Genomic DNA, 115,343 nt, shown 5'->3' with positions numbered 1-115,343 from the left:
TACAGCTGAATTGCAAGCAAAACAAACGGAAATTAATTTAAAAGAATTAGCCGGAAGTTTATCTTTTTGAGGTAACTCAGGCTTATTTTTATCATTTCTATAGCAACATATTCAATAAAATTTTACATTTGAGTTACTAATCAATAACTCAAATGATATGGAAATTAACTTTTATGCAATTTTAGTTGCTGCTTTAACTACTTTGGTAGTTGGATTTGTTTGGTATGGCCCTTTATTTGGAAAGGTTTGGATGAAAGAAACCGGTTTAACCGAAGAAGATTTGAAAAAAGACAGCATGATTAAAATTTTCGGACTTACTTACCTTTTTTCAGTGATGATTGGTATCATCATGATGCTTTTAACCGTTCATCAATTTGGGGCTTTAGGAATGATTGGTGGCCCTGATTTTATAGAATCAGCAAAGCCCTCCTATCAGGCTTTTATGGCAGATTATGCTACCGCTTTCAGAACATATAAACATGGAGCTTTGCACGGCTTTATGTCGGGGTTGTTTTTAGCATTCCCTTTGATTGCTATCAATGGATTGTTTGAAAGAAGATCATGGAAATTAATATTCATCCACAGCGGTTATTGGACTGCCGTAATGACGGTTATGGGAGCCATTATTTGTGGTTGGGTTTAAATAGTGTCAATTGCTAGGGCCAATTTAATATCTTTTTCGGTGACTCCGTCGCTATCATGCGTAGTTAATTGCAGCGATACTTTGTTATACACATTGGTAATTTCCGGATGGTGATTTTGCTTTTCGGCTACAGTTCCTATTTGAACGATAAATGCTAAAGCTTCTGAAAAGTTTTTAAATTTAAAGTCTTTCTGGATGGACTTATTTTTAAATTTCCACTCGTTTAATTGTTCGAGTTGGGTTTGAATTTCTGCCTTTGATAAAGTTTTCATAATTTTTTTATTTATATAAAGTTAAATAACATTTATTATCAATCAGCAAACTTTAACTTTATCGCTTAAAATTAAAACTACATTTCACATTTGGAATCTTCCTGTTTGTTCAAAATAGTTACTTTAACGCATGACTTGCCAAGTGATTGGAATGCATTAGCCGCTTCAAATATTTTTTTATCAAAAGAATATTTAGCTGTTTTAGAACAGTCGAAACCCATCAACATGACTTGCTTTTTTATCAGTTTTTATAAAAACAACAAACTGATAGGCATTGCTCTGGCTCAATTCTTAGATTTGAACAAATTGGAATCCTTTGGTGAACGAGATAAATGTGTGAAAACAGCTGTTCGGAATTTTATCTTCAAAAACTTCTGTTCGCACGTTTTATTTATTGGAAACAATATGCTAACAGGTCAAAATGCTTTTTCGTTTTCGGATGAAATGGAAATAAAAAAAGGAATTGAATTGTTGCATGAAGCTGAAATGGAAATTAAGCAAATTCTGAAAAAGAAAGGTGTAAAAGTGCATTTAACAACGTATAAAGATTTTGATAAAACTGAAATTGAACATTTTCCGAAGAAAGAATTCGCGTCTTTTTATCAATTTTCTACACAGCCCAATATGGTTTTTACCGTTTCTGAAAAGTGGCTTTCCTTTGATGAATACATTGCTTCATTGTCCAAAAAATACCGTGATCAATACAAACGTTGTCGCAAAAAAGCAGAAGGAATTGAAAAGCGAAAAATGAATTTGGACGAGATTATTGCTCAAGAAGAAACAATTTATGCCTTGTATCATCACGTAGCCAAAAACGCTACGTTTAATACCTTCTTTTTAGCGAAGAATCATTTTAGCGTGATGAAATCGGAATTACAAGATAAATTTCTGTTTTATGGGTATTTTGAAGACGAAAAACTAATCGGTTTTAATACGTTGATAAAAAATGGAGATCAGATGGATACCTACTTTCTAGGGTATGACGAAACGATTCAGCGGGAAAGGATGTTGTATTTGAATATGTTGTATGATATGATTGCTTATTCGATTAACAAAGGATTTGCAGCAATTATTTTTGCCCGAACAGCGTTGGAAATCAAAAGTTCTGTCGGTGCAAAACCGGAAGAAATGGTGGGTTATATTCAGCATTCGACTGGGTTGATTAACCGAAAAATGGAGCAGTTGTTTTGTTATTTGGAACCGGAGACGGAGTGGAAGGAGAGGAATCCGTTTAAATAGTTTTCTGTTGTCGGTTGTCCGTTGTCGGTTGTCTCAAAAACTGATAACAGACAACGGACAACGGTTTCTAGCCCAGATTGCAGTGGAAAGCTTTTTATGTTTTTTGCTTTAAAATTCACAGGGTTACAAAGCGACCAACGGAAGCTCTTGTAACCCTGATAAATTTTTGGCAAAAAACATAAAAACTTGGAACGGAAAGCTGGATTGGCTACATAGCATCAATTTCGCCTTGAACTACTTCCCAGTCTTCTAATAATTTGTCTAATTCTTGTTTTTTCTTGTTGTAGGCCACGAAGAAATTGGCGTCTTCAATGTGTTTGTCGTAGTTGGAAGCCAACGCCTTGTCGTCGTTCTGAATGTCGATTTCGAGCTGTTTGATTTGACTTTCGATTTTGCTCAATCGATTTTGAAGCGATTTGCTTTTCTTTTGATCTTCGTAGGAAATGGATTTGGAATCTTTGTTGGAATTTATATTGGCAACCACATCTTTTTTCTCAATTTCACGCATGTTCATCGCGTTTCGTTGCTCTAGGAAAAAGTTGATGTCGCCCAAATATTCACGGATTTTTTGGTCTTTAAATTCATACACCGTATTGGCCATTCCTTGCAAAAAATCCCTGTCGTGAGAAACCAACAATAAGGTTCCTTCAAATTTATTTAAAGCCGCTTTTAAAACGTTTTTTGATTTAATATCCAAGTGATTAGTTGGCTCATCCATCAGTAAAACGTTGATAGGTTGCAATAAAAGTTTGCATAAAGCCAGGCGGTTTCGTTCGCCTCCGGAAAGCACCTTTACCTTTTTTTCTACGTCATCACCACGAAATAAAAATGAACCCAACATATCGCGAACTCTCGAACGATTGCTATCGGTTGCGGCGTTTACCATCGTTTCTAATAAGGTAATTTCGCCGTCTAAGTATTCGGCTTGGTTTTGGGCAAAATAACCCAATTGTACGTTATGTCCGAGTTTTATTGAGCCTTGGTATTTGAATTCGTTGACGATAGCTTTGATAAACGTTGATTTTCCTTGACCATTTTGTCCAACGAAAGCGATTTTGCTTCCACGTTCTACTAATAATGAAATGTCTTTCAAAATGGTTTTGTCGCCATACGCTTTGGTTACGTTTTCGGCTTCGATAACTACTCTTCCGGGAGTTTGTGAAACGGGAAATGAGATGTTCATCACGGAATTATCGTCTTCATCGACTTCAATTCGTTCTACTTTATCGAGCTTTTTAATTAACGATTGAGCCATGGAAGCTTTGGAAGCTTTGGCTCGGAATTTTTCGATTAATTTTTCGGTTTCTTCAATTTTTTTGGCTTGGTTTTTTTGAGTTGCCAATTGCTTTTCGCGAATTTCTTCTCTTAAAACCAGATATTGCGAATACGGTTTGTTGAAATCGTAGGCTTTTCCGAGAGAAATTTCGATGGTGCGGTTGGTTACATTATCCAAAAACATTTTATCGTGCGAAACGATTACGACTACGCCGGGAAAATTGCGTAAAAAACTTTCTAACCAAATGATACTTTCGATATCGAGGTGGTTGGTTGGCTCATCGAGCAGCAAAATATCGTTGGATTGCAAAAGTAATTTGGCTAATTCAATCCGCATTCGCCATCCACCGGAAAACGTTTCGGTTTGGTTTTCAAAATCTTCACGTTTGAAACCTAAACCTAAGAGGATTTTTTCGGTATCACCTACATAGTTATAACCTCCTAAAACTTCGTAATGGTGATTTACATCGCTTAATTCATCGATTAATTCAGAGTAGGTTTGACTTTCGTAATCGGTTCTAGTGGCCAATTGATGGTTGATTTCATCAATTCGTCTTTCGGTTTTTTTGATTTCTTCGAAGGCTTGGTAGGCTTCTTCTAAAACGGTTCTTCCTTGTTCAAAATCGATATCTTGACGCAGGAAACCCATTTTTACTTCTTTTTCGGTGGCGATGCTTCCTGAATCGGGTTTGAAGTCGCCAGCCAGAATTTTAAGCATGGTTGATTTACCGGCACCATTTTTACCCACTAGTCCAACTCTGTCACCTGATCCGAGACGGAAAGTGACTTCTTCAAATAAAAATGTTCCTCCAAAGGAGACCGATAAATTGTGTATATTTAGCATAATATTGTTACAAATGTTACAAAGGATAATGTGTATAAATGGTACCTTTGTATAAAATTTTTGCAAATGTTAAAAAAAGGATCCAAACTGAATAGCATTTTAACAGGAAGTTGTCCAAAATGTCAGGAAGAAAGTATGTATTTGGAAAAAAATCCATTTAAAATGGGTAAAATTTTTGAAATGCATGAAAATTGTAGTCATTGTGGTACTCGTTATAAAATGGAACCTTCCTTTTTTTATGGAGCGATGTATGTGAGTTATGGTTTAAGTATTGCTTTTGCAGTTGCTGCGTTTATAATTTCTAATGTTTTTTTAGGATTAGGATTAATCCATTCGTTCATTGCTATTATTTTTACTTTAGTTGTCCTTTTTCCAGTAATTCTTCGATTATCGAGAAACATTTGGATTAATATGTTTGTTCATTTTGATAGAAATTGGAAAGAACATAAACATTAATCCCAGCTTATTTTCTTAAACCGTTTGATGTCTATTTCTTTGTCCAAAGGAATTTGGTCTTCAATATTATCAAACAACATTTTTGCCATATCCGGAGCAAGCATCACCCCACGTGTTCCTAAGCCATTTAGAACGTGTAATCTTGGGTGTTTTGGATGTGTTCCTAACATTGGGCGTCTGTCTTTTACAGTTGGTCTAACGCCGGCTAAATGGTCGATAATTTCAAAATCGGTTGTTAATAATGTTTTTAAATCGGTCAACAATTCATTTTTACCTTCTTCGGTTGGGGTGGCGGTTTTATCTTCCCAATTGTAAGTTGCTCCTACTTTGAATAAATCATTTCCTAATGGAATTATAAAGACGGATGATTTTAGAATTACATCTAATTTTAATTCTTTTGATTTGATGATTAATAATTCCCCTTTTGTTCCGTCGAGTGGTAAATTAGAAAAATACGGATTTGAATGAATGCCGAAACCTTCTGCAAAGATGACGTTTTTGTAGCGTTGCTTTTTATATTCTATGAAATCATCGTTGATAATTAAATTTGCATAGTTAAATGAATCGCATTGCAAAAGATTTGATTTAACTAAATAGGCGTGATAATTTTTGAGTAACGCAGCCGTATCAACATAACCAGATTGTAAAACTTCACCAAAACCATAAGGCGAATTGATACCCTTGTATTGATTATAGCTTATGGTTGGCGATATAAACGGTGTTAAATTGGGTTTATCGGAAGCCACGAACCAATTGTTTTGCTCTTCAACAGAATATAATTTTCGATAAATCGGGATTTTATAATCCAATTTTACATTCAATTTTGCTTCTAGCTGAGCATAAAATTTATTTCCTAAATCAACTTGTTCTTGTGATCGCCATACTTCACTAAACCGTTTCAAGATAACAGGATTGTATAAACCTCCAGCAATTGTGGATGAATTTTGAGATTTGTTATCAAAAACGTGAATTGTTTTGTTGTTCTGCAGAGCGATTTCAGCAAATGCTATTCCGGCTAATCCGGCACCAATTAATAAATAATCTGTCATAGTGCAAAAATAAAAAACTCTTACCGTGAAGTAAGAGTTTTTTGTTATTTAATTTATGGAATTAGTAATTCCACATATCTTGTTCAAAGTTTCTGATTTTCTCTTTCACTCTTTCCGATTCTAAAAGTTGATTCAGAGCATTATCCTTCATGTATTCCTGAATTTGTCTATCACCGTAAACATTTTCTTCCTTGTAAATCACACCACTAAATCGACGCGAGTTTAATAAATGGTCAAACGTGATTGGCATAGCCGAGTTTTTGTCGTTAAATGCTTTCCATTCGTGTAGTATATCTCTTGTTGATGGAAAATATACCCAAAACAATTCGATTACATCAGGATTTTCTGCACCAAGCTCACGAGCTTCCGGAGAAACAGGACATATTCCTAACAGACGGTACTTCATTTCACCTTGGCGTTTGTCAAAATACCAATATCCTTTAATTTTATAGCCAGATACATCAATAGATCCTAATTCTCTTTTATCTATATATTGTTGATCTAAAATTTTAGCACCAGACTTGTAATCATCATAATACGTATTAATTTCTTCTCTACCGGCGTTTGTTGTATCAACATACGTGAATGAAGAAGACATATCTGATAATGTTTTTTTAGAATTAAAATAATCATCATAATATACTTCAGATATTCTTCCTGCTTTGATTTCCTTCAACAATACATCGAACAAAGATCTTCTGTCTTTTCCAATATTAGCGGTATCTACCGGGAAATAAAGCGGAAAATTAATTCTTTCATCTAAATCGATGATTTCCCAAACCATTTTACCCATCAATACATCTCTGTCGTGCACGTAGCCGTACTGAAGTGGTTTATCATTATCTGCCTCCATTTGAGCGGCAGTTTTTTTACCAATTTCTTCCGGTGTTTTTGCATTTAACAGATTTGACTGTGCATGACTTATTTGTGATACAAACAAGATTGACAAACATGCTATTACTGTATTTAACTTCATCTTTATTCTTTTGTAGGTTATTTGAAGATAACGTATCGTTACTTAAATTATTGTATTTCGTAAATTACCGGTGAGGTTCTTGGCAACATGATGTTAGAACCCTCTAACTTAACTTTAATATCTGTAATTGTAATTACATCACCTCGTGATGCTCTTGCCATTGCAGCCTCACATTGAGCGTTTACTCTACCACCATTAACAACAACCGCAGCTTGACCTGGAGCCTTGAATGTAAAACCTGTTACGGTTAAGTTAACATCAAAATCAAAATCAGGTAATTTAGCTCCAATTTGAGAAACTGCTAAACGTGATTTTTGACCTTTGATAGGTGAATTCATATCTCCACCAATAGTTCCAACTGGTGCTGGAATTCCTTTAATTCTGAATACTTTTTTAGAACTTGCCGATTTTCCACCTGGTAACTTTGCAGTTACATTAATAACTGCTTCTGTACCTTGACCAGGACTCATGTTGTATTTTCCGACACCACTTCCTTTAGTTAATCCAGGACCACTTGCAGATACGTCAGTATCCGAAACTCCTGCAAACGAAATAGTCATAGGATTAATAACACCTCTATAAACAACATTCATTTTATCGGCAGAAATTGTAGCTTCTTTTGGTTGAGGAACAACTACATATTTTCCTTCAAATTTTAATGGGATTTCTTTTCCATCTTCTACGAAAACGAACTGACCATTAATATTTTGCTCACCCACTGAACCGGCCGTTAAAGAGATAACCGCTTGACCATTTTCAATTTTACCAGGACCAACAAATTTTGTAGGTGTTGTGTTAGCATCATAACGACCTAAAACAACTTTTCCGGTAACAGTCTCTCCTTGGAAATAAGCATTTTTATCTAAAACGACAATAGCTTGGTAGTTACTGTAAGAAGCTGTTGATTCATAAGTATTTCCAATCAACGCATTCAACACGCTTGATTCAATTGCTTTAGCGTCACTCTGCATGGCAGATAATTTAGTTAAAGATGCAATCCCTGGAAATCCTCGGTAATGATAATCTAAGAACGGAATTGTTATCCCATCTTTATTTTTAACATCTTCAGTGTTGAATTTAGATTCTAAATCTGCAACGATTGACTTATATTTTCCTGATCCAATAGCAGCCTTAACATCTTCTCTATATTTATTGATAGTCGCTAATACTTCTTTTCCTTTTTCAGTATAACCATCACCTTTGAACCATGTATAGTCAATAGCATCTGCTTTGTCCATTGCTTCATAAGGTAATTTACCAGTTTCCTCATTTACTTCAACACCTTCGGTTATACCAGATTTTAATTCGCCAATATAATTATAAAAAGCTTTTGTTAATGAAGTTACTTTATCTGCTATTTGTTTTGGTCCTTGGAAGTTTTTAGGATCTTCAGAGGCTTTTTGACTTAGCGTCTGTAAAATTGCTTCATTTGTTTGTACTGCCGCTATATTGGATTTTTCATATTTTTCATTAAATAATCCAAATGCCGATAGTACTTCTTTTGACATGTTAAGTGCCAACATCGCGATGAAAACCAAGTACATTAGGTTAATCATCTTCTGTCTAGGGGTTAATTTTCCTCCTGCCATTTCTAATTAGTTTTTTAAATTGTTTGTTAAATTGATAAAACTAATTATCCTTTATTTCCCATTGCAGACAACATTCCACCATAAACATTGTTTAAGGAAGCGATATTAGCTGTCATAGCTTGCATTTGGTCTTTTAATTTACCTGCGTTTTCAGCAATTTCTTTGTTAGCTTCAGCATTTCTAGAAGCACTTTCTAATTGAACTTTATACAAACTATTTAAAGATTCCATTTGAGCAGCGGCCATTGATAATTCTTCGCTATATTTTTTCTGACCTACCATTGAATCTACCGTTGGAGCAATTCCTTTTGCCGCCGATTCAAAGTTTTTGATGCTGTTTCCTAAGCTAGTCATTAACTCACCGTCAACTTTAGCTTCTTTCAACATTGCATCTAATTTTTGAGATAATAAACCTTGCGCATCTTTAGCTTCTTCTTTTTTTCCTTTTTCTTTGGCTTCGCCACCAGCTAATTCAGGATATACAAGAGACCAGTCTAGTTCATTGTCTACAGGTTCAAAGGCAGATAATGCAAAAATGATAGCTTCAGTCACAAGACCGATAGTTAACATTACGTTTCCGGTTAAAGGTCCGATTTCAAAGTGGATAATTTTGAATAAAGCTCCTACGATTACAACCGCAGCTCCCATTCCATAAGCAAAGTTCATTGTTTTTTTACTTAAAAGTGCCATAATAATAAATTTTAGTTAGTTAAGTTAATTAATATAAAGTTGGTTAAAAATTCTAATTGGTTGGTTTATTTTGATCTTCCAGTCCCTCTGTTTCCGGTAGTTTGTGTTCCCATGTAATCTTGTACTGTTCTGAATCCGATATAACTTCGTGCAGAATCTGCATATTCATAATCTCTTGTGCTTACTTGTAGGAAGTAGGCAACATCTTTCCAAGAACCTCCACGGATAACTTTACGTTTATTTTTCAAGTCACCAACAGTTGGATTCATGGTTGAAACATATTCATAAGCAGCAGCATCGTAAGAAGAGTCAGTCCATTCTGAAACGTTACCGGCCATGTTGTATAAGTTGTACCCATTCGGTTCGTATGATTTTGCTTCTACAGTATACAAAGCTTCATCTGCAGCATAATCTCCACGGTTTGGCTTAAAGTTAGCTAAATAACAACCTCTGTCATTTTTAGCATACAAGCTTCCCCAAGGATAGGTGGCAGATTCTAAACCTCCTCTAGCAGCATATTCCCATTCTGCTTCGGTTGGTAAACGGAAAGTGTTAATAAGATCTTGTTTCTTTTTCTTTGATTTGATGTATGCATTTTTATTTAATGTTCTCCAAGCACAAAATGCTTTTGCTTGTTTCCAAGAAACACCCACTACAGGATAATCACTATAAGCTTGGTGCCAAAAATAATCATTGTGCATAGGCTCGTTGTATGAATAAGCGAAATCTTTAATCCAAGAAGTTGTGTCTGGGTATACAGGAACTTTTTCTTTTCTGATAAAGTCTGATCTTTTTCCTGTTTTAGCTTTAGCTGCCGCTTGAATATCCATCCAAGTATAGCTAAATTCTAATTTATTAACATTAATAGTTCTTAAACCATTATATGATTCAGCTGCAGGTAAATACATAGAATCCATTACTTCCACATAGTATTCATCCGGATACTTTGAAGTCTCTTTAATCAATTTTACTTTCTTATTTAATTTTCTTCCAGCAAATTGATCATCTTCCGTTCCTATACTATAGTAGTTTTCGTACATATACTTGTCGTATGGAGTCATTTTTTCAGGATCAGCATCTGCAAAAGCATAATCACCAATACTAGCTCCACCTTTTTTACCGCCTCCTCCTGTAGAAGTCTGACCCATTTCATCAGCCAAAATAGCTAACTTCATGTAGATGGTTGAATCTTTAACCCACTCAACGAATTGTCGGTACTCACTATTTGTAATTTCTGTTTCATCCATATAGAATGAACGTACAGTTACCGTTTTCGTTGGTGCATCTTGCACATTAGCTAAATCATCGTCTGATTTACCCATAATAAATGCTCCACCAGGAATTAATGTCATACCATAAGGTTTCTCAGGATGCCATTTTTTACCTTGAACTCCTACAAGTTCTCCTTTGTCACTAGAACCGCAGCTTACTAGTGTTACTAAAATTGTTGAAAATGCGATGAACTTCTTCATATAAATTTGGGTTATCATGTACTCGAATTTTAAGGCCGTAAACCTATTTATAATTTTTTTAAAATGCAATTATTTCTGGTAAAATTTATTTTCTGTGTCAAAACTAAATATAATCTTCAAATCAAAAAAGAAAAAAATCGATAAAATACATATTTTGTCGATGAAATACACTTTTTTATATTTTTTGTAAGTTTTTATCCTTTATCATATTAGATTCTTACGTTGTGCTTTCCACCATCTTTCTGGTATTTCTTGGTCGCAAGCTCGTAAATAATCTTCATGCGTACAGGGCAATAACGTATTTTTTTTTAATTTATTATTAACATTTGAAATAAATGGTATTTCTATCCACCATCTTTCTGTTTTCGGACTCTTAAAAAATATAAGCTCAATGTCATCAACAGGAACAATATATTTTAAAAATATGTTTTGATTTAAACTTGGATATTCTAACGATCTAAAATTATATCCTTCTAAAAAATACCATATAATCTGTGCAATCAAAACGCTTTCATTTGCTAAATTAGTATGATTAAAAATACCAAGAGAAGTAACTTTATCACTAAGCCCTGCATATCGTGCTAATGCACAAATTTCTTTACCATTAAATCCATTTGGTGTAAAAGTAACAAAATTTCCTGAATCTGCTGATTTCACGCATGTTAAATCTACGGAAACGATATCGGCATCTCTAAAAACGGGCTCCGCTAATGAAAGATTTGAACTAACTTCCCCCAATCGATAGGCATCAAAGTATAATTTTTCAATTAAATCAATCTCTTCTTGCGAATTATAATACGTTTGAAAACCTAAATTACTATAATTAAAAAGATTATTTGGTTCATTGATAATAATCTTAGAGAGATATGAATCGGAAGTATTTCTTACTTCATCTTTGCCAAAATCAAATTTATTATCAATGGTAACCAAGTTAACCATTTGATCGAGATTATCATAACTACGGTACAAAGCATAAGTTAAATCCTGAGAACCTCCCAAAACAAGTGGAACAATTTGCTTCTTGATTAGTTCCGAAACAATCTTAGCAACTGCATAATACGTATCTTCTTGGGTGTTTCCCTGCGAAATATTACCTAAGTCAGCAATAGTTGAATGCCAATTACCGGGATATAGTGCATAAAATTCTTTTCTTATTTGAGTTAGGTCTACATTTTCATAAAAATTACTTCCTCTATTATCCAGAACACCAACTATCGCAATTTTAATTTTATTTACATCCGGAAAATCTTCTGCAGTGTGAAATACAACTTTTTTTCCAAGCGTTTGCGAGTTTAGATTTTTTACAAAGTCTAAAACCGAAACTTCAACAGGTTCTAAAAAATCAAATGCCATAGATTATTTCTTTTTTACCGGTGCTTTTTTTGTTGGAGTCTTTTTTGTTGCCGCTTTCTTAGTCGGCGTTTTTTTAGCCGGAGCTTTCTTTTCAATTAATTCTTGCACTTGAGCCAAGGTTAGTTTTTCTGCATCGACCTCTTTGCTCAATTCAATTTTAATTTTTCCTTTGGTAATAACTGAACGGCCCCAACGGGCTTTTTCGACCTTAATTCCTTCAGCCTTCCAATCGTGAACAACTTTATCAATTTCTTTTTGTTGTTTATCTTCTATCAATTCATTTAAATCAGATTGCGATAATTTATCAAAATTATATTTCTTACTTACATTAATAAACATACCATTCCATTTGATAAAAGGACCAAAACGACCCACACCTTTTTGAATTGGTAATCCGTCATATTCTCCAATTGGAGCGTCGGCTTGATTTTTTTCATCAATTAATTCTTGTGCTCTTTCTAATGTTACATCCAAAGGATCTTCTCCTTTTGGAAGAGAGACAAATGTTTTTCCAAATCGAACATACGGTCCAAAACGTCCATTATTCACTTCAACTTCTTCTCCTTTATAACTGCCTAAATTTTTTGGTAGTAAAAATAAATTCAGCGCATCTTCTAATGTAATTGTTCCAATATTTTGATCTGTTCCTAAACTGGCAAAAACTTTATTTTCATCATCAATATCGCCTATTTGAGCCATTGGTCCAAATTTCCCTAAACGAACTGAAACCGGTTTGCCTGTTTTTGGATCTTTTCCTAAAATGCGTTCGCCACTTTCTCTGTCTGCATTTTCTTCTACATTTTTAACAATTGGGTGAAAATGATTGTAAAAATCACGCATCATTTTTGTCCAATCTTCATTTCCTTCAGCAATTTCATCAAAATCTTGTTCCACTTTTGCCGTGAAATTATAATCCAAGATGGTAGAAAAATTCTTTACTAAAAAGTCATTTACAATAATTCCGATGTCGGTTGGCACCAATTTTCCTTTATCTGAACCGGCATTTTCGGTTAAAACCACCGATTTAAGGTCGTTTCCTCTTAACGTTAATTGATTGTATTTTCGTTCTTGCCCTTCAAAACTTCCTTTTTCAACATAATTTCTATTAATAATGGTTGAAATGGTTGGTGCATAAGTGGATGGTCTTCCAATGCCTAATTCTTCTAATTTCTTAACCAAAGAAGCTTCGGTGTATCTACTTGCCGCACGCGAAAAACGTTCGGTTGCCGTGATATAATTGTTTGCTAAACGTTCGTTGATCTTCATTGCCGGCAACATCCCTTCTTGTTCTTCATCATCTTCATCATTTCCTTCTAAATATACTTTTAGGAAACCTTCAAATTTGATCACTTCTCCTGTTGCTGCAAAATGTTCGCTATGATTGTTCGCTTCAATCTTCACGTTGGTGCGTTCCAATTCGGCATCACTCATTTGCGAAGCCAACGTTCTTTTCCAAATCAAATCATACAATCTGGCTTGATCCCTATCTATATTTAAGGTGTGTTTAGACATGTCTGTTGGACGAATTGCCTCGTGAGCTTCCTGAGCACCTTTTGATTTACTGGTAAAATTTCTTGGTTTGCTGAATTCCTTTCCATACGAATGTGTAATTTCAGCTTGAGCAGCCGCCATTGCTTCTTGCGAAAGATTGACGCTGTCTGTTCTCATATAAGTAATGTGTCCGGCTTCATATAACCGTTGTGCAATTTGCATGGTAATTCCCACCGGAAGATATAATTTTCGAGCCGCCTCCTGTTGCAACGTAGAAGTTGTAAACGGAGCTGCCGGAGATTTTTTGGTCGGCTTTGTTTCTAAATCCGATACCTTATAAATGGAGCCGATATTTTTTTGAAGAAAATCTTCTGCTTCTTTTTTAGTGGAAAAATTCTTTGGCAATTTGGCTTTGAAAGTTTTTCCCGATTCATTAGCAAATTCTGCCGTTACCGAATAAGAGGCCTGAGCAGTAAACTCTTGAATTTCTCTTTCTCTTTCAACAATCAAACGTACAGAAACCGACTGCACACGTCCCGCAGACAAACCACCTTTTACTTTTTTCCACAAAACCGGCGATAATTCATACCCCACTAAACGGTCTAAAACTCTTCTGGCTTGTTGGGCATTTACTAAATTATAATCGATAGAACGTGGATTTTCAATTGCTTTTTGAATAGCCGATTTTGTAATTTCATGAAAAACAATTCGCTTGGTTTTTTTTGGGTCTAGCTTTAATTCTTCGGCCAAATGCCATGAAATTGCTTCTCCTTCTCGGTCCTCATCACTCGCCAACCAAACCATTTCAGCATTTTTAGATAACGTTTTGAGTTTACTCACTAAAGCTTTTTTATCGGCAGAAACTTCATATTTGGGTTTAAAATTATTCTCCACATCAACCCCAATTTCTTTGGATGGAAGATCGGCAATGTGCCCATAACTGGACTCTACCTGATAATCGCTTCCTAAAAATTTTTCGATGGTTTTTGCTTTTGCCGGTGACTCAACGATAACTAAATTCTTTGCCATGTACATGTTTGTTTGGCAACAAAAGTATGGTTTTTTTTTAATTAATGATTTTTGGAAATCAAAATGCCCCTGTAATTTATTTTTTTGAGGTAATAATTTGTTAAACAACATCTGCCATCTTGTCATATTTTCAATTTTAGTATTATCTTTGTAAACTGATTTAAGATAAAATCGATTATGGAGAAGATAATAGAAGAAAACAAGCAAGGAACCAGCTTGGTTTTAGAACAAAAAGAAGGCAATACTAAAAAGCTTTTTATAGAAAGTTACGGCTGTCAGATGAATTTTTCTGATAGCGAAATCGTAGCTTCCATTTTGCACGAACAAGGATATAACACGACCCAAAATTTGGAAGAAGCCGATTTGGTTTTGGTCAACACTTGTTCGATTCGTGATAAAGCCGAACAAACCGTTCGCAAACGTTTGGAAAAATACAATGCGGTAAAAAAAATCAACCCAACCATGAAAGTGGGTGTTTTGGGCTGTATGGCAGAGCGATTAAAAAGTCAATTTCTGGAAGAAGAAAAAATTGTAGACATGGTCGTTGGTCCTGATGCCTACAAAGACATTCCTAATCTATTGAAAGAAGTAGAAGAAGGTCGTGATGCCATTAATGTAATTTTATCCAAAGATGAAACCTACGGCGACATTTCTCCTGTTCGTTTAAATAGCAATGGTGTAAATGCATTTGTTTCCATCACTCGCGGATGTGATAATATGTGTACGTTTTGCGTAGTGCCATTCACTCGCGGTCGCGAAAGAAGTCGTGAACCACAAAGCATTTTGGAAGAAATCAAAGATTTATCAAATCGTGGTTTTAAAGAAGTTACACTTTTAGGTCAAAATGTAGATAGTTACTTATGGTATGGTGGTGGTTTAAAGAAAGATTTCGACAAAGCTACCGAAATGCAACAAGCAACAGCGGTTGATTTTACTCAATTACTTGAACTATGTGCGGTGCAATTTCCGAAGATGCGTTTTCGTTTTTCTACTTCCAACCCACAAGATATGCATGTGGAAGTGATTGAAATCATGGCTAAATACCATAATATTTGCAACTATATCCATTTACCGGTTCAAAGCGGAAGCACTAGGATATTAAAGGAAATGAATCGTCAACACACCCGTGAAGAATACATGGCGTTGGTGGATAAAATATATGAAATTATTCCGGATATTTCGCTTTCGCAGGATATGATTACCGGCTTCCCAACCGAAACAGAAGAAGATCATCAAGACACATTAAGCTTGATGGAATATGTGAAATATGATTTCGGATTTATGTTTGCGTATTCGGAACGTCCCGGAACAATGGCTGCAAGAAAAATGGAAGACGATATACCGGAAGAAGTGAAGAAAAGGCGTTTGAACGAAATCATCGACTTGCAACAAAAATTAGGTTTAGAAAGAACGCAGCGTTTTATAGGCCAAGAGGTTGAAGTGTTAATTGAAAAAGAATCGAAACGTTCTGACCAACAATGGAGCGGAAGAAATTCTCAAAACACAGTGGTTGTTTTCCCAAAAGAAAATTACAAAGTGGGTGATTTTGTGATAGTAAAAATCAATGATTGTACTGCTGCTACATTAATTGGAGAAGCGGTTGGATATTCTGAAGTGATGAATTAATTAAAATTTTAAACATCAATTAAGTATGGAAAACGAGATTATAATAAAGCCTTCTTTTGATGCGAAAACTGTTTGTTTAGCTAGTTTCCATATTATAGTTGGAATGAAAACAAAAATAATTTTTTCAATATTTTTAATGCTTTTATTATTTACAGTTTTCTTCAATTTTTTCACAGAAGGTATAGATACATTCTCTATTTTAAAACCTTTTATATATTTATTTTTATTTGTAGGATTATTTGCGTTTTCAATTTATATAATTACAAAGAAACAGATTTCTCAAAATCCAAAAATCAAAGAAAACATCAGCCATATTCTAAATAATGAATATTTTCAAGAAAAGGGTGAAAGTTTTGAAATTAAATACTTTTGGAAAGAGGTAATTAAAATAGTTGAAAAAAAAGATTTTTTTTTAATCTTCATAGCAAAAAACAAAGCAATAGTTATAAAAAAAATTGATTTGAAAAATAATCAGTATAATGAATTGAATGAACTTTTTAAATCTTTAAATTTAAAAAAATGATTGAAACTAATTATTCACATAAATACTTTAATCATAAAAGATTAGTCTTATAAAAATTCGTAAAATTCGTGGCAAAATAAAAATGGAATCCGTTCAAAACATAAAACAACGATTTGAAATCATCGGAAATGATCCGAAACTCAATCGTGCGATAGAAAAAGCCATTCAGGTTGCTCCTACCGACATTTCGGTTTTAGTAACCGGAGAGAGTGGTGTGGGAAAAGAAAGTATTCCAAAAATCATTCATTCGCTTTCCCATCGAAAACACGGAAAATACATTGCCGTAAACTGCGGAGCCATTCCGGAGGGAACAATCGACAGTGAATTGTTTGGTCACGAAAAAGGTTCGTTTACCGGAGCAACCGGTGCTCGTGACGGTTATTTTGAAGTAGCCGATGGCGGAACTATTTTTTTGGATGAAGTGGGCGAATTACCTCTAACAACCCAAGTTCGTTTATTACGTGTATTGGAAAATGGTGAATTCATCAAAGTGGGTTCATCGCAAGTACAAAAAACGAATGTTCGCATCGTTGCTGCCACAAACGTCAACATGTTTGATGCGATTGAAAAAGGAAAATTCCGAGAAGATTTGTATTATAGGTTGAGCACAGTGGATATTAACTTACCGCCTTTGCGTGAACGAAAAGACGACATTCATTTATTATTTAGAAAATTTGCCGCTGATTTTAGTCAGAAATACAAAATGCCGCCGATTAAACTTGATGACAATGCGGTTGATTTGTTGTTGAAATATCGCTGGAGCGGAAACATTCGTCAGTTGCGGAATATTGCGGAACAAATTTCGGTTTTAGAAACCAATCGAAACATTTCACATCAAACATTACTTGGTTATTTACCGCAAGAAGGTTCGAATCTTCCGGCGGTTATTAAAGATAAAAAGTCGGAAAGCGATTTTAGCACCGAGCGTGAAATTTTGTACAAAGTACTTTTTGACATGAAAAGTGATTTGAATGATTTGAAAAAACTTACCTTAGAATTAATGCAAAATGGCGGTGCAAAAGTGCAAGAAGCCAATAAAAATTTGATTCAAAAAATTTACGGACAAAAAGAAGATACCGAAATTGATTTTGAAGAACCAAGAATGAGCGTAATTCCGTCCCAAAACAATCAGGAGCAAGAAGAATTTGAAGACGAAGACGACGATCAAAACTATCTTTTTGCCGAAGCGGTGGAAGAAGAAGAAACATTGCGTCTGGATGCCAAAGAAATAGAACTCATCAAAAAAGCATTAGACCGAAACAAAGGAAAACGAAAAGCGGCGGCGGATGAATTAGGTATTTCTGAACGAACTTTATATCGAAAAATAAAACAATTTGATTTGTAAATTAATGAAAAAAATCGTCACTTACTGTCTATTTCTAACTGTAATTATTTCCATGAACAGTTGTAAATACTATAACTTTACCGGTACAGGAAAAATTGATGCCAAAACATTTCAAGTCAATTATTTTCAAAACACTGCCGAATTAATTGAGCCAGGTATTGAACGCGATTTCACTTTAGCTCTACAGGATTTAATTGTTAATCAAACCAATTTAAATTTAACGACTAGTGGTGCCGATTTAATTTATGAAGGAGAAATCACCGGCTTCCGAATTTCACCGATGACCGCAACTGCCGACCAACGAACAGCTCAAAATAGGGTAACAATGACAGTTAATGTTCGGTTTACAAATACCAAAAAAGAAGAAGATGATTTTGAAAAGTCGTTTTCGTTTTTTTATGATTATCCAGCAGATCGACAATTGATTGGACCAACATTAACTGCGGCCAAACTCGAACTTTTTGATCGTATAACACAAGATATTTTTAATGCTTCATTAGCAAAATGGTAGATTGTGAAGTTTAGCCTATTTATCTTGCCAATTCTCCCTAAATTTGAATAAATTTGTCAAACAACCGATAACCGACAACAGAAAACTGAATTGAACCTATCCGAATATACATATCTTCTTAACAATCCGAATGCGGTGAACGAAAAGCAAGCAAAAGCTTTGGAAACCGTAGTGGAAAGCTTTCCCTATTTTCAAAGTGCTCGGGCATTATATCTCAAAGGATTGTATAACCAAGACAGCTACAAATATAATTTTGCATTAAAACAAACGGCCGCTCACACGACCGACCGAAGTGTGTTGTTCGATTTTATTACTTCCGATGAATTTACAATCATCGAAAAAGATGTCTATGAGCAAAAGTTAGCCTTGCTAATGGATATTGAAGTTGTTGAAAGCGAAACTCATTTACTTCCTTCACAAGTTGAAAATGATAAGGAAAGCATTGCAACTGAAGAAGAAATTATTGAGGAAGAACTTCCCGAAGAGGAAGTGAAATTAGCTGAAATTGAAGTAGAGAAATTAACCGTTTTACCAACTGTTGAATTTGAATCATCTGATGTTGATTTTGTTAGGTTGGAAAACAATCCTATTTCGGAAGAAGTTATACAAGAAATCACGTTAACTGAAATCTTTCCCACAGAAATTGATGAAGTTATCGAAATTTCAACAGAAGCTAAAGATAATCCTTCCGAAACAATCTCAGAAACAATAGTTGAAGAAGAAAAAGAAGAAGAACCTATTTCAATAGAAATTTTAGAGGAAAACAATGAAGAAACAATTTCAACCGAAGCAATTTCCATTGGCCAAAACAGTTTTAACTCTTCTTCAGAAGAAATAATTCCGGAAATCGAAGAAAAATTGGAAATTGGAAAACCAATTACTTTTTTGCAAAACGAAAAACACTCCTTTCAAGAATGGTTGCAATTGGCAAGTTTTAAACCAATTGATCGAATCGATGAACAAAACGAAACCATTCCAACTGAAAAAAGCATTTCTAAAGACCTAAAAAAGCAAGAAAACACTACTGATAAACTAAAAAAATTAAAAATAATTGATAAATTTATCGAAACAAATCCAAAAATCACGCCTGGGAGAGAAGCAACAGAGTCGGCTGCAAAACCAATAGAAACAAGCGATACTACTCACTTAATGACAGAAACATTGGCACGTGTTTACTTGGAACAAAAAAAATATAGTAAAGCAATTCAAGCATATGAAATATTAATTTTGAAATATCCGGAAAAAAGTATTTTCTTTGCAGACCGAATTAAAGACATTAAAATTTTACAACAAAATAATCAATAGCATGGGATTTTCAGTTTTTTTAGTATTAATCACAGTAGTTTGTTTTTTACTTATCGTAGTTATTATGGTTCAAAATCCTAAAGGCGGTGGTTTATCATCAACTTTTGGAAACTCACAACAAATTGGTGGAGTTCAAAAAACGACTGACTTTTTAGATAAAAGTACTTGGACATTAGGCATCATTTTAATCGCCTTAATTATGTTTTCAAGTTTGGCTTTTGATGATAGTAATGACAGCATCAAAATCGACAAAAGTGCAGTACCTGCCAGAACAGAAACTCCTGCCGTTACTCCTGCTCCAGCAGAAACTCCTGCTCCAGCTCCAAGTGAGGCTGCTCCAGTTACAGAATAATAAATTTTTTGAATTTATATATAAAAGTCCCGAAATAATTCGGGATTTTTTTTTGAATTCAATCTTGCTGAAAAAATGTCAGTTTGCCTCAATTGGCACAATTTCTGACTACTAAGAATTCATCAAATTTCATTTAATTAAAAATATAGAATAACTATGTCAGTAAACATTAAACCCCTTTCAGACCGCGTTTTAGTAGAGCCGGCTGCAGCCGAAACAACTACAGCATCAGGAATTATTATTCCCGACACTGCCAAAGAAAAACCACAAAAAGGAATTGTTGTGGCAGTTGGAAACGGTAAAAAAGATTATACTATGACCGTAAAAGTTGGTGATACCGTTTTATATGGCAAATATGCTGGAACCGAATTAAAATTAGAAGGCAAAGATTACCTCATCATGCGTGAGGATGATATTCTTGCTATTGTATGATTAAATAATAGGTTAAATAATAGGATTTAAAATTTCAAACAAATTAAATAATACTAAAAATGGCAAAAGATATAAAATTCGACATTGAAGCACGCGACGGTTTAAAACGTGGCGTTGACGCATTGGCAAACGCAGTAAAAGTAACATTAGGACCAAAAGGTCGAAATGTAACAATCAGCAAATCATTTGGTGGACCAACCGTAACCAAAGATGGTGTAACGGTGGCCAAAGAAGTTGAATTAAAAGATCCATTGGAAAATATGGGTGCTCAAATGGTAAAAGAAGTTGCTTCTAAAACCAATGATTTAGCAGGAGACGGAACAACCACTGCAACAGTTTTAGCTCAAGCCATCGTGAAAGAGGGTTTAAAAAACGTAGCAGCGGGGGCAAATCCAATGGACTTAAAAAGAGGAATTGACAAAGCGGTGGAAGCCATTGTTGCTGATTTAGGCAAACAAGCCAAAGAAGTAGGAAGTTCTACTGAAAAAATCAAACAAGTAGCTTCAATTTCTGCTAATAATGATGAAGTAATTGGCGAATTAATCGCAACTGCTTTCGGAAAAGTAGGTAAAGAAGGTGTAATTACTGTTGAAGAAGCAAAAGGAACTGATACCTACGTTGATGTGGTAGAAGGTATGCAATTTGACAGAGGTTATTTATCACCTTACTTCGTAACTAATCCTGAAAAGATGAATGTGGAATTAGAAAATCCATATATTTTATTGTACGATAAAAAAGTTTCTTCATTAAAAGAACTATTACCGGTTTTAGAACCTATAGCTCAATCAGGAAAACCATTATTGATTATTGCCGAAGATGTAGATGGAGAAGCTCTTTCAACTTTAGTGGTAAACAAATTACGTGGAGCATTAAAAATAGCTGCTGTAAAAGCACCAGGTTTTGGTGATAGAAGAAAAGCAATGTTGGAAGATATTGCCATCTTAACAGGAGGCACTGTGATTGCTGAAGAAAGTGGTTATACTTTAGAAAATGCAACATTAGAAATGTTGGGAACTGCAGAAAAAGTTTCGATTGATAAAGATAATACGACTATTGTAAACGGAGCCGGTAATGGCGATTTGATTAAAAATCGTGTCAACCAAATCAAAGCTCAAATGGAAACAACAACTTCTGATTATGACCGTGAGAAATTGCAAGAGCGTTTGGCTAAATTAGCCGGTGGTGTTGCTGTTCTTTATGTAGGTGCTGCTTCTGAAGTAGAAATGAAAGAGAAAAAAGACCGTGTGGATGATGCGTTACACGCAACCAGAGCAGCCGTTGAAGAAGGAATTGTTGCTGGTGGTGGAGTTGCTTTATTAAGAGCTAAAAATGTTTTAGCAACTTTAAAAGCAGATAATGCGGATGAAGCAACCGGAATTCAAATTGTTTCTCGTGCGGTGGAAGCACCATTGCGAACCATTGTTGAAAATGCAGGTTTAGAAGGTTCTGTGGTTGTTGCAAAAGTTGCCGAAGGAAAAGGTGATTTTGGATACAATGCCAAAACCGACGAATATGTAGATATGTTGAAAGCCGGAATTATTGACCCTAAAAAAGTAACCCGTGTGGCTTTGGAAAATGCTGCTTCGGTTGCGGGAATGATTTTAACCACTGAATGTGCTTTAGTTGACATTAAAGAGGAAAATGCCGGCGGTGGAATGCCAATGGGAGGCGGAATGCCGGGGATGATGTAATAATTTGGTATTAACACTAAAAAACATAAAAATCCGTCATGAAGAAATTCTTGACGGATTTTTTGTTTTACTTAGGATTTAGTCCAATCAAAATTGGTGATATAAGATAGCATAACTGTTGGATTACTTTTTATCAATGTCTTGGAAAAATTCCAAATATGCTGATGGATATAGCTCAACTGAATTCGATAATTTTTATCAAAGTTATAACCTTACCCTCCTATGAAACGGTTCTGATTTAAAAAAGTTTTACCAGCATTTGAACCTAGATTTAAAAAGAATTCATCACCAAAAACAGCAAACAATTTTGTAGTACCTTCCTTTTTTATCAAAGGATAATTGAACAAAATCAAATATCGCATTCGATTTCTGTAATCATTATCAGCACTAGTAAATCTACCCTCGTCATTTTGCTTTGCGATGCCGACAAATCGAAACTCATCACGCAAACGATGTCTAATTCTTAAATCATTTAGATTATACACAAAAGTTCCTTGAATCCAAACATGATCTTCGGGAATACTTGTTCTGTTCATAGCGGGATCTCCCTACGAATAGATGTTATAATGACTGTAGCCAATCGTTCCCATGAATTGTTTAGTAAACTGATAATCAACAGAAGGACGAATAAAATTTTGTTGTTTTTCGGAAAATCCATTAGCATAACGCATCGTTGCTTCAAAAGAAAATGATAACTTACTGGAAACCATATTCTTACCGAAATAATGAAACCAAATATTCTCATTTGATGATTCTACTTGTACTTGTGTTTTTTGAATTCCAATAAAAGTTGCTAATAAAAAACAAAGTAAAAAAGGCCTAGTTAACTTCTTCATATTTAATTTTTACATTATTTTTTCTGGAAGCTTTCGGATGATTTGACAATGGTTTATGATTTTCTAAACCATTAATAATTACTGTTCCTCCATCATCATGAGCTTCATAATCACTTTTAAAATGTTCCAAATTTTCCATAACCGAGTGATCAACTAATCTAGTTTTTTTCAAATCAATAATCACGTGACAGCCCAGCGGAATTTCTTCCAACTTTCTTTTAATACCTAAATAATTTGAAAAAATGGCAGACTTATCAATTTCTACATAGTAGGTATCTCCTTCAAAAGACACAATTGTTTGTGCTTTAAAAAAGGAAGATAGTGGTGTTCCGTTAAAAACATGAATTATCATTTTTAATAGCATTCCAAAAGCTATTCCGACTAGTAAATCCTCAAAAAGTGTAACAATAACTGTGCCTGTAAAAATAAGCAACTGTTCTTTTCCTATGTGAAGCATGTGAATAAATTCTCTCGGATGAGCCAGTTTTATTCCCACGGTAATCAACATAGCTGCCAAAGCTGCATTGGGAATCATTTCTAATAACGGAGCCGCTAACAATACAAAAAGCAATATAAAAACGCCGTGAAAAAAGTTTGCCCAACGTGTTTTGGCCCCATTATTAACGTTTGATGAGCTTCTTGCAACTTCAGAAATCATAGGTAATCCTCCCAGAAAAGCAGCAAAGGTATTTCCTATTCCAATCGCAATTAAATCCTTGTTTGCATTTGATTTTCTTCTAAAAGGATCTGCCAAATCTATCGCTTTAACAGTTAATAAAGATTCCAATGAACCAACTAAAGCGAACATAATAACATATTTAATAAAAATTCCTGTTTGATTAATACCTGAAAAATCAACGTTCCAGTTGATGTTATCCGTCAAACTACCAATTTTTACCAAAGCATAAGGCGGTTCTGTGTGAGCAAAATCCATTATTAATTCAGCCGGAATAGCAAAAAGTAAAACTACTAATGGAGCCGGAATCATCTTAATAGTTTTATTTCTAATAAATGGCCAACCCAACATTATTACCAAACTAACTACACCTATAAAAGTGGCTTTTATATCAAGATTGACTATGAATTTTGGAATATTCAACAACAATTCTACCGGATTCATTCCTTTGGCTAACAATGGATTATCATTCAACAAAACCGGTATTTGTTTGGCAATAATAATGATTCCGATAGCTGCCAACATTCCGTGAATGGTTGAGAGTGGAAAAAAATCGGCTAATTTTCCCAATTTAAAAATTCCAAAAAGAATTTGTATTAGTCCCGCAATTACCATTGCTCCTAAGGCTAATTTCCATCCTAAATCTGAATTTCCTTGGCCAAATTCGGCAACAGCTCCGGCAACAATTACAATTAATCCCGCTGCAGGACCTTTGATGGTTAATCTTGAACCCATAAAAAAACTCACGAGTATTCCACCAATAATTGCTGTTATTAATCCCATAATGGGAGGAAAATCAGACGCTTTTGCAATCCCTAAACTCAAGGGTAATGCTAATAAAAAGACGATAAAACCTGAAATAGCATCGGTTTTAAAATTTTCTCTCAAGCCTGCCAAACCATCAGCAGGAATATATTTTTTTGTTTTCATATGATTTTATATTAAGATGATTGATAAGGTAACTCATGATATGTTTTTACATGAGGTCCCAAAAATAAACGAGCATAAATTCGGATTCCGGCAATTCCGGAAACCACGAAACTAGAGGCTACAAAAAAGGCTAAGACAATCTGATTACTTCCTATGTGACTAAAAATCAAATCCTCGCCAATAAAAGTACTTGTTATAGGAAATCCTGTAATTCCCAATGTTGCTAACAAAAAGAAAAAAGCGAATTTTGGGTGTTCATAAACGTGTCCTAAATATTGACTGAGTAAGATTCGTTTTTCCATTTGCTTTAATTTCAGCAATGCCAAATATCCAATTGCACCGGAAACGATAATTCCTGCTAAATAAAAGGCAATTTCGTTTACGGTTACATGTTCATTAAAAACTATCGCTAAAGCAATCCAGAAATGATTCATAACTATTAAAATCCAAGCTAAAAATGGACTCTTGCGTTCTGAAAAGGATTTAAAAACAAATACCAAACCTACTCCGGCAAAAATTTCAGGTAAAACGGATCTTAACTCATTTGGCAATATCTCTTTGAATTGATAGGCAATTACACCCAAAGCAAAAAGTGGAATAAAAAAGAAATAAACTCTTTTGATATTCAAAAAATCCAAAGACTTCCCAATTATTTTTAAAGGTCGCCACAGGACAAAATTCAAAAATGCTTCTAAATTAAATTCTTTCAACGCAAGAACATATAGTGTATTTCTAATTTTTCTTGGAAAGAAAAAGTTTTCCTTTTCAGATTTAAGTTGAAAAGTATAAAACTGTTCTCTTATCAAATAACTTACTACCGAAGGAGAAACCAACAACTGATACGTTCGCAAAAAAGCATTCCCTGAAAAATGAATGAGTGCCAACACTTCTAGACCGAGAGCAATTTCGATAAAGATAATTCCGATTTGCGAAATAGAACTATAAGCGATTTGACTTTTTACAGAAGACTGAACGCGAGCCATTAACGAACTCATAATACCCGTGGTTAATCCCATTAACCCAATTGCAAATCGCATTGATGTTTGATGTTCCCAAAAAGGAAACGTTCGCAACATTAAAAACACCCCTAAATGAACAGAAAGTGAGCCATAAAAAATTGCACTGGATGGTGTTGGTCCTTCCATTGCTCTTGGTAACCAAGATGAAAAAGGAATCTGAGCCGATTTTGCTGCTGCTGCGCAAGCAAGACATAACGCAATAAAAACACCAATTATGGAATGGTTTTGGAGATGTTCATTAACCAATTCATAATTATTTAATTTCATGAATGTAATGTTTTCATGAAACAAATGGTGACTTGCCCACATCGTTAACAATAATCCAACATCGCCTATTCTGTATATCGAAAACACTTTGAAGGCATTTTTAACTGGTAAATAGCGTTCTCTGTAAAACGCGATTAATAGAAATGAAGAAATTCCGATAATTTCCCAACCAATGAACAATGTTTCAAAATTGCCGGATAGAATAGCTAAATTATATCCAAAAAAGAAGAATAAAACGGTGGTAAAAAATCGTTTATATCCTTTTTCACGATGAAGATAATAACGACTGTATGTGGTTATCATCGACGTCAGCAGAGCACCTACAAAAAGGTAAACCGCTGTTATTCTATCAAAATAGAAATTAATAAAAAACTCGTAATGAGCAGTTTTGAAAACTGTAATTTCTCTCAAGTTTAAATCAGGAGAATCATTCCAAATCCAAATTATACTAAATAAAACAATGCCTAGAAACTGAATAAAAACAGTACTAAAAGCAATTATAGAAATTAATTTCTCTTTATTTTCAGGTAAAAATGCACTGATTACGAAACCTAAAAAAGGAAGTAATAAAAAAAACTGAAGTATATTTTCCATAATCTTACGCTGTTTTTAGAATTGAAATGGGCAAATTCTCCTTTGTTTCAACATCAACTTCCAACTCGTTTTGAACGTAATTTGTTTTTTGAATGGCTTGATAATGAATAAAATCTTCCTTTTCAAACACAAAAAGTTGTTTGTTTTCTGGATGAACTACGACAAGTTTTACCCATTCATTTTTAAACCATTCATAGGTTGATGGATTTTTTAAAATTGCTTTTTTTACAATTTCCGGAAAATGCTCTGCCACAACCAATAATCGGATAGGATCATGAACTTCAATCATCTGACTGGGCAATCCGGGACGAAGATCTCCATCAATTCCATTAGCTACACCAATCAAACCCATTACGTTATGTGGTAGTTTTGAACCGGCACCTAACTTTTGGTTGTCAACCCTGGAAAAGTAATATTCCAAATTTATTCCGCCGGCAACCGGGGCTACTTGTCCTAAAATAACCGCTAGAAAATCACCTGAGGGATCAATTTGATAATCATAGGAATTCAAAAACGACCTTCTGTCTAAAAACAATTGTTTAGACATACTTCTTCTTCCAACAACACTCATCGCGTTCGTAGCATGATTCAATTCCGGTCGAGGCTCAAACAATGACAGAGATCTTCTTTTTACATTTTTGTGTACCTTTTCAAGTGAATCGGAAGAATTAATAGTGTCAAACCTTCTAGAACGTTCTTTTGCATTATTTTGGAGAGCTTTTGAAAATATTTCTTGATTTTGAAAATGTAATTTTTGATTGAATTCACTTAAAATACCTTCATCATAAAATTGAATTTCATCTCTGGTTGTATCATGTAAAGCGGGCAAAAATTGAGTTTCCAAAGGAATTTCTATTCCTCGTTCTTTAAGCATTTCCCTAACTTTTGGATGATTGGCGGCAAAACACGCAACTTTTGCATTCACAGAACTTGGTCTTCCGCAACAAGCACCGCAATCATATCCGGCATAATGTGTGTTATTCACGCTTGTAGCACCGTGTCCGACAACATAAATAAGCGACGAAAAATTCTTGATGAGACCAATACTTTTTAATAGTCCTTCAACTCTATTCGTCATTTCCTCTATGGTAAAACCAACTTGTAAATCACTTTCTCTATCATTAATATTTTGATTTTCGATATGAAGTTTAGCCTTTTTATGTAAATGTTTGAATGAAGACGTTGTAGCCGAAGACATAGATGGCCTAAAAATGTTTAGGAACAATTTAAAAGCAGAAGTAAATCCGAGAGTCTGACTAATTATCCAACCAAAAAGCAACGAATGAGAATGCTTGTGATAATGAAAATCTTTCACATGTTTTTTCTTTCTGTGCTCTTCTTTAATCAAATACTTAGGTGTTACCGGTGCAGGACATAATTTGGTATGAAATTTTCCATTTACCGGTTGGTAATAAAATTCAAAATTGAAAAAAGCAGCAGTTCCGAATGTTTCTGCTTTAGAATCTTGATGTTCAATGTGTCTTCTAAAAGAACATTCACGATCATCCATACAAAATAAACCTTGAAAACTTGGAGTAGAATTGACAGGCACTTGTTCTGTTTCTTTTACACTTGCTAACACCTGATCATAAAAGCTCCACTCAAACGCTTTTTGCCAAAGTGACAGAACCTCAAACAATTCGTTATATTTTATAGGTTCAAAGAGTTTATATTCATGTGCTCTCACTTTTAATCCTAGTGGCGACCAATTACTATTGAATTTTTTGTCTAAAACATCAATTTCGAGCAATAATTCAAACTTAACCAACTCTTCAAAAGTAATTGGTCTTGTGTCTAAAAGCGAACTGGGATTTATTTCGATAGTGGCAATCATCCCACTCCATCCGGGATGAGCAAATTGTTGGTCAAATAAATAGTATTCATAAAGTTCTTGCTTGCCAACCACAATTTCGAGTAATTCTGTAATGGATGCATTTTTAAAAAGCAATTCCTTTACTCTTGTTGAAGAAAACAAACTTTGAGAAGTATTTTGTTCCAAAGCTTTAATTGCAGCTAAAAAACCAGTTGCCTTTTCAGGAAAAATCCAAAGTGCAATGCCTTGATCTAAATAACTGCACAACACCCGAAAGAGTAAACTATGAGTGGATTTTTCTAAGTTGATAGAATATTCTTTTTTCCAGTTGGCTCGCAAATTTCCGATTCTGGCTTTAACCGATTCATGGTAGTTTTGATTGAGCAATTTATCCTTCCATACTGAGAAATTCTCCTTCCCTTTTTCTTTTTCAATCACCCAATCGAGTACGGTTTCATTAATTTCAGATTTATTAAATCGCTTTCTGAAATCTTCTAAAGGCAAATAGGTTTTATAACCAAAAATGGTAGTTGCTTTTGCCAAAGCTTCATGAAAATTTTTATGTTGAAATGCGTGTAAAGTATTGTGATGCACAAAATCTTTCAACGGGTTTTGTGCCGGTAAATAATGAGTTAGACGATGAAGAACGGTATGTTCATCAAAGCCATCGATAGTTGTTTTCACTGATTAATGAAGTTGAATTAATACATAAGTTATTGATATTCAATACAAATTGAAATCTTAAAAAACTAATAATGTATTAAGACCGATGTATTTTCCAATTGCAGTATAAATCGTAAAGACGTAATTTATCTACAATTATTTTAGTGAGAAATTGAAAGAAAAACTGTCTTTCTTCAAAAACTAAAGTAAATACATTGGGTTTTGGAAATGTAAAATCTAAATGAACTTCGTCAATTTCAGATTCTGTAGTTTTTGCTTGGTTAACAGCCGTAAATGCTACTGTTCGGGACGAATGAATATCACATTCGGAAAAATTGTTTGGAGAATTTTTTTGAGAGGTTAGTTGATTCTGATCTAATTCAGCCAATAGTAATCCTCTGACAGAACCTGTGTATAGTACAATAAATACCAGAAGCAGAGAAAATAATCCTTTATTTTTTTCTAAAACTAATTTTATTGTTCTCACATTATTTATCTAAAGCGATGTAAAATTAGATTAATTTTCGATTAAAAATGAATTTAATAAAAAAAGTTCCGATAACGATATCGGAACTTTTCAAGTTATTGTTTTCTTTCAAACTTACAACAACTGTGTAAATCATTATAAGCTTCGTCTGTTGCTTTTATTTTTCCTGTATCGTGACCCACTTTTGCCACTGCTTCGTGAACTTGTTGGAGAGTACATTTATTTTCATCTAAAACCAAATGCATATCCTGATGGTCTGCATGCCAAACAGCAGACTTCACTCCTTTGACAGACAAGGCTGCTTTTTCTATTCGTTTTTTACACATCTCACAATTACCATTTACTTCAATGTCGTATTTAGCATTTTTGTTTTTCTTTTCTTGAGCATGAAGGGAAATTCCCACCATGAAAACCATTAGTGTTACAATTATATTTTTCATTTTTATATTCATTTATGTGATTACTTATATCAATTATTTTGAAGTAATTTGCTATTTGGTACTATACTGAGAACTATCATTCGGAACGCTGACCACCATAATAAAATGTGCTTGCGGTGGCTATAATTTAGAATTAATTAATTCTCCACCTCAATCCTGCATAATACATCGCTCCAAATACCGGACCATAAATCATACTACTATCAAAAAAATCCCCAAAAGGGTCCGTCGCAGCAATGATAGCGTTAGGTTGGCGATAGTTATTCATGTTCTCACCTCCGACATAGATTTCAAAATTCGAACTGAATACTTTAGTCACTTGAGCATTTAGTGTAAAAAACGCTGGAGCCATGGTGTTCCACTGAGAGTCAAGAGGATTTCCGGTTGAAACCGGCATTCGCTGTTTCCCTAACCAATTATAAGTGGCGTCAAATTTCCATTGTTTTCCATTATCCTTTGTACGTGTTTCATACGCCAAATTGGTAAAAAATCGGTGTCTAGGTTGCAATACGCGTTGCTCCAATCCAATCGAGTTAGTAGTTCGAACATCATAAAACTTATAAGAATTCCTCCATTCTAAATGTGTCGTTGGTGTGATATTAAAATCCAATTGCAGGCTGTTAGCAAATGATTTTCCGTTTAGATTATAAAAATTCACTTGTTGTGCGGAAGCGTCTAAATCAACCACCACCTGATTTTGAAAATCGGTTCGATATACGTCTAACCCAATCTCTGCATCTTTACCGATAATTTTAAATTTTTGTAAAAAACTCAACCCATAATTCCAAGCAATTTCTGGATCCAAATTATAAAATCCATTATCCCCTTGAGGCAAAGTGGGTAACACAAAAGTACGATTGGAAGCAAATAAATTTTGATTTTCCATAAACACATTAGCTAATCTTTTGCCTCTTCCTATTGACGCTCTTAGTGTTGTTTGTTCTGCCGGCTGAAATCTAATATGTGCTCTAGGGGTAAGAAAAGCTCCTAATCTGTTGTTATAATCTGCTCTACCCCCAAGCGTGTAACTCAAATCATCATTATTACTGTAACTGTATTCAAAAAAAGCACCTGCACCGATATCCGTTCGAGAAAAATCATTAAATTGATATAATTCTTCAAATCGGTCCCATTGAAAAGAAGCACCCGTGGTAAATTTATGTAACGTATTACTAATAATGGAGGCAAAAAGCAGATTACTGTACCAACTTTGGTGACGCACAAAATAATCTCTATTGCCATAATATCCATCTTGACGATAATCCGTGAATTGGTTTTGAAAACCGATACTTTGGTAATCCATATCAGGAAAAACATACCCAACTTTGGCACTGGCTAAAAACTGACGGGTATTAATTTCAGAACCCCAAAATGGATTACTGGGTCTTGGAATGCTGGGGTCAAATTCTACTTGACCAGATTGTTTTTCATCAATAAAAAAGCGCCATTTGAATTCTGCGGAAATACCTTTTTTCCCACAAATACCATATTTCCATTGGTTCATTACATTAATTTGACGCATTAATGGATTGTCTAAGAATCCATCTTTATTCATATCGTTTTTTTCATTTCGGAAATTACCGTGCACCAATACACCTGTCGCCCAATGCTCGTTTAAAATAGTGTGATAGTGTGTGTTTAGTTCATAACGACCACCCATCGCTCCAAAAACATTGATAAAAAGTGTAGGCTCTTCATCTGGTTTTAAAAACTCATAATTAATTTGCCCCGAAATGCTTTCATAGCCATTGATAACGCTTCCGGCACCTTTAGTAATTTGTATACTATGAGCCCAAGGCCCCGGAATGTATGAAAGTCCGGAATATTGCGAACCACCCCTTAATGCAAGAATATTTTCCTCAGTCATGGTAATATAAGGGTTGGTGAGACCTAACATCCTAATTTGTCTGGTCCCGGAGACTGCATCAGAAAAATTTACATCGATACTTGGGTTCGTTTCAAAACTCTCTGAAAGGTTACAACACGCCGCCTTGGTTAATTCCTTGGCAGTCATGGTTTGTACATTGGCTGTAGAGCGAAGATTTCTTTGAAGTGAGCTTCTCAATTTTGTGAGCGTTACTTCATCTAAAGAGGTATCAAACTCCATTTTAAAATTAAAATTTCCGGGTTTTTCGATAGTCTGGGTAATTGTTTTAAAACCAACATAACTAATTACTAAAACCGAATTTTCGGCAGCAAATGGAATCGTAAAGTTTCCTTGATCGTCAGAAACCGCCCCAATTTGGGTGTTTTGCCAATAAATATTTGCTGTTTTAAGAGGTTGATTGTTATCAAAAGTAATTTTACCGGTGACATTTTCTTGCGAAAAAAGCACTGTAGCAAACAATAAAAAAAGTGAAATTATAAATTGCTTTTTCATTAAAAATGATTTTAAATTAAACGTAATTTTTTCACAAAAGTGAAATCTAATTTAATCTAAAATCAGGCATAAAAAACAAATTGGGAATACAATTGATAGAGTGGAGGAGCATTCGCATCACAGTAATAATCAAACAATTGCTCGTTAACTAGCACTATCCTATTGGTGAAAAAAGAAAATTCACCAGTTGGTAAAACCGAAACATAATCGAAGTCAAACTGCAGTTGTTTAATCACTACCTCATCAAAATCTGCTTGAATTGTTTCATCTGAACAACAACCGTCGTGATTTTCTAACGAAGTTGCACAACACGATTTTTCTTCCGGATGAACGTCCACCACACAAGGTTCCTCTGTATTAAAAATTGAGGAAACAGAAGCAATCGTATCACCGCAATAATGCACATTTAAAGCCAATCCACTGGAAGAAATCAGCAGATAAAAAGCCATTATTATACTAGTGCACTTTTTGAAATTCATAATGCAAAGGTACTTTTTTTTGATTACTAGCTTAAAAAAAAATCTGTTAATTGAATTAAATCTCAACAACTTGACCTAAAAGCGGAACAGTTGCATCAAATCCGTATGTGTCAAAAATCTTTGTCCGCAAGGTGTCCGCAGCTTCATTTTCACCGTGAACTAAAAATATTTTTTGAGGTTTTTGCGTTAATTCACTCAACCAATTGAGTAAATCAAGTTGGTCGCCATGAGCGGAAAGACCTTCAACTAAAACAATTTCGGCTTCTACCGGATAATACTTTCCAAAAAATTTAATTTCCTTGGCTCCTTCTAATAATTTTCTTCCACGCGTTCCTTCTGCTTGATAACCCACTAATAACACCGTGTTTTCGGGCTTTATTATATATCGTTCTAAATAAGACAATACTCTTCCCCCGGTAATCATTCCACTTGCGGCAATCACAACTTTTGGTCTTTTGTCGTAAATGGCATTGATGGTGTCTTCATAATCTGAAATCATCGAAAACATGCTACACATTTCTTCACACTGGTTTGGATTTAATTTGTGCCATTTCGGATTATCATTAAAAATATCCAACACTTTAATACCCATTGGCGTATCGATGATATAGGGAATAGTTGGAATTCGATTTTGCAAACGCAATTGCCAAAGCAAATACATGACTGTTTGTGCTCGTTCCACTGCAAAGCTAGGAATCACAACATTTCCGCCTCTTTCTACGGTTTTATTGATAATCATTTCCAAATCTAATAAAACATCATTTTGCGGATGAAGTCGATTGCCATAGGTACTTTCTAAAAAAATATAATCTGCTTTTTGAGGTTTTTCAGGCGGATACATCAACACATCGTCATCTTGACCCACATCACCAGAAAAGACCAAGACTTTTTCGTTTATAGTAAGTTCGATTGAACAAGCTCCTAAGATATGTCCGGATTGAAAAAATGAAAACCAGCAATCTTCTGACAAACGAATTTGAACATCTTTTTCAACCACTTTAAAGAAAGAAGTTACTTGTTCCGCATCTGCTACAGTATATAAAGGTTCGGCCGGATTATGTTTAGAAAAATGCTCTTGATTTGCCTTTGAAGCCTCTTCTTCCTGAATTTTTGCACTATCGGCTAAAATAAGTTTTGCAATTTGTTTGGTTGGTGCAGTACAAAATATTTTTCCTTTAAAACCCTGTTTAACTAACAGAGGCAACCAACCGCAATGATCAAGGTGGCCATGTGTGAGCAACACAAAATCGATTGTGGAAGGATCAATTGATAGCGGCTGCCAGTTTAAATCGCGTAATGCTTTTATACCTTGAAATAAGCCGCAATCAATTAAAAGACGAAATTCGTTATGTTCAACTAGCGTTTTTGAACCCGTTACTGTTCCGGTTCCTCCTAAAAAATGAATTTTCATGATTTTACTGAATTAGATTGCATAATTGATTCGCTTCTTTTAGAATGTTTTTAATCCGATTTGTACTTAATCCAATTTTTGACAACCAATCGGAATGCTGAAGTAAGTCTTTGACAGTTATGATATCTTGTATTAATAATCTATCTTTTTCCACTGCCGTTAGCGTGGTTAAACAAGTAACAGGATAGAGTTGATAGACATCAATTTTATGTTTTAAACTATTTTCTCTCGGATAATCCCAACTCAATAACTGGAGATGAGAACAAGTACCAAAATTAATAGCGTCTTCGGTAAATCGATTGTTAGTTGCAATCCAACAATGACTAATTTTGTGGTTTGCATTAAAAATTGAAAAGGGTATTTCTTTCAAATCATTAAATCGTGATAAAATATAAAGTGGCACTTTCACATCGGTCTTCGCATCTTGACTCCCGTGAAATTTGCATTCTATCATCGAAATTGTATTTTCTTTTTTAAGTAAAACGTCCACTTCATGCGAAATACACTTTCCTTGCAGAATTAAATTTGTTTGGACTTGATAACCTTCTAATTCAAATAATTTTCCTATGAATTTTTCGAAGAAAAAACCAGCCGGACCCAGAGCTTGAATCGCTGTTCTTAGATTATAGCGAGCCGCATGAACATTTGAAAAGTTTTTTAATAATTGAAAGGCGAGTTTATAAATTTTTTTAGTAGGAATGCCTTCGTACAATTCGCGTTCAATTTCATGAAGCACTTGCAACACAACATTGTCATCTGCTCCCGATTTCTGCAACGATCTTTGAAGTTTAGTTTTGTCAAAAGAAACAATTTCTCCGGAAAATTTTGTGACTTTCATCTCTCATAAATTGTCTCATAAAGGTACAAAAAAATAAGTCAACTTTGCCTTTTCTGAAAATAAAACGCAGGCACAAAAAGTACTAAAAACAACGGTTGAATAATAAACCTTCGGACATAGAAAAGTAAAAAATTACTGTTTTCATCCAAAATAAAAACAATACCAAAAAACATCAAAATCAAAGTTAAAAACAAGGCTAGATAAAGTGCCGATGCAAATTTGGTGAGCGATACATCTTTAAATAGAAAATATATAATGGCTATCGACAAGGAAGCATTCAAAATATACCGGAACAGCAGACTAAAAAAAAGCCAGATACCATTGAAATCCGGAAATGGTAAATTGAGGTAATCATTTTTAAAATAGCTTAAAAAAGGATCATAAAACAAGGTTTTTTCAAAAAAACGAATGAGTGCCAAAACAAGCACGCATAATGCTATCATGAAAACATCAAGAGGTTTAGTCTTTTTTTTGAATTGCATATACAGAAAATTTATTTACCCAAACAACCCATAATAAAAAAACAACACCATAAATAAACAATGGAAAAATCACGCCATGTAAAAGGTGCTCATGCTGAGGATACTGATACAAAGCTATAGCTATCAAAGCAATTCTAATCACGTTAAGTAGGTAAATTAAAACAGAGCCCACTGAGATGAATAAAACTGTTTTTTTCCAATTTCCTTTAAATGCAATTACAAAAGCAATGAAAAGAATAATTACACTAATGGCGTTGCACCCTTCTACCACTCTGGCAACAAATTTTTCTTCCACAAAAAGCATCATAGAATTCTGTTTGGGATGAGGCTCTAAATGTGAATTGTATTGAAAAAATTCGATGGTTTGTTGTGTTTGAACACCAACTATTTTGGTAATTGAATCTACTTCCAATAAAGAATCATCAAATGAATTCAAATAAAATTGATACAAAACCGTTAAAAAAACATAGCTCAGGAAGAATTTTAATAAAAAAATTAAAAAAGGCTTGTATTGAATAATGTACTTTTTCAAAACTGAATTTTTAACAAAAATATGTAAATTAATGCAGTTTTGAAGTTTTAACTTTGCAAAAAATTTAACCTATGAAATTGGATGCCCTAAAACCAAAAATAAGTGAAATTTCAACTTTATTTGATCTGTCACGAGAAGAAAAATTACAAAAAATCTGTCAATTGCTTCATGACGAAGTAGATTATTATAATTGGGTCGGTTTTTATTTTGCCAACCACGAAGCCCAAACCTTGCATTTAGGCCCTTACGTAGGGGCAGAGACCGATCATACTGTTATTCCGTTTGGGAAGGGAATTTGCGGTCAAGTTGCCGTTTCTAATAAAAATTTTGTGGTTCCGGATGTTTCTGCACAGGACAATTATATTGCTTGTAGTTTTACCGTAAAATCTGAAATTGTTGTTCCGCTTTTTGTGAACGGTAAAAATATTGGTCAAATCGATATCGACAGCCATGTATTGGATCCTTTCACTAAAAAAGATGAAAAATTTCTGGAATTTGTAAACGAAGAAGTTGCAAAGTTGTTTTAGAAAAGCTTGTCCATCTAAAAAATAAAATTACCTTTGCAACCGAATTAGGAAACACCTATTTCATACATAAAAATCATTTAAAATAATATTGGAATGTATTTAACGAAAGAAACAAAAGCTGAAATCTTCGCAAAACACGGAGGAAAAGCTGAAAACACTGGTTCTACAGAAGGTCAAGTAGCCCTTTTTACTTTTAGAATCGCTCACTTAACTGAGCATTTGAAAAAAAATCGTCATGATTACAACACTGAGCGTTCGCTAGTGCTTTTAGTAGGTAAAAGAAGAAGTCTTCTTGACTACTTAAAGAAAAAAGATGTTGTAAAATATCGTGAGTTAATTAAAGAATTAGGAATTAGAAAATAATCAACTAAGGGGCTTTGTGCCCCTTTTTGTTTTATATATTGTAAAGTTCCAAACAACCATTTAGGTTGAGGAATAAAAAAGTTTGGTTTTTCATTGGGTTACACAACAACTACACACAACAACACAACGAAACCTAATAATTAATACCAAATTAGAATTTTTATGATTCCAAACGTAACGAAAGAAGTTATCGATTTAGGAGATGGAAGAACCATTTCTATCGAAACTGGAAAATTAGCGAAACAAGCAGACGGTTCTGTTGTGGTTCGTTTAGGCGATTGTATGCTTTTAGCTACAGCTGTTTCAGCCAGAACAGCAAACCCGAATGTAGATTTTTTACCTTTAACGGTAGATTATCGTGAAAAATTTGCCGCTGCAGGAAGATTTCCGGGTGGATTTTTCAAAAGAGAAGCCCGTCCAAGCGACAACGAAGTATTAACTATGCGATTAGTAGACCGTGTTTTGCGTCCGCTTTTCCCAGATGATTATCATGCAGAAACGCAAGTAATGATTCAATTAATGAGTCACGACGAAAATGTTATGCCTGATGCGTTGGCTGGTTTGGCTGCTTCTGCTGCGTTAGCTGTTTCCGATATTCCTTTCTACAATTTAATTTCTGAAGTACGCGTTGCTCGTATTGATGGAAAATTCATCATTAACCCGAGCAAAGCTCAATTGGAATTATCAGACATCGACATGATGATTGGTGCTTCGTTGGATTCTGTGGCCATGGTGGAAGGTGAAATGAAAGAAATTTCAGAAAAAGAAATGGTGGAAGCCATTAAATTTGCTCACGAAGCGATTAAAGTTCAAATTCATGCTCAATTGCGTTTGCAAGAAGCGTTTGGCAAAAAAGAAATTAGAACCTACGAAGGCGAACCTGAAGATGAAGCGGTTTATGCCAAAGTAAAAGCAGCAGCGTATGACAAATGTTATGCCATTGCACAAGCAGCTTCCGGAAAAAGCGAAAGAACTGAAAAGTTTGCTTTAGTAAAAGAAGAGTGTAAAGCTTTATTTACTGAAGAAGAATATGCAGAAAACGCTGACTTAGCCGGTTTGGTTGGAAAATATTATTACAAAACAAATAAAGAAGCTGTTCGTAATGTAATTCTTGAAAAAGGAATTCGTTTAGACGGAAGAAAAACAACCGAAATCAGACCGATTTGGTGTGAAATCGATTATTTGCCATCTGTTCATGGTTCATCTTTATTTACACGTGGTGAAACACAAGCTTTAGCTACAGTAACATTAGGAACGTCAAGAGAAGCGAATCAAATTGACTCGCCATCCGAACAAGGTGAAGAAAAATTCTATTTGCATTATAACTTCCCTCCTTTCTCAACCGGTGAAGCAAAACCGTTAAGAGGAACATCAAGAAGAGAAGTGGGTCACGGAAACTTGGCTCAACGTGCGTTGAAAAATATGATTCCTGCTGAATGTCCTTATACTATCAGAATTGTTTCTGAAGTTTTAGAATCTAATGGTTCTTCTTCTATGGCAACAGTTTGTGCCGGAACAATGGCTTTGATGGATGCTGGTGTTCAAATGGTGAAACCAGTTTCTGGTATTGCGATGGGATTAATTACAGACGGTCAAAAATTTGCAGTTTTATCTGATATTTTAGGAGACGAAGATCATTTAGGTGATATGGACTTTAAAGTTACCGGAACGGCAGATGGAATTACCGCTTGTCAAATGGACATCAAAATCGACGGATTGCGTTATGACATCATGGAGCAAGCGTTAGATCAAGCAAGAGAAGGTCGTTTACACATTTTAGGTAAATTGGTCGAAACGATTGCTACGCCTAGAGAAGATGTTAAGAAACACGCTCCAAAGATCATTATGCGAACTATTCCTGGTTCTTTCATTGGTGCCTTAATCGGACCTGGAGGAAAAGTAATTCAAGAATTACAAAAAGCTACAGGATGTACTATCGTTATCAACGAAGTTGACGAACAAGGAGTAGTTGAAATCTTAGGAACTGATCCGGATGGAATTGCAGCTGTTTTAGCTAAAATTGATTCGTTGATGTTCAAACCACAGATAGGTGAAGCATACGAAGTAAAAGTAATTAAAATGTTAGATTTTGGTGCTGTAGTAGAATATACTACTGCTCCAGGAAACGAGGTTTTATTGCACGTTTCTGAATTAGCTTGGGAAAGAACCGAAAACGTAACCGACGTGGTAAATATGGGCGATGTTTTCGAAGTGAAATACTTAGGTATGGATCCAAAAACAAGAAAAGAGAAAGTTTCCAGAAAAGCTCTTTTGCCAAGACCTCCAAGATCAGAAGAAAATAAAATTATGCCTAAAAAGGATTAATTTTAATTAACTTATATCTCAACCCGATTCAAAACTGAATCGGGTTTTTTTTTGTAATTTATCTACTACATTTGTGAATATATTAACAATTATTATATATTTGCAACAACGTGCCACCAAAAACAATATGATTTCCTCAATGCAAAAAACTATTCTCCTACTCCACTTACTATGCTTAACCACTATTTTAGGTCAAGAGTTTTCCATAACGGGAAGAATTATTGACGAAAACAAACAAGGAATAGAAGGAACAGAAATTGTATTGCTAAACGAAGGAACCATATCTAATTCAGCGATTACCAACAAAGATGGAAACTTTCTAATTAAAAATAAACCAGGAGTATATTCACTTCGATTTTACTTTGTTGGAACAGTCATTTATCAAACCGATTTTAACCTCGATAAAGATATTGATTTAGGCACATTGGAATCATTTGACAATTCAACGCAATTGAGAGAGGTTGAAGTCACTTCCAAAAAACGAATTATTGAAAATCAGGTTGACAGAACCGTTTTTAATGTAGAAAACAGTATTCGCTCAACCGGAACAGATGGTTTTGAACTGCTAAAAGCGACTCCGGGTATTTTTGTGTCGGGTAATCAAATTGGAATTGTTGGAAAAAGTTCCGTTAGTGTCATGATTGATGATAAAATAGTCAATTTATCCGGTAATGAATTAATCAATTATTTACGAGGAATTACTTCAGAAAGCATCAAAAATATTGAAGTAATCACAACTCCTCCGGCAAAATATGATGCCCAAGGAAATAGCGGATTAATCAATATTAAATTAAAAAAAACTCCCGAAGATTCTTGGGCAGTAAACGTTCGTAATTATTATGAACAAAATTCCTACCCTATCTATTTAGGCGGAATCAGTTTTGCCTTTAACAAAAATAAATTAAGTCTTTTTACCGATTACATCAGGCAAACCGGACATGATAAATACTGGGAAAATCTTAACAATGATTTTGAAACAGAACGTTGGGAAGGAAGCACCAACAGAAAAGATACGCGTGATATTAACCGTCTTGCGTTTTCGTTGGATTACAAAATTTCTGAAAAGGCAAGTATCGGTACAAAATACATCGGATTATTAGACAATCCGGACACGGCAGACCGAAATGCCACAGCCATAAGAGATAATTCTTCCAACGATATTACCTCAACTTTTTTTACCAATGGTTTTAACAAAAACGAAAGTTCTAATCATACGTTAAACGTTTACTATGTTCAAAAACTTGATACATTAGGGAAACAAATTTCGGTAGATTTTGATTATTTTAATTATACAGAAGATCAAAACAGGACTTTTACAACCCGAGAATTTTCTGCTGAAAACACACAAATCGGGTCAAGTTTTATCGCTAATAACACAAGCTTGCAAGAAATCTTAAACTACAGTGGAAAAATTGATGTTGATTTACCCACCAAATGGGCAACCTACGGTTTTGGCGGAAAAATAAGCTTTGTTGAAAACAAGAGCAATATTGCTTTTTTCAATCTTTCCAGCGGAATACCCGTTTTAGACATCAATCAAACCAACGATTTTGATTACGCTGAAAACACGCAATCTGCCTACATAAATTTCAAAAAATCACTCAGTGAGAAATGGCAAACACAAATCGGTTTTCGTTATGAAAATACCATTGTAGAGGGCACAACAACTTCACTTGATGTTACACAAAATCAGGAAAACAACTTTAGCTACAACAGACTATTCCCAACGATGTATTTGACGTATACGCCCAATGAAAACCACAATTTTTCAGCCAATTACAGCAAACGAATTGGTCGCCCTATTTTTTGGCATTTGAATCCGTTTAAAGTGTATATAAATTCATTTACCTATGCTGAAGGAAATCCATTTCTTCAACCTTCGTTTACAGATAATTATGAAATAAATTACAATTTCAAAGAAAATCTAAGTTTCAAAGTGTATTACTCCAACACAATAGACGGAAGCATGCAACTTCCAATTATTGAGACAAACAACGATGAAACAATTTTACGCTATTTTAGAGATAACTATGTAGATCGATATCAATTTGGCGGAACGATTACCTACTATTTTGACAAAATTCCTTGGTGGGAAAGTTCTAACACAATTAACGGCTACAACAACGTAACCACTTTTATCAAAGACGTTCCCACCGAAGCAAGAAATGGTTTTCAATATCATTTTTTCACCTATAATACTTTTAATTTAAACAAAAGCAAATCGCTTAAAGCCGAGGTAAACTACGAATTTCACAGTGCCCGAAGAGATTACTATTTTTCGGCCACACAATATAATAAACTCGATCTCGGGCTTCGCTATTCCTTAAAAGAAAAAGGATTGAACTTTATTTTAATGGCTTCCGATGTTTTTCGAAGTTATCGAGCCGATTTTACCAGTGTTGTAAATAATGTTGGGCAGCTTAACAATAGCTATTACGATGATAGAAAAATCTTATTAGGTGTAACCTATAAATTTGGAAATAAAAAACTTAACGCTAGCCAACGTGAAACTGGCAATGAAGAAATAAAAGATCGACTAAAATAATTTTTTAATTTTTGTAACTTTTATTTATCTCTTCACGTATAACTACATGAAACTATTATTCAAGTAGAAAATAAATGAGACAGCTTAAAATCACCAAGCAGGTTACTAATCGTGAAACTGCATCCCTAGACAAATACCTGCAAGAAATTGGAAAGGTTGATTTAATTACAGCCGATGAAGAGGTAGAATTAGCTCAACGCATCAAAGCCGGCGATCAACGTGCTTTGGAAAAGTTAACTAAAGCTAATTTACGTTTCGTGGTATCTGTTGCTAAACAATATCAAAATCAAGGACTCACACTTCCCGATTTAATTAATGAGGGAAACCTAGGACTTATAAAAGCAGCTCAACGTTTTGATGAAACACGTGGATTCAAATTCATCTCATACGCAGTATGGTGGATTCGTCAATCTATTCTTCAAGCCCTGGCAGAACAATCTCGTATTGTACGTTTGCCGTTGAACAAAATTGGTTCAATCAATAAAATCAACAAAATGTACGCTTTGTTAGAACAATCTAACGAAAGACCGCCTTCTGCTGAAGAAATTGCAAAAGAACTTGATATGACTGTCAATGACGTAAAAGAGTCAATGAAAAACTCTGGTCGTCATTTATCAATGGATGCTCCGTTAGTTGAAGGTGAAGATTCTAATCTATATGACGTTTTACGTTCTGGAGAGTCTCCAAATCCTGACAGAGAATTAATTCACGAATCACTTCGCACAGAGATTGAACGTTCGTTAGAAACCTTAACACCAAGAGAAGCAGACGTAGTTCGTTTGTATTTTGGTTTAGGCGATCAACATCCAATGACCTTAGAAGAAATTGGAGAAACCTTCGATTTAACCCGCGAACGTGTTCGTCAAATTAAAGAAAAAGCAATCCGTAGATTAAAACACACCTCAAGAAGTAAAATATTAAAAACTTATTTGGGATAAGTTTTTTCTATCGCAATTGCCTTTGATTTATAAAAGTAATTCGTATTTTTCGAGTCTGAAATTGATACGCAAACGATAAAAATAGTAAAATTACAAACAGTTTAAACTGTTCGTTTTTTGATTGATGATTGAAACTCCGGCTGATTACCGGAGTTTTGCTTTTTTAGGAAGCAAAATCCGGTCTGTTCGCTCCGCTCGGGTTCCCGGAGTTTTGCTTTTTAACCTGAACTCGTTTCAGGTTATTACTCATCATTTGGGCGTGACCACAAGGGTCAGGCTTTCCGTTACAAGTCCTCACAAAAAACGCCATTTTCTAAAACCCAAAAAGAGCTTCCGTTGGTCGCTTTTTTGGCTCAAGAAAATTGGCGTTTTTTGTTCCGGGCTTTTCACTTCAATCCTTCACGCAACTCAGTGCTAAAAAGAAAATTCAGGTTTTAAACAAAAGACTTCCCCGTTTGCCTTTAAAATTTTACTTTTGCACAAACAACAACTACAACAACACAATGAAAAAAACGTTAATTGCTCCTTCAGTCTTAGCCGCGGATTTTGCCAACCTGCAACGCGATATTGAAATGATTAATCATAGTGAAGCTGATTGGTTTCACATCGATATTATGGACGGCGTTTTTGTGCCCAACATTTCTTTCGGAATGCCGGTTTTAGAAGCCATTTCAAAACATGCTAAAAAAACAATCGATGTTCATTTAATGATTATCGATCCGGATCGCTATATCAAAACCTTTGCTCAACTTGGTTCTACGAATTTAACCGTTCATTACGAAGCTTGCACACACTTGCACCGCACACTCCAAGCCATCAAAGCGGAAGGAATGAAAGCGGGTGTAGCATTGAATCCGCACACGCCAGTTAGCTTATTAGAAGACATCATCAACGATATCGATTTGGTTTGTTTAATGAGTGTAAATCCCGGTTTTGGCGGGCAATCATTCATCGAAAAAACATATAAAAAAGTAAAGGAATTAAAAGAAATTATTACTCGCAACAATGCCTCAACTTTAATCGAAATTGATGGTGGTGTAACTAACAGAAACGCTAAACAACTAGCAGAAGCCGGAGCCGATGTGTTAGTAGCAGGAAACTTCGTTTTTAAAGCAGAAAATCCGACTCAAACGATATCGGATTTGAAAAAATTGTTAAATAATTAAAACTAATACTGCTCCAATAAATACTTAATAATATCCGTAGTTGTTACAATTCCAACCAACAAATCACCTTCTACAATGGGAAGTGCATGAAACTCTCTCTTAGATAAAATTTCTGCAACTTCTTTGATGGTGGTTTCCGGTGCAACAGTGACTAATTTTTTAGCCATCACTTGTTCAACGGTAAACATATTGTAAACAGTTACATCTACCACTTCGTCTTCATCATCAACAGCATCAACAAAAGATATTCGGAGTAAATCGGTATAACTGAGCATTCCGATAATTTTATTGCTGTTTACAACGGGAATATGTCGAATATGATGCTTTTTAAACAGCATTTCCGCTTTGGTTAAATCATCCGTTAAGTTGAGCTTAATTACATTTTTTGTCATAATGGTCGAAACCGGAACTTGCTTTTTCATCTTAATCTGCTTTAAATCTTTACAAATTTCAGCATTACTTATGCGAGTTCAAATGACGATTGTCATAGTATAATTGATGCTTTTTTTGTACCTTAATCGAATCGAAAATTTATCATTTTTCTTACCTTTTCATACAATTCAGGGAATTCTCTTCTAAAATCATCCGGTGTTTCAAAAAAATGTTCCAACAATACAGCTATAAATTCAAAACTATTTGAAAAAGCATAAATTCGAAAATAATTAGAATCAATTAATTTATTAGCCACATGATGTTGAGCTGTATAGGTCAAAATAGCATTGTAATTTCGAGTAAAAAGAATCGAACTCTTGTCTGTTCGTTTTAGTCCGTGAAAATGAACGGCATGGGCAAATTCGTGTAAGCCTAAATTCAAATTATCATTATGGTATTCGTATCCTTCTAAAAAATCCTTCCATGAAAAAACGATGGCCTTCATTCTCGGATTAAATTCGCCTTTGTGCCAGGCATCATTCGATGTAGAATAATATGACTCTGGATAAATTATAATTTTGTCAAAAACATCAATCAAATACTTTCGCATTCCAAAAGTTAATTTGACCGCAGTGGCAGAAATGAATACTTTTATTTCCTCATTTAAAACCAATTCTTCCTTGGTAATAAATTGGTAATTGGCCATAAAAGTAGCCAATCTGTGTTCAAAATATTTTTTCTTTTTATCAGAAAGACGGTTGTAAAAAGTAATTTTTTCTCTTAGAATTCGCTGCTGTTCATGCGTTAATGTTTTCGGCATAAAATACAAATGCACAAATAGTGGTTTATGAAAAACCTTGGCGTAAAAATATTCAGCAACATAAAAAGCTATTACTGCCAGAATTCCGAAACCTAAAAACAATACTAAAAATGTAAAAAGACTTATACCATCCATTTGCCTGCCATTGTAAGTTGATTAGTTACAATCCATTTAATTCAACTTAATTGATGTTGTTTTTTTCTCTAAGGAAATAACAAGTAATAAAAACACTAATTAACGACTTTTAATTATAAAAACCTCTTCTGATTCATTAATAAAGTATGAAAAGTTATCGATTGAAAAATCATTAGTTTTGTTATTTAAAAGTAAAAGCTAAAAAAATAACTAGCTTAAAAATCATTTGTACGATTATGCATAGTTGTGAGCTCGACAGTATTTTGATAGCAACATCCAATAAAGCTCCGCTTTGAAAATAGTAAAAACAAAAAAACGCTCAAGTAAGCTTGGCGTTTTCTCTTTTTTTACTATTTATTCGTGACCTCGACAGGATTCAAACCTGTAACCCTCAGAGCCGAAATCTGATATTCTATTCAGTTGAACTACGAGGCCGATTAATCTTGAGACTGCGAATCTACAATAAATTATGTTATGCTAAAAGCTTTTTTACAATAGTTGAAATTGTTTTTCCGTCAGCACTTCCGGCCAATTGTTTGGAGACTATTCCCATTAATTGTCCCATGGAAGCCATTCCTGAAAATCCGTTTTCTGTAATGATTTGAGCAACAATTGCTTCCACTTCTACTTCCGATAATTGCTTTGGTAAAAACTTTTCGATAATTGCTGCTTGCTGAACTTCAGGTTCAGCCAAATCTTGTCTTCCTTGTTCTACATAAATTGCAGCACTATCTTTGCGTTGCTTTACCAATCGTTGCAAAAGTTTAATTTCATCCTCTTGCATCAATTCGTCTTTTGCTCCCCCTTCTGTTAAGGCTAGCAAAATAGCTGATTTAACGGCGCGTAAAGATTCTAAAGCTATCGTGTCTTTTGCACGCATTGCGTTTTTAATTTCTTCGTTGATTTGGGTTTGCAAACTCATGTTTATTTAATTTTAAATTAACCATTAAATACATTATTAAAGGTTTACAAAGATAAAAAAATAACCCGAAAACCATTTCTGATTTTCGGGTTAAAAACGATTTGTTTAGGTTAGTTAATCCACATTATCGTGCAGAAAAGAGTTGTTTGATCTCAATTGAGCATCATTATTACTATCTGTTCCCAGCGATGTTCTGGATTGATTATTCATAGAAGAATTTGTTGGTAAATCCACTCCCATTCTTTTATAAGCCGGCACTTTTTCCATCTCATCTAATCGAGAAGAATTGTTGTGAAATTTATAATTGAAATCTTTCAACTTTTTTCTTCTTTCGTCGGCACGCATTTTCAACGTTTCTTCGATAGTTAATTCTGAAGTTGGGTTGATTTCGTCAAATGAAGGGGTAAAAGCAGTAGGAGTTTCTACTTTTTTCATTGTAATATTCATTTCTTCATTTACCGGTTCTTCCACCACATTTACAATTGGTTTAGAATTTAGCAATTCCGATTCAATCTCCATATATTCTTCTAGAGAATAACGTATTACGCCGGTTTCGTTGACCTCTGTCATTGGAATAACCTGCTTAGGTTCGTTCACAATAATTTCGTTTGTTGCAATCGGGTCTAGTTCAAAAAGAACTGTTTTTTCTACCTCGGTTTCCACTGTTTTTTCAACTGACAAATCAAAAGACAAGGTTATTTGCTCTTTTTCTACAATCACAAATTCTGGGTCTTTTACGATAATTTCGCGAACTTCCGGTGTTGTGGCAAACAAATGGTTCTCCGAAAAAGGGGAAACAATTTCATATGTTACATCAATATTTTTGATTAAATCGGTTGTTTGAATTAGTTCTGAAACCATTTTTGGCTCAACTACTTCCAACTCTTCAATCAATTCAAAAACAATTTTGTCTTCCGTTGAAGCTTTGGGAGTTTCTTTTTCAATGGCAACACCTAACATCGGAGCCACAATTTTTTGACTTAAGTCGATCGTATTGGTTTGATTTTCATCTAACGTATGAATTATTTTTTTTGGCTCAGCATTCACGATCTCTTTTTGCTGTTCCACATTAAAACCCGTAGCAATGATGGTTACGGCGATAGAATCTCCTAATGAATCATCTTCACCAACTCCCATGATGATGTTGGCGTTATGACCTGCTTCGTTTTGAATGTGGTCGTTAATTTCGCCAATTTCGTCAATCGTAATTTCGGTTGAACCAGAAACGATAAGCAACAATACGTTTTTGGCTCCTGTAATTTTATTGTCATTTAACAACGGTGAATCCAACGCAGAAACAATGGCATCTTTAGCTCTGTTTTCGCCTTCAGCAATGGCAGAACCCATGATAGCCGTTCCGCTGTTTGACAACACAGTTTTAGCGTCTTTTAAATCGATATTTTGCGTATAGTGATGCGTAATTACTTCTGCAATTCCGCGAGAAGCTGTGGCTAACACTTCATCTGCTTTTGAAAATCCGGCTTTGAATCCAAGATTTCCATACACTTCTCTTAATTTATTATTGTTGATAACGATCAATGAATCAACTTGCTTACGTAAACGTTCAACGCCGGACATCGCTTGTTCCGAACGAACTTTACCTTCAAATTGAAACGGAATTGTAACAATTCCAACCGTTAAAATATCTTTATCTTTGGCCATCTGAGCAATTACAGGAGCTGCACCCGTTCCGGTTCCACCACCCATTCCTGCGGTAATGAAAATCATTTTGGTGTTGCTATCCAATAATTTATCAATGTCTTCCATACTTTCTATGGCAGACTGCTGACCTACTTCAGGGTTTGCACCTGCTCCTAATCCTTCGGTAAGGTTAACACCCAACTGAATTTTATTAGGTACCGGGCTGTTTTGAAGTGCTTGTGAGTCGGTATTACAAACCACAAAATCTACTCCTTTAATTCCTTGTTTAAACATGTGGTTGATGGCGTTACTTCCGCCACCGCCAACACCAATTACTTTAATTACATTTGATTGGTTTTTAGGTAAATCAAATGAAATGTTTCCAAAATCTGAGTTGCTTGTCATACTACTTGGTTTTTCTAATTCATTTTAAATTTTTCAATAGTGCAGAACTAGGTTCTATTCTGCATTATCTAAAAATTCTTTAATCTTTTCTACATACTTATCAAAGAAAGAACGTTTGATTTTATTCTCTGTACTTTCATTTTTTGGTTCTGCTGCTTTTGGGGTTTCGGCAACAGACTCAATTTTTGGTTCTTCAACGGTTACTCCTTTAGGAAGTGATTGTTCCATTTCTGACATCAAAATGGCACTTTTACTATTATTGTTAATGCTATTCATCATTAATCCCACCGCGGTAGCATATAACGGACTTGACATTTCTTCGTCAGAATTTCCGGCCAAATGTTCGTTTGGATAACCAATTCTAGTGTCCATTCCGGTAATATATTCTACCAATTGTTTGATGTGTTTTAATTGAGAACCTCCTCCGGTTAAAACAATTCCGGCAATTAGTTTCTTTTTAGGATCATCACATCCATAGGTTTTAATTTCATCAAAAACTTGTTCAATAATTTCAACCACACGAGCATTAATTATTTTTGAAAGATTTTTTAGTGAAATTTCTTTTGGTTCACGACCTCTTAATCCGGGAATTGAAACAATTTCATTGTCTTTGTTTTCTCCGGGCCAAGCTGATCCGAATTTTACTTTTAGCAATTCGGCTTGTTTTTCGATGATTGAACAACCTTCTTTGATATCATCGGTAATTACATTTCCACCAAAAGGAATTACCGCTGTATGACGAATAATTCCATCTTTAAAAATCGCTAAATCAGTTGTTCCGCCACCAATATCAATCAAGGCTACACCGGCTTCTTTTTCTTCTTGGCTTAAAACGGCATCAGACGAAGCAAGCGGTTCAAGTGTTAAGCCGGACAATTCAATTCCGGCACTTTGAATACAACGGCCTACGTTTCGGATGGAAGCGGCATGCCCAACCACTACATGAAAACTGCTTTCTAACCTTCCGCCATACATTCCGATTGGCTCTTTGATTTCGGCTTGACCGTCGATTTTGAATTCTTGTGGCAACACATGAATAATTTCTTCGCCCGGCAACATGGCTAATTTGTGCACTTGGTTAATTAATTGCTCAATGTCTTTGTCGCAAATTACTTCTTCGGGATTGCTTCGGCTGATGTAGTCGCTGTGCTGAATGCTACGGATATGTTGGCCCGCAATTCCTACCACAACATCTTTAATCATATAGCCTGAATTTTCCTCTGCTTCTGCAATAGCGGCTTGAATAGACTGGATTGTTTGCGTAATATTATTGACCACTCCCCTGTGAACACCCAAACTTTTGGATTTTCCCACACCTAAGATTTCGAGTTTGCCATACTCGTTTTTACGACCAATCATGGCCACAATTTTTGTGGTACCAATGTCTAAACCTACTGCGATGTTTTCATTTTTCATGTGCTTCTATTTTGTGCAAACTACCTGTTGCGTGAACTTCAGATTAATTAGTTGGTAACCATGTATGGAACTATCTTGGACTGCTTTTTGAAAAAAGGCTTTATAATTCCTAAATTTTTTTTCCATATTGATGGTTTTTCCAAAATCAATATCATAATCAAAATTTCTATTCTTCATTTTCAAGCTACCGGACGGCAAAACTTGTATACCAATGATATTTTTTTTCAAAAACTCATCGTCATGAATCATTCGAAACAATGCGTTTAAATCTTCTCTGTTTTTGTCGTTTATTCCCCCCGAAACAAGCGGAACACGTGCCGTATGAATAGTTGACAATGGCATTTTAGTTCCTTTATAATCAATGTAATACGAACCACTACCTTCGAATATTCTAGCAACGGGTGTCTTCTGCTTAACAACTGCTTTTAAATGACCATCAACACTTACAAAAACTTCTGCATTTTCAACCATGTCGTGTTGATTGATGGTATTTTCCAAATCATTCAAATCTAAAGTAACTTTCCGTATACTGGAAGCATCTTTTTTATTTTCTATTAACAATTTATTAACCGTTTCATGTGTTACAAAAAGTTGCTCACCATCTTGAAATTCAACGGTGGCATTTTGCAATTTTCTGTTGTCATTTCTTTTGGATGTAAACGAATACAGAAAGACCAAAAGCATGACCATCAACACTAAACGCAAATTTGTCCAGTTAAAATACTTTTTCATTTAATCGCTTCTTTATCGGTTTAACTAATTCGCCAATATCACCTGCTCCGATGGTTACAATTACGGTTGCATCTGAGGCTAAAATTGCCTCTATTACATTATTTTTTGTTACTAATTTTTTAGTTGAATTATCTATTTTTGACAATAGCCATTGTGAGGTAATTCCTTCCACAGGAAGTTCTCTGGCCGGATAAATATCTAACAAAATAATTTCATCAAATTGCGAAAGACTTTTAGCAAAATCATCTGCAAAATCTTTCGTTCTACTGAACAAATGCGGTTGAAAAACAGCCAACACTTTTTGTTGGGGATACAATTCACTAACGGCTTGGTAAACCGCATTTATCTCAGTAGGATGATGTGCATAATCATCAATAAAAACCAATTTTTCTGTTTTAATTTGATAGGAAAAACGTCTTTTAACTCCGTTGAATGTACTCAAAGCTCTGGCAATACCGTCGGTTGGGGATCCATATGTTGTAGCCATTGCCAAAGCCATGAGAGCATTCATTAAATTGTGTCTTCCCGGCAAATTGAAATGTATATTTTTAATTGTTTCCGATGGTGTTTTTACATCAAAAACATAGGTGCTATTTTCTATTCTGATGTTGAAAGCAGTAAAATCTGCTTCTTCATCGATGGCAATTTTCATACCTTTCAGTGGTAAACTTTTGGGTGTGAAAAGCATTTTTTCATCTTCCACTTTATCAGCAAATTCTACAAAAGTTGCTTCAATAGCATCAGAATTTCCATAAATATCCAAATGATCGGCATCCATCGACGTCACACAGGCCATGTTTGGATGAAGATGTAGAAAGGAACGATCAAATTCATCGGCTTCAACCACAGTGACCGTTTTTCCGTTTCCGATTAAATTGGAATTATAATTTTCTACAATTCCACCTAAAAAAGCGGTTACGTCCACACCACATTCATACAAAACATGTCCTAAAATACTGGAAGTTGTTGTTTTTCCGTGTGTTCCGGCAACAGCAAAACAATAAGTGTCTTTGGTAATAATTCCTAACACTTCTGCCCTTTTTTTGATTGAGTAATTTCTCTCTAAAAAATAATTCCATTCCGAATGAGAAACTGGAACAGCAGGTGTAGTAATGACCAAGGTGTTTTCTACATAAAAATGGGTTGGAATTGCACTAATATCATCTTCATAATGAATTTGCATTCCAATCGCTTCCAATTCTTTGGTCAGTTCTGTCTCGGTTTTGTCGTAGCCTGCAATTTCTTTTCCAAGGAAACTGAAATAGCGGGCAAGAGCACTCATTCCGATTCCTCCGATTCCGATGAAATAAACGTTATGGATTTGATTTAGATTCATATTTTTTTTGCCACAAAGGCTAAAAGACACAAAGTCTTCTTTACTTTTTTATTAGCTTACTAATTTCTTTAACGATGTCTTGCGTTGCATTGGGTTTAGCCAATTTTTTGATTTGATTTCCTAATTCAATTTGGTGTTTTTCATCGGCAACTAGATGAGAAAAAACAGGCTCAAATTTTCCGTCTAACTCACTTTCTTTTAACAAAATTGCTCCGTTTTTATCTACAATTGCTTTGGCATTTTTAGTCTGATGATCCTCAGCTACGTTGGGAGACGGAATAAAAATAACCGGTTTACCCACCAAACAAAGTTCTGAAACAGATGACGCTCCTGCCCGAGAAATAATGATATCGGCTACCGCATAAACCAAATCCATTCTGTCGATAAACGAAACAACTTTTACATTCGGTTTTTCATTAAAATGACTGTATTCGTCAAAATAAAGTTTGCCACATTGCCAAATCACTTGAATATTCTGATTGATAATAAAATCCAATTCTTTTGCAATGAGTTGATTAATTCTTCTCGAACCTAAACTTCCTCCCAAAACCAACAAGGTCTTTTTTGTTGCATCTAAGGCAAAGTAAGTCAACGCATCCAATCGTTTATTATCAATAGAAATCAAATCTTCTCTAACAGGATTTCCGGTTAATTTTATTTTATTTTTTGGAAAAAAGCGTTCTAAATTATCATATGCCACACAAATCACAGACGCTCTTTTGCTTAAAATTTTATTGGTAATTCCCGGATAAGAATTCTGCTCTTGCACCACAATTGGAATATTCATCACAGCTGCCGCACGTAATAAAGGACCTGAGGCAAAACCTCCGGTTCCGATCACTACATCCGGTTTAAATGCTTTTATGATTCGTCTTGATTTTATCAAACTATCAATGACCTTAACAGGAAACATCAGGTTTTGCAAGGTTAATTTTCGTTGTAAACCTGCAATCCACAATCCTTTTATTGGATATCCGGCTTGTGGCACTTTTTGCATTTCCATTTTATCTTTTGCACCAACAAACAAAATTTCGCAATCGGGAAATTGAGCTTTTAATTCATTGGCAATGGCTATCGCCGGGTAGATATGTCCACCGGTTCCGCCACCACTTAGTATGAATTTTAAATTGCTCATTTTATTTGTTTAAAACTGCATTCATGGGATTATCTTCGATAGAATAATCCGGATTATCCTTATTCTCTTCTTCTTTTTGAAGAGTTTCTTCATCTTCTTTTAATTGTTTGTCGATCATTTTTTGAAGAGCTGCATCCCGCATGGCTTTTTCTTTATTTTCGGCAGCAATCTCTTCTTCTTTTTTGGTTACATTGATGATGATTCCTAATGCTAAACAAGTTACCCAAATTGAACTTCCTCCACTACTGATTAAAGGCAAAGTCTGTCCGGTCGTTGGTAATAATTCTACAGCAACACCCATATTAATCATCGCTTGAAACACGATGGGAAAACCGAGTCCGACGACGACTAATTTTCCAAATAAAGTATTGGCTTTGTGAGCCGCAATAACTATTCTGAAAAACAGTAAAAGATAAATTCCTAGAATTGCTAATCCGCCGGCTAATCCAAATTCTTCAACGATAATGGCGTAAATAAAATCGGAAGAAGATTGGGGTAAAAAGTTTTTTTGAACGCTTTTTCCCGGTCCTACTCCATATATTCCACCGGTTGCAATGGCTGTTTTTGCTCTTTCAATTTGATATACTTCGTCCGGATCTTGGACGTCATCATTAAAAAATCGTTCAATACGAGCTTCCCATGTATTGACACGGGTTGTTAACGGATTTGGAAATGCCTTTGCTATCAGAATAAAAAAAGCTAGCGAAACGATTCCGATTCCTAACACGGCTCCGATATATTTTAAAGGATATTTTCCAACGAAAACCAGCATTAAAACCATTGCAAAAATCAAGGCTGCTGTGGAAAAGTTGGCCGGAAGAATAAACATCAATGTGATTCCAACCGGCAGCCATAAATCGATGAATGACGATTTGAATGTGAGTGGTTCTTCTCTTGTTTTGGATAAATAACGTGCTACAAAAATCATCAAAACAATAAACGCAAATGTGGAAGGTTGAAATGAAATTCCAACAAACGGCACTTGAATCCATCGGCTAGCATTAGCTCCGGCAATAACTGTTCCTTTGAATAATGTGTAGGCGAGTAAAAGCCAAATAAAAGGTAATAAAATTCTCGAAATACTTCTAAAATAATGATAGGGAATTTTATGAATACGGTAAACAATAAAAAAACCAAGTGCTACGTGAACCAAATGTTTAATTAGATAACTAACCGTGTTTCCTGTTCCTTTTCCGGCGTAAGCCAAATTGCTACTGGCACTAAAAACCGGCATAAACGAAAACAGAGCCAATAGGGCAATTAGTGCCCAAATGACTTTATCTCCTCTTAAACTTTTTATTAGTGCTAGCATATTTTTCTTTTTTTCCTACTACGTAGGAGATTTGCTTCGCCAGTTCGCTTTCGCTCGCGTCTACTTCGACTTCGTCATCTCGCGAAATGACAAAAAGAATCGTTATTCTATTTTTAACTTCTTTATTCCCTCTTTCATCTTCAATCTTTCATCTTCCTACAAATTTCGAACAGCTTGCTTAAACTGTCTTCCTCTGTCTTCATAATTTTCAAACAAATCGAAACTGGCACAGGCTGGTGACAATAAAACGGTATCACCTTTTTCGGTTAAATGTTGAGCTGTTCGAACGGCATCGCTCATAGAAGAAACTTCTACCATGACATCAACCACATTTCCAAAAGCATCTATAATTTTTTTATTATCAACACCTAAACAAATAATGGCTTTCACTTTTTCCCGAACCATCGACATTAATTCCGAATAATCGTTTCCTTTATCAACACCGCCCACAATCCAAACAGTTGGTGTTGACATACTATCTAATGCAAAAAATGTTGCGTTAACATTGGTTGCTTTGCTATCATTAATATACTGCACATTTTGAATTTTCAACACACGCTCCAAACGATGTTCAACTCCTTGAAAATTAGACAAACTTTCTCTGATGGTTTGTTTTCTGATTCTCATCAGTTGTGCTACGGAAGTTGCTGCCATTGCATTTTTCATGTTGTGTTTGCCTTCCAAAGCCATTGTTTTGGTTTCCATTGTAAATTCTTCTTCGTTGATGTACATTTCCATAGTGTCGTTGTTTATAAATCCTCCCATTTGGTACTTTTGTTTAAGCGAAAATGGAATTAATTGTGCTTTTGTTTTGTTGTTTTTTAACCAATTGGCTATTGCTTCATCGTCCGCATCGTAAATCAAATAATCTGATTCCGTTTGATTCATTGTTATTCTAAATTTTGAAGCGATGTAATTTTCATACTTGTACTCATATCGATCCAAATGATCCGGGCTGATATTAGTGAGAATAGCGATGTGCGGTTTATAATTTATAATTCCGTCTAATTGAAAACTGCTTAATTCTAACACATACATATCAAAATCTTCATCGGCTACCTGCCATGCAAAACTCTTTCCTATATTTCCTGCCAATCCTACATTTAAACCACCCGATTTTAGCAAATGATACGTGAGCATTGTGGTGGTGGTTTTTCCGTTGCTTCCTGTAATTCCGATGGTGATGGCATCTGTAAATTGGGCTGCGAATTCAATTTCTGAAATCACCGGAATTTGCTTTTCATGCAATTTCTTGACAATTGCGACTTTGTCAGGAATTCCGGGGCTTTTCATCACCACATCAGCATCTAAAATCAGTTCTTCGGTGTGCTTTTCATCTTCCCAGGCAATCTCATTAAGCATCAGAACTTCTTTGTAATTCTCTTTTATTTTTCCAAAATCGGATAGAAAAACATCATATCCTTTTTTCTTTCCTAAAATGGCGGTTCCTACCCCACTTTCTCCTCCTCCCAACACAACCAATCGCATTATCTTAGTTTTAAGGTTACAATGGATAAAATGGCTAACAATATGCCTACAATCCAGAATCGGGTTACAATCTTACTTTCGTGATAGCCTTTCTTCTGATAATGATGATGCAAGGGCGACATGAGAAAAATTCGTCTTCCTTCGCCAAATTTCTTTTTGGTATATTTAAAGTAGCTGACTTGCAACACTACTGATAAATTTTCTGCTAAGAAGATTCCGCAGATAACCGGAATAAGCAATTCTTTTCGAATGGCGATGGCGATTACGGCAATGATTCCACCGATGGTTAAACTTCCTGTATCACCCATAAAAACGGCTGCCGGATAACTGTTATACCATAAAAATCCAATTAATGCTCCAACAAACGCAGATATAAATACTGTCATTTCACCCGAATTGGGGATGTACATAATATTCAGGTAATTAGAGAAAATGATGTTACCCGAAACGAATGTAAAAATCCCTAATGTGAGTACTGAAATAGCGGAAGTTCCAGCCGCTAAACCATCAATTCCATCGGTTAAATTGGCACCATTTGAAACGGCTGTGATGATGAAAATGACTATCGGAATAAAAATTAACCAAGCCCATGTTTCGTAACCATCACCTAAAAACGATAACAAATCAGCATAATCAAATTCATTGTTTTTAAAGAAAGGAATTGTTGTTGACGTTGACTTTTCTTCTAAAGAAGCAGGATTTATAACTGCTTGTGTTGTGGTTTGAACGTTGGTTAATTGTGTGTCTTTTCGAACAGTAACGCCCGGATTAAAATACAAAACCGAACCAACTATCAGACCCAAACCAACTTGCCCTATTACTTTGAATTTACCTTTTAAACCTTGTTTATCTTTTTTGAAAATTTTGATATAATCGTCAATAAAACCAATGGTTCCCATCCAAAGTGTGGTAACTACTAATAAAATGATATAAATATTATCCAATTTTGCCAACAAAATAACCGGAATCAACGTGGCCATAATGATAATAAGTCCACCCATTGTTGGTGTTCCTGCTTTTTGTGTTTGTCCTTCTAAACCTAGTTCACGCACTGTTTCACCAACTTGTTGATTTCGCAGAAAATTGATGATTCTTTTTCCGAAAATGGTAGAAATTAAAAGCGACAACAGAACCGCTAAGCCAGAACGAAATGTAATGTACTGAAAAACTCCAGTTCCAGGAACATCGAGTGATTTGTCTAAATATTCAAATAAATAATACAGCATATCGGTTCTATTGGTTTCGTTCTTCTAATAGTTCTTTTACGGTTTCCATGTCGTCAAAATGATGACGGACTCCTCTAATTTCCTGATAGGTTTCATGCCCTTTGCCGGCAATCAGAATAATATCGTTTGGACTTGCCAATTGGCATGCTACTTTGATAGCTTGTTTTCTATCTAAAATCGATAATGTCTTGCGATGATTTTGCGGTTCAACACCTTTTTCCATGTCCATTAAAATGTCGGTTGGATCTTCATCTCGCGGATTATCAGAGGTAAGGATCACTTTGTTGCTAAGCGTTGAAGCAATATTTGCCATGATTGGTCGCTTGGTTTTATCTCTGTTTCCTCCGCAACCAACCACTGTGATTAATTGTTCGTTTTTGGTTCGGATGTCATTGATTGTGCCTAAAACATTTTCCAAGGCATCGGGTGTGTGTGCATAATCCACAATGGCGGTGATTTTATCATCTGAAACGATGAATTGAAAACGTCCTGAAACACTTTCTAATTCTGATAATAATCGCAGCACTTCTAAACTATCCAGGCCTAATTCGACAGCAGTTCCATAGATTGCCAACAAATTGTAGGCATTAAATGTTCCGATTAATTTGACCCAAACTTCGTTCCCATTTATTTTTAATAACAATCCGCTTAACTGATTTTCTAAAATCGAAGCTTTGTAATCAGCATAAGACTTTAAAGCATAAGTCAACTTTTTTGCTTTGGTGTTTTGCAACATCAAATTGCCGTTTTTATCGTCTACATTCGTTAATACAAAAGCTGTTTTTGGCAAATAATCAAAAAATGATTTTTTCACATCTCTATATTCCGCAAACGAACTGTGGTAATCCAAATGATCGTGGGAAAGATTAGTAAAAATTCCGCCTGAAAATAGCAACCCTTCTGTTCTTTTTTGATGAATTCCGTGTGAGCTGACTTCCATAAAACAAAATTCGACGCCAACTTTATTCATCTCGGACAAATAATAATTGATGGTCAAGGAATCGGGTGTGGTATGTGTTGCCGGAAATTCTTCATTGTCTACCAAAATTTTTACGGTAGATAACAATCCAACTTTGTAACCTGCTTTTTTGAATAATTGATAAAGTAACGATGCAATGGTGGTTTTGCCATTTGTTCCGGTAATTCCAACTAATTTTAAGTTTTGAGATGGATTTTCATAGTAATTGGATGCCAAGAAAGCTAATGCCAAATTGGTGTCTTTTACTTGAATATAGGTTACTCCATTCACAATTATATCCGGAAAAGTATCGCACACAATTACAGATGCTCCTTGATTAAGAGCTTTTTCGATAAAATCGTGACCGTTTGAAATGGTTCCGCGAATGGCCACAAAAACATCATTCAATTCCACTTTTCGTGAATCGAATTCAACTTTATTGATGGTGGCATCGGTTGAACCTTTGACCGCTTCAATGCTAACTTTATATAATATGTCTTTCAGCGTTATCACGATAATTCTAATATAATGGTGCTATTTTTTAGTAATGGTTCGCCGGGTTGAATGGATTGTTTTTTGACTTTTCCGATTCCGATGATTTTTACTTTTATTTTCAAATTTTCTAACAAGGCAATTGCATCCATGCCTGACATTCCTTTTACATTTGGAATTGTATTTAACTCTTTGGAAGAATTGGCGTAATAGGTATCATAATTTTTATCCTGAATTGGAATATTTTTCTCCAAACTTTTCACTTCGTTGGTGGATGGAACATCGGTAAACACTTTTTGAGCAATTCGTTTAAAAACCGGACCGGAAACATCTGCTCCGTAATATCCTTTGGACTTACTTGGTTTGTGAACCACAACAATGCATGAATATTTTGGCTGATCTGCCGGAAAATAGCCTACAAATGAAGATGCATAATATAAATTTGCTTTATCAGCATAACCCATTTGAGCAGTTCCTGTTTTTCCTGCCATTGAGAAATCTTTGGAATATAACTTAGAACCGGTTCCTTTTTTGACAACATTTTCTAAAACTGCTTTTATTTTATCTAATGTTTCTTGTGAAGCGATTTTTGGATTAATCACTTCTTTGTCAAACTTTTTAATGGTTTTGTTCCACTCTTTAATTTCTCTTACGAATAAAGGTTTAACCATCTCTCCATCATTTGCCACAGCATTATACAATGTTAAGGTTTGAAGTGGTGTCATTGAAACACCGTACCCATAAGCCATCCAAGATAAGGTTGTGCCGTACCAATTTTTGTCGCCCGGTTGTGGGATTTTAGGTTTGCCTTCTCCTTTTATTTGCAAACCAAGTGGTTCATGCAGTTTCATTCGTTTGATATGATCTACATATTTTTGAGGATTGTGTTTATAATTATCATACACCGCTTGCACTAAAACGGTATTAGAAGATAATTCAAAACCTCTGCCGAGTGAAATTTTTCCGTAACCCCCTTTTTTAGAATCACGAACCCTTCTATTGTAATAGGATATTTCGCCTCCTTTAGAATCAAAAACACTGCTCGTATCGGCTAATTTATCTTCAAAAAGGGCGATTAAATCAATTAATTTAAAGGTAGAACCCGGTTCGTGAGATTCGGCTACGGCATAATTTACCGTTTCTGAATAATTCCCATCTTTATCTCTTCCTAAATTAGAAATGGCTTTTACTTCTCCTGTCTTTGTTTCCATTACTACCACACAACCGTGGTCTGCTTCGTAATATTCTAATTGTTTTAATAATGCATGATGAGCAATATCTTGAATGTAAACATCGATGGTAGAAATAACATCATAGCCATCTTGTGGTTCAATTTCATTTTCGTCGCGAATAGGTTTCCATTGCCCTTTTGCCATTTTTTGCATGAGTCGTTTTCCATCTTTCCCGTTTAAATGATCTCTAAAAGCCCACTCGATTCCTTTTCCGTCCGGTGTTCCATTTGGTCTGATTCTTTCGTAACCAATCGTTCGCTCGGCCACTAAACCAATAGGATGTTCTCGAACTGTTTTTTGCTCGGTTATAATTCCGCCGCGATAAGCTCCTTTGTTAAACAATGGAAAACTTTTGATTTTCATGTATTCGGTATAGCTCAAATTTCTGGCTACCAAGTAGTATCGGTTTTTAGTTTCTCTCGCACGTAAAAATTCCGTTTTATAAAATTGTGATGTTTTTCCTAAAAGAATTGACAATGAATCGCACAACGGTTGAAGATTTTTATCGAAATCTTCTTTTTTGGGAGCCATTGCATCAAAACGAACTTTATAATTTGGGATAGAAGTAGCTAATAAACTTCCATCAGAAGAATAAATATTTCCTTTGTTTGCAGGTATTACGAAATTTTTTACACTTCGTTCTTTGGCTAACTTTCGGTAATATTCTCCTTCGACCCATTGAATATTGGTTAACTTAACAGCAACACCAATAGCCATCAAAAAGACGACTACGGCAACCAAATAAATTCGGTAAGAGATATGTTTATCTGTTACTTCCATATTTTTTCTGTTAATGTTTTTTCTTTCGGTTGAATCACTTTTATTTTTGTTGGAGGCACGTTGGAAGGAAATATTCCTTTTTCTTCCATTTTTTTAGAAATGGTGCTTTCCATTTTTAATTTCATTAATTCTGAACGACGATCTACAAATTCTGAACGCAGTTCTTTAACCTCTTTATTTAATTCAACAATTCTGAATATTTTTTTTTCGTAATGATGAATATTCGCAATCATTATCATAGCCAAGACAATAAGAAAAACGATGAATCGCCAGTTTTTAACCGCATCTTGGTTCACTAGAAATCTTGCTTTTAATATGTCGTATATTCCGGCTTTCATCTACTTTTTTTCAGCAATTCGCAATTTGGCACTGCGAGCCCTGTTATTTATTTTAATTTCAGCATTATCCGGAATTATCAACTTTCCGATGGACTTGAATGGCACGGAAAAATTTCCAAAAAAATCACGTTCCGGCTCGCCTTCAAACATTCCGTTTTTCATAAATCTTTTCACCAAACGGTCTTCGAGAGAATGATAGGAAATCACGCTTAATCTTCCACCTGGCTTTAAAATCTGTAAGGATTGTTCTAAAAATTCTTTCAAAACTTCCATTTCTTGATTGACTTCAATTCGAATGGCTTGATACATCTGAGCCAATATTTTATGACTCTTGTGAGCCGGTAAAAATTTTGATAGCACTTGTTTTAATTGCTCCGTATTTTTAATAGGAATATCTTTTCTGGCATTTATAATCGTGTTGGCAATTGCTCCTGCATTCGATAATTCGCCAAATTCTGCGAATACTTTTTTTAGCGAACCTTCATCATATTCATTCACCACCATAAAAGCATTTAATTCACCTTTTTGACTCATCCGCATATCTAATTCGGCATCAAAACGAGTGGAAAAACCTCTTTCCGCCACATCAAATTGATGAGAAGAAACACCTAAGTCGGCTAAAATTCCATCGACTTCTTTCACGCCATGAAATCGCAAATAGCGTTTGATGTTTCTAAAATTTTCATTAATCAATTTAAATCGTTCATCCTGCAAAGCATTCGCTATCGCATCTTCGTCTTGATCGAATGCATATAATTTTCCATTTGGACCTAGCTGACTCAAAATTTCTTTTGAATGTCCGCCACCACCAAAAGTTACATCCACATAAACTCCGTCCGGCTTTATTGCCAGACCTTCTACGGATGTTTTTAACAAAACCGGATTATGATAGTCCATTGTCATCATCGTTTACATTTCCCATTACATCTTCTGCCAAATCAGCAAAATCGATAGTTGCATCATCAATTGATTTTTCATATAACTCTTTATCCCAAATCTCCACAATATTCACCGCCGAAGACAAAACAATATCTTTTGAAATGGAAGCAAAAACCACTAAGTCTTTTGGAACTAATAATCTTCCCAGTGCATCAATTTCAACCACTTTTACACCGGCGGTGAATCTTCTGATGAAATCGTTATTTTTTTTCACAAACCGATTAAGCTTATTCACTTTGTTCATCAAAATAGTCCATTCTGCCATTGGGTACAACTCCAAACACGGCTGAAAAACAGAACGCTTCAAGACAAAACCATCTTGCAATGATGAAGCCAACTGCTTTTTCAAAGGAGCAGGCAAAAGCAGCCTTCCTTTAGCATCGACCTTACATTCATATGTTCCAACTATGGTATTCAACGAGTTACAATTTTGATGGTTTGATAGCAAATATAAAAACATTTTACCACAATTTACCACAAAATACCACTTTGTTAATAAGTTTTACCACTTTACACATCAAATCAATTTAGACATAACAAGTTGAATTATTGCATATTATTTAACAAAACATTTAGAATTGTACTGTTTAAAAGAAAATACGCAACAGTTTAACAAACTAGCTTCGGTATTTCTACGAATTGTATCGTATGCAACGTGTTGAAAATCTTAGAATAAACATTAAAAATTACCCACTTAACAAATTGGTGAGTGATTTTCATCAAAGGCTAAATTTCATATCAAATAAACAGTACAATTCTTCTTTTTTATGGATAATATCATATATTTGTGATGAATTGAAAGATCTGAATTTTGATGAAAGAAAACTTTAAGAAAGAAGGAAAATATACATATTTTGAAGCCGGAGAAGGAACCCCAATTATAGTTTTACATGGACTAATGGGCGGCTTGAGCAATTTTGAAGGAGTCGCTGAATTTTTTCCGAAGAACGGATATAAAGTTGTTATTCCTGAACTTCCATTATACACACAAAATATTTTAAAAACGAACGTAAAAGCCTTTTCAAAATTCGTGAAGGATTTTATTGTTTTCAAAGGTTATGAACGTGTTATTTTATTAGGAAATTCATTAGGAGGCCATGTAGGATTATATCACACAAAAATGTATCCTGAGAAAGTTGCTGCTTTAGTATTAACTGGTAGTTCAGGACTTTACGAAAGTGCCATGGGTGATAGTTATCCGAAAAGAGGTGATTACGAATACATCAAACTAAAAACTCAAAATGTTTTTTACGATCCAACAATGGCTTCAAAGGAACTGGTAGATGAAGTTTTTTCGATCGTAAATGATCGTATCAAAGTCATTAAAACATTAACGATTGCCAAAAGTGCGATTCGACACAATATGGCGAAAGATTTGCCAAAAATGCAAACGCCAACTTGTTTGATTTGGGGAAAAAACGATAAAGTTACACCGCCTGAGGTTGCAGAAGAGTTTCACAAATTACTGCCAAATTCCGACTTATTTTGGGTAGATAATTGTGGTCATGCGGCGATGATGGAACACCCTGATGAGTTTAACAAACTCATGCTGGAATGGTTAACAAAAAATAAACTATAAAAAGTCCGAAGGGACTTTTTTGTTTTAAATAAATACTATGAAAATTAATACCGCCGAATTTGTAATTAGTAATTCTGAAGTAAGCAAATGTCCGAAAGACCCGCTTCCGGAATATGCCTTTATTGGAAGATCAAACGTGGGAAAATCATCGTTGATAAACATGTTGACCAACCACAAAAGTTTGGCAAAAACCTCATCTAAACCGGGAAAAACGCAATTAATCAATCATTTTAAAATAAACAACAATTGGTTCTTGGTCGATTTACCAGGTTATGGTTACGCAAAAGTTTCTAAAAAATCCAAAGAAGTCTTTCAACAATTTGTGACTGATTATTTTGAAAAAAGAGAACAATTGGTTTGTGCTTTTGTATTGATTGACATTCGATTAGAAGCTCAAAAAATTGATTTGGAATTTTTCACGTATTTGGGCGTGACCGAAGTCCCGTTTTGCATCATTTTTACCAAAGCAGATAAAGTTGGTAAAACGCGAATTCATTCACATATTGAAGCGTACAGAAAACAAGTTTTAGCCAGTGGTTGGGAGGAAATGCCACAACATTTCATCACTTCTGCCACAGAAGCGACCGGAAAAGACGAATTACTCTCGTTTATTGACGAAATTAATCAGGAAATGTTTAAAAACGATAATTTTTAGTTTTTCAGTTCTAATTTCTCAGCAAAATATTCGCAAAAATCACGCATCGTATCGGCCATTTTATCATCAGTGGTTGCTCGTTGAAACGTATCAGCCATCGCTACTAAGGTTTGATGAAAGAAGATTTTCATTTCATCCACAGGCATATCTTTGGTCCATAAATCAATTCGCAACGATTCTTTTGATTTTGAATCCCAAACCGATAACATAATCGCTTTGGTTTCTTGATTTTCGATGCCACCGTCTTTGGCAGTCCATTTTAGAGATTCTGGAACTTTATTTTCGTCTAACGTTACATCAAACTTTATTTCGGAAGTAATCAAACTCATTATTTTTTGGGTTTATATTTAGAACGGGTAAAAATTTCTTTTGCATCCATCGCTAAAAAATCAGCTAAAGATACTTCATTATTTTTCATAAACGAACGCACAATTTGCCAGCCAATCCAAACTCCAGTTCTTCCTGGGGACTCGGCATCAATTTCGAGATAGAATTTAGAAAATGGTGCCGGAGCAATGAAACGCTGCACTAATTTGGTGTCAGAATCATATAATACGTTGTCTTCTATAAAATAACGCCAAATTTCTTCTTCATTTTCCTCGCACCAAATTTGTTGTTCTTTAGAATAACCTATTTTATCAAAGTCTTCATATTTAGGAAGAATCAAATCTTTGAGGTACATTTCTTTTCCAAAATAAATCATTTGGTTTAAAAAAGCTTTTTCACGAGGAGGAGCAATCACGCGGGTAGAAAAATCGGAAACCACATCAGGCATGATTTGTGAACGCTGAAAGGTTTGACGAAAATAATCCGGAAATTCATAAAATTTATGTTCTTTTCCTAAATATAAATCCAACGAAATAAGCAAAAGGCTATCGGTATAAATCACTTTATTTTGATAATCCATTTCAGAAATCAAAGTGGTGACTTTTGAAGGTGTTTTTTGGTTGGGAAAATAAAATTTTATATGTCTAAAAACTTCCTCTAATTCTTCTTGAACAGGGCTGAAATTGCTGTATTTTTTTTGTACTTCATGATACAACTCGCGGTATAAAGGATCGGTCATTTTATTGACAAAAATACTATCCGGAAACTGACTGGGAAAAAAAGCCGGATAGTCTGATTTCATTTTTTGAAAATCTTCTACGGGAGTTTCGTAAAAAATTTTATCAAAACGTTCAATAGTGAGTGAAACCGTGATTTCTTCAATCTGTTTTTCTATTTTTGACTTGTTATCGCAGGAAGCAACAACAATCAACAAAATAATTAGTACGATTCTTTTCATTTTAAATTTGAATAATGATAACTTTAAATTGATTTAGAAAATCAATTTGATTTTTCTACTTTTACTTTTTAAAATTGAATTGCAAATATACAGTGCCAAATCGTATAAGTTTAATAAGATGACACAAAAAAATACACCAATTAAAGTAGTAGAAGTAAATGAACTTATTGTCAATTGGTTAAAAACCTATGCTAAGAACGCAAAAGTAAATGGTTTTGTTGTGGGCGTATCCGGAGGAATTGATAGTGCCGTTACCTCAACGCTTTGTGCCCAAACAGGTTTAAAAACACTTTGCGTTGAACTTCCTATCCATCAAGCGGCTTCGCATGTGAGTCGTAAGAAGGAACATATCGCACAGTTGAAAAAGCGTTTTCCCAATGTTGAAAGTACTTCTGTGGATTTAAGCAATACGTTTGAACAATTTAAAAAAGATGTTCCTACTACTGACAATAACGCTAAACAAAATTTAGCACTTGCCAACACGAGAGCAAGACTAAGAATGACAACCTTATATTATTTTGCAGGAATTCACGGACTACTTGTTGCCGGAACAGGAAATAAAGTGGAAGATTTTGGCGTTGGTTTTTATACAAAATACGGCGATGGCGGAGTAGATTTAAGTCCGATTGCCGACTTAATGAAATCGGAAGTTTATGCTCTTGGGAAATTCTTAGAAGTTCCTGAATCAATTTTAACTGCTGCCCCGACAGATGGCTTATTTGGCGACGATCGTACCGATGAAGACCAATTGGGAGCTAGTTATGACGAATTAGAATGGGCGATGCTTCAGGATGAAGCAGGTAAAAATACTACAGGTTTTGACGGAAGAAATTTAGAAGTCTTTAACATTTACAAAAGACTCAATAACGCTAACAAACACAAGATGAACCCGATACCTGTTTGTGAAATTCCCAAATATTTAAGATAAATTTAAAATTTTTCTTAAAAAAATTTGTCAGAATTACATTCCATTAAAAAAAATATAGTATCTTTAACTGCCCTAAAAAAATATTAATCATTTTCTAACTAAATACCACTTATCATGATTAAAGTTTGTTTAGCCGATAATCAACCCGTTGTTCATTTCGGTGTGAAATCGTACTTTAAAGACCATGCTGAAATAAGTATTGTAGGCCATGTAGGTAACTATAATATGATTTTAGACATGCTCAAAATTAAGCCTATTGACATTTTAGTCTTAGACTTGGAACTTGAAGGGCTATCGAGTATCAACTTAGTAAAGTATATACTCAAGGAGTTTCCGAGTACCAAAATTATTATCTTCAGTAATCTTTCTGAAAATATTTATGCACCAAACGCATTAAAAGCAGGTGTTTCTGCTTACTTACATAAGACATCCAAACTTGAAACACTTGGAAACGTAATAGTGAAAGTAAATAATGGTGCTGTGATTTTTAATGATGCCATTAAGAAAAGTTTAGCCTTGATTGCTAAACAAAACAAAAGCGAAAGACTGTACCGAAAACTTTCTAACAGAGAAATTGAGGTGTTGCGTTTCTTGAGCGACGGAAAAAAGAACAATGAAATTTCTAAAATTTTAGGTCTGAATGAAAAAACCATCAGCACCTATAAATTGAGACTGCTCACAAAATTGAATGTAACCAATTTAGTAGACTTAGTCAACAAAGCAAAAACATTAGAGATTGTATAAAAATACGCAGAGAAAGACCTCAAATTTGGGGTCTTTTTTTAGTTATAATCCGAACGCATTCTACCAATTCGTCGAGTTATGTTAACTTTTAGTTTGTTATAATCATTTATCATTGTTATAATTTCTTCCGGAGTAAATTCGGGAGTTTCTTCTTGTATTTGAGCCATCAATTCACGATTCAATTTATTGATTAAATACTCTCTAAACGTTGCAATCGTTTCGGTAACCAATCGCGAAAGAATTTCGAAATCGTCTTTCTCTTTCACAAAAACTTGCTTTTTATCCAGCCATCCATGCAATTGATATTTTTCATCATTCATTAAAATATCGGTCACAACTTCGGCATACTCAGGAACTAAATTATTGAGGTAATGATTTTTATCAAACGATTCATTTTGATGAAATTGCGAAACTAAATCTACATAAATAGCATTGAAAATAGGATTGGCCAGTTCAATTTCGTCTTCTTGTAAACTCAAATAAATACGTTCGTATATTTTATGTTGCACCTTTTCGATGGTTTCAATTTCTTTTCCATTATCATCAAATTGAATAAAAACATTTTCAAATTCCACTTCATGATGACCGTACAATAGTAAAATCTCCAAAATTGATTTTTCCAGTAAGGTAACTACATCAACTTTAGCAATGGTTTCTGTTGAATCATTTTTAACAACCTCAAAGACTTTTTGTTCTTGTTTGAATTTTTTGTTGGCTTCAGATAGCTCTTTTTGAGCCATTTGTGCCAACGTGCTAAACAAAACATCCTCGGAAATATCCATAATTCGGCTACATTCCTGAATATAGATTTCACGTTTAATTCGATCCGGAATTTTTGAAATACTTATTACCATATCCCGAATTAGATCCGCTTTTTTGATGGGATCATTCTTGGCATCCTGCATTAACAAAGAAGCTTTGAACTGAATAAAATCCTTCGCATTTTCATCCAAATACTTTACCAATTCTTCATACGGCGTTTTTTTGGCAAAACTATCTGGGTCGTCACCGTCTGGAAAAGTACAAATTTTGACATTCATTCCTTCTTCCAAAATCAAATCGATTCCGCGAATAGAAGCTCGTAAACCCGCCGCATCACCGTCAAAAAGCACTGTAATATTTTTCGTTAACCGATTAATTAATCGAATTTGGTTTGGCGTTAAAGCTGTTCCTGATGATGAAACTACATTTTCAATTCCAGCTTGATGCATTTGAATAACATCGGTATAACCTTCCACCAAAAAACAATTATCGAGTTTAGCGATTGCTTGCTTAGCATGAAAAATCCCGTAAAGCACGTTACTTTTATGGTAAATTTCACTTTCGGGCGAATTCAAATATTTGGCGGCTTTTTTATCATTCGTTAAAATCCGACCACCAAAACCGAGCACTCGTCCCGACATACTTGTGATTGGAAACATGACGCGACCTTTAAAACGGTCAAACTGCTTGTCTTCCCCAACAATGGTAAGTCCGGTTTTTTCTAAATAGTCTAATTGATACCCTTTCCCTAACGCCTCTTTCGTTAAAGCATCCCACGTATTTGGCGAATACCCTAAATTGAATTTTTTGATGGTTTCATTGGTAAAACCGCGTTCTTTAAAATAGGTAAATCCGATAGCTTTGCCTTCTTCTTCTTCCCATAAAACATGTTGAAAATACTTACTCGCAAATTCGGAGACCAAATACATGCTTTCTTTTTCATTGGCTACAGCCTTATCTTCATCGCTTGAAACGGTTTCTTCAATTTCGATATTGTATTTTTTTGCCAAATACCGGATAGCTTCCGGGAACGAAAAATGTTCGTGTTCCATTAAAAAAGTAACCGAATTTCCACCTTTACCGGTACTAAAATCTTTCCAAATCTGCTTCACGGGTGAAACCATGAAGGATGGTGATTTTTCATTGGAAAACGGACTCAAGCCTTTCATATTACTTCCGGCACGTTTGAGTTGCACAAAATCACCAATCACCTCCTCAACTCGGGCGGTTTCAAAAACTAAATCGATGGTGTTTTGCTTTATCATTGGTGTTTTTAGTAGCTTGTAAAAGTACAATTCAGTTTTTAAAAATAAGGAATTAAAAATAAAAAAAAGGTGCTTCAAAATGAAACACCTTTAAACAAATGTATATTAACTCAAACAAATTTTAATTGAAATCGAAACGCAAACCTAATGAAATATTATTTTGCTCGACTGTATTGTTTTTAAACATCGGATTTAAGTCATATTTCAGATACAAACTTGTAGCACGATAACCGATATAGGTTGACAAACCATAGGTAAAATCCGAGGTGTTGAAATCGCCCTTTTCTTTTACTTTAACACGAACATCATCTTCATTGAATTTTAGAATTTGTTTCGATTTGATGTTAAAACCGGCATAACCTCCAATTCCAAGACGAACACTTTTATGCGTTCTAAATCGAGTATCACCATTTTCTTTGACTGATTTAGGGGTAAAATCGAACTCTAAATGAAGTGGTAAAACCAAACTTACATTTCTAAAACGACTTTCTTTTAAATTCAAATCAAATTCTTCTAAATTGGTTTGTTCGCCATTTTTCGCGAAGTAACGGTTGTCAGTCGGACGCAAATTGTTGTACATCAAAGACAAACCGTATTTGGCATGCAACAAATTATTGTTTTTGAAGATTCTGGTGTTATAAGTTACTCCCCATTCGTAGAAATGAGAACCCCAAACACGGTAATCACTGTCTTCTAAGGAGCCGGTATCACCATCTGTAACCAAGTTATTCAATCCAAAGGCAAACACAAATTGAGAAGTCGTTCGTTTAGAATTTCTTTTGAATTTATCTTTTTCGCCTTTATATACTTTCATGGAACCAATACTAATTTCTGTGTGATTTTCACCTATTGAATCGTTAGAATTTGATCCTAAAATGATGGTGGTTCCCCATTTTTCTTTTTCTTTTGAATAATTAATTTTTCCATCAACAGCATCTTTAACTAATTCTTGTAATTTTGCTTCTTCTACAGCTACTTTTTCTTCAATGTTTTTAGCTCTCACTTGAGCTGCTTTTAGTTTTTCAGCATCCGCTTTTTCAGCTGTAATGGTTCCGTTTTCTACTAATTTGTTGATGTCTTCTACCTCTTGCTTAAGAGCTTCTTTTTCCTGATTCGTGATTTTTTTAATGTTTTCCGAAATGTTTTTTGCTCTTTCATCAAATGTTTCCTGACCATACATTTGGGTAACTAACGTGCATAGCAATACTGCTGCATAAAGAATAATTTTTTGCATAATTTTTAAAATTTAACTGTTCGTTATTTGATTGTTTTTACTCGTAATTTCGATTCGCCAAGGTTGACTTTACCGAATTGTATTTTTTATTTATTGATTGAATAACTTTATCTCTAAATGATTCATCTACTTCTTTTTCTGCCGAAGAAAGTAACGCATTTGCATCTACTTTGACAGATGGTTTTTTTGAAATATTGGGAACTTCCATCTTTTCGCCGGTTTCAATTTCAGCTAAAAGTGATTCGGCAGTAGTATATTTATTCGTTGATTTTTTTGATTGATTTTCAACAATTGCTTCTTTTTTGTTGGAATGATTATCTAATAAAAAATCTTTCTTTGGATTAATTACAATGGGATTTTCTTTCGGATTTTTCTTTGCTTGAATTACTGTAACAACATCTTCATTAGTTACTCTAGTTGAAAAATTATTTTCGATTTCATTCTGGTTTTCAACATTTTTGATTTCATTTTCAAAAACAATTTCTTTCGTTGGAGTTGTATTTTCAACTGAATTACTTTGATTTATCATAAAAATCCCAATCAATGTGAATCCCATAAAAATAGCAGCAATAGAAAGCCATTTATAACTTCGTTTCGGTTTTTGTTCTTCTACCGAAAGCATCGCATCCAAACGATCCCAAGCATTTTGAGAAGGCTGAATCTCTCGCTGATTCAACTTTTCTTTGATTTGTTTTTCTATATTATTCGGTTCCATTTTCATAATTCTTTAACTTGTTAATCTGATTTTGAAGCATCTTTCTGGCGTGTGATAATTGCGATTTTGACGTTCCTTCGTTTATACCTAACATTTCGGCAATTTCCTGATGTTTATAACCTTCGATAGCGTAGAGATTAAAAACCATCTTGTATCCATCCGGCAAACTATCAATGAGAAACTGAATATCATCAACCGAAAATTTGCTTTCTATATCGTTATACCGTTCTTCAAAAAACGTTTCGTCTTCTATAAATTTCACTTGCTTTTGAACTCTAATAAATGAAATTGATTCATTGACCATAATTCTTCGAATCCAGCCCTCAAAACTGCCTTTGTGCTCAAAATTTTTTAAACTTGAAAAAACTTTCATAAAAGCGGTAATCATGACATCTTCGGCCTGTTGCAAATCCTTAATATATTGTCTGCAAACGCCCAACATTTTTGGCGAAAATTTTGTGTAAATCTGATGTTGAGCATGCCGGTTATTTTCGACAGCCAATCGGATTGTGCTTTTCTCGTCTTGATGTAAGTTGATAACTTTCATTTTTTTAAGGTAATTGGCAAAAGGTAATCGGTAAATGGTTAAATAAATTTGACAATCAGTTTAAATTCAGATTCTATTGGTATAGACGAATGAAGTTTGAAAAAGGTTGCATGGGAAAATAGCAATTTGTCAATTATTAAGGCAATAAATTGACTATCAACAAGTTAAAAAATAAAATTTATTTATGGGCTAATTATGTCATTGCCACATTCCCTACTTCTTCCTTTCAATCACATAATTCACCATTAAAACCAATGCTTCTTTGTATGCGGATGACGGGAAACTATCTAAAAGCGGCAATGCTTCTTGTTGAAATTGAATCATTTTTTGCTCAGCATAGTCCAAACCGTGGTTGCTTTTTACAAAAGTAATGACTTCTTTGACTCGTTTTTTGTCTTTATTATGATTTTTGATGGAATTAATGAGCCAACTTTTTTCCTTTGAAGTACAATTATTTAAAACATAAATTAGAGGAAGCGTCATTTTTTGCTCTTTGATATCAATACCGGTTGGTTTGCCGATGGCTTCGTCGGTATAATCAAATAAATCATCTTTGATTTGAAAAGCCATTCCGATAAGTTCACCAAATTTTCGCATTCTTTCAACCACTTCTTGATTTTCAGGCAAAACTGAACAAGCACCAAGAGAACAACAAGCGGCAATTAACGTAGCGGTTTTTTGACGGATGATTTCGTAATAAATGTCTTCGGTAATATCTAATCGACGGGCTTTTTCAATTTGGAGTAATTCGCCTTCACTCATTTCGCGAACGGCAACAGAAATGATTTTAAGTAAATCAAAATCGTTATTATCAATCGAAAGCAATAATCCTTTAGACAATAAAAAATCGCCTACTAAAACGGCAATTTTATTTTTCCATAAGGCATTAATCGAGAAAAATCCACGACGACGGTTACTGTCATCCACCACATCATCGTGAACTAAAGTTGCCGTGTGAATCAATTCGATTACCGATGCACCACGATAAGTTCGTTCGTTTATCAAACCGTTTGAAACCATTTTGGCGGTTAAGAAAACAAACATCGGACGCATTTGTTTTCCTTTTCGATTTACAATGTAATAAGTGATTCTATTAAGCAACGCTACTTTAGAAGACATCGAGTCATAGAACTTTTTTTCAAAAAGTTCCATCTCTTTAACGATGGGTTGCTTAATTTGCTCGGTGATTTTCATGAAAGCTCAAAGATAGTTAGAAAGTTAGAAAATCACAACTTGATTCAAGTAAGTTTATACTACTTAAAACTACTTTGAAATTAATTCTGTAAGATGTTGTTTTATTGTAAATTTTTTATTTCTTTGACAAAATATAAAAACCACAATTTTATGAAAAAAATTACCATTTATTTATTTCTTTTAACTTCTACATTGTTTTTAAATAGTTGTGCCTCTATTCTTAACAGTAAAAACCAAAAAGTTACTGTTCAAACAGGTTCTGCTAATTCTAAAGTTTATGTAAATAATGTATTGGCTGGAACAGGTTCTTCTGTTGTAACAAAAATGCCACGAAATGCTTCTGTACAACAAATTAAAGTAGAGAGGGAAGGTTACAAACCAACTTACAAAATTCATTACCAAACAGGCAAATCACCGCTTTACATAATGTCATGGGTTCCTTTTGGATTATTAGTCTATCCTCCATTTATGGATATTGGTCCAAAATCATATGATTACAAAAAAGAAATTTCTGTAAGTGCAAGTAGCTTAGAAATTAAAAAAAGAGCAGATGATGAAAAATATATTTATCTAAAAAATACCGCTTTTGATGTAAAAAAAGAAGATGTGAAATTAAAAAAGACAAAACATCGATCTTACAAAAAAGCTAAGAATAAATTTAAAGAATCTAAAGTATTTGATGAAGATATTAAATTTAATAATTCTATATTCTCTGAGGCTGTTGATGAAATTTTGAAAAACAATAATTATATCGATACAACACAAACTATTTTCAAAAGCAAAACCAATACGCTTTATATTAGTTCTAAGATTACAAAAGTTGAGTTTCAAGATGTATACAGTATTTATGCTAGGCAATACATGAATTTTCTTGTAACAAAAATTGATATTGAATGGGAGATTTATGATTTGTATGACCAATCAAAATACAAAAAATCATTTAAAGCGGAGTCTGGCGAATTTGCCATGAAAACAGAGAACTTTGTGAGAATGAGTGTAGAAGATGCCATTACTGAGTCATTTTATAAATTTCTTGATGCCAAAGAAGTCAGAGACATTATTAAGAAAGAAAATGAAGAAAAAATCAACTACGAACAGTTGGTTCTTACCAAGTCGTTGCCAATCAACAACTTAGAAGATGCATTAAACTCTACTGTTACAATCAAAGTGAAGAATGGTCACGGCAGTGGTTGCGTAGTTTCTAAAGATGGCTATGTTGTGACAAATTTTCACGTTGTTTCCAGTACAGACAAAATAACTGTTGTTGATAGAAATGGAAAAGAATATAACGCTAAAGTAATCCGTAAAAATGAAAATTTAGATTTGGCGTTAATTAAACTTGACGACGCAGATTTTAAGAACTGTTATCAAATTCCGAGTGAAAAAAACTACATTATTGGTGATGATATTTTTGTAATTGGAACACCTACTTCTGTTGAGCTTGGTCAATCTTTAACAAAAGGAATTGTATCCGGAACAAGAACGTTTGATAAAAACAACTTTATTCAAACAGATGCTAGTGTAAACGGTGGAAATAGCGGAGGTGCCTTAACAAAAAAATCGGGTGAATTAATCGGCATTGTTAACGCAAAAGTATCCGGTTTCGGAGTTGAAGGAATAGGATTTTCTATCCCTGCTGAATTGATAGTTTCTGGTTTATTCGTTAAGAATTAAATCACTACATTATTACAAAAAAAGGTGCCTTGAGCACCTTTTTTTATTACGATTTATTTGCCAATTGGCCACAAGCAGCATCAATATCTTTTCCGCGACTTCTGCGTACTTTGGCAATTACGCCAATCTGGTCTAACGCTTTTACATATTCATCCAAAGCAGCATCCGAAGCTTGTTGAAACATACCGTCATCAATAGGATTGTATTCGATTAAATTAACTTTGCACGGCACGTATTTACAAAATTTTACCAATGCATCGATCGATTTTTTATCGTCGTTGATTCCTTTCCAAACCACGTATTCATAGGTGATTTTGCTTTTGGTTTTTAGATACCAATATTCTAAACTTTGACGCAATTCTTTCAGCGGAAAACTTTTGGAAAAAGGCATGATTTCAGCACGAATTTCATCAATTGCAGAATGCAGCGAAACAGCTAATTTGAATTTCACCTCTTCATCAGCCATTTTTTTTATCATTTTCGGAATTCCGGAAGTGGAAAGTGTGATGCGTTTGGGCGACATCCCTAATCCTTCCGGCGACGTAATCATTTCGATGGCTTTAATGACATTGTTATAATTCATCAACGGTTCGCCCATTCCCATAAAAACGATATTGGAAAGCGGTCGGTCAAAATATAAACGGCTTTCGTTATCAATGACCACCACTTGATCGTAAATTTCATCTGGATTGAGGTTCCTCATTCGTTTTAAACGAGCGGTAGCACAAAAATTACAATCTAAACTACAACCCACTTGACTGGAAACACAAGCTGTTGTTCGTGTTGCGGTTGGAATTAAAACGCTTTCTACCACCAAACCATCATACAAACGAACGGCATTTTTCACGGTTCCGTCTTCGCTGCGTTGCATTTGATCGACTTTGATGTGGTTGATGACAAAATTGTCTTCCAACATTTGACGGGTTTCTTTCGAAATATTCGTCATGTCATCAAAGTTATAGACCTTCTTACTCCATAACCATTCATAGATTTGATTGCCACGAAATGCTTTGTCGCCTTGAGCAACAAAAAATTCTCGCAGTTGTATTTTGGTCAATGCCCGAATGTCTTTTTTGGTGGTATTCATAGTGCAAATTTAGGTTAATTTGACGATTTGTATAATTTTGTTTTGTATTTTTGATATATAAACTTTTTTTGCAATGAATATAAATGAACTTAAATTAGAAATTATACGCCTTATTCTCAAAGTAGAAGATGAAACCATCTTGCTTGCAATCCAAAAAATTATTGAAAATAAGTTTGAAACTTCTGACCCTCCATTATCTTTAGTGGAAGAACCGGCTGAGAAAATACTTTCTGAAACCGAAAACAAAATCATTGGCTATGATGCAGATGGAAAAGCATTAAATCTTTCAGATTATAACAACAAAGTTGAAGAAGGTCTAAACGACATTAAAAACAACAGAGTAATAAGTCAAGAAAAGTTAGAAAAAGAGATTGAAAGTTGGTACAATGAATAACTATTCGATTTTTTGGACTTTGAATTCTCGTAATGATTTGAACAAAATAAAAAACAATATTTCCAAATCATTGATGATTAGATTAATTAATGCTCCAAAAGAAATTACTTTTGCAGAACAATTTCAATTAGATGAATATCGAAATGATTGCCGACGAATAATTGTTGGCAATTTCAAATTACTTTATCAATATTCAAATAATACCATTTTTATAATTCGCGTTTTTAATTCACGCCACAATCCTGAAAACAGTAAATAATTATGCATTTCCTCTCCGAAGATTTAGAAGATTACGTGACGGCTCATTCGCAAGATGAACCGGAATTATTAGCTCAATTGAACAAAGAAACCTATCAAAAAATTTTATTGCCACGCATGTTAAGTGGTCATTTTCAGGGAAGGGTTTTGAGTATGTTATCTAAATTAATTCGTCCGACTTCCATTTTGGAAATTGGAACCTATACCGGTTATGCAACTTTATGTTTGTGTGAAGGAATGCAAGCAAACGGAATTGTTCATACGATCGATATTAAAGAAGAATTAGTTGACTTTCAACGAAAATATTTTGACCAATCACCATGGGGAAATCAAATTGTGCAACATTTGGGTGAAGCAGTAGAGGTAATTCCAACATTAGACACGAAATTTGATTTGGTTTTTATTGATGCGGATAAAGAAAATTACCTCAACTATTATGAATTAATAGTTCCAAAAATGAACAAAGGCGGTATTATTTTATCGGATAATGTATTGTGGTCCGGTAAAGTGGTTGAACCTTTGAAAGAAGGCGATTTGAGTACGAAAATTTTATTGGAATACAATCAACGATTAAAAAATGACCCAAGAGTGGAAACAGTTTTGTTGCCTATTCGAGACGGGCTGACGCTAAGTCGGGTGCTTTAATTAGTTGAAAAATACTTTGGCTGCATTATTTTATAAATACGATAAAATAAAGTTCCAGTAAAGATTCCGAAGATGTAGCCTGAAATAATATCTGCAGGAAAATGCAATCCGAGGTAAATTCGGCTATAGGCAAAAATTAACGGAAATAGGAATAACCAAAACAGATACTTAAAATGTTTTCTGAAAAGCAGAAAAATAAAAGTCGTGGTTGCCATAGAATTGGAAGCATGACCGGAAAAATAACCATACGAACTTCGTTCCAAAACCTCTCTAACTTGACCTTCTAAAGTTGGATCGCTGCATGGCCGAAGACGTTCGAACATGTATTTAGCAAGATTAGTTAATTGGTCTGTAACGAGAATTAAAGCCGCCAGAAAAAGCACTAAAATTCCAAATTGTTTCCAACCGATTTTTTTTATGATAAAATAGAAAACAAAAACAAATAAAGGCGACCAATAGACTTGTTTGGTGATGACTAACCAAAATCCGTCCCATTGTTCAGAGCCCAAATTATTGAGAAAAAGAAATAAATCTTTATCAAGTTGAATAAGTTCTTCCACGGTTAAAACTGTCTTTTAATGGGTCCGGTGATTTGTTCGATATCTTCTTTAGTTTTTTCAATTTCGGTTGTAAAGTTGGTGTCTACTCCTGTTGTTGAATTCACTGTACTGTTAAAACTTTGTTTTACTTTGTCAATTTCTTCCGAAATTCCACCGGTTAAGCTGTTGGTGTCTATTCCGTTGGCTTCTGCACTTTTTTGAATTTCATTTTTTATATCATCGGTGGCGTATTTCAACTGTCGAAACATTTTGCCCAATGTTCTGGCTATTTCGGGAACTTTATCGGACCCAAAAAGCATCAGTACCACTAATATGATGAGTATGAATTCTCCTCCTCCTATTCCAAACATAATTCTGTTGTTGTTTTGATTGCAAATGTACGAAGATTTTTTAGCCCTGATAGTAGCGGAAATATTTTGCTGTTTTTCCTTGATTTTGTTGGCAAAAAAAAGCGACCAACGGAAGCTCTTTTTTTGACTTACAAAATCTGTAAAAACAGCAAAATATTGAAGCGGATAGCAGGATTAGCTTCTTATTTTGATTTATCTAATTCGTCGAATTTTGATTTTACGGCTTCTTTTGGCCAAGTATTATTAGTCACATCAATATCGGCTGTTTCCAATTTTGGATCGAGCTGAATTTTTTTGATTGGTTTATCTGTGGCAAAAACTCTTGTAGCCGTTTGGTTGCTTTTTCGCCAAATTTGTGCCGGGAAATGATGGGTTTCAGAAGTCCCATCTTCAAATTGCAACTCAACGATAATTGGCATAATCATTCCGCCCGGTTTATCAAATTCTACTTCGTAGAAATATTTTGGTTCTTTTAATATTGCTTTTTCTTCGGCTGTGTATTTTGTTGCAATAAAGTCGTTTAACGAACTGATATCTTCTCTTGCCAATGCTTTTTTATGGTTATTTTTAAGCTCTTTATGATTGGATTCTACCAAATAAACATAAGGTCCGGTGGCGGTTCCGAAACGGCCTCTGCGGGCTTTTACGTTCTTTAATTCTGTGGTTGGTTCATCGGTTACAAAATATTGTTTCACTTCTTTGATACCGATATCGACGTAATCGGTCGAGAAAAACCAACCTCGCCAAAACCAATCTAAATCAACGGCAGAAGCGTCCTCCATTGTTCTGAAAAAATCTTCCGGAGTTGGATGTTTGAATTTCCAACGGTTGGCGTAGGTTTTAAAAGCGTGGTCAAACAACTCGCGACCCATAATGGTTTCACGTAAAATATTTAATCCGGTTGCAGGTTTGGAATAAGCATTGGCACCAAATTGGTGAATGCCTTCGGAGTTGGACATAATCGGTTCTAAAAATCGTTGATCGCCACTCATATAAGGCACAATTTTGCTTGCCGGTCCGCGACTGGATGGGTAATTTTCCATGAAATCCTGTTCGGCTAAATATTGCAAAAAAGTATCTAATCCCTCGTCCATCCAAGACCATTGGCGTTCGTCTGAATTAACAATCATTGGAAAATAATTGTGTCCTACTTCGTGGATAATTACGCTAATCATTCCATATTTGATGCGGTCTGACACAAATCCGTTAGCATCCGGGCGACCGTAATTCCAACAAATCATTGGGTATTCCATTCCTTGATCTTCGGCAGAAATGGAAATGGCTTTGTGGTACGGATAATCGAACGTGTGACGCGAATAAGTAATCAACGTTTGAGCAACTGCACGAGTTGAGAATTCTTCCCACAACGGATTACTTTCGTTTGGATAAAGTGAAATCGCCATCACATTTTTGGTATCTAATTTCACTGCCATTGCATCGTAAATGAATTTTCTGGAGGATGAAAATGCATAATCACGCACGTTTTCTGCTCTAAATTTCCATGTTTTTGTTTTAGTGGAAAAACCTTTTTCATTGGCTTTTGCTTCTTCCGGGGTGATAATTAAAACCGGTTTGTCGAATGTTTTTTCAGCTAACTCGTAGCGTTTGATTTGCTCCGCAGTAAATACCTCTTTTCTATTGAGTAAAACACCGGTTGCTTCCAAAACATGATCAGCAGGAACAGTAATGTTAACGTCGTAATTTCCAAAAGGAAGAGCGAATTCGCCACGTCCCCAAAATTGCATATTTTGCCATCCTTCGACATCATTGTACACAGCCATTCTTGGAAAAAATTGAGCAATTACAAACAATCGATTGCCATCTTTTTCAAATTCTTCGTAACCTGAACGACCGCCATCGACTCGGTAATTATTAATGTTATACCACCATTTTATGGAAAAAGAAACTTTTTGATTTGGTTTTAATGGCGTTGGCAAATTAATTCGCATCATCGTTTGATTGATGCTATGCGAAAGTGGTTTTCCACCCGCATCGTGCACATGAACGATATTGAATCCCCCATCGAAACCATCTTGCATGTATTTTTTCACGAAACCATCTACAGGAATAGAACCATCCATTCGTTGACTCTCAATCAATGGCGTTTTTGATTGACGGGAACGCATATTTTGGTCTAATTGCACCCATAAATATTCTAGTTCATCGGGAGAATTGTTAAGATAGGTTATCGTTTCAACTCCATCTAATCGTTTGTTCTTGTCATCGAGAACGATGTCCATTTTATAGTCGGCTTGTTGCTGATAGTAAGCAGGACCCGGAGCACCGGAAGCCGTTCTGAACATGTTGGGCGTTGCCAATAAATCATAGAGTTGGCTAAATTTATTGGTGTCATAATGACCCGGCTCGCGTTTGGTTTCGGTTTTCTCCTGAGCAAATAATATTGCTGGAAATAATGCTAAAAATAAAAACTTCTTCATTCGTATTTTTTTTTAATCGTCTAAAGTAAGCATTTTAGAAATGTCGATACATTTTTATCAATAATTTAACAACTCTGTACGATTTTCAAAAGTGAGCAAAGCACTTAACTTTTTACCGGAAATTTGAGTGTGAATGATGTGTTGTTGTTCGGGAAGAAAATCGAAAAGTAAAGTATTTTTGATTTCGAGTGAATTGATTTTGGAAACGTCTCGAATCACATGATATAAAATAATCACATCGTCTTCGATTTCTTTGTCTAAAAAAACGGTTGGTTTTGTTTTACTATTGACTTTTATTGAAAAATTTTCGCTGAAATAATTCTTCAACAGTTGAATTTCTTCTTCTGTTTCTTTGGTTGAACCGATATAGAATTTCTTTTTGTACTTTTTTTCTAAAGCGTTATTCAAATCATCAATAAAAATTCGGCTAGTGATTTGAATGGTTTTTTTGTCTTGAGCAAAATTAATTTGTGTGACAGAAACATAAAATTTATGCATTTCAAAAGACGAAATGGCAAGCGAAATGATTATCAAAAAAATAATAAAAAACCTATTTTTCATGCTAATTACTCCTTTCGTAAATTTTTGTATTCTTTGCTTTTACTGATTAAAAAATCAATTAAATCAATTTCTTTATTGGTTGCTAATAACTTTCTTACATTAGGATCTGAATCGCAATAATTCAAAAACAAACCAATTTCTTCTTGCTTTAAACCCAATGTTTCGGTAAAAAAATGATAGGTAAATTTATCTTTCACCGCTTCTTGAAAATTTTTATTCGAAGTAAAAACAAGGGGTTGGTCTTTGCTTTTTTCTTTTCCGAAAAGTTTACCCACCATTTTCCCTATTTTAACAAAGTCCATCCCGTAGGGAATAGACAAATCGCTTGGCATGGCAGTGTTGAACTGGGTTGATTGAAAATCTTTTTCCAATTGCATATCCGAAATCTCGCCACTGTTAAAGGCACTTTGCTTGTCTGTGACTTTAATGTTTTTCGCATCTTTTTCTAAATCGCCCGTAAGTGTTGAAGGCGTTACAACAACTTCATCCAACTCGTTGATGAACTCCTCCAATTTTATTTTTAACACGATGACTTTAAAATCATTTTCGGTTAGAACCAGTTTCTTCGATTTAAAAATCACACTCGAAAAAACTAAGGTGTCCGATGGTCGAGCATACATGGTAAAAAAACCTAAATCATCAGTAACAGCTCCTTTATTAGAAGAAATATTAAAAACCGTAACATTATCGATGCCGGTTAATTCAGAAATAATTTGTCCTTTGATAATTTCTCTTGAGCCGAGTTGTGCAAAAGAAAATTGAGCCAAAAGCAAGGTCATTAAAAGTAGTAGTCTATTTTTCATTATTTAAAAAGTTTAAAAAGTCTTGTGCTAATTCGCCTAACAAAAAGGTGACACGTGATTTATTTTTGACCTGTATCGCTTGTGCTAAATCAACATCTTCTACCACATAAAACTTGAAGCCATTTACATATTCTTTGGGCATTTTAAATGTATCCGTAAAAACTGATTCTTCAAAATTATCATCTAACCATAGGAGCATAAATTCCTTTTTTTCAATGCCAATGTCTTTTTTTAATTGCTTTGTTCTCCCCGACATCCAATTTAACAATGGATCTAAAAGTCCGGTTGTAGCAGTTCTTAATCTTCTTTCCGCCGGCGTATAGGAAACCGGTTTATAATTAATAATCCCTAAATCTTGGGCATTGATTTTAGTATATTCTGTCACTACCACTTCGTCTAATTCACTGACTTTAGCGGACATTAAAATTTCAATTTTTTCGTTTTTAATATCGGTTGAAGAAATACTTTTTCGCCAATAATTCAAATGAACAGCAGAAAAAACAAGCAAATCATCTTCCTTTACTTCCAACCAAAATTCTCCATTTTGATTTGTAATCGTTGCTTTTTCTGAAACCAAATTGGTAACATGAATGCCTTCTGCGGAAGCGTTTTCAACTTTTACAACGCCATAAATCGTTTTTTGACCATAGCTACAAAGCGTGGTTAAAATTGCAATTTTAAGGTACAAAAAAAATCTATTCATCGCTGTTAAGATACGTTAAAAATTCTTTTGCTAATTTTGAAAGGCACAAGCTTCCGTTGATTGTATCATTAGAATTGAGGTAATTTATAAATTCGTCGTCATAAACTACAAAAACTTTGAAACCATTTATATTTTCCTCCGGAATGCTTAGTTGATTGACGTAGAATTCATTTTCATGCCAATCGTTCAACTCTTTTAACCATAATTCCTTTTTTTCAATTTCAACTTCTTTTTTTAATTGATTGGTTCGCCCACTAATTTGATTAATTAGCCCATCAACACTCATTCCGCCTAACGGAATTAGAAGCGGACTATACCATTTAAATTTTTCTGCGGTTCGCAATCTTCGCTCGGCGGGTGTATATTTTTTAGGTTCATAATCAATAATTCCCAACTCTTTAGCATTGATTTTGGTATATTCGGTTACTACTACTTCCTCCAATTTTTGCTCTTTTGTGGTCATTATAACTTCAATAAAGGCATTTTTGATGTCGTTTTCCGAAATGCTTTTTCGCCAATAATTCAAATGAACGGCAGAAAAAACAAGTAGATCATCTTCTTTTACTTCCAATAAAAACTCGCCTTTTTCATTAGTTATAGTTGCTTTTTCGGTAACCAAATTAAGTACATGAATACCTTCTGCGGAAGCGTTTTCAATTTTTACAACGCCATGAATTTGCTTTTGACCAAAAACAAAAGTTATTGTAAAGAATGAAAATAACAAGAAAATTAAAGTTCTACTCATCTGCTTTCAAATAGGTTAAAAATTCATCTGCTAATTGAGTAATTCTAAAATTTCCGAGCACTTTGCTGTTTGAATTTATGTAATCCGTCAATTCCTCATCATAGATAATAAAAAATTTGAATCCTTCAACATATTCTCCCGGAATGCTTAGTTGATTGATATAAAACTCATAATCAAACCAGTCGTTCAATTTTTTAATCCGTAATTCCTTTTTTTCAATTTCCAATTCACCTTTAAGTAATTTGGTTCTTCCGGTTGCCCAATACAACAGCGGATCTAAAGGTATTAACAAGGAATTAAAGTTAATTAAATCAATTGTTTTGAGTTGTGCCGGTCTTAATTTTCGCTCTACCGGTGTATAGCTTTTTGGTTTATAATCAATAATTCCCAAATCTTGAGCGTTGATTTTGGTATATTCGGTCACAACAACTTCTTTTAATTTTATATCTTTTGGTGTGATTTCGATTTCAATGTAGCCATTTTGAATGTCTTTCGCTGAAATACTCTTTCGCCAATAATCTAAATGAACAGCAGAAAAAACGAGTAAATCATCTTCATTTACCGCAATGGAAAACTCCCCTTTTTCATTGGTTATAGTTGCTTCTTCCGAAACCAAATTAAGCACATGAATTCCTTCTGCCGATTGCTCTTTCACCACAACTTTTCCTTTGATTGTTGTTTGTGAAAATAGCATTGGACCCCAAAACAAAAAAACGATTATGACAATTTTACTTTTGCTCATCGAGCAAACTAATTTTATAATTTTCTATCAATTCTTTACAATTTAAAAACAAAGTTGAAACAAAATTTTTATTATTCAACAAAGCATCAAGTAAAAGTATTGCAAAGCCTTGCCAAGAATTTCCCAACAAGTTTGTAATTTTTTGTTAATCTGATGAAAATCCAATCGGCACGATCCGTATTTTTGTAAAAACAGAAATCATGAAAAACTTACTTATCGCCAGCACTTCCACTCTTCATGATGGCAATTACCTCGAGTATTTGTTACCCGAATTACAACTTCATTTTGCTCACTGCAAAACCATTTTATTTGTGCCGTATGCCCGACCCGGTGGAATTTCGCATGATGATTATACGCTGAAAGTAAAATCGTTTTTTACTTTATTGAATATTAAAGTCAACGGTTTACACGAATTTTCCAACGCAACCGGAGCCATTGAAAAAGCAGAAGGCATTTTTACGGGAGGTGGCAACACCTTTTTGTTGGTCAAGCAATTGCACCAAAACAACCAAATGCAAATACTCAAAAAAGTTATCGAAAATGGCACACCATATTTGGGCACCAGTGCCGGAAGCAACATTTGCGGACTCACGATGCAAACCACCAACGACATGCCGATTATTTATCCACCGAGTTTTGAAACGTTGGGAGCGATTCCTTTTAATTTGAATCCGCACTACTTGGATGCCGATTTGCACTCGAAACACATGGGCGAAACCCGCGAAACTCGCATTAAAGAATTTCATCAATTCAATACACAACCTGTTATTGGTTTGCGAGAAGGAAGTTGGCTCGATGTAAAAGGCGACCAAATTGTTTTAAAAGGAGCATTATCCGCACGGTTATTTCGGCAAAATCAGGAAGCGATTGAGGTGGAAAGTGGGAGTGAGATGGGGAAGTTTCAATAGAAATGACAATGGCAAAAATCAATAGCAATAGCAAAGATCAATTACAATTTTAAAAAGCAACTTCAAAAATCTAGTAATCTGAAAGTTTAAAAATCCAATAATCATTTTTTGGGCGTGCCCCTCCGTAAACTGCGGGTCGGGCTATTCGCTGCAAGTCCTCGTTCGTCGTGCCTCCTCTCTGTGGGCTTTCCGCTGCTATCCCTCACGTCAAATTGTGCTAAAAGAGAGTTAGAGCTTGAAAATATTACTCAAATACAAGTTATTTTTAAATCGATTTAAGTATATTCGAAAAATGAAATCATAACTATCATTCTAAATTAAAAACAATGAAATTTGGAGAAATCATTTTTTATCTAGTTATAGCATTAATAGCATTATACTTTGTTAGTAAGTATGTTAAACTATTTTTCATGCCTTCAGAAACTGAAAAAGAATATCAAAGAAAATTAGAAGAAAGCTTAAAAGATGAGTTTATAATTGATCCCGAAACGGGTGCAAAATTAACATTAGCACAAGCTCAATCAGGTCATTGGATTGCTCATGATAATGAGTTCAAAATAGTACCGAAAAATGAGATTGAAAAACTATTAACGGAAGAAGAAAAAAAGTTTGAGATATGTAAAAATTACCTTAAAGAAAGTATTGAGTATAAAAAACACAAACTAACTGACAAACAGATACAAGTTCTTGAAGACACTAAAATTTTATCAAAATATGATAATTGGAGCTATAGTGATTGCTTTAATTTAGAATACACTGATGGACTAATTTTATTACCAGCTGTTGAAATTAATGATAAAACTCCAATATATTTTAGTAATAATTATACTGAACCTCAAGTTTTGTTTTGGTTAAAATTTGATTTTGACATGGGTCACTACTATTTAAGAGAAAAATTGAATATAGAAAAATTTTTAGACTTGATAAAAAAAGACGATGAGTTACAACTAAAAAATTATGAATCTTTTACAATCAGAAAATCAAACAACGTTATTAAAATTATAAAAATTTTAGAAAAATTTGAAAATCAAGAAAGAATAGAAATTGAATTTATGGATAACAATCTTTTTGTCAAAAATGAAAGATTGGCAACTTTGGAAGAAATTAAAAGATTGGAAACAATTATAAAAAATTTAATCTAAATTACTGTTTTTCAACTTGTTTATCATTTATTTTCAAATAACAAGAAAATACATTTAATAATATGATTAATACGTTGATTTCAAGCTTCCTTTTCTTCATCTTTACCTACGGATTATTTCTTTCCGCAATTACTCATACTTTCTCTTCAAACTTCGTTAAGAAAAAAAAGAAAAACCTTTTTGGCAACTTTTTGAAAAAGAATTTAATAAATTACCAAAAAGTAATGCATTTATGGCTTTCAACCTATTTTTAAAAGAATTAATAAACTCTATTTGGCTATCGGATAAAGAATTAAAAAAGATTGAAAATGTCAATAATTTGGAAAACTTTGAAGACTTAATTACAAATTATCAAAAGCAAAGAAACAATTCTTTCAAAAATTTAACGATTCTTTTTTTAGCAGTAATTTTTATTCATGGGGTAGGATTTAAGTATATTACTTAAGATTATTTAAAACAAAAAAACCCCAAACTTTCGTTTGAGGTTTTTAGCAGAGCGGAAGACGAGGCTCGAACTCGCGACAACCAGCTTGGAAGGCTGGAGCTCTACCAACTGAGCTACTTCCGCAAATGTGAGTGCAAATATAGACAAATTGTTTTCTTTGTTGCAACTTTTTTTTTAAAAAAATTATCAAAAAGCTAACAGAATTTATAACCAATTTATTCTGAAAAAGTTATATCTTTAGTTTTCGAAGTTTGACGATAGAAATTATGCTTACTTTAAAAGAAATAACAGCTTTGGAAACCTATTCCGTGCGACATCCCGTTCTTCGGGAAGGAAAACCAATGGAAAGTTGCCACTTTGAAGGAGACAATTTGCAATCAACCATTCACCTTGGCTTGTATATTAATTGTGCTTTAATTGGCGTTGTTTCGCTATTTAAAAACAAAAACGAAGCTTTTGAAGAAAAAAAACAGTTTCAAATTCGGGGAATGGCCGTCTTAAAACACCATCAAAAAAGAGGTTACGGCGAAAAATTGCTCCACGAAGCTGAAGAAATTGCAAAAAAATACAAGTGTAACTTACTGTGGTTTAATGCTCGCGAAATAGCCATTCCGTTTTACGAAAAAGCAGGCTATTCCATTCACGGAAAACCTTTTGAAATTGGCGATATTGGCACTCATTTTGTAATGTATAAAAAAACGAATCCGATTTCTTAGTTGCTATGAAGCATTTTTACTTACTTTTTTTTGTACTCCTACTGATTTCTTGTGATAAGAAAAAAACGCCCAAATCCTGTAGTCAAAATATTCCAATAGTTGACGTGACAACGGAGGGAAAAGTGTTGGCAATTGATTCTACTTATCTTTCAAAAACAAATGATTCGATTTTAAAAGCGTTCTATCGAGCAAATGGAAACAAAACGTTTTGGTTGGCATTCAATTGCCGAGAATCCCTGCTCACGGTTCTTACAACTTTGGAAGAAGAAGGCTTGAATCCTAAAGATTTTGATTTGAAAAAAATCGGTAAATTTGAAAAATCCATCTCACTATTATCCGATAAAGAACTGGTTGAATATGATTTAATACTTACGAAAAATTTAAAAAAATATATAGAAAAAACGGCCAAAGGTTCTTTAAATCCGAAAGAATTATACAAAGATTGGGATTTAAAAGAAAACAAAATCGACGTTCAAGAATTGCTTTTGAATTTTCAACGAAAAGATTCGTTTGATTATGCGGTAAATGAAGTAAAACCTCATCATATTGTTTACCACAAACTAAAAAATAGTTTGAAAATAATCAACCAATTCCCGGATGAAAATTTTAAAAAACTAGAACTTAAAGATAAAATTGTTTTGAACGACACCAACGATGTGTTGATTGAGGTGAAAAAACGACTTGCGTACTGGTATGACATGAAAAAACCAGATTCGTTGACCAACATTTATGATGAAACGACGTTTAATGCCATCAAAAACTTTCAAAGCAGACACGGTTTGGCTCCCGATGGCGTAATTGGAAAGGGAACAATTGCGTCGCTGAATTTTACCAAACAAAAAAGAAAAGAACAAATTATTGCCAATATGGAACGTTGGCGATGGTATCCTCGAAATTTTGAAAAAGAATACCTCATTATCAATATTCCAGATTATTCATTAACCGTTATAAAAGACAAAGATACCGTGAGGTCGCACCGAGTAATTGTTGGAAAAGCCAGTAGAACCACGCCTATTTTGTCTTCTAAACTAAGTTATGTGGTTTTTAATCCGACTTGGACCGTTCCGCCCACCATTTTAAAAGAAGATGTGATACCGGCTGCTACCAAAAACAGAGGTTACTTTGCCTCGAAAAATATTACAATTTATAGTGGAAGTACTATTGTGAGTCCGTCTGACTGGATTCCGTCGAAAGGAAGATCCTACCGGTATGTGCAGTCTCCTGGAAGTTCAAATTCATTAGGACTGGTAAAAATCATGTTTCCGAATCGATTTTCCGTTTATCTGCATGATACAAATACGAGAGGCTATTTTGAACGCGAAAACCGCTCGTTGAGTTCAGGTTGTGTCCGGGTGCAAAATCCGTTTGAATTAACAGAATACCTTCTTGACGATCCCGAAAATTGGAACAAAGAAAAGATTGATGAAGTGTTGGCTGAATCCAAAACCAAAAATGTAAACTTTACCAAACCCATTTACCTCCATCTTTTATATTGGACAGCCTGGAGCGATAAAAATTTACTTATTTTTAGAGATGATATTTACGGTTTGGATGCCGAATTATATAAAAAACTACGAAATTAATTTCGAAGCCACTTTATAACTTCTTGACGGATGATAAATAAACAAACAGGATTTGTCTTTTATTGTTTTGATGATTTCTTGGTTTAGTTCCACCGGCAAAGCAGGACAGCCTTGGCTTCTGCCTAACCGTTTGTTTTGTTTGATGAATTGTTCCGAAACATAATCTGCTCCGTGAATCACAACAGCTCTATCGCGAGCTTTGTCATTAATTCCTCTTTCCAAACCATCCAAACGAAGCGAGAGACCATGCTTACCTTGGTACGTTTCTCCTGTAAGGTAAAAACCTAAACTACTTTGATACGATTCTGATTTATTCGAAAATGCAGTGGCGAATTCTTCCCCTGAATTTCTTCCGTGAGCCACTAAGGAATGATACAAAACCGTGTTGGTGTTCATGTCAATTACCCACATTCTTTTGGAATTGGCAGACAAACTAAAATCAACCAACGTTAAAATATCGTTTTGAATTAACCCTTTTTGCTTTAACTGGTAAAAACCTTCCAACGCTTTGGTAAAACTTTCCAATTGTGGAAGTTTAAAGTTTTTAGCATCTAGATTATTGTATAAAGAAATAACTTTAGATTCAAAAGTTACTTTGGTATTGGATGCGACGGTGGCAGGGTCTGTGGTATTATTTGTTGGCGTTGTGAATGAAAATAATCCAAACAACAAAACCGATAAGATCTTGTAATTCATTGGTAATCTACAGGTTAAAAATTAGACTTGGGACGTCAAAAATATAAATTAAAAGTTTAAAACCAAATTATTTTAAACTAAATATCAACTTTTTTGGAAATTAACTCACTTTCAAAACAGAAAACTCAGCAGAAAACGGAAAAAAACTACAATTCGTATCGCAAAAGTGTAACATAACTAAACTTTAACGTCTTTATAAATTATTTCTTAAGGAAATGATAAAGTAATTGTAACTAAAAATCCAATACTTAATTTTGAAACATGAATTCAAAGAAGCATCATTTTACCTTAGTATTACTTTTTATTTTACTTATAGCCGGAACCTTTCAGGCATTCAGTCAAAAAAAAACAACCGCAATACGAATCAACGATGCTGTTTCCATCGATGGTAAACTGGATGAGGCCGTTTGGATAAAAGCCCCAATTGCAAATAATTTTATCCTGTTTGAACCGGAAAACGGTGTTCCGGAGTCTGCTGAAAGAAGGTCAGAAGTTAAAATTATTTATGATGATAATGCCATTTATATTGGAGCCATTTTATATGACAATGAACCCTCCAAAATTGAAAAAGAAATTACCTTAAGGGATCGTTTTGGAACTGCTGACCATTTCGGAGTTTTTATAAACGGATTTAACGATGGTCAACAAGATTTTCGCTTTTTTGTATCGGCTTCCGGTGTTCAAATGGATTGTTTGGCAACTGAAAACGGAGAGGACTTTTCGTGGGATGCTATATGGAACAGCGAAGTTACAATTACCGATTTTGGTTGGGTGGTTGAAATGGAAATTCCGTATGCCGCACTTCGGTTTTCAAAAGAAAATGTTCAAACATGGGGCATAAATTTTTTGAGGGAAATTCGTCGTTTTAGGCAAAAAGTTACCTGGAGTAAAATCGATCGTGCCGTTGGTTCTGTAATCAATCAAGCCGGAATTTTAGAGGGAATTGAAAACATTAAAACCCCTACCCGATTATTCTTAATTCCGTATACATCCGGTTATGTAGAATCTAACCAATTGAGTACAGAAAGCACTTTTAAAGCCGGAATGGACATTAAATATGGCATCAATGATTCATTCACCTTGGATGCAATTTTGGTTCCAGACTTTGGTCAAGCGGCCTTTGATAATGTAGAATTAAATTTAGGGCCGTTTGAACAGCAATTTAACGAAAATAGGCCTTTTTTTACCGAAGGCACCGACTTGTTCTCCAAAGGGAATTTAGTTTACTCTCGGAGAATTGGAGGACCACCGTCAACTTCCGCATCAATCAATGAAAACGAGATCGTTGAAAGCAATCCCAACACGGTGAATCTTCTCAACGCGTTAAAAGTTTCAGGACGCACTTCCGATGGCTTAGGTATTGGTTTTTTAAACGCCATTACCGAAAAAACGTATGCTCGAATTAGAAATACAAACACAAATGAAATTCGAGAGCAAATGGTAGAACCTCTGACCAATTACAACATACTGGTTTTTGATCAACGGTTCAACCAAAATTCATCTGTTTCATTTATCAATACCAATGTAACTCGAGTTGGTGGCGATTTTAGAGATGCTAACGTTACCGGAATTGTGTATGACATTAATTCAAAAGGAAACAAATATAATTTTTCCGGCGATCTAAAAATGAGCAGCATTTATGATGATGTAAAAGGAAATGGTTATTCTACTTTTATTAATTTTGGCAAAACGTTTGGCAAATTCCGTTATTCTGTTGCGTCTCAATATGTTTCTAAAGAATTTGATATTAATGATTTAGGAATCAACTTCATTACCAATTATCACAACTTCACGGCTAATTTTAATTATCGAATTTTAAATCCAACCAAGCGATACAATTCTTTCAATTTGAATACCAATTACTATCTAGAGCGTGAAAATAGTACCGGAAAAGCTCAAGATCATTGGATTAATTTAAATGTAAACTCCAATACAAAAAAAAATGACTACATCGGATATGGTTTTTTGGTAAGTCCGTTTGTAACTTACAATTTTTATGAGTCCAGAGTTGTTGGCAGGCCCTTGGCTTTGCCGGAAAGTGGAAACGCATTTATCTTCTTTTCATCCAATTATAATCGAAAATTTGCCTTAGACATTGAGCCCTCTGTTAGAATTTTTAATCAAGAAAACCGGATGAATTATGGTCTATTTGTTAGTCCGAGATACCGATTTAATGATAAATTAACCTTGATTTACTCTACTAATTATAACCTTCAAAACAGCGATATCGGTTGGGTAGATTTTTCTGAGAACGATATTATTTTGGCAGAAAGAAACCGTACAACATTAACCAATTCCATTACCGGAAAATATGCCATTAATAATAAAATGACGTTGAATTTAACTACGAGACATTATTGGTCGTTTGCAGAAAATATTGAATTTCATACCTTGTTAGAAGATGGAACTTTTACACCAAACAACAATTATTCAATAAATAAAGATGCCAATTTTAATTTGTGGAATTTTGATTTGTCTTATTCGTGGTGGTTTGCTCCGGGAAGCCAAATTACCGCACTCTATCGCAATAATGCTCAGAATTTTTCCAACGAAATTGACAAAAGCTACAGCTCAAATTTTAATAATGTATTTCAGGATAATTTAAATCATATCTTTTCTGTAAGTCTTCGCTATTTCATCGATTATAACAAAGCTAAAAACTGGTTTAAAAAAGTCTAAATCATTCTTTCAGAAAGTCATGTTTCATTATCTTTGCTTAAAATTTTTTCTATGAACAAGAAAGTTATCCTTATGATTTTAGACGGTTGGGGACATTCTCCTGACCCTAAAGTTTCTGCTATAGACCATGCCCACACACCATTTATAGATTCATTGTATAAAAATTATCCCAATGCCGAATTGAGAACTGACGGCTTAAATGTTGGGCTTCCCGAAGGTCAAATGGGAAATTCTGAAGTAGGCCACATGAATTTGGGAGCCGGAAGAATTATCTACCAAGAACTTACCCGAATTAATTTAGCTGTTCAAAATAAGACTTTGAACAACGAAAAAGTGTTGCAAGAAGCTTTTCAATATGCCAAAACAAACGATAAAGATGTTCATTTTTTAGGACTGGTTTCAGATGGTGGAGTGCATTCTCACATTGATCATGTAAAAGGATTGGTGGATGCCACGCAAGATTTTGGTTTAAACAACGTTTATATTCATGCGTTTACAGACGGTCGTGATGTTGATCCAAAATCGGGAGTTCGTTTCATTTCAGAAGTAGAAAATTATTGCAAAAATACCACCGCAAAATTAGCATCTGTTATTGGTCGCTATTATGCGATGGACAGAGACAGAAGATGGGAAAGAGTAAAATTGGCTTATGATTTATTGGTGAATGGAATTGGAACTCATTCCACAAACGCAATAGATTCGTTGCAAGATAATTATGCAAATGATATTACCGATGAGTTTATTCAACCTATTGTGATGGTGGATGAAAATGATAAACCGTTAACAACTATAAAAAACGGTGATGTGGTTATTTTCTTCAATTTTAGAACCGATAGAGGAAGACAATTAACCGAAGTTTTAACTCAATTTGATTGTCATGAACAAAACATGCATTCGCTTGATTTGTATTATGTTACGTTAACCAATTATGATGAAACATACAAAAACATCAAAGTAATTTACAACAAAGATAATATCACAGAAACGTTGGGAGAAGTTTTAGAAAAAAACCATAAAAAGCAAATCCGAATTGCGGAGACAGAAAAATACCCTCACGTAACTTTCTTTTTTTCCGGTGGACGAGAAGAACCCTTTGAAGGTGAAACGCGTATACTAAGAAACTCTCCAAAAGTGGCAACTTACGATTTGAAACCCGAAATGAGTGCGTTTGAATTAAAAGATGCCTTGGTAGAAGAACTCAAAAAAGGTGAAGTTGATTTTGTCTGTTTAAATTTTGCAAATGGCGACATGGTTGGTCATACCGGTGTCATGGAAGCTGCCATTAAAGCCTGTGAAGCAGTGGACGTTTGTGTAAAAGAAGTAATTGAAACGGCCTTAGCAAACAATTATACCACCATTGTTATTGCCGATCACGGAAATTGTGAAACAATGATAAATGCGGATGGCTCACCTAATACAGCCCACACTACCAATCCTGTGCCGGTGATTTTGGTTGATAAAGAATTAAAAATAATTAATAATGGCGTTTTAGGCGATATTGCTCCAACCATCTTAGCCTTAATGGGAATAGAAAAACCAAATGCTATGTCAAGGCATTCCTTACTGTAAACTATGTTAAAATCTATACATAAGGTTTTATTTCTGTTTTGGATTTTTCTGGTTCAAAATACTCTTGCCCAAGGAGGAGCCCCTTCATGTGCAGAATTTCAAGCAAATTTTGAAGCGTATCAATCTTGTGCCACAAGTATTCCTTTTCAGAATTCTGTAGGCGGAAATGGAGAAACGTTTAACACTACGTGTATCGAGCAAAATTTTCAAGGTCCAACTTGGTTTTTTATTCAAATACAAACACCGGGAGAAATTGTCCTGCAAATAAATCAAGTAAACAATAACGGGAATGGCACGGATGTAGATTTTGTGCTTTGGGGTCCTTTTAACGACTTATCGAATGTCTGTAGTCAATTAAACATAAACAATGAAGTAGATTGCAGTTGGCTACCGGCAAGTGTTGAAATTGTTACGATTCCAAACGGACAAACCGGACAATTATATGTCTTGTTAATAGACAATTATTCCAATGTTCCCGGACAAATTACCATCACTCAAATCGGTGGAACCGGAAGTTCTGATTGTAGCTTTTTATCTTCGGTGGAAATTACTGATGATAGCGGAAACGAAATAACACAAACAGAATACTGTAAACCGGAAACAAAAAGTATAACCGCAACAATTGATGTTACTGATTTTGACGGCAATGTCAACGATTTACGTTTTAATTATACTTGGTTTCGCAACAATGTTTTCCTAACGACAATTAATAATAGTACTCAAAGCACGAATACGTTGGCAAACATAGCGGAAACTGGCACTTATCGGGTTGAAACAACAGCTTATGACAGTACTGATCCAACCGTTGATTTAACTAATTTACCTGTTAGTGAGGCTGAAATTGAATTAAAATTTTTTGTTTTACCGGATGTTTCGATACAGAATACCGCAGCAGCAGGATGTTTAAGTTCTAATCCCGTTTTACAAGGCACTATTTTGAATCAGAACCAATTTGATTTTTTGGTTGACAATCCAATTTATCAATGGTATAGGAATGATGTACCTGTTTCTGGCATTTCCAATAATAGTTTTACACCCACTCTTCCCGGAAAATACAATTTAGGTGTAAAAAACGGTGGTTGTAATGAAGTTATTTCTAATTCCATTTTTATTTATGCCACACCGCAAGTTAGTATTTTGGATAATGCTTCGATTTGTGATAATGATAGTTTTACGATTACTTCCACTATTGCTAATAGCGGAAATTTGACTAATATAACATATCAATGGTATCAAAATAATAATCTGCTTTCAGGTGAAAATACACCAACATTAATTGTTTCAACTGCAATTCAAACAAACAATTCAACTGAAACTTATTATTTAGAAGTTACTGAGGAAGGAATTTGCATTGGCAATTCTAATTCTGTTTCCGTTCAAATAAATCCAGTTCCGGTATTAAATACAAATCCAATAATAATCGAACAATGCGATTACATTACTCCCAACAACGACGGAATTGCCACAACCAATTTAACCGAAGCGTATGATGAAATTACAAATAATGTTACCGGTCTAACTTTATTTTATTTTTTAGATAGCGGATTAACACAACAAATTTTAACTCCGGAGGCTTTTGTTAACACAACAACCAATCAAACCATTTATGTCATTGCTGTTAATGAGAATGTAATTCCAAATTGCACCTCCACCACGGTTGCCACAATAGCTTTAACTGTAAATCCAACAAGTTTGTCTACTTATCCTGACATGGCTTCTGTTTGTCCGGTTGTAAATCAAAATTATGGATTAGTAAATTTTTCGTTCCAAGAAAATAGCATTCGAAATTCTTTTTTTGGAGGAAATCCAGTTGAAATTACGTTTTATTTAACGGACATAGATGCCTCCGTAAAAACAAACCAATTAACTGATTTATCGCAAGTACCAATTGGCATTCAAACCATTTACACACGCATTGAAACCAATAATATTTGTGAAGGGGTGGGAACATTTCAAGTGGAAATTAAAACCCCTCCACTACAAAACAGCATTAATTCGATCGCACTTTGTGAAAATGAAACGGTCGTGTTAAATAGTTTTGATGCAGAAGGATTGTTAAACCAAAATCCAACCGTTCAAACTTCTTATTTCAGCACATTTCAATTGGCAGAAAGTAATTTTGCAGCTTTGAATAAAAATATTCCACAAGCTTTTCCGGTTGGCAATAATGAACTATTTGTTCGTTTATTTGATACTGCAACGCAATGCTTTTCGATTGTAAATTTTTCAATTGCAGTTTTTCCGAATCCGATTATTTTTACACCGAATGAAATTTCAATTTGTGGCGATACGGTTTCTACTTTTGATTTAACACGCAGAAATAATCAAATTACAGGAGGCAATATCAATTACCAAGTTTTTTATTATGAAACGCAAGCCGATTTAACGGCAGATAATTTTATAACACAACCGAATGCTTATGAATCAAGCACAAACACAATTTTTGTAAAAGTAGTTGATCCAACCAATAATAATTGTTTTTCAATCACCAGTTTAAGTTTAGCGGTAGTAACAATTCCCGGAAGTTTAAACAACCCTGCTCCTATTGAAAGGTGCGACGATAGCGGATTTTATGCTTTTGATTTAACCGAGCGAATCACTGAAATTGCGGGCCCTTCAAACTTGAATAATATCGTTATCCGATACTATCAAAATTTTTCAGATGCTCAAAACAACAGCAACAGTTTCATTCAAAATCCAGCAACTTTCACCAATACTGTTAGTGATTTTCAAACAATTTATGTTCGCGTAACCAGTACAACCAATTTTGATAGCGAGACCGGACTGGCTTGTTTTCGAGTTTTAGCATTAGACCTTTATGTTCGTCCGTTTCCTGAAAATAATTTGAGAACATTTCCTTACTATATTTGTGTTGATGAAAACGGAAACATTTTGAAAGAAGCCAACATCAGGACATTATTAAATGAAACCGATTATACTTTTGAATGGTTTACCGCATTTGAAGCTCTTCCGGGAAATGAAATTTCAGGAGAATCATCAAGCACATTTTCAACTGACATTGAAGGCAATTTTTCTGTTTTAATCACAAACACTTCAAATGTGGCACTTTGTTCAAGTGTTTTCAACTTTACAACGATAAAAACATTGGCTCCGGATGCTGTGACGGTTTCACCACAAAACTTAATCGGATTTGAAAATCAAAATATGATAACCGCAACGGCAACCCCTGTTTCGTTAGATTATGAATATTCTATTATTCCTGATTTATGGCAAGATAGTCCAGTTTTTACTAACATTCCTGCCGGTGATTTTGTATTACGTGTTCGCAATAAATTTGGTTGTGATGAAATCAGTACCACTTTTACCGTGTTAGATTTTCCAATCTTTTTTACGCCGAATGGAGATGGTTTCAATGATACTTGGAAAGTGATTGGTTCACCCATTATCCAAATCAACCACATTTATATCTTTGATCGTTATGGAAAACTATTAAAAGAAATTGGGCAAAATGGCAACGGCTGGGATGGCACATTCAACGGAAAACCAATGCCATCCGATGATTATTGGTTTAAAGCAGTTTATACAAAAGATGGAATTAAACAAGAATTTAGGTCTAATTTTAGTTTGAAGCGGTAGGAATATATGTCCTAAATACATAATTACGGTCCTGCTTCGGTGGGACTTTTTTTATCTTATCCCTTTACAAATCCTAAAATTAAGTTAATCAATTTCAAAATTAATAGTAATACTATTATTTTTGCGTTGTAAATTTTATGTAGAAGCGTTGGCGTATGAAAAATATTTTAAATGGCATCAAAATAAACATTAGCCCTAAAATCTATGTCAAGGACCCGGAGACATCAGAACTAGGAAAAAAAATTCTAGAAAATAGTATTTTGTTGATTGATGAAATTGGTTTTGATAATTTTACTTTCAAAAAATTAGGTCAACGGATTGGCTCTAATGAAAGTTCCATATACCGGTATTTTGAGAGTAAACACAAGCTTTTGCTCTATTTAACGTCGTGGTATTGGGGTTGGATTGAATTCAAATTAGTGCTAGCCACCAATAGTATTGCTAATCCTCAGGATAAATTAATAAGGGGAATTGAAATTGTTACTGAGGAAATTATGACCGACAGTAACCATCCGCACATAAACGAAATGCTCTTGAATAAGATTATTATCTGTGAATTTTCGAAATCCTATTTAACGAAGGAAGTAGATGAAGAAAATAAAGAGGGTTATTTTTTAATTTACAAACGTGTAATTAATCGAATGATCGAGATGGTAAAAGAGGTAAACCCAACTTTTCCCTATGCAAAAAGTTTAATTTCAACGGTTGTAGAAGGAGCTTTGCACCAACATTTTTTAAAAAGTCATTTTACATCGATAACAGATTGCACCGAAGAAATTACGCCAACAGAATTTTTCAAAACTTTGGTTTTAAAACAGATTAACTAACCATGGAAAAAGCATCAAAATCACCTTTAAATCGCTTTATTAATCTTTTAAAGTTAGATAAAAAAGACATTTATCAAGTGTTTTTTTACGCAATTTTTTCGGGTCTTGTTAGCCTATCACTGCCCTTAGGAATCCAAGCCATCATCAACCTTATTCAAGGCGGAAGAGTTAGCTTATCGTGGATTATTTTAGTGGTTATTGTAATTTTAGGGGTCGTTTTTAATGGGATTTTAAAGTTGATGCAATTACGTATCACGGAGACAATTCAACAAAAAATATTCATTCGTTCGTCTTTTGAATTTTCCTATCGTTTTCCAAAAATTAAATATACCGAATTCCACAACAATTATCCTCCGGAATTAGCCAATCGTTTTTTTGACACAATCACAGTACAAAAAAGTGTGGCCAAATTAATCATGGATTATTCTGAATCTATTCTACAAATCATTTTTGGGCTACTCTTACTTTCTGTCTATCACCCGTTGTTTATTATGTTTGGTTTATTGCTATTTATAGTACTCTATTTAATCTTTCGTGTATCATTTGAAGTTGGACTAAAAACGAGTTTAACCGAATCCAAATACAAATATAAAGTCGCTCATTGGATTCAAGAAATATCACGAAATTACTTTGGATTTAAAAATAAAACTGAGGCAGAGTTTGCCCTAACCAAAAATGATAAATTGGTAAGCGAATACCTTAAATCCAGGGAGAGTCACTTTGAAGTAATCAAGCGACAATTCATTCAATTAATTGGTTTTAAGGCATTAATTTCGGCTGGTTTATTGCTTATTGGAGGTTATTTAGTTATCAACCAACAATTAAACATCGGTCAATTTGTAGCTGCCGAAATCATCATTTTATTGGTCATTAATTCGGTCGAAAAAATCATCGTTGGATTAGAAACTTTTTATGATGTCTTAACCTCCATCGAAAAAATTGGTCAGGTGGTTGATATGGAAATTGAAGAGTTTGAAACACATGAAAGTACCTACTGTTATAAAAATGTTCATTTTGAAATTGATGAATTAAATTTTGTTTTTCCTGATTCAAACAAAAAAATTCTAAACGCAGTTTCGTTTCATATCAATCAGGGAGAAAAAATATATTTAGATGGAAAGAACGGCTCAGGAAAAACAACCTTGCTACGAATTTTAGCAGGCTTGATTCACAGCAATGGAAGTTCCATTTATATTAATGACGAACAATATAACAAAATAAACATTGAACAGTATCGTGCCCAAATCGGCATTATTACAGAAGGTCAAACGCTTTTTGAAGGTTCCATTTTGGAAAACATTACATTTCGAAATCCAACCATTTCAACTGAAAAATTAAAATTAGTATTGGAAAAAATTAAGTTAACCGAAGTAATCAAAAAGATGCCCAAAGGATTAGACGAAAAAATTCTAACCGAAGGAAAACAATTACCCTCATCGTTGGCACAAAAAATTCTTTTGGCCAGAGCAATTGTAAATGATCCGTTGGTTCTCTTTTTGGAAAATCCCTTCGATAAAATGGACGAGGATGAAAGTAGAGAAATCATCGATTTTATACTTTCCAAAGAAAACAATTGGACCTTAATAGTAACATCTAAAAATGAGTACTGGAAGCAAAAATGTGATCGAATCATAACATTGGATAAAGGAAAATTAATTTCAGACACGAACTAATATGTTGAACATCGCCCGAAAAAATATTAATGACAAAGTCAATTTAACTCGCTTTAAAACTATTCAAAAACTTGGTGAAAGAAAGTACTTTAAAACATTCAATCGCCTTTTGATGTGGTTTATGATTGGGAGCTGTTTATTTGTGCTTTTGCCTTGGACTCAAAACATTCAAGGTTCAGGGTTTGTTACTACCGTTTCCCCTGAACAACGTCCACAAACTATTCATACTGCCATCGCCGGACGAATTGAAAAATGGTATGTGGCCGAAGGCCAATATGTGAAAAAAGGGGACACTATTTTATTCATTTCAGAGGTAAAAGATGATTACTTTGACCCTAATCTTGTTTCTAATACAGAAAATCAAATGAAAGCCAAGATGCTTTCGGAAGAATCTTATGAGGGAAAAGCCAACTCACTTTCAACTCAAATTACTGCGATTGAACGTGAAAGAATTCTAAAACTAGAACAAGCCAGAAACAAAATAGAACAGTCACAATTAAAAGTAAAAAGTGACAGTATGGATTTGGAAGCAGTAAAAACACAGCTTAAAATTGCTCAAATACAATTTAAACGTTCACAAGATTTAAATAAGGAAGGACTAAAAGCGGTGACCGATTTAGAAGAGAAACGATTGAAACTTCAAGATGCCGAGGCAAAAATAATAACACAACAGAATAAATACCTAACCTCCAAAAATGAATTAATAAACGCACGGGTAGAAATCAATAGGATTTCTGCAGAATATACTGATAAAACTTCAAAAGCTCAAAGCGAACGTTTTACGGCACTAAGTAGCCAATTTGACACGGAAGCTCAGGTAAATAAATTGCAAAATCAGGTTACCAATTATAAAATGCGTAATGAACTTTATTATATAAAAGCACCACAAAACGGTTACGTAAACCGAGCTCTTCAATCAGGAATCGGCGAAACAATTAAAGAAGGAACACCGGTTGTGAGTATCATGCCTTCTAAATATGATATAGCAGTAGAAACATTTATAGACCCTATAGATATGCCTCTAATTCACAAGGGAGAAAATGTTCGGATTTGGTTTGATGGATGGCCAACAATCATTTTTAGCGGCTGGCCAAATTCCTCCTATGGTACCTTTGGCGGAAAAGTTGTTGCTATCGAAAATTTTATCAGTATTAATGGAAAATACAGGGTTTTAATTGCACAAGATCCGCAAGACAAACCATGGCCTAAAGAGTTAAATATTGGTGCCGGTGCACAGACGTTTGCTTTATTAGACAATGTACCGATATGGTATGAAATTTGGCGAAAACTGAATGGTTTCCCACCTGATTTTTACACCCCTAAACAAACAACTGAAACCAAAAAATAGGGCCAAATGAAAAGCATATTGCCATTTATATTATTATTTTCTTTGCTTTCATGGTCGCAGAACATGACCAATGATTCTATTCTAACATTAGATTCCTACTTGGGCTATGTTAAACAATTTCACCCCTTGGTAAAGCAAGCTAATTTAGAAGTTAGTCAGGCTCAAGCCGGAATTATTGCTGCTCGTGGCGGATTTGATCCTAAAATTGAAATAGATTACGAAAACAAGCAATTCAAATCGACAGAGTATTATGATTTGTTAAATACCACTTTTAAAATTCCGACTTGGTATGGAATTGAAATTAAAGCCGGTTTCGATCAAATGGAAGGTACTTTTTTAAACCCGCAAAACAACACTCCAACAAACGGTTTGGCAATGGCCGGAATTTCTGTTCCCATCGGGCAAGGTTTACTAATCAATAACCGAATGGCTGATTTGAAAAAAGCTAAAATTTATACCAATTTATCCCAAGCAGAACGAGATTTAGAAGTGGCTAATGTTCTTTATGCTGCCGCAAACAGCTATTTTAATTGGTATAGAAATTATAATGAGTACAAATTGTATGAAACCTTTTTGAAAAATTCTGAGGTTAGATTTAACGGAATTAGAGGATTAATAGCTGCGGGAGACCGACCGGCCATTGATAGCATTGAAGCAGGAATATTAGTAAAATCAAGAAAACTAAGTTTAGAACAGTCCCGATTAAAATTACTCAAGTCGAAATTGGACTTATCAAATTATCTTTGGTTTGAAAATAATCTTCCACTAGAATTGCAAGAAGGTATTTCGCCAGAGACCGAATTGGATAAAAAAGTAGAAAACACGCTCAAAACAAATGGCCTTTTATTGGCCGATATCGATTTTCAAAATCACCCAAAAATTAGATCATTACAAAATAAAGTTTCCATTTTGGAAGTTGACAAACGGCTAAAAGGCGACTTGCTGAAGCCAACCATCAATTTAAACTACAATTACTTGTCTGAACCGGAATTTGTTCGAGATTTTAATACTGTGAATTATAAATATGGTGTGAATTTTAGTTTTCCTTTGTTTTTAAGAAAAGAAAGAGGAAATTTTAAGGTAGCAAAATTGAAATTACAAGATGCCGAATTAGATTTACAGTTTGAAAATCAAGTATTAAAAAATAAAATTGATTATCAACTAGAAGAAATCAAATCCTTGAAAGGTCAAATTGAAATTACCAATGAATTGGTTAATGATTTTAGTACGATGCTAAATGCCGAAGAAAGAATGTTTTTTTTTGGAGAAAGTTCGTTGTTCTTAATAAATACTAGAGAAAACAGTTTGCTAAGCACGAGCTTGCAACAAATTGATGTTGAGTTTCGATTTTTTGTGGCCAATTCAGATTTATTTAAGTTGATAGCAAATCCACAGTTTAATGAATAATTTGATGGTAGAGGTTATAAGTTTAAAAGTTTAAAGTTTAAAAGTTTAAAAGGCAGTGTTCAAGAAACAAACTAAACTCCATACCTCTTAAACTTTTAAACTTTAAACTTTTAAACCTTAATTTAACAAATAACTTTCTTAATTTCCATCAATTCAAAATACGCTTTCTCAATCCACTCACGGTGATTGGGGTGAGCAATTTTAACCATTTCTGCTACACGCTGTTTCAAAGTTTTCCCGTAAAGATTAGCTATTCCATATTCTGTAATGATGTATTGAACATGCGAACGCGTGGTGACTACACCTGCCCCTTGTTTTAAAAAAGGCACAATTCTACTTTCGCCTCTTTTGGTTTGCGATGGAAGGGCAATGATCGCTTTACCACCCACACTTAAAGAAGCTCCTCGCATAAAATCCATTTGACCGCCCACCCCGGAATACATTTTTCCGCCAATGGAATCAGCACAAACTTGTCCGGTTACATCAACTTCTATGGCAGAATTGATGGCAACCATTTTTGGATTTTTACGAATTCGAGCCGTATCATTTACCGCTGAGGATTCCTTTAATTCAACAAAAGAGTTATCATCAACAAAATCATATAATCGTCGCGAACCCATTAAAAAAGTAGCTAAAACTCTTCCTCTTGTTGTTCCTTTATAGTTACAATTAATGATATCTTTTTCAATTAAATCGATTACACCATCAGAAAACATTTCGGTGTGCAATCCCAAATCTTTGTGATTGGTTAATTTACTTAAAGCTGCGTTGGGAATAGAACCAATTCCCATTTGAAGTGTACTTCTATCTTCAATTAGTGAGGCAACAAACTCCCCTATTTTTTCTTCTTCAGGTGTAAATATTTCTACACCATGCGTATAAATGTTCTTATTTACTTCTACTAAATAATCAATTTCAGATTCATGTAAAATGCCATCTCCAAAGGTTCTTGGCATTTGTGGGTTAACTTGTGCAATGACAATTTTTGCGTTTTCAATAGCCGCAACGGAAGCTTCTACAGAAACACCAAGGGAACAATAGCCATGCCTATCCGGTGGCGACACGTGAATAAAAACTACATCCAAAGGCAATACATTTTTACGGAACAAATTGGGTAATTCACTCAAAAAAACCGGTGTGTAAGAACCGTTACCGGCTTTGAGTGTGTGACGAACATTGGCTCCGATAAAGAAGGAATTAACGTGAAAACTTTCGGCTAATTCCGGATTGGCATAGGGTGCTTCTCCTTCAGTATGCAGGTGACAAATTTCCACATTTTTTAATTCAGAAGCTCTGTTTGTTAATGCTTTGGTTAAAACGGTTGGTGAGGCGGCGGCGGCTTGAACGTAGACTCTATCGCCCGATTTTACAACTTGAACTGCTTGCTCTGCAGTGACATATTTACTCATATTTCCTAAATTTTGAACAAAGATAAGTGGTTAAATTTATTTAAAAACTGATTTTTCTCATTGTTTTTGGGATTTTTAGCCCCGGTAGCAGCGAAAAGCCTTTTGCAGGATTGGGGCAGTTTTTCTTAGCAAAAAAAAGCGACCAGCGGAAGCTCTTTTTTTGATTTAGAAAAACGACTCAAGACAAAAAAGCTTGCAGCGGATGACGGGATTTTGCTTCTGATAAAAAAAGATAAAAATGTGTACCTTTGCCACTTTAAAATTTGATTATGATTATCCCTAAAACAAGAGAAGAAATTGAGTTAATGCGAGCAAGTTCGTTATTGGTTTCAAAAACGCTTGGTATGATTGCAAAGGAAATTAAGCCTGGTGTAACGACATTATATTTAGACAACTTAGCGGAAGAATTTATTCGCGACAATGGAGGCGTTCCAGCTTTTTTGGGATTATATGGTTTCCCGAATTCGCTTTGTATGAGTCCAAATGCTCAGGTGGTTCATGGGATTCCCAACAACAAACCGTTGGAAAGCGGTGATGTAATTTCGGTAGATTGTGGGGTTTTGATGAATGAGTTTTATGGTGATCATGCCTATTCATTTGAAATTGGTGAAGTGGCTCCGGAAACGAAAAAGTTGCTGAAAGTAACCAAAGAATCTTTATATGTCGGCATTCGTGAATTCAGAGCGGGTAATCGCGTGGAGGATGTTGGAAATGCCATTCAAAAACACTGTGAATCAAATGGATATGGCGTTGTAAGAGAACTTGTAGGTCATGGTTTAGGCAGAAAAATGCACGAAGATCCTGAAATGCCTAATTACGGTAAAAAAGGTCGCGGAAAGTTATTTGTAGAAGGCATGGTGGTTGCGATTGAACCGATGATTAACATGGGTACAAAAAATATCAAGCAATTGAAAGACGGTTGGACCATTTTAACTGCCGACATGAAACCAAGTGCTCATTTTGAACACAACGTGGCATTGATTGATGGCAAACCGGAGTTGCTTTCTACTTTTAAATATGTTTATGAAGCGTTAGGAATTGTGAGTGAGGAGGAGGAGGAATTCAGAAAAACTCAATTATTCATATGATAAAAAAGATATTTAAATACGTACTTAATACCATTCCACGACCGATATTAATTCGTCTGAGTTATGTGGCAAGACCAATTTTGGCTTTTCTGTTAAAAGGAAATCGGTTTACCGAGCCAATTGACGGGAAAAGTTTTCGAATGTTTTTGCCTTATGGATACGGAAAACAGCGTAACAATGTGTTGTCACCGAGCACGCTTTCGTTAGAAAGACATCGGTTGTTATGGTTGTATTTGAATAATGAAACTGATTTTTTTCAATCTGAATTCATTTCAGATTCTTCTGATAATAAACCAATAATTAAGTTAAGAGATGCTGAAACAAGTTCAGCATTAAAAGTGTTGCATTTTGCTCCTGAACAAGCTTTTTACAAACGTTTCAGAAATCAGAAGAATTTAGATTATACAACGACAGATTTATTCTCGCCTTTAGCGGATGTAAAAGCGGATATTTGTAATCTTCCGTTTGAAGATGATTCGTATGATGTGATTTTGTGTAACCATGTTTTGGAGCATATTCCGGATGACACCAAAGCCATGCAAGAGTTGTATCGTGTTTTAAAGCCCGGTGGAATGGGAATTTTTCAGATTCCACAGGATTTGTCGAGAGTTACCACTTTTTCGGATGATTCGATTACAGATAAAAAAGAGAGAGCAAAAATTTTTGGTCAATATGACCACGTTCGGGTGTATGGCAGAGATTATTTTGATAAATTAAGAAACATTGGTTTTAAGGTTGTGGAAGAAGATTATACTTCCAAAATTTCATCTGAATTGGTGGATAAATATTGTTTAGCAAAAGGGGAAATTATTCCGGTTTGTTTTAAAAACTAGATTTATAAATATACAAAACCCACGGCTGAAACCGCGGGCTAGTATAGAATCAATTAATTTGTGTTTTATTCTTCCGGCATTAACATAGCAATCACTTTGTCTTTAGACAAATATTTTTTGGCCACATCCTGAATATCCTTTGCAGTAACTGCATCTATTTTTTGTTCTACTTGCAAAATTTCATCCGCAGAAACTCCGTAGGTAAAAGAACGCGTTAGATAAGACATCCAATAATTATTTTGTTTAATTTTTTCTTTGTAGTCTAATTTTTCTGCCTCTTTGAATTTGTTTAGATCCTTTTCTTCCGGACCATTTTCGATAATTTTGTTTAATTCTCTCAAGGCAGATTGCGTTAGTGCTTCCGCATTCTCCGGTCCGCAAGGGAAATTAATGGTAAAGTTATAACTTCCATTCGGCACTTTGTTCATGCTTCCTCTCGCACTCGCGCCGTAAACGCCACTTTCGTTCTCACGAAGCTCTTCTATTAATTTAATAGTTAAAACTTCACCGGCAGCTCTTAACGCTAACGCTTCTTTGGCATCGTAGGTACAATCACCATAGAACATGATGTTAACCGTACTTTTTGGGTCTTTCCCTTTATTAACGACTTTTTTCAAGTCCCCTTTTTTCATTCTATATCCTAAGTCAACTGCTTTTTCAGCGGTTCCATTTGATGGTAAAGAAGCTAAATATAGACTTGCGAATTCTTCTAGTTTTTGATCGTCAATGTTTCCTACAAAATAGAAATGGAAGTCGGCTGCATTAGCAAAACGCTCTTTGTATTTTTTATATGCTAATTCGTAATCTGTTTTTTCCCAAGCAGCATCATCGGGCAAAATTCCTTTGAAACGCGGATTATCCTGATTCAAATAAGAATACAATTCATTTTGAAAATGCATTGATGGCATCGCTTTCATATTCGCCATAAAACCATTTTGTTTGATTTTGTAGCTTTCAAATGCTTCTTTATCCATGTTCAAATCGGTAAAGTAAGCATATACTGTTTGGAAAAGATATTCCAAATCTTTTGGTGTAGCAGACCCACGAAAACCTTCTTGTGTTCCCCCAACATACGGATTAACTCTGGCGATTTTACCAGTCATGAATTTATTAATGTCGTTTAATTTCATTCCCGAAAAACCGGCTTCTGTTAGTCCGCCCATTGCCCATTGTACTTTTTCGAATTCATCGTTTCCAATTAAATTTGAACCTCCAAAACTTAAAGCTTCAAAAAGAATTTCATCGTTTTTAAAGTCTGTTTTTTTGTACGTTACTTTCGCTCCGTTTGATAAAATTAACGTTGTTGTTGCTATTTTATCATTGGTTTCTCTTTTTGTAACAGACCCTTTTTTTACCGGATTTCTCAACAAACTCTCGGCCACGGCTTCATCTACATAAGCAGTTATCGTCGATTTATCAACTTTAATAGAATTCAAAACCTCTTGTTCCGTTGGCTTAATCATTCCTTCTTTTTCTGGTCCGGTTAAAATAACAACTCTGTTATCTTCTTTGATATAACCATTAATTAATTTGTTGGTCTCTTCGATAGTAATAGTCGGCATCAATTTTTGCATGGTTGTAAATGTCCATTCAATTCCTGGTATTGGGTCTTTTTGAAGGAAATTAGTTTGGTACTGCCACACATAACTTTCCGATTCAGATTTATCTCTTTCATTATATTGTCTCTCTATTTGAGATAAAAATTCTGTTTTGGCTCTTTCTAATTCTCCTGCTGTAAATCCGTAGGCTTTCACTCTTTCATTTTCTTCAACTAAAATCTTTAATGCATCCAGTTGCTTATCTTGCGGAACCATTGCAAACGACTGAAAGGCATTTTTGGTTTTAGCATAGGTTCCACCATAATAGGAATAACCATACGTGAAAGGTGGATTAGGAGAGTTTCTTATCTCTTCTAAACGATTATTTAACATCGTTGCAAACAAACCAATAGTTAGTTCTTCTTTCATATCGCCAATCGTTTTTACGACTTTTGGCTCTGCATAATCTTTATAAAGCAATTGAACCTGCGTGAAAGCAGCTTCCGGATCACTTTCTACTGCAACAAATGTTTCTTTGTGATTGGGAACATCAAATTTTGTTCTTGGTCTTTCATTTTTTGGGTTTTTGTATTTAGAGAAATGAGCGATAACTTTTTTCTCCATTTCGGCTACATCAATATCACCCACAACAATCACACTCATTAAATTTGGTCTGTACCAATCTTTATAGAAACTAACTACTTTATCATGAGTAAAATTCTCTAGAATTTCTTTTTGACCAATCGGAAGACGTTTGGCATAATGTGAGTTATACATCATTTTAGGCATAAATCGACCCATCATTCGTTTGTCTGCTCCTAAACCAATTCTGTATTCTTCTAAAACCACACCTCTTTCCTTGTCAATTTCCTCTGGAGTTAGCGTTGTATTAAATGCCCAATCTTCTATGATTTGAAAACCTTTTTCCAATTTGGCAGGATCGTCGGATGGAATGGGTAAAAAATAAACTGTTTCATCAAAACTAGTGTAGGCATTCAAATGCTGTCCGAATTTTACTCCGATACTTTGCAAATAATCTACTAATTCGTTTTTTGGGAAGTTTTTTGTTCCATTGAAACACATGTGTTCCATAAAGTGAGCCAAACCTTGTTGGTCATCATTTTCAAGAATCGAACCGGCATTAATGACAAGACGTAAATCAACCTTGTTTTCCGGTTTTGCGTTCTTTCGAATGTAATACGTTAATCCGTTTTTTAGTTTTCCGATTTTTACTGAAGGATCCATCGGAATCGGACTGTCTAATTTTAGTTCTTGAGCAAAAACCAACGCGGGAAATGCTAACAAAAACAAGAATAGTTTGTTTAGTTTTTTCATGTAAAGAAGTTTAATGATTTGTAAATCTATGAGTATAACTTCAAATGTTAAAACTTATTATATTTTCTTTAACGAAAAAACCTACTTTTAGAATCATTCTAAAATAAGTGATTGAAAATTAGGCGATTTATATTGTTGAATTTGATTTTTTTCATCGGTATAAATTAAAAGAACAAATAAATCATTTCGCTGTTCTACTAATTTTTGAATATTTCCAATGTCCATGATCATAAAAGCAGTAGCAAAACCATCGGCATCAATACATTTTGGTGCTAAAACAGTTGCACTTAACATCGAACTTTTTTGAGAAAGACCTGTTTTTGGATTAATAATATGGACGAATTTTTGACCGGTTAACGAGTCAACTTTTAGCTTTCTATAATTACCTGAAGTGGCCATTCCCAAGTTTTCTAATTTAATTCTGGCAATCAAAGTACGTTCTGTAGGCGATTGTGTTGGATCATCAATTCCGATTACCCAATTTTTATTGTCAATTGTATTTTTTCCAAAAGCGAAAATTTCCCCGCCTATTTCAACAATTCCGTTTTGAATCCCTTTTGATTTTAAAAAATCGGCTACAACATCTACAGAATAACCTTGGGCGATAGCGTTGAAATCAAAATAGGTTTGCGAATGTTTTTTTGTAATTGTATTGTTAGCATTCAATTTAACTTTGTTAAAACCAACATAATTGAGCAAACTATCAATTTTAAGAGGGTTTAAATCGGTTTTTTCTTTCTTCGGGCCAAATCCGTAGGCATTTACTAAAACACCAATTGTAGGATCAAAAAGCCCGTTGGTTTCTTGGTAGATTTTTTGCGAAGTGATAAATGTTTCCAAAAAAAAATCACCAACTACCAAGGTTGAATCGCCAGCATTAATTTTCGATATTTGAGAATCTTGTCGGTAGGTAGAAAGTGACAAGTCAAAAGCCAACAGCAAGGAATCGATGGACGACTTTTTCACATCTTCAGATAAGCTAATATACTTTATAGCATAAGTACTTCCTTGAGCTTCTCCTTGAATCAAAAAAACCTGCTCTTTTTTTTCAGTTTGACAACTAATCAATAAAAAAATACCAACGATTGCACTAACTAATTTCTTTAATTCCATTGTAATTGACAATATAATCTTCATTTTTTGTAACTGGTTTTTCATAATCAGCAGCATTGGCAATTCCCACTCCGGCGTAAAGGACTTTTGCTTTTAATTTGATGGCGTGGACTTTGAATGTTTCCATCCAAATTTCATCATACTCTTCGGGATTATCAGGATACTTATAAACGGTAACCAAAACAAAATGAAGCGTATTGGTTGGCTTGTCTACACACACAAATTGCGGATGTCTTTTCAACTGACTATTCACGGCAATAAACTCAAAGCCTTGTAGCTCAAGTTCTTTACCAACGTGATTCATGGCCAGATTGTGAAGCTCTTGTTGTGATAAAATTTCCATAACACAAAAGTAAGTAGAATTGCGAAAAACAACTCTTAATTAAAACAAAAAAGGAATTGAAAAATACTTGTAAAAACAAAAACCATTAAGTAATTAAGTATTATTAAGTGTTTCGACTTAAATTTCTTAATTACTTAATGGTTTGAAAAATTAACCTTTTAAGATTACTGTATATTATCCACCAAAATCATCAAAACGAATGTTTTCTAATGGTATTCCGAAATCTTCTCCCATCTTCTGAACAGCTACGTTCATCATTGGTGGTCCACAGAAATACAATTCAATATCTTCAGGACTTTCGTGTTTAGACATATAATTATCGATTACCACATTATGAATAAATCCAACAAATCCATCTCCTTCGCCATCTAAACCGTCTTTCACTTTCCAGTTATCCTCTGGCATAGGTTCAGATAAAGCCAAATAAAATTTAAAGTTAGGGAAATCTTTTTCTAAAGCTCTAAAGTGATCTACATAGAATAATTCACGTTTTGAACGACCACCGTACCAATACGTTACTTTTCTTCCTGTTTTAACAGTTCTGAAAAGGTGATATAAATGCGAACGCATTGGTGCCATTCCGGCTCCACCACCAACATAAAGCATTTCTGACTCACTTTCGTTGATAAAAAATTCACCGTAAGGACCAGAAACTGTAACGGCATCACCAGCTTTCATTGAAAAAATATACGATGAAGCAACTCCAGGATTAACTGCGGCCCATCCATTTTTTGCTCTATCCCAAGGTGGAGTAGCAATACGAACATTCAACATAATTTTTCTCCCTTCTGCAGGATATGAAGCCATTGAATAAGCCCTTTCCACCAACTCAGGGTTTTTCATTACTAATGGCCATAAATTGAACTTATCCCATTCTGCTTTGAATTTTTCAGGCTCACCCGGATGTTCTTCAGGATGTGCTGTAATATCAATATCAGCATATTTTACTTCACCTTTTGGAATTTCAATTTGAATATAACCGCCTGCTTCATAATGCATGTCGTCCGGTAATTCAACAATGAACTCTTTAATGAAAGAAGCCACATTATAATTTGAATAAACTTTTGCTGCGAATTTTTTGATACCAAATACCTCTTCTGGTACTTCAATAATCATATCGCTTTTCACTTTCACCTGACATCCAAGACGCCAACCTTGAGCAATCTCTTTTCTGGTGAAATGTGGCTCTTCTGTTGGAAGAATAGATCCTCCACCATTGGTGACTATACATTTACACTGAACACAAGTTCCACCTCCACCACAAGCGGATGGAAGGAAGATTTTGCTGTTTCCAAGTGTAGAAAGTAATGTGCTCCCCGATTCTACTTCAATTTCGTTTTCTCCGTTGATTTTTATTTTTACCGGCCCTGATGGTAATAATTTTGCTTTTGCTCCTAATAACATTGCTACTAAAAGGAAAACGATCACAAGAAAAACTACAACACTGGCTAAGATTACTGGTGTATCCATTATATCGTATCTATTTAATTATATTTTAATTCCCATGAAACTCATAAAACCTAACGCCATTAATCCTGTAATAAGGAAAGTGATTCCCAATCCGCGGAGTGGCGCAGGGACATGAGAATAAGCAATTTTTTCGCGAATGGCTGCAATCGCCAAAATCGCTAAAAACCATCCTATACCTGAACCTAAACCGTAGGTTACTGCTTCTGTTACGCCACCGAAATCTTTTTGTTGCATAAACAGAGATCCTCCAAGGATAGCACAGTTAACAGCAATCAAAGGAAGGAAAATACCTAACGCTCCATAAAGTGCCGGTGCAAATTTCTCCACAACCATTTCTACTAATTGTACCATTGAAGCAATTACAGCGATGAACATGATGAAACTTAAGAAACTCAAATCAATATCAGCATATTCAGCTCCTAACCAAGATAATGCTCCTTGTTTTAATAAATAATTATCTAATAGGAAGTTGATTGGAACTGTAATTGTTAATACGAATATTACCGCTACACCTAAACCAACAGCTGTTTTTACTGTTTTTGATACCGCTAAATAGGAACACATTCCTAAGAAGTAGGCGAAAATCATATTTTCTATGAAAATACTTTTTACAAATAAACTTGCTAATTCTTGCATGTTATAATAATTTAATAGCTACGCTATGATTAGTGTTTTTCAATTAATTTACGGTTTTTTGAACGTTGGATCCAGATAATGATTCCAACAACAATAAGTGCCATTGGTGACAACAACATCAAACCGTTATTTTCATAGCCCATTTCATAAAATGATTGAGGAACGATCTGAAATCCGAATAATTTTCCTGAACCTAATAATTCTCTAAAAAATGCCACGGCAATTAAAATCCAAGCATACCCGAAAGCATTTCCGATTCCGTCTAAGAAGGATCTCCAAACGCCATTACCCAATGCAAAAGCTTCTAAACGACCCATAACGATACAGTTGGTGATAATTAATCCAACGAAAACTGATAATTCTTTACTAACATCATAAGCATACGCCTTTAAAACTTGGTCAACAATAATTACAAGTGACGCAACAATTACTAATTGAACAATAATACGAATACGGTTTGGGATTGAATTTCTCAATACCGAAATAATCATATTACTAAATGCCATTACAAACATTACTGCGATAGACATTACAATTGCAGGTTTTAACTGAACGGTAATTGCTAATGCGGAACAAATTCCTAAAACTTGCACCGTAATTGGGTTATTATCATTTAATGGGTCTGATAAAAGACCTCTATTTCTTTTAGAAAATAAACTTTCTTTCTCTTCAGCCATGATCTTAATTATTAGAGGCTAACTTGCCTTTTTGATTATCAATATATTGTTTGTAATGAACTAAACGTTCTTTTATCATATTAGTCACACCATCGCCGGTAATCGTAGCACCAGAAATAGCATCTACTTTATTATCGTCTTTGTTTACTTTATCATTGTTACCCTTTGCCACAGCAACACCAGTTAATTTGCCGTCTTTATCAAATATTTTTTCGTCTTTAAAATAATCTAAAAACCATTGTTGTTTAATTTCAGCTCCTAAACCAGGTGTTTCCGCTTTATGATCAAAAGAAACTCCTGCAATTGTATTAAAGTCATCGTTTAAAGCAATGTAACCCCAAATAGCATCCCAAAGTCCAGCCCCACGCAATGGAATAATATAGAATTTATTTCCGTCTTTCTCGGCAACATATAAAGGAAAACGTTGTTCTTCAGGTTCCTTTTTCAATTCCGCCTTTAAATCTACATTAAATGCTTTCACCGATTCATCTGCAGATCCATCAACTTTTAAAGCCAATTGTTCTTTAATAAATTCGTCAAATTTTCCTTGCGCTTCTTCTCTTGTTACATCCGTTACACCAATGGTAGAGAGAATGTTTTGCATTTTTTCGTTTTTAACATTGATATCTTGCATTGGTTTTAAAGATGTTGATGCAAAAGCCAATAAAGCTCCTACTACTACTACCATTATTCCGGCAAACAAAAATGTATATCCGTTACTATTTCTATCCATGATTAGGCTGTTTTTAATTGTTTAGCAACTCTTTTCTTTCTTCTATTGATGTTTCCTTCTACCACATAGTGGTCAATGGTTGGTGCAAATACATTCAATAATAATATCGCTAACATCACACCTTCAGGATAGGCAGGATTGAAAACTCTAATCAAAATACTAAAGAATCCTATTAAAAATCCGTAAATCCATTTTCCTCTATTAGTTTGAGCAGCAGAAACCGGATCGGTTGCCATAAAAACAATACCAAAAGCCAATCCTCCTACTAATAAGTGTAACATTCCAAAATCCATTAATGGATTAGCTCCCCAAATTGAAAATAAGAATGCCATGACAGCAGCTCCTAAAAATCCGCTTACGATGATTCTCCAACTTCCAACGCCTGTAATAACTAAAATAGCAGCACCGACTAAAATCCAAAGTACTGAAGTTTCAGAAATAGAACCTGGAATGGTTCCTGCAAACATACTCCACATGTCATAACCGGCCTCTTGACCGGCAGCTAATTTTCCTAAGATTGTTTCTCCTGAAATAGCATCTGTTGTTGAAGCATCTGAAACCCATATTTTATCGCCAGACATATAAGTAGGATAAGCAAAGAAAGCAAATGCTCTAGCCGTTAAAGCCGGATTTAGGATATTCATTCCGGTTCCACCAAAAGCTTCTTTTCCAATAATTACAGCAAAGATCACCGACAATGCCAACATCCATAAAGGTAAGTCGATTGGCATAATCATTGGGATTAATAATCCGGTAACTAAGTAACCTTCATTTACTTCGTGACCTCTTACGATTGCAAAGTAAAATTCAATTCCTAATCCAACTCCGTAGGAAACGGCAATCATTGGAATCACTTTCCAAGCACCGTGAATTAACGCATCCATAAATGGAACAGTTTCCTGAATTTGTATTAAACTTTGGTAACCTGCATTCCAAGTTCCGAATATCAATGCAGGAAGCAAAGCTAAAACCACCGTAATCATGGTACGTTTTAAATCAACTGCATCTCTAATATGAGCTCCGTGTTTTGTGGTATGATTTGGAACATATAAAAATGTGTCCAATGCATTTACAGCCGGGGCAAACTTTTCTAATTTCTCACCTTTACCGAAAGGCTTTTTTATTTGGTCTATTTTATCTCTTAAAAACTTCATAGTTCTATTTTTAACCTACTTCGTTAATCATTAAATCTAATGCTTCTCTAATAATAACCTGTGCTTCTAGTTTAGAAGTGTTGGTATAATCTATCAAGGCAAAGTCTTCGGGAGCTACTTCGTAGATTCCTAAACTTTCCATTTTATCAATGTCATTTGCCAAACAAGCTTTTAGTAGTTGCATTGGGTAAATATCCAAGGGCATTACTTTTTCCATTTCACCTGTAACAACCAACGCACGTTCTTCACCATTCAAGTTGGTATCAGCAACATATTTTTTGCCTGGCATTAACCACGACAAGGCAGTACGTTGCATGCTGTGTTTGTTTGCTCCTGCAAAAGGCATCCAACCAAACATTCTGTATTGATTACCTTCCGGAATAACAGTTACAGTATTTGCATAATAACCTAAATTTCCACCAACAGAAACCTTATCTCCTGTAAAAACATCACCGGAAACAATTCGAACATTGTCTGAAGCTAATTTTCCTGATACGATTTCTTTTATTTGAGCTCCAATTCGAATAGTATAATACTGTGGTTTTGACACTTCTGAACCGGTTAATGCAATTACTTTGGTTGCATCAAATTTTCCGGTTAAAAATAAATCCCCAATAATGGCAACGTCTTGTGGAGCAACAACCCAAACTCTTTCTCCCGCATTGATTGGGTCAATTTTTGAAATTTGTACGCCAACATTACCAGACGGGTGCGGGCCAAAAACCTTATGTAATTCTACTCCAGAAACAAAACTGAAAATAGAATTTGTCTTACCGTTGACTGAAAGATGAACTTTTCCTTGTGTCAGTTTTGCTAACACATCAACTCCCGCTTGAAATGAAATTAATTTGTCTTTTAATGCTACTTCAACATCAGCAGATAGCGGTGCAGAACTATACGCAGAAATAAAAATTGCTTTCGGAGAATCAGTGGAAGTTGCTACAACATCATACGGACGCTGCTTGATAAAAGGCCAACAACCTGAAGCAAGCAAATGCGATTTC

At 34.6% G+C, this 115,343-nt stretch carries 103 protein-coding genes, 2 tRNA genes and 1 pseudogene (2 of these 106 cut by a window edge); 40 read left to right on the top strand and 66 right to left on the bottom strand.

The genetic code is table 11. The features are described 5' to 3' along the window. Together B0I10_RS08955 and B0I10_RS08950 are read left to right on the top strand one after the other, a co-directional pair. Positions 1-70, top strand: the 3' end of a protein-coding gene (locus tag B0I10_RS08955; RefSeq protein WP_112086160.1) for a TolC family protein. It extends 1,238 nt beyond the left edge of the window; only the last 70 of its 1,308 coding nucleotides appear in the window; its start codon lies beyond the left edge, outside the window; the stop codon is at positions 68-70. An 87-nt stretch (positions 71-157) separates the two neighbouring features. Continuing rightward, entirely contained in the window at positions 158-643 is a 486-nt protein-coding gene (locus B0I10_RS08950) for a DUF1761 domain-containing protein (protein ID WP_112086159.1), read from the top strand. Here the strand turns inward: B0I10_RS08950 and B0I10_RS08945 are convergent. Further along, entirely contained in the window at positions 640-915 is a 276-nt protein-coding gene (locus B0I10_RS08945) for a 4a-hydroxytetrahydrobiopterin dehydratase (protein ID WP_112086158.1), read from the bottom strand. The two genes, B0I10_RS08950 and B0I10_RS08945, sit on opposite strands and share 4 nt — an antisense overlap. A gap of 90 nt (positions 916-1,005) precedes the next feature. Here B0I10_RS08945 and B0I10_RS08940 point away from each other — a divergent pair, with 90 nt between their 5' ends. Then, a complete protein-coding gene (locus B0I10_RS08940) occupies positions 1,006-2,154 on the top strand; it encodes a peptidogalycan biosysnthesis protein (protein ID WP_112086157.1) in 1,149 nt (382 codons plus the stop codon). Positions 2,155-2,362: 208 nt separating this feature from the next. On the opposite strand, the gene abc-f is transcribed toward B0I10_RS08940, so the two are convergent. Further along, positions 2,363-4,273 carry a ribosomal protection-like ABC-F family protein gene (gene abc-f, locus B0I10_RS08935; protein WP_112086156.1) on the bottom strand — a complete coding sequence of 637 codons (1,911 nt, stop codon included), beginning with the start codon at positions 4,271-4,273 and terminating at the stop codon, positions 2,363-2,365. Positions 4,274-4,339: 66 nt separating this feature from the next. Between abc-f and B0I10_RS08930 the strand changes: the two genes are divergently transcribed. Then, on the top strand, positions 4,340-4,729 hold the full coding sequence (locus B0I10_RS08930) for a DUF983 domain-containing protein (RefSeq protein WP_112086155.1): 390 nt from the start codon (positions 4,340-4,342) through the stop codon (positions 4,727-4,729). Here the strand turns inward: B0I10_RS08930 and B0I10_RS08925 are convergent. The 7 genes from B0I10_RS08925 to topA form a co-directional block, all read right to left on the bottom strand. Then, entirely contained in the window at positions 4,726-5,778 is a 1,053-nt protein-coding gene (locus tag B0I10_RS08925; protein WP_112086154.1) for an NAD(P)/FAD-dependent oxidoreductase, read from the bottom strand. The two genes, B0I10_RS08930 and B0I10_RS08925, sit on opposite strands and share 4 nt — an antisense overlap. A 61-nt stretch (positions 5,779-5,839) precedes the next feature. Next, complete coding sequence (gene porN / locus B0I10_RS08920; RefSeq protein ID WP_112086153.1) at positions 5,840-6,754, bottom strand: type IX secretion system ring subunit PorN/GldN; 915 nt, start codon at positions 6,752-6,754, stop codon at positions 5,840-5,842. A gap of 47 nt (positions 6,755-6,801) precedes the next feature. Beyond that, on the bottom strand, positions 6,802-8,343 hold the full coding sequence (gene porM, locus B0I10_RS08915) for a type IX secretion system motor protein PorM/GldM (protein ID WP_112086152.1): 1,542 nt from the start codon (positions 8,341-8,343) through the stop codon (positions 6,802-6,804). A gap of 44 nt (positions 8,344-8,387) precedes the next feature. Continuing rightward, the gene (porL, locus tag B0I10_RS08910) at positions 8,388-9,032 is read right to left on the bottom strand and encodes a type IX secretion system motor protein PorL/GldL (RefSeq protein WP_112086151.1); all 645 of its coding nucleotides are present in this window, start codon (positions 9,030-9,032) and stop codon (positions 8,388-8,390) included. A gap of 65 nt (positions 9,033-9,097) precedes the next feature. Next, positions 9,098-10,504: a T9SS ring complex lipoprotein PorK/GldK gene (gene porK / locus B0I10_RS08905; protein WP_112086191.1), complete on the bottom strand. Its 1,407-nt coding sequence runs from the start codon at positions 10,502-10,504 to the stop codon at positions 9,098-9,100. Positions 10,505-10,708: 204 nt separating this feature from the next. Next, the gene (locus B0I10_RS08900; protein WP_112086150.1) at positions 10,709-11,857 is read right to left on the bottom strand and encodes a formimidoylglutamase; all 1,149 of its coding nucleotides are present in this window, start codon (positions 11,855-11,857) and stop codon (positions 10,709-10,711) included. A 3-nt stretch (positions 11,858-11,860) separates the two neighbouring features. Beyond that, the gene (topA, locus tag B0I10_RS08895; RefSeq protein ID WP_112086190.1) at positions 11,861-14,377 is read right to left on the bottom strand and encodes a type I DNA topoisomerase; all 2,517 of its coding nucleotides are present in this window, start codon (positions 14,375-14,377) and stop codon (positions 11,861-11,863) included. A gap of 177 nt (positions 14,378-14,554) precedes the next feature. On the opposite strand from topA, the gene miaB reads away from it, so the two are divergent. The 8 genes from miaB (at position 14,555) to groL (ending at position 22,162) form a co-directional block, all read left to right on the top strand. Next, positions 14,555-16,003, top strand: a complete 1,449-nt coding sequence (gene miaB / locus B0I10_RS08890) for a tRNA (N6-isopentenyl adenosine(37)-C2)-methylthiotransferase MiaB (RefSeq protein WP_112086149.1) — start codon at positions 14,555-14,557, stop codon at positions 16,001-16,003. Positions 16,004-16,028: 25 nt separating this feature from the next. After that, positions 16,029-16,526, top strand: coding sequence for a YcxB family protein (locus tag B0I10_RS08885; RefSeq protein WP_112086148.1), 498 nt, complete (start codon positions 16,029-16,031; stop codon positions 16,524-16,526). A gap of 82 nt (positions 16,527-16,608) precedes the next feature. Continuing rightward, positions 16,609-17,871: a sigma-54 interaction domain-containing protein gene (locus B0I10_RS08880; protein WP_112086147.1), complete on the top strand. Its 1,263-nt coding sequence runs from the start codon at positions 16,609-16,611 to the stop codon at positions 17,869-17,871. A 4-nt stretch (positions 17,872-17,875) separates the two neighbouring features. Further along, a complete protein-coding gene (locus B0I10_RS08875) occupies positions 17,876-18,382 on the top strand; it encodes an LptE family protein (protein ID WP_112086146.1) in 507 nt (168 codons plus the stop codon). Positions 18,383-18,472: 90 nt separating this feature from the next. Then, entirely contained in the window at positions 18,473-19,687 is a 1,215-nt protein-coding gene (locus tag B0I10_RS08870) for a tetratricopeptide repeat protein (RefSeq protein ID WP_112086145.1), read from the top strand. A 1-nt stretch (position 19,688) separates the two neighbouring features. After that, positions 19,689-20,039 carry a preprotein translocase subunit SecG gene (secG, locus tag B0I10_RS08865; protein ID WP_112086144.1) on the top strand — a complete coding sequence of 117 codons (351 nt, stop codon included), beginning with the start codon at positions 19,689-19,691 and terminating at the stop codon, positions 20,037-20,039. A 156-nt stretch (positions 20,040-20,195) separates the two neighbouring features. After that, positions 20,196-20,471, top strand: a complete 276-nt coding sequence (locus B0I10_RS08860) for a co-chaperone GroES (protein WP_112086143.1) — start codon at positions 20,196-20,198, stop codon at positions 20,469-20,471. Between the two features lie 59 nt (positions 20,472-20,530). Then, positions 20,531-22,162: a chaperonin GroEL gene (gene groL, locus B0I10_RS08855; RefSeq protein ID WP_112086142.1), complete on the top strand. Its 1,632-nt coding sequence runs from the start codon at positions 20,531-20,533 to the stop codon at positions 22,160-22,162. Positions 22,163-22,374: 212 nt separating this feature from the next. Here groL and B0I10_RS08850 read toward each other — a convergent pair. From B0I10_RS08850 to xrtF, 12 genes and pseudogenes are all read right to left on the bottom strand, one after another. Continuing rightward, a pseudogene (locus B0I10_RS08850) lies at positions 22,375-22,998 on the bottom strand (DUF2490 domain-containing protein). Beyond that, a complete protein-coding gene (locus B0I10_RS08840) occupies positions 22,982-24,604 on the bottom strand; it encodes a SulP family inorganic anion transporter (protein WP_112086140.1) in 1,623 nt (540 codons plus the stop codon). Before B0I10_RS08840 ends, B0I10_RS08850 begins: the two are co-directional and overlap by 17 nt. Before the next feature lie 11 nt (positions 24,605-24,615). Next, the gene (locus B0I10_RS08835) at positions 24,616-26,484 is read right to left on the bottom strand and encodes a proton-conducting transporter transmembrane domain-containing protein (protein ID WP_112086139.1); all 1,869 of its coding nucleotides are present in this window, start codon (positions 26,482-26,484) and stop codon (positions 24,616-24,618) included. A 4-nt stretch (positions 26,485-26,488) separates the two neighbouring features. Next, entirely contained in the window at positions 26,489-28,981 is a 2,493-nt protein-coding gene (locus B0I10_RS08830) for a YbcC family protein (RefSeq protein ID WP_112086138.1), read from the bottom strand. A gap of 76 nt (positions 28,982-29,057) precedes the next feature. Then, entirely contained in the window at positions 29,058-29,447 is a 390-nt protein-coding gene (locus tag B0I10_RS08825; RefSeq protein WP_112086137.1) for a hypothetical protein, read from the bottom strand. A gap of 95 nt (positions 29,448-29,542) precedes the next feature. Continuing rightward, positions 29,543-29,887 (bottom strand): heavy-metal-associated domain-containing protein, encoded by a 345-nt coding sequence (locus B0I10_RS08820; protein WP_112086188.1) that lies wholly within the window; start codon positions 29,885-29,887, stop codon positions 29,543-29,545. A gap of 133 nt (positions 29,888-30,020) precedes the next feature. After that, positions 30,021-32,267 carry a TonB-dependent receptor plug domain-containing protein gene (locus B0I10_RS08815; protein WP_112086136.1) on the bottom strand — a complete coding sequence of 749 codons (2,247 nt, stop codon included), beginning with the start codon at positions 32,265-32,267 and terminating at the stop codon, positions 30,021-30,023. A gap of 62 nt (positions 32,268-32,329) precedes the next feature. Next, positions 32,330-32,746, bottom strand: a complete 417-nt coding sequence (locus B0I10_RS08810) for an HYC_CC_PP family protein (protein ID WP_146740330.1) — start codon at positions 32,744-32,746, stop codon at positions 32,330-32,332. A gap of 55 nt (positions 32,747-32,801) precedes the next feature. Further along, the gene (locus tag B0I10_RS08805) at positions 32,802-34,157 is read right to left on the bottom strand and encodes an MBL fold metallo-hydrolase RNA specificity domain-containing protein (RefSeq protein ID WP_112086134.1); all 1,356 of its coding nucleotides are present in this window, start codon (positions 34,155-34,157) and stop codon (positions 32,802-32,804) included. Positions 34,158-34,161: 4 nt separating this feature from the next. Further along, on the bottom strand, positions 34,162-34,995 hold the full coding sequence (locus B0I10_RS08800) for an ATP cone domain-containing protein (RefSeq protein WP_112086133.1): 834 nt from the start codon (positions 34,993-34,995) through the stop codon (positions 34,162-34,164). A gap of 38 nt (positions 34,996-35,033) precedes the next feature. After that, on the bottom strand, positions 35,034-35,477 hold the full coding sequence (locus B0I10_RS08795) for an exosortase F system-associated membrane protein (protein WP_449404076.1): 444 nt from the start codon (positions 35,475-35,477) through the stop codon (positions 35,034-35,036). After that, positions 35,455-36,009: an exosortase family protein XrtF gene (xrtF, locus tag B0I10_RS08790; RefSeq protein WP_112086132.1), complete on the bottom strand. Its 555-nt coding sequence runs from the start codon at positions 36,007-36,009 to the stop codon at positions 35,455-35,457. The genes B0I10_RS08795 and xrtF overlap by 23 nt, the downstream gene beginning before the upstream one ends. Positions 36,010-36,080: 71 nt before the next feature. Here xrtF and B0I10_RS08785 point away from each other — a divergent pair, with 71 nt between their 5' ends. The 6 genes from B0I10_RS08785 (at position 36,081) to rpe (ending at position 43,873) form a co-directional block, all read left to right on the top strand. Beyond that, positions 36,081-36,536: a GAF domain-containing protein gene (locus tag B0I10_RS08785; RefSeq protein ID WP_112086131.1), complete on the top strand. Its 456-nt coding sequence runs from the start codon at positions 36,081-36,083 to the stop codon at positions 36,534-36,536. 93 nt (positions 36,537-36,629) lie between these two features. Then, entirely contained in the window at positions 36,630-36,899 is a 270-nt protein-coding gene (gene rpsO, locus B0I10_RS08780) for a 30S ribosomal protein S15 (RefSeq protein WP_112086130.1), read from the top strand. 162 nt (positions 36,900-37,061) lie between these two features. Further along, complete coding sequence (locus B0I10_RS08775) at positions 37,062-39,224, top strand: polyribonucleotide nucleotidyltransferase (protein WP_112086129.1); 2,163 nt, start codon at positions 37,062-37,064, stop codon at positions 39,222-39,224. A gap of 139 nt (positions 39,225-39,363) precedes the next feature. Continuing rightward, positions 39,364-41,769 carry an outer membrane beta-barrel family protein gene (locus B0I10_RS08770; protein WP_181456929.1) on the top strand — a complete coding sequence of 802 codons (2,406 nt, stop codon included), beginning with the start codon at positions 39,364-39,366 and terminating at the stop codon, positions 41,767-41,769. Positions 41,770-41,843: 74 nt separating this feature from the next. Then, the gene (locus B0I10_RS08765) at positions 41,844-42,707 is read left to right on the top strand and encodes a sigma-70 family RNA polymerase sigma factor (protein ID WP_007804760.1); all 864 of its coding nucleotides are present in this window, start codon (positions 41,844-41,846) and stop codon (positions 42,705-42,707) included. 503 nt (positions 42,708-43,210) lie between these two features. Beyond that, positions 43,211-43,873, top strand: a complete 663-nt coding sequence (gene rpe, locus B0I10_RS08760) for a ribulose-phosphate 3-epimerase (protein ID WP_112086186.1) — start codon at positions 43,211-43,213, stop codon at positions 43,871-43,873. Positions 43,874-43,875: 2 nt separating this feature from the next. Here the strand turns inward: rpe and B0I10_RS08755 are convergent, their stop codons facing one another. From B0I10_RS08755 to mraZ, 17 genes are all read right to left on the bottom strand, one after another. Further along, positions 43,876-44,295 carry a CBS domain-containing protein gene (locus B0I10_RS08755; RefSeq protein ID WP_112086127.1) on the bottom strand — a complete coding sequence of 140 codons (420 nt, stop codon included), beginning with the start codon at positions 44,293-44,295 and terminating at the stop codon, positions 43,876-43,878. 92 nt (positions 44,296-44,387) lie between these two features. Next, complete coding sequence (locus tag B0I10_RS08750) at positions 44,388-45,200, bottom strand: zinc-dependent peptidase (RefSeq protein ID WP_112086126.1); 813 nt, start codon at positions 45,198-45,200, stop codon at positions 44,388-44,390. Positions 45,201-45,561: 361 nt separating this feature from the next. Then, a tRNA-Arg gene (locus tag B0I10_RS08745) sits at positions 45,562-45,635 on the bottom strand. A 37-nt stretch (positions 45,636-45,672) separates the two neighbouring features. Further along, positions 45,673-46,122, bottom strand: a complete 450-nt coding sequence (locus B0I10_RS08740) for a GatB/YqeY domain-containing protein (RefSeq protein ID WP_112086125.1) — start codon at positions 46,120-46,122, stop codon at positions 45,673-45,675. Between the two features lie 114 nt (positions 46,123-46,236). After that, complete coding sequence (ftsZ, locus tag B0I10_RS08735) at positions 46,237-48,168, bottom strand: cell division protein FtsZ (RefSeq protein ID WP_112086124.1); 1,932 nt, start codon at positions 48,166-48,168, stop codon at positions 46,237-46,239. A 54-nt stretch (positions 48,169-48,222) separates the two neighbouring features. Then, the gene (gene ftsA, locus B0I10_RS08730) at positions 48,223-49,584 is read right to left on the bottom strand and encodes a cell division protein FtsA (RefSeq protein WP_112086123.1); all 1,362 of its coding nucleotides are present in this window, start codon (positions 49,582-49,584) and stop codon (positions 48,223-48,225) included. A 6-nt stretch (positions 49,585-49,590) separates the two neighbouring features. After that, positions 49,591-50,316 carry a cell division protein FtsQ/DivIB gene (locus tag B0I10_RS08725; RefSeq protein ID WP_112086122.1) on the bottom strand — a complete coding sequence of 242 codons (726 nt, stop codon included), beginning with the start codon at positions 50,314-50,316 and terminating at the stop codon, positions 49,591-49,593. Then, on the bottom strand, positions 50,300-51,652 hold the full coding sequence (murC, locus tag B0I10_RS08720; protein WP_112086121.1) for a UDP-N-acetylmuramate--L-alanine ligase: 1,353 nt from the start codon (positions 51,650-51,652) through the stop codon (positions 50,300-50,302). The genes B0I10_RS08725 and murC overlap by 17 nt, the downstream gene beginning before the upstream one ends. A gap of 40 nt (positions 51,653-51,692) precedes the next feature. Further along, positions 51,693-52,787, bottom strand: coding sequence for an undecaprenyldiphospho-muramoylpentapeptide beta-N-acetylglucosaminyltransferase (murG, locus tag B0I10_RS08715; protein WP_112086120.1), 1,095 nt, complete (start codon positions 52,785-52,787; stop codon positions 51,693-51,695). Position 52,788: 1 nt separating this feature from the next. Further along, positions 52,789-54,099: an FtsW/RodA/SpoVE family cell cycle protein gene (locus B0I10_RS08710; RefSeq protein WP_112086119.1), complete on the bottom strand. Its 1,311-nt coding sequence runs from the start codon at positions 54,097-54,099 to the stop codon at positions 52,789-52,791. A 156-nt stretch (positions 54,100-54,255) separates the two neighbouring features. After that, positions 54,256-55,587, bottom strand: coding sequence for a UDP-N-acetylmuramoyl-L-alanine--D-glutamate ligase (gene murD, locus B0I10_RS08705; protein ID WP_112086118.1), 1,332 nt, complete (start codon positions 55,585-55,587; stop codon positions 54,256-54,258). Continuing rightward, a complete protein-coding gene (gene mraY, locus B0I10_RS08700) occupies positions 55,587-56,813 on the bottom strand; it encodes a phospho-N-acetylmuramoyl-pentapeptide-transferase (protein ID WP_112086117.1) in 1,227 nt (408 codons plus the stop codon). The genes murD and mraY overlap by 1 nt, the downstream gene beginning before the upstream one ends. Before the next feature lie 7 nt (positions 56,814-56,820). Beyond that, positions 56,821-58,284, bottom strand: a complete 1,464-nt coding sequence (locus B0I10_RS08695; protein ID WP_112086116.1) for a UDP-N-acetylmuramoyl-L-alanyl-D-glutamate--2,6-diaminopimelate ligase — start codon at positions 58,282-58,284, stop codon at positions 56,821-56,823. Beyond that, on the bottom strand, positions 58,281-60,275 hold the full coding sequence (locus tag B0I10_RS08690) for a penicillin-binding protein (protein WP_112086115.1): 1,995 nt from the start codon (positions 60,273-60,275) through the stop codon (positions 58,281-58,283). The genes B0I10_RS08695 and B0I10_RS08690 overlap by 4 nt, the downstream gene beginning before the upstream one ends. Next, positions 60,266-60,613: an FtsL-like putative cell division protein gene (locus tag B0I10_RS08685; RefSeq protein ID WP_112086114.1), complete on the bottom strand. Its 348-nt coding sequence runs from the start codon at positions 60,611-60,613 to the stop codon at positions 60,266-60,268. The genes B0I10_RS08690 and B0I10_RS08685 overlap by 10 nt, the downstream gene beginning before the upstream one ends. Then, complete coding sequence (rsmH, locus tag B0I10_RS08680; protein WP_112086184.1) at positions 60,614-61,510, bottom strand: 16S rRNA (cytosine(1402)-N(4))-methyltransferase RsmH; 897 nt, start codon at positions 61,508-61,510, stop codon at positions 60,614-60,616. Beyond that, entirely contained in the window at positions 61,497-61,970 is a 474-nt protein-coding gene (gene mraZ, locus B0I10_RS08675) for a division/cell wall cluster transcriptional repressor MraZ (RefSeq protein ID WP_112086185.1), read from the bottom strand. The genes rsmH and mraZ overlap by 14 nt, the downstream gene beginning before the upstream one ends. Positions 61,971-62,366: 396 nt before the next feature. Here mraZ and B0I10_RS08670 point away from each other — a divergent pair, with 396 nt between their 5' ends. Next, positions 62,367-63,131, top strand: a complete 765-nt coding sequence (locus B0I10_RS08670) for an alpha/beta fold hydrolase (protein ID WP_112086113.1) — start codon at positions 62,367-62,369, stop codon at positions 63,129-63,131. A 37-nt stretch (positions 63,132-63,168) separates the two neighbouring features. After that, positions 63,169-63,786 (top strand): ribosome biogenesis GTP-binding protein YihA/YsxC, encoded by a 618-nt coding sequence (gene yihA, locus B0I10_RS08665; RefSeq protein ID WP_112086112.1) that lies wholly within the window; start codon positions 63,169-63,171, stop codon positions 63,784-63,786. Here yihA and gldC read toward each other — a convergent pair. Together gldC and gldB are read right to left on the bottom strand one after the other, a co-directional pair. Beyond that, complete coding sequence (gldC, locus tag B0I10_RS08660; protein WP_181456928.1) at positions 63,783-64,115, bottom strand: gliding motility protein GldC; 333 nt, start codon at positions 64,113-64,115, stop codon at positions 63,783-63,785. The two genes, yihA and gldC, sit on opposite strands and share 4 nt — an antisense overlap. Continuing rightward, a complete protein-coding gene (gene gldB, locus B0I10_RS08655) occupies positions 64,115-65,071 on the bottom strand; it encodes a gliding motility lipoprotein GldB (protein WP_112086111.1) in 957 nt (318 codons plus the stop codon). Before gldB ends, gldC begins: the two co-directional genes overlap by 1 nt. A gap of 118 nt (positions 65,072-65,189) precedes the next feature. On the opposite strand from gldB, the gene nadE reads away from it, so the two are divergent. Beyond that, on the top strand, positions 65,190-65,999 hold the full coding sequence (gene nadE, locus B0I10_RS08650; protein ID WP_112086110.1) for an NAD(+) synthase: 810 nt from the start codon (positions 65,190-65,192) through the stop codon (positions 65,997-65,999). A 114-nt stretch (positions 66,000-66,113) separates the two neighbouring features. Next, complete coding sequence (locus B0I10_RS08645) at positions 66,114-66,743, top strand: response regulator transcription factor (RefSeq protein WP_112086109.1); 630 nt, start codon at positions 66,114-66,116, stop codon at positions 66,741-66,743. A gap of 38 nt (positions 66,744-66,781) precedes the next feature. On the opposite strand, the gene dnaG is transcribed toward B0I10_RS08645, so the two are convergent. The 5 genes from dnaG to B0I10_RS08620 form a co-directional block, all read right to left on the bottom strand. Then, positions 66,782-68,770 (bottom strand): DNA primase, encoded by a 1,989-nt coding sequence (gene dnaG, locus B0I10_RS08640; RefSeq protein WP_112086182.1) that lies wholly within the window; start codon positions 68,768-68,770, stop codon positions 66,782-66,784. 121 nt (positions 68,771-68,891) lie between these two features. Next, complete coding sequence (locus tag B0I10_RS08635) at positions 68,892-70,004, bottom strand: ATP synthase subunit B family protein (protein ID WP_112086108.1); 1,113 nt, start codon at positions 70,002-70,004, stop codon at positions 68,892-68,894. Between the two features lie 37 nt (positions 70,005-70,041). Beyond that, complete coding sequence (locus B0I10_RS08630) at positions 70,042-70,719, bottom strand: hypothetical protein (RefSeq protein WP_146740328.1); 678 nt, start codon at positions 70,717-70,719, stop codon at positions 70,042-70,044. Beyond that, positions 70,706-71,266 carry an RNA polymerase sigma factor gene (locus B0I10_RS08625; protein ID WP_112086106.1) on the bottom strand — a complete coding sequence of 187 codons (561 nt, stop codon included), beginning with the start codon at positions 71,264-71,266 and terminating at the stop codon, positions 70,706-70,708. The genes B0I10_RS08630 and B0I10_RS08625 overlap by 14 nt, the downstream gene beginning before the upstream one ends. Positions 71,267-71,479: 213 nt before the next feature. Further along, positions 71,480-72,460, bottom strand: a complete 981-nt coding sequence (locus B0I10_RS08620) for a polyprenyl synthetase family protein (protein WP_112086105.1) — start codon at positions 72,458-72,460, stop codon at positions 71,480-71,482. Between the two features lie 150 nt (positions 72,461-72,610). Here B0I10_RS08620 and B0I10_RS08615 point away from each other — a divergent pair, with 150 nt between their 5' ends. After that, complete coding sequence (locus tag B0I10_RS08615) at positions 72,611-74,134, top strand: S1C family serine protease (RefSeq protein ID WP_181456927.1); 1,524 nt, start codon at positions 72,611-72,613, stop codon at positions 74,132-74,134. A gap of 46 nt (positions 74,135-74,180) precedes the next feature. On the opposite strand, the gene rlmN is transcribed toward B0I10_RS08615, so the two are convergent. Then, complete coding sequence (gene rlmN / locus B0I10_RS08610) at positions 74,181-75,221, bottom strand: 23S rRNA (adenine(2503)-C(2))-methyltransferase RlmN (protein WP_112086103.1); 1,041 nt, start codon at positions 75,219-75,221, stop codon at positions 74,181-74,183. 73 nt (positions 75,222-75,294) lie between these two features. On the opposite strand from rlmN, the gene B0I10_RS08605 reads away from it, so the two are divergent. From B0I10_RS08605 to B0I10_RS08595, 3 genes are read left to right on the top strand one after another with little or no spacing between them, the layout of a single operon-like run. Then, a complete protein-coding gene (locus tag B0I10_RS08605; protein ID WP_112086102.1) occupies positions 75,295-75,615 on the top strand; it encodes a hypothetical protein in 321 nt (106 codons plus the stop codon). After that, complete coding sequence (locus B0I10_RS08600) at positions 75,608-75,874, top strand: type II toxin-antitoxin system RelE/ParE family toxin (RefSeq protein ID WP_112086101.1); 267 nt, start codon at positions 75,608-75,610, stop codon at positions 75,872-75,874. The genes B0I10_RS08605 and B0I10_RS08600 overlap by 8 nt, the downstream gene beginning before the upstream one ends. A 2-nt stretch (positions 75,875-75,876) precedes the next feature. Next, positions 75,877-76,518, top strand: coding sequence for an O-methyltransferase (locus B0I10_RS08595; RefSeq protein WP_112086100.1), 642 nt, complete (start codon positions 75,877-75,879; stop codon positions 76,516-76,518). Here B0I10_RS08595 and B0I10_RS08590 read toward each other — a convergent pair. The 8 genes from B0I10_RS08590 to B0I10_RS08555 form a co-directional block, all read right to left on the bottom strand. After that, entirely contained in the window at positions 76,515-77,078 is a 564-nt protein-coding gene (locus tag B0I10_RS08590) for a phosphatase PAP2 family protein (RefSeq protein ID WP_112086099.1), read from the bottom strand. The genes B0I10_RS08595 and B0I10_RS08590 overlap by 4 nt on opposite strands. A gap of 2 nt (positions 77,079-77,080) precedes the next feature. After that, positions 77,081-77,428, bottom strand: coding sequence for a Sec-independent protein translocase subunit TatA/TatB (locus tag B0I10_RS08585; protein ID WP_112086098.1), 348 nt, complete (start codon positions 77,426-77,428; stop codon positions 77,081-77,083). 182 nt (positions 77,429-77,610) lie between these two features. After that, complete coding sequence (locus B0I10_RS08580) at positions 77,611-79,866, bottom strand: M1 family metallopeptidase (protein WP_112086097.1); 2,256 nt, start codon at positions 79,864-79,866, stop codon at positions 77,611-77,613. Between the two features lie 57 nt (positions 79,867-79,923). Next, entirely contained in the window at positions 79,924-80,427 is a 504-nt protein-coding gene (locus B0I10_RS08575; RefSeq protein WP_112086096.1) for a DUF6702 family protein, read from the bottom strand. Between the two features lie 5 nt (positions 80,428-80,432). Further along, positions 80,433-81,230 carry a carboxypeptidase-like regulatory domain-containing protein gene (locus tag B0I10_RS08570; RefSeq protein WP_112086095.1) on the bottom strand — a complete coding sequence of 266 codons (798 nt, stop codon included), beginning with the start codon at positions 81,228-81,230 and terminating at the stop codon, positions 80,433-80,435. Continuing rightward, complete coding sequence (locus tag B0I10_RS08565) at positions 81,220-81,933, bottom strand: hypothetical protein (RefSeq protein WP_112086094.1); 714 nt, start codon at positions 81,931-81,933, stop codon at positions 81,220-81,222. The genes B0I10_RS08570 and B0I10_RS08565 overlap by 11 nt, the downstream gene beginning before the upstream one ends. Next, positions 81,926-82,678 carry a peptidase associated/transthyretin-like domain-containing protein gene (locus tag B0I10_RS08560; protein WP_112086093.1) on the bottom strand — a complete coding sequence of 251 codons (753 nt, stop codon included), beginning with the start codon at positions 82,676-82,678 and terminating at the stop codon, positions 81,926-81,928. The genes B0I10_RS08565 and B0I10_RS08560 overlap by 8 nt, the downstream gene beginning before the upstream one ends. Continuing rightward, a complete protein-coding gene (locus tag B0I10_RS08555; RefSeq protein WP_112086092.1) occupies positions 82,671-83,420 on the bottom strand; it encodes a carboxypeptidase-like regulatory domain-containing protein in 750 nt (249 codons plus the stop codon). The genes B0I10_RS08560 and B0I10_RS08555 overlap by 8 nt, the downstream gene beginning before the upstream one ends. A gap of 200 nt (positions 83,421-83,620) precedes the next feature. Between B0I10_RS08555 and pepE the strand changes: the two genes are divergently transcribed. The 3 genes from pepE (at position 83,621) to B0I10_RS08540 (ending at position 85,915) form a co-directional block, all read left to right on the top strand. Further along, positions 83,621-84,328 carry a dipeptidase PepE gene (gene pepE, locus B0I10_RS08550; protein WP_112086091.1) on the top strand — a complete coding sequence of 236 codons (708 nt, stop codon included), beginning with the start codon at positions 83,621-83,623 and terminating at the stop codon, positions 84,326-84,328. Positions 84,329-84,654: 326 nt separating this feature from the next. Further along, a complete protein-coding gene (locus tag B0I10_RS08545) occupies positions 84,655-85,470 on the top strand; it encodes a hypothetical protein (protein ID WP_146740327.1) in 816 nt (271 codons plus the stop codon). 232 nt (positions 85,471-85,702) lie between these two features. Next, complete coding sequence (locus B0I10_RS08540) at positions 85,703-85,915, top strand: hypothetical protein (RefSeq protein WP_112086089.1); 213 nt, start codon at positions 85,703-85,705, stop codon at positions 85,913-85,915. 50 nt (positions 85,916-85,965) lie between these two features. Here B0I10_RS08540 and B0I10_RS08535 read toward each other — a convergent pair. Beyond that, positions 85,966-86,038: transfer RNA gene (locus tag B0I10_RS08535), tRNA-Gly, on the bottom strand. Between the two features lie 143 nt (positions 86,039-86,181). Here B0I10_RS08535 and B0I10_RS08530 point away from each other — a divergent pair. Together B0I10_RS08530 and B0I10_RS08525 are read left to right on the top strand one after the other, a co-directional pair. Next, on the top strand, positions 86,182-86,631 hold the full coding sequence (locus B0I10_RS08530; protein ID WP_112086088.1) for a GNAT family N-acetyltransferase: 450 nt from the start codon (positions 86,182-86,184) through the stop codon (positions 86,629-86,631). A gap of 5 nt (positions 86,632-86,636) precedes the next feature. Continuing rightward, positions 86,637-88,214, top strand: coding sequence for a L,D-transpeptidase family protein (locus tag B0I10_RS08525; RefSeq protein ID WP_112086087.1), 1,578 nt, complete (start codon positions 86,637-86,639; stop codon positions 88,212-88,214). Here the strand turns inward: B0I10_RS08525 and B0I10_RS08520 are convergent. Then, positions 88,203-88,910, bottom strand: coding sequence for a murein L,D-transpeptidase catalytic domain family protein (locus tag B0I10_RS08520; RefSeq protein ID WP_112086086.1), 708 nt, complete (start codon positions 88,908-88,910; stop codon positions 88,203-88,205). The genes B0I10_RS08525 and B0I10_RS08520 overlap by 12 nt on opposite strands. Before the next feature lie 261 nt (positions 88,911-89,171). On the opposite strand from B0I10_RS08520, the gene B0I10_RS08515 reads away from it, so the two are divergent. From B0I10_RS08515 to B0I10_RS08485, 7 genes are all read left to right on the top strand, one after another. Further along, positions 89,172-91,589 (top strand): DUF5916 domain-containing protein, encoded by a 2,418-nt coding sequence (locus tag B0I10_RS08515; protein ID WP_112086085.1) that lies wholly within the window; start codon positions 89,172-89,174, stop codon positions 91,587-91,589. 51 nt (positions 91,590-91,640) lie between these two features. Further along, entirely contained in the window at positions 91,641-93,158 is a 1,518-nt protein-coding gene (gpmI, locus tag B0I10_RS08510; RefSeq protein WP_112086084.1) for a 2,3-bisphosphoglycerate-independent phosphoglycerate mutase, read from the top strand. 3 nt (positions 93,159-93,161) lie between these two features. Further along, positions 93,162-96,755, top strand: a complete 3,594-nt coding sequence (locus B0I10_RS08505) for a T9SS type B sorting domain-containing protein (RefSeq protein ID WP_112086083.1) — start codon at positions 93,162-93,164, stop codon at positions 96,753-96,755. 155 nt (positions 96,756-96,910) lie between these two features. Then, complete coding sequence (locus B0I10_RS08500) at positions 96,911-97,582, top strand: TetR/AcrR family transcriptional regulator (RefSeq protein WP_112086082.1); 672 nt, start codon at positions 96,911-96,913, stop codon at positions 97,580-97,582. A gap of 2 nt (positions 97,583-97,584) precedes the next feature. After that, positions 97,585-99,255 (top strand): peptidase domain-containing ABC transporter, encoded by a 1,671-nt coding sequence (locus B0I10_RS08495; RefSeq protein WP_112086081.1) that lies wholly within the window; start codon positions 97,585-97,587, stop codon positions 99,253-99,255. Position 99,256: 1 nt separating this feature from the next. Continuing rightward, positions 99,257-100,603 carry an HlyD family secretion protein gene (locus tag B0I10_RS08490; RefSeq protein ID WP_112086080.1) on the top strand — a complete coding sequence of 449 codons (1,347 nt, stop codon included), beginning with the start codon at positions 99,257-99,259 and terminating at the stop codon, positions 100,601-100,603. Positions 100,604-100,609: 6 nt separating this feature from the next. After that, positions 100,610-102,010, top strand: coding sequence for a TolC family protein (locus tag B0I10_RS08485; RefSeq protein WP_112086079.1), 1,401 nt, complete (start codon positions 100,610-100,612; stop codon positions 102,008-102,010). Between the two features lie 122 nt (positions 102,011-102,132). Here the strand turns inward: B0I10_RS08485 and B0I10_RS08480 are convergent, their stop codons facing one another. Further along, positions 102,133-103,419 carry an acetyl-CoA hydrolase/transferase family protein gene (locus B0I10_RS08480; protein ID WP_112086078.1) on the bottom strand — a complete coding sequence of 429 codons (1,287 nt, stop codon included), beginning with the start codon at positions 103,417-103,419 and terminating at the stop codon, positions 102,133-102,135. Between the two features lie 269 nt (positions 103,420-103,688). Between B0I10_RS08480 and map the strand changes: the two genes are divergently transcribed. Beyond that, entirely contained in the window at positions 103,689-104,507 is an 819-nt protein-coding gene (map, locus tag B0I10_RS08475; RefSeq protein ID WP_112086077.1) for a type I methionyl aminopeptidase, read from the top strand. After that, on the top strand, positions 104,507-105,340 hold the full coding sequence (locus B0I10_RS08470) for a class I SAM-dependent methyltransferase (protein ID WP_112086181.1): 834 nt from the start codon (positions 104,507-104,509) through the stop codon (positions 105,338-105,340). Before map ends, B0I10_RS08470 begins: the two co-directional genes overlap by 1 nt. A 65-nt stretch (positions 105,341-105,405) precedes the next feature. On the opposite strand, the gene B0I10_RS08465 is transcribed toward B0I10_RS08470, so the two are convergent. The 9 genes from B0I10_RS08465 to B0I10_RS08425 form a co-directional block, all read right to left on the bottom strand. Beyond that, entirely contained in the window at positions 105,406-108,213 is a 2,808-nt protein-coding gene (locus B0I10_RS08465) for a M16 family metallopeptidase (RefSeq protein ID WP_112086076.1), read from the bottom strand. 93 nt (positions 108,214-108,306) lie between these two features. After that, entirely contained in the window at positions 108,307-109,326 is a 1,020-nt protein-coding gene (locus B0I10_RS08460) for an FAD:protein FMN transferase (RefSeq protein WP_112086075.1), read from the bottom strand. Then, on the bottom strand, positions 109,304-109,669 hold the full coding sequence (locus B0I10_RS08455) for a Na(+)-translocating NADH-quinone reductase subunit F (RefSeq protein ID WP_112086074.1): 366 nt from the start codon (positions 109,667-109,669) through the stop codon (positions 109,304-109,306). The genes B0I10_RS08460 and B0I10_RS08455 overlap by 23 nt, the downstream gene beginning before the upstream one ends. Before the next feature lie 174 nt (positions 109,670-109,843). Continuing rightward, the gene (gene nqrF, locus B0I10_RS08450) at positions 109,844-111,139 is read right to left on the bottom strand and encodes an NADH:ubiquinone reductase (Na(+)-transporting) subunit F (protein WP_112086073.1); all 1,296 of its coding nucleotides are present in this window, start codon (positions 111,137-111,139) and stop codon (positions 109,844-109,846) included. An 18-nt stretch (positions 111,140-111,157) separates the two neighbouring features. After that, a complete protein-coding gene (gene nqrE / locus B0I10_RS08445) occupies positions 111,158-111,775 on the bottom strand; it encodes an NADH:ubiquinone reductase (Na(+)-transporting) subunit E (protein ID WP_112086072.1) in 618 nt (205 codons plus the stop codon). Between the two features lie 29 nt (positions 111,776-111,804). Then, a complete protein-coding gene (locus tag B0I10_RS08440; RefSeq protein WP_112086071.1) occupies positions 111,805-112,452 on the bottom strand; it encodes an NADH:ubiquinone reductase (Na(+)-transporting) subunit D in 648 nt (215 codons plus the stop codon). A gap of 4 nt (positions 112,453-112,456) precedes the next feature. Beyond that, positions 112,457-113,185 carry a Na(+)-translocating NADH-quinone reductase subunit C gene (locus B0I10_RS08435; protein WP_112086070.1) on the bottom strand — a complete coding sequence of 243 codons (729 nt, stop codon included), beginning with the start codon at positions 113,183-113,185 and terminating at the stop codon, positions 112,457-112,459. 2 nt (positions 113,186-113,187) lie between these two features. Beyond that, positions 113,188-114,339 carry an NADH:ubiquinone reductase (Na(+)-transporting) subunit B gene (locus B0I10_RS08430; RefSeq protein ID WP_112086069.1) on the bottom strand — a complete coding sequence of 384 codons (1,152 nt, stop codon included), beginning with the start codon at positions 114,337-114,339 and terminating at the stop codon, positions 113,188-113,190. Positions 114,340-114,349: 10 nt separating this feature from the next. Continuing rightward, positions 114,350-115,343: the 3' portion of a Na(+)-translocating NADH-quinone reductase subunit A gene (locus tag B0I10_RS08425; RefSeq protein WP_112086068.1), read on the bottom strand. It continues 356 nt past the right edge of the window; 994 of the gene's 1,350 nt are visible here — the last part of the coding sequence; the start codon falls outside the window, past its right edge; it ends in the stop codon at positions 114,350-114,352.

The organism is Flavobacterium lacus (genome assembly GCF_003268815.1).
Classification (GTDB): Bacteria; Bacteroidota; Bacteroidia; order Flavobacteriales; family Flavobacteriaceae; genus Flavobacterium; species Flavobacterium lacus.
This window is presented reverse-complemented; position numbering and strand designations above follow the sequence as displayed.

Bases quoted from the DNA above. Each gene is read 5' to 3' on its own strand.
- B0I10_RS08685 (WP_112086114.1), bottom strand. From the start codon at position 60,613: ATGAAAGCCGGAATATACGACATATTAAAAGCAAGATTTCTAGTGAAC.
- B0I10_RS08540 (WP_112086089.1), top strand. From the start codon at position 85,703: ATGGCTTTCAACCTATTTTTAAAAGAATTAATAAACTCTATTTGGCTA.
- dnaG (WP_112086182.1), bottom strand. From the start codon at position 68,770: ATGATAAAGCAAAACACCATCGATTTAGTTTTTGAAACCGCCCGAGTT.
- B0I10_RS08765 (WP_007804760.1), top strand. From the start codon at position 41,844: ATGAGACAGCTTAAAATCACCAAGCAGGTTACTAATCGTGAAACTGCA.
- porM (WP_112086152.1), bottom strand. From the start codon at position 8,343: ATGGCAGGAGGAAAATTAACCCCTAGACAGAAGATGATTAACCTAATG.
- B0I10_RS08615 (WP_181456927.1), top strand. From the start codon at position 72,611: ATGAAAAAAATTACCATTTATTTATTTCTTTTAACTTCTACATTGTTT.
- B0I10_RS08620 (WP_112086105.1), bottom strand. From the start codon at position 72,460: ATGAAAATCACCGAGCAAATTAAGCAACCCATCGTTAAAGAGATGGAA.
- B0I10_RS08785 (WP_112086131.1), top strand. From the start codon at position 36,081: ATGAAATTGGATGCCCTAAAACCAAAAATAAGTGAAATTTCAACTTTA.
- B0I10_RS08465 (WP_112086076.1), bottom strand. From the start codon at position 108,213: ATGAAAAAACTAAACAAACTATTCTTGTTTTTGTTAGCATTTCCCGCG.
- B0I10_RS08945 (WP_112086158.1), bottom strand. From the start codon at position 915: ATGAAAACTTTATCAAAGGCAGAAATTCAAACCCAACTCGAACAATTA.
- B0I10_RS08750 (WP_112086126.1), bottom strand. From the start codon at position 45,200: ATGGATGGTATAAGTCTTTTTACATTTTTAGTATTGTTTTTAGGTTTC.
- B0I10_RS08460 (WP_112086075.1), bottom strand. From the start codon at position 109,326: ATGGAATTAAAGAAATTAGTTAGTGCAATCGTTGGTATTTTTTTATTG.
- abc-f (WP_112086156.1), bottom strand. From the start codon at position 4,273: ATGCTAAATATACACAATTTATCGGTCTCCTTTGGAGGAACATTTTTA.
- murD (WP_112086118.1), bottom strand. From the start codon at position 55,587: ATGCGATTGGTTGTGTTGGGAGGAGGAGAAAGTGGGGTAGGAACCGCC.
- B0I10_RS08815 (WP_112086136.1), bottom strand. From the start codon at position 32,267: ATGAAAAAGCAATTTATAATTTCACTTTTTTTATTGTTTGCTACAGTG.
- B0I10_RS08440 (WP_112086071.1), bottom strand. From the start codon at position 112,452: ATGGCTGAAGAGAAAGAAAGTTTATTTTCTAAAAGAAATAGAGGTCTT.
- murC (WP_112086121.1), bottom strand. From the start codon at position 51,652: ATGAATCTAAATCAAATCCATAACGTTTATTTCATCGGAATCGGAGGA.
- groL (WP_112086142.1), top strand. From the start codon at position 20,531: ATGGCAAAAGATATAAAATTCGACATTGAAGCACGCGACGGTTTAAAA.
- B0I10_RS08645 (WP_112086109.1), top strand. From the start codon at position 66,114: ATGATTAAAGTTTGTTTAGCCGATAATCAACCCGTTGTTCATTTCGGT.
- pepE (WP_112086091.1), top strand. From the start codon at position 83,621: ATGAAAAACTTACTTATCGCCAGCACTTCCACTCTTCATGATGGCAAT.
- B0I10_RS08570 (WP_112086095.1), bottom strand. From the start codon at position 81,230: ATGAAAAATAGACTACTACTTTTAATGACCTTGCTTTTGGCTCAATTT.
- B0I10_RS08505 (WP_112086083.1), top strand. From the start codon at position 93,162: ATGTTAAAATCTATACATAAGGTTTTATTTCTGTTTTGGATTTTTCTG.
- B0I10_RS08525 (WP_112086087.1), top strand. From the start codon at position 86,637: ATGAAGCATTTTTACTTACTTTTTTTTGTACTCCTACTGATTTCTTGT.
- B0I10_RS08925 (WP_112086154.1), bottom strand. From the start codon at position 5,778: ATGACAGATTATTTATTAATTGGTGCCGGATTAGCCGGAATAGCATTT.
- gldB (WP_112086111.1), bottom strand. From the start codon at position 65,071: ATGAAAAGAATCGTACTAATTATTTTGTTGATTGTTGTTGCTTCCTGC.
- B0I10_RS08835 (WP_112086139.1), bottom strand. From the start codon at position 26,484: ATGGAAAATATACTTCAGTTTTTTTTATTACTTCCTTTTTTAGGTTTC.
- B0I10_RS08900 (WP_112086150.1), bottom strand. From the start codon at position 11,857: ATGGCATTTGATTTTTTAGAACCTGTTGAAGTTTCGGTTTTAGACTTT.
- B0I10_RS08755 (WP_112086127.1), bottom strand. From the start codon at position 44,295: ATGAAAAAGCAAGTTCCGGTTTCGACCATTATGACAAAAAATGTAATT.
- secG (WP_112086144.1), top strand. From the start codon at position 19,689: ATGGGATTTTCAGTTTTTTTAGTATTAATCACAGTAGTTTGTTTTTTA.
- B0I10_RS08880 (WP_112086147.1), top strand. From the start codon at position 16,609: ATGGAATCCGTTCAAAACATAAAACAACGATTTGAAATCATCGGAAAT.
- B0I10_RS08795 (WP_449404076.1), bottom strand. From the start codon at position 35,477: ATGCAATTCAAAAAAAAGACTAAACCTCTTGATGTTTTCATGATAGCA.
- B0I10_RS08585 (WP_112086098.1), bottom strand. From the start codon at position 77,428: ATGTTTGGAATAGGAGGAGGAGAATTCATACTCATCATATTAGTGGTA.
- B0I10_RS08810 (WP_146740330.1), bottom strand. From the start codon at position 32,746: ATGAATTTCAAAAAGTGCACTAGTATAATAATGGCTTTTTATCTGCTG.
- B0I10_RS08560 (WP_112086093.1), bottom strand. From the start codon at position 82,678: ATGAGTAGAACTTTAATTTTCTTGTTATTTTCATTCTTTACAATAACT.
- B0I10_RS08725 (WP_112086122.1), bottom strand. From the start codon at position 50,316: ATGAAAAAGTATTTTAACTGGACAAATTTGCGTTTAGTGTTGATGGTC.
- B0I10_RS08500 (WP_112086082.1), top strand. From the start codon at position 96,911: ATGAAAAATATTTTAAATGGCATCAAAATAAACATTAGCCCTAAAATC.
- B0I10_RS08515 (WP_112086085.1), top strand. From the start codon at position 89,172: ATGAATTCAAAGAAGCATCATTTTACCTTAGTATTACTTTTTATTTTA.
- nqrE (WP_112086072.1), bottom strand. From the start codon at position 111,775: ATGCAAGAATTAGCAAGTTTATTTGTAAAAAGTATTTTCATAGAAAAT.
- B0I10_RS08885 (WP_112086148.1), top strand. From the start codon at position 16,029: ATGGAAAACGAGATTATAATAAAGCCTTCTTTTGATGCGAAAACTGTT.
- B0I10_RS08820 (WP_112086188.1), bottom strand. From the start codon at position 29,887: ATGAAAAATATAATTGTAACACTAATGGTTTTCATGGTGGGAATTTCC.
- murG (WP_112086120.1), bottom strand. From the start codon at position 52,787: ATGAGCAATTTAAAATTCATACTAAGTGGTGGCGGAACCGGTGGACAT.
- rpsO (WP_112086130.1), top strand. From the start codon at position 36,630: ATGTATTTAACGAAAGAAACAAAAGCTGAAATCTTCGCAAAACACGGA.
- B0I10_RS08485 (WP_112086079.1), top strand. From the start codon at position 100,610: ATGAAAAGCATATTGCCATTTATATTATTATTTTCTTTGCTTTCATGG.
- B0I10_RS08595 (WP_112086100.1), top strand. From the start codon at position 75,877: ATGCATTTCCTCTCCGAAGATTTAGAAGATTACGTGACGGCTCATTCG.
- B0I10_RS08605 (WP_112086102.1), top strand. From the start codon at position 75,295: ATGAATATAAATGAACTTAAATTAGAAATTATACGCCTTATTCTCAAA.
- map (WP_112086077.1), top strand. From the start codon at position 103,689: ATGATTATCCCTAAAACAAGAGAAGAAATTGAGTTAATGCGAGCAAGT.
- B0I10_RS08480 (WP_112086078.1), bottom strand. From the start codon at position 103,419: ATGAGTAAATATGTCACTGCAGAGCAAGCAGTTCAAGTTGTAAAATCG.
- B0I10_RS08800 (WP_112086133.1), bottom strand. From the start codon at position 34,995: ATGAAAGTCACAAAATTTTCCGGAGAAATTGTTTCTTTTGACAAAACT.
- nadE (WP_112086110.1), top strand. From the start codon at position 65,190: ATGACACAAAAAAATACACCAATTAAAGTAGTAGAAGTAAATGAACTT.
- rpe (WP_112086186.1), top strand. From the start codon at position 43,211: ATGAAAAAAACGTTAATTGCTCCTTCAGTCTTAGCCGCGGATTTTGCC.
- gpmI (WP_112086084.1), top strand. From the start codon at position 91,641: ATGAACAAGAAAGTTATCCTTATGATTTTAGACGGTTGGGGACATTCT.
- B0I10_RS08740 (WP_112086125.1), bottom strand. From the start codon at position 46,122: ATGAGTTTGCAAACCCAAATCAACGAAGAAATTAAAAACGCAATGCGT.
- B0I10_RS08775 (WP_112086129.1), top strand. From the start codon at position 37,062: ATGATTCCAAACGTAACGAAAGAAGTTATCGATTTAGGAGATGGAAGA.
- B0I10_RS08625 (WP_112086106.1), bottom strand. From the start codon at position 71,266: ATGAAAGTTATCAACTTACATCAAGACGAGAAAAGCACAATCCGATTG.
- B0I10_RS08930 (WP_112086155.1), top strand. From the start codon at position 4,340: ATGTTAAAAAAAGGATCCAAACTGAATAGCATTTTAACAGGAAGTTGT.
- B0I10_RS08495 (WP_112086081.1), top strand. From the start codon at position 97,585: ATGGAAAAAGCATCAAAATCACCTTTAAATCGCTTTATTAATCTTTTA.
- B0I10_RS08805 (WP_112086134.1), bottom strand. From the start codon at position 34,157: ATGAAAATTCATTTTTTAGGAGGAACCGGAACAGTAACGGGTTCAAAA.
- nqrF (WP_112086073.1), bottom strand. From the start codon at position 111,139: ATGGATACACCAGTAATCTTAGCCAGTGTTGTAGTTTTTCTTGTGATC.
- gldC (WP_181456928.1), bottom strand. From the start codon at position 64,115: ATGAGTTTGATTACTTCCGAAATAAAGTTTGATGTAACGTTAGACGAA.
- topA (WP_112086190.1), bottom strand. From the start codon at position 14,377: ATGGCAAAGAATTTAGTTATCGTTGAGTCACCGGCAAAAGCAAAAACC.
- ftsZ (WP_112086124.1), bottom strand. From the start codon at position 48,168: ATGACAAGCAACTCAGATTTTGGAAACATTTCATTTGATTTACCTAAA.
- B0I10_RS08575 (WP_112086096.1), bottom strand. From the start codon at position 80,427: ATGAAAAATAGGTTTTTTATTATTTTTTTGATAATCATTTCGCTTGCC.
- B0I10_RS08635 (WP_112086108.1), bottom strand. From the start codon at position 70,004: ATGCAAAAAATTATTCTTTATGCAGCAGTATTGCTATGCACGTTAGTT.
- B0I10_RS08770 (WP_181456929.1), top strand. From the start codon at position 39,364: ATGCAAAAAACTATTCTCCTACTCCACTTACTATGCTTAACCACTATT.
- porN (WP_112086153.1), bottom strand. From the start codon at position 6,754: ATGAAGTTAAATACAGTAATAGCATGTTTGTCAATCTTGTTTGTATCA.
- B0I10_RS08455 (WP_112086074.1), bottom strand. From the start codon at position 109,669: ATGGAAATTTTATCACAACAAGAGCTTCACAATCTGGCCATGAATCAC.
- porK (WP_112086191.1), bottom strand. From the start codon at position 10,504: ATGAAGAAGTTCATCGCATTTTCAACAATTTTAGTAACACTAGTAAGC.
- B0I10_RS08545 (WP_146740327.1), top strand. From the start codon at position 84,655: ATGAAATTTGGAGAAATCATTTTTTATCTAGTTATAGCATTAATAGCA.
- B0I10_RS08630 (WP_146740328.1), bottom strand. From the start codon at position 70,719: ATGGAACCGAATAATATAGAAAAACAAATCAAAGAAAAGTTGAATCAG.
- B0I10_RS08520 (WP_112086086.1), bottom strand. From the start codon at position 88,910: ATGAATTACAAGATCTTATCGGTTTTGTTGTTTGGATTATTTTCATTC.
- B0I10_RS08710 (WP_112086119.1), bottom strand. From the start codon at position 54,099: ATGCTAGCACTAATAAAAAGTTTAAGAGGAGATAAAGTCATTTGGGCA.
- B0I10_RS08530 (WP_112086088.1), top strand. From the start codon at position 86,182: ATGCTTACTTTAAAAGAAATAACAGCTTTGGAAACCTATTCCGTGCGA.
- miaB (WP_112086149.1), top strand. From the start codon at position 14,555: ATGGAGAAGATAATAGAAGAAAACAAGCAAGGAACCAGCTTGGTTTTA.
- B0I10_RS08490 (WP_112086080.1), top strand. From the start codon at position 99,257: ATGTTGAACATCGCCCGAAAAAATATTAATGACAAAGTCAATTTAACT.
- B0I10_RS08950 (WP_112086159.1), top strand. From the start codon at position 158: ATGGAAATTAACTTTTATGCAATTTTAGTTGCTGCTTTAACTACTTTG.
- mraY (WP_112086117.1), bottom strand. From the start codon at position 56,813: ATGCTGTATTATTTATTTGAATATTTAGACAAATCACTCGATGTTCCT.
- B0I10_RS08670 (WP_112086113.1), top strand. From the start codon at position 62,367: ATGAAAGAAAACTTTAAGAAAGAAGGAAAATATACATATTTTGAAGCC.
- rsmH (WP_112086184.1), bottom strand. From the start codon at position 61,510: ATGGACTATCATAATCCGGTTTTGTTAAAAACATCCGTAGAAGGTCTG.
- B0I10_RS08435 (WP_112086070.1), bottom strand. From the start codon at position 113,185: ATGGATAGAAATAGTAACGGATATACATTTTTGTTTGCCGGAATAATG.
- yihA (WP_112086112.1), top strand. From the start codon at position 63,169: ATGAAAATTAATACCGCCGAATTTGTAATTAGTAATTCTGAAGTAAGC.
- B0I10_RS08565 (WP_112086094.1), bottom strand. From the start codon at position 81,933: ATGAATAGATTTTTTTTGTACCTTAAAATTGCAATTTTAACCACGCTT.
- ftsA (WP_112086123.1), bottom strand. From the start codon at position 49,584: ATGAAAAATGAAAACATCGCAGTAGGTTTAGACATTGGTACCACAAAA.
- B0I10_RS08840 (WP_112086140.1), bottom strand. From the start codon at position 24,604: ATGAAAACAAAAAAATATATTCCTGCTGATGGTTTGGCAGGCTTGAGA.
- B0I10_RS08580 (WP_112086097.1), bottom strand. From the start codon at position 79,866: ATGAAGAAGTTTTTATTTTTAGCATTATTTCCAGCAATATTATTTGCT.
- B0I10_RS08430 (WP_112086069.1), bottom strand. From the start codon at position 114,339: ATGAAGTTTTTAAGAGATAAAATAGACCAAATAAAAAAGCCTTTCGGT.
- B0I10_RS08555 (WP_112086092.1), bottom strand. From the start codon at position 83,420: ATGAGCAAAAGTAAAATTGTCATAATCGTTTTTTTGTTTTGGGGTCCA.
- rlmN (WP_112086103.1), bottom strand. From the start codon at position 75,221: ATGAATACCACCAAAAAAGACATTCGGGCATTGACCAAAATACAACTG.
- porL (WP_112086151.1), bottom strand. From the start codon at position 9,032: ATGGCACTTTTAAGTAAAAAAACAATGAACTTTGCTTATGGAATGGGA.
- B0I10_RS08690 (WP_112086115.1), bottom strand. From the start codon at position 60,275: ATGGAAGTAACAGATAAACATATCTCTTACCGAATTTATTTGGTTGCC.
- B0I10_RS08600 (WP_112086101.1), top strand. From the start codon at position 75,608: ATGAATAACTATTCGATTTTTTGGACTTTGAATTCTCGTAATGATTTG.
- B0I10_RS08875 (WP_112086146.1), top strand. From the start codon at position 17,876: ATGAAAAAAATCGTCACTTACTGTCTATTTCTAACTGTAATTATTTCC.
- B0I10_RS08860 (WP_112086143.1), top strand. From the start codon at position 20,196: ATGTCAGTAAACATTAAACCCCTTTCAGACCGCGTTTTAGTAGAGCCG.